This is a genomic window from Pantoea sp. Taur (assembly GCF_009830025.1).
Lineage (GTDB): Bacteria > Pseudomonadota > Gammaproteobacteria > Enterobacterales > Enterobacteriaceae > Pantoea > Pantoea communis.
On the sequence record NZ_SZZZ01000012.1, the window covers coordinates 57,672 to 170,006 of the forward strand.

General features: G+C 54.4%; 100 protein-coding genes (1 of these 100 cut by a window edge). 55 read left to right on the top strand and 45 right to left on the bottom strand.

Translation table 11 applies throughout. From position 1 onward, the window contains the following. The 3 genes from gspE to nadC all read right to left on the bottom strand — a co-directional run. A protein-coding gene (gene gspE, locus FD744_RS16455; protein ID WP_160868746.1) for a type II secretion system protein GspE crosses the window boundary here: on the bottom strand, positions 1-1,102 show its 5' portion. The gene continues 287 nt to the left of window position 1, outside the view; only the first 1,102 of its 1,389 coding nucleotides appear in the window; it begins with the start codon at positions 1,100-1,102; the stop codon falls past the left edge of the window. Next, on the bottom strand, positions 1,102-1,545 hold the full coding sequence (ppdD, locus tag FD744_RS16460; protein WP_160868747.1) for a prepilin peptidase-dependent pilin: 444 nt from the start codon (positions 1,543-1,545) through the stop codon (positions 1,102-1,104). The genes gspE and ppdD overlap by 1 nt, the downstream gene beginning before the upstream one ends. Before the next feature lie 178 nt (positions 1,546-1,723). Continuing rightward, positions 1,724-2,620 carry a carboxylating nicotinate-nucleotide diphosphorylase gene (nadC, locus tag FD744_RS16465; RefSeq protein ID WP_160868748.1) on the bottom strand — a complete coding sequence of 299 codons (897 nt, stop codon included), beginning with the start codon at positions 2,618-2,620 and terminating at the stop codon, positions 1,724-1,726. 181 nt (positions 2,621-2,801) lie between these two features. Between nadC and ampD the strand changes: the two genes are divergently transcribed. Together ampD and ampE are read left to right on the top strand one after the other, a co-directional pair. After that, positions 2,802-3,353, top strand: coding sequence for a 1,6-anhydro-N-acetylmuramyl-L-alanine amidase AmpD (gene ampD / locus FD744_RS16470; protein WP_160868749.1), 552 nt, complete (start codon positions 2,802-2,804; stop codon positions 3,351-3,353). Positions 3,354-3,369: 16 nt separating this feature from the next. After that, complete coding sequence (gene ampE / locus FD744_RS16475) at positions 3,370-4,224, top strand: beta-lactamase regulator AmpE (protein WP_160868750.1); 855 nt, start codon at positions 3,370-3,372, stop codon at positions 4,222-4,224. On the opposite strand, the gene FD744_RS16480 is transcribed toward ampE, so the two are convergent. The 3 genes from FD744_RS16480 to aroP all read right to left on the bottom strand — a co-directional run bounded on the left by FD744_RS16480 (position 4,206) and on the right by aroP (position 8,080). After that, complete coding sequence (locus tag FD744_RS16480; protein ID WP_160868751.1) at positions 4,206-5,159, bottom strand: family 43 glycosylhydrolase; 954 nt, start codon at positions 5,157-5,159, stop codon at positions 4,206-4,208. The two genes, ampE and FD744_RS16480, sit on opposite strands and share 19 nt — an antisense overlap. Continuing rightward, positions 5,156-6,562, bottom strand: a complete 1,407-nt coding sequence (locus FD744_RS16485) for a glycoside-pentoside-hexuronide (GPH):cation symporter (RefSeq protein ID WP_160868752.1) — start codon at positions 6,560-6,562, stop codon at positions 5,156-5,158. Before FD744_RS16485 ends, FD744_RS16480 begins: the two co-directional genes overlap by 4 nt. A 162-nt stretch (positions 6,563-6,724) precedes the next feature. Further along, positions 6,725-8,080 carry an aromatic amino acid transporter AroP gene (gene aroP, locus FD744_RS16490; RefSeq protein WP_034829625.1) on the bottom strand — a complete coding sequence of 452 codons (1,356 nt, stop codon included), beginning with the start codon at positions 8,078-8,080 and terminating at the stop codon, positions 6,725-6,727. Between the two features lie 513 nt (positions 8,081-8,593). Between aroP and pdhR the strand changes: the two genes are divergently transcribed. The 4 genes from pdhR to lpdA all read left to right on the top strand — a co-directional run bounded on the left by pdhR (position 8,594) and on the right by lpdA (position 15,669). Then, positions 8,594-9,358, top strand: coding sequence for a pyruvate dehydrogenase complex transcriptional repressor PdhR (pdhR, locus tag FD744_RS16495; RefSeq protein WP_034829622.1), 765 nt, complete (start codon positions 8,594-8,596; stop codon positions 9,356-9,358). 128 nt (positions 9,359-9,486) lie between these two features. After that, positions 9,487-12,153 carry a pyruvate dehydrogenase (acetyl-transferring), homodimeric type gene (gene aceE / locus FD744_RS16500; protein WP_034829620.1) on the top strand — a complete coding sequence of 889 codons (2,667 nt, stop codon included), beginning with the start codon at positions 9,487-9,489 and terminating at the stop codon, positions 12,151-12,153. A 14-nt stretch (positions 12,154-12,167) separates the two neighbouring features. Further along, positions 12,168-14,069: a pyruvate dehydrogenase complex dihydrolipoyllysine-residue acetyltransferase gene (gene aceF / locus FD744_RS16505; protein WP_160868753.1), complete on the top strand. Its 1,902-nt coding sequence runs from the start codon at positions 12,168-12,170 to the stop codon at positions 14,067-14,069. Positions 14,070-14,244: 175 nt separating this feature from the next. After that, positions 14,245-15,669, top strand: coding sequence for a dihydrolipoyl dehydrogenase (lpdA, locus tag FD744_RS16510; protein ID WP_034829692.1), 1,425 nt, complete (start codon positions 14,245-14,247; stop codon positions 15,667-15,669). A gap of 144 nt (positions 15,670-15,813) precedes the next feature. Here lpdA and FD744_RS25990 read toward each other — a convergent pair whose 3' ends face one another. Then, positions 15,814-15,960, bottom strand: coding sequence for a Hok/Gef family protein (locus FD744_RS25990; RefSeq protein WP_160868754.1), 147 nt, complete (start codon positions 15,958-15,960; stop codon positions 15,814-15,816). A 301-nt stretch (positions 15,961-16,261) separates the two neighbouring features. Then, positions 16,262-17,140 (bottom strand): LysR family transcriptional regulator, encoded by an 879-nt coding sequence (locus FD744_RS16520; RefSeq protein ID WP_160868755.1) that lies wholly within the window; start codon positions 17,138-17,140, stop codon positions 16,262-16,264. 98 nt (positions 17,141-17,238) lie between these two features. Between FD744_RS16520 and FD744_RS16525 the strand changes: the two genes are divergently transcribed. From FD744_RS16525 to yacL, 8 genes are all read left to right on the top strand, one after another. Beyond that, positions 17,239-18,234, top strand: coding sequence for an aldo/keto reductase (locus FD744_RS16525; protein ID WP_160868756.1), 996 nt, complete (start codon positions 17,239-17,241; stop codon positions 18,232-18,234). Between the two features lie 237 nt (positions 18,235-18,471). Further along, positions 18,472-21,069 carry a bifunctional aconitate hydratase 2/2-methylisocitrate dehydratase gene (gene acnB / locus FD744_RS16530; RefSeq protein WP_072017054.1) on the top strand — a complete coding sequence of 866 codons (2,598 nt, stop codon included), beginning with the start codon at positions 18,472-18,474 and terminating at the stop codon, positions 21,067-21,069. A 581-nt stretch (positions 21,070-21,650) separates the two neighbouring features. Beyond that, positions 21,651-22,193: a spore coat U domain-containing protein gene (locus FD744_RS16535; protein ID WP_160833530.1), complete on the top strand. Its 543-nt coding sequence runs from the start codon at positions 21,651-21,653 to the stop codon at positions 22,191-22,193. Between the two features lie 7 nt (positions 22,194-22,200). Then, the gene (locus FD744_RS16540) at positions 22,201-22,716 is read left to right on the top strand and encodes a spore coat U domain-containing protein (RefSeq protein WP_160833529.1); all 516 of its coding nucleotides are present in this window, start codon (positions 22,201-22,203) and stop codon (positions 22,714-22,716) included. Positions 22,717-22,718: 2 nt separating this feature from the next. Then, the gene (locus FD744_RS16545; protein WP_160868757.1) at positions 22,719-23,483 is read left to right on the top strand and encodes a molecular chaperone; all 765 of its coding nucleotides are present in this window, start codon (positions 22,719-22,721) and stop codon (positions 23,481-23,483) included. Beyond that, on the top strand, positions 23,480-25,840 hold the full coding sequence (locus tag FD744_RS16550) for a fimbria/pilus outer membrane usher protein (RefSeq protein WP_160868758.1): 2,361 nt from the start codon (positions 23,480-23,482) through the stop codon (positions 25,838-25,840). Before FD744_RS16545 ends, FD744_RS16550 begins: the two co-directional genes overlap by 4 nt. Further along, a complete protein-coding gene (locus tag FD744_RS16555) occupies positions 25,837-26,772 on the top strand; it encodes a spore coat protein U domain-containing protein (RefSeq protein ID WP_160868759.1) in 936 nt (311 codons plus the stop codon). Before FD744_RS16550 ends, FD744_RS16555 begins: the two co-directional genes overlap by 4 nt. Positions 26,773-26,884: 112 nt before the next feature. Beyond that, a complete protein-coding gene (gene yacL, locus FD744_RS16560; RefSeq protein WP_160868760.1) occupies positions 26,885-27,247 on the top strand; it encodes a protein YacL in 363 nt (120 codons plus the stop codon). Between the two features lie 196 nt (positions 27,248-27,443). On the opposite strand, the gene FD744_RS16565 is transcribed toward yacL, so the two are convergent. The 6 genes from FD744_RS16565 to FD744_RS16590 all read right to left on the bottom strand — a co-directional run bounded on the left by FD744_RS16565 (position 27,444) and on the right by FD744_RS16590 (position 34,420). Further along, positions 27,444-28,487 (bottom strand): cyclase family protein, encoded by a 1,044-nt coding sequence (locus FD744_RS16565; RefSeq protein ID WP_058960880.1) that lies wholly within the window; start codon positions 28,485-28,487, stop codon positions 27,444-27,446. Further along, on the bottom strand, positions 28,484-29,821 hold the full coding sequence (locus FD744_RS16570) for an MFS transporter (protein WP_058960879.1): 1,338 nt from the start codon (positions 29,819-29,821) through the stop codon (positions 28,484-28,486). Before FD744_RS16570 ends, FD744_RS16565 begins: the two co-directional genes overlap by 4 nt. A 70-nt stretch (positions 29,822-29,891) precedes the next feature. Next, entirely contained in the window at positions 29,892-31,211 is a 1,320-nt protein-coding gene (locus tag FD744_RS16575; RefSeq protein WP_034829595.1) for an MFS transporter, read from the bottom strand. Between the two features lie 150 nt (positions 31,212-31,361). After that, entirely contained in the window at positions 31,362-32,315 is a 954-nt protein-coding gene (locus tag FD744_RS16580) for a phosphoglycerate dehydrogenase (RefSeq protein ID WP_160868761.1), read from the bottom strand. Between the two features lie 54 nt (positions 32,316-32,369). After that, positions 32,370-33,254: a dihydrodipicolinate synthase family protein gene (locus FD744_RS16585; protein WP_160868762.1), complete on the bottom strand. Its 885-nt coding sequence runs from the start codon at positions 33,252-33,254 to the stop codon at positions 32,370-32,372. A 17-nt stretch (positions 33,255-33,271) separates the two neighbouring features. After that, positions 33,272-34,420: an iron-containing alcohol dehydrogenase gene (locus FD744_RS16590; protein WP_160868763.1), complete on the bottom strand. Its 1,149-nt coding sequence runs from the start codon at positions 34,418-34,420 to the stop codon at positions 33,272-33,274. Positions 34,421-34,609: 189 nt separating this feature from the next. Here FD744_RS16590 and FD744_RS16595 point away from each other — a divergent pair, with 189 nt between their 5' ends. The 3 genes from FD744_RS16595 to FD744_RS16605 are packed head-to-tail and all read left to right on the top strand — an operon-like array spanning position 34,610 to position 37,622. Then, positions 34,610-35,881, top strand: coding sequence for a four-carbon acid sugar kinase family protein (locus FD744_RS16595; RefSeq protein ID WP_160868764.1), 1,272 nt, complete (start codon positions 34,610-34,612; stop codon positions 35,879-35,881). Beyond that, complete coding sequence (locus FD744_RS16600) at positions 35,874-36,854, top strand: D-threonate 4-phosphate dehydrogenase (protein WP_034829583.1); 981 nt, start codon at positions 35,874-35,876, stop codon at positions 36,852-36,854. The genes FD744_RS16595 and FD744_RS16600 overlap by 8 nt, the downstream gene beginning before the upstream one ends. Before the next feature lie 6 nt (positions 36,855-36,860). Next, a complete protein-coding gene (locus FD744_RS16605; RefSeq protein ID WP_034829581.1) occupies positions 36,861-37,622 on the top strand; it encodes a DeoR/GlpR family DNA-binding transcription regulator in 762 nt (253 codons plus the stop codon). 119 nt (positions 37,623-37,741) lie between these two features. On the opposite strand, the gene speD is transcribed toward FD744_RS16605, so the two are convergent. From speD to FD744_RS16620, 3 genes are all read right to left on the bottom strand, one after another. Further along, complete coding sequence (gene speD / locus FD744_RS16610; protein ID WP_097118365.1) at positions 37,742-38,551, bottom strand: adenosylmethionine decarboxylase; 810 nt, start codon at positions 38,549-38,551, stop codon at positions 37,742-37,744. 5 nt (positions 38,552-38,556) lie between these two features. Next, entirely contained in the window at positions 38,557-39,420 is an 864-nt protein-coding gene (gene speE / locus FD744_RS16615; RefSeq protein WP_160868765.1) for a polyamine aminopropyltransferase, read from the bottom strand. A gap of 108 nt (positions 39,421-39,528) precedes the next feature. Then, positions 39,529-39,876 carry a YacC family pilotin-like protein gene (locus tag FD744_RS16620; RefSeq protein WP_007888732.1) on the bottom strand — a complete coding sequence of 116 codons (348 nt, stop codon included), beginning with the start codon at positions 39,874-39,876 and terminating at the stop codon, positions 39,529-39,531. Positions 39,877-40,053: 177 nt separating this feature from the next. Here FD744_RS16620 and cueO point away from each other — a divergent pair, with 177 nt between their 5' ends. After that, a complete protein-coding gene (gene cueO / locus FD744_RS16625) occupies positions 40,054-41,676 on the top strand; it encodes a multicopper oxidase CueO (protein WP_160868766.1) in 1,623 nt (540 codons plus the stop codon). A 251-nt stretch (positions 41,677-41,927) separates the two neighbouring features. Here the strand turns inward: cueO and FD744_RS16630 are convergent, their stop codons facing one another. Continuing rightward, positions 41,928-43,217 carry a cystathionine gamma-synthase family protein gene (locus FD744_RS16630; protein ID WP_160868767.1) on the bottom strand — a complete coding sequence of 430 codons (1,290 nt, stop codon included), beginning with the start codon at positions 43,215-43,217 and terminating at the stop codon, positions 41,928-41,930. Between the two features lie 166 nt (positions 43,218-43,383). Between FD744_RS16630 and hpt the strand changes: the two genes are divergently transcribed. From hpt to FD744_RS16645, 3 genes are all read left to right on the top strand, one after another. Continuing rightward, positions 43,384-43,920 carry a hypoxanthine phosphoribosyltransferase gene (gene hpt / locus FD744_RS16635; protein WP_039331277.1) on the top strand — a complete coding sequence of 179 codons (537 nt, stop codon included), beginning with the start codon at positions 43,384-43,386 and terminating at the stop codon, positions 43,918-43,920. Positions 43,921-44,165: 245 nt separating this feature from the next. Further along, a complete protein-coding gene (locus FD744_RS16640; protein WP_034829565.1) occupies positions 44,166-45,089 on the top strand; it encodes an ABC transporter ATP-binding protein in 924 nt (307 codons plus the stop codon). Continuing rightward, positions 45,086-45,856, top strand: a complete 771-nt coding sequence (locus FD744_RS16645; RefSeq protein WP_034829563.1) for an ABC transporter permease — start codon at positions 45,086-45,088, stop codon at positions 45,854-45,856. Before FD744_RS16640 ends, FD744_RS16645 begins: the two co-directional genes overlap by 4 nt. Positions 45,857-45,893: 37 nt before the next feature. Here the strand turns inward: FD744_RS16645 and panD are convergent, their stop codons facing one another. The 9 genes from panD to thpR all read right to left on the bottom strand — a co-directional run bounded on the left by panD (position 45,894) and on the right by thpR (position 52,971). Continuing rightward, positions 45,894-46,274, bottom strand: coding sequence for an aspartate 1-decarboxylase (gene panD, locus FD744_RS16650; protein WP_034829560.1), 381 nt, complete (start codon positions 46,272-46,274; stop codon positions 45,894-45,896). Between the two features lie 40 nt (positions 46,275-46,314). Then, positions 46,315-47,169: a pantoate--beta-alanine ligase gene (gene panC, locus FD744_RS16655; RefSeq protein ID WP_038648994.1), complete on the bottom strand. Its 855-nt coding sequence runs from the start codon at positions 47,167-47,169 to the stop codon at positions 46,315-46,317. Between the two features lie 15 nt (positions 47,170-47,184). Then, positions 47,185-47,979, bottom strand: a complete 795-nt coding sequence (gene panB / locus FD744_RS16660; protein WP_160868768.1) for a 3-methyl-2-oxobutanoate hydroxymethyltransferase — start codon at positions 47,977-47,979, stop codon at positions 47,185-47,187. Between the two features lie 82 nt (positions 47,980-48,061). Beyond that, positions 48,062-48,547, bottom strand: a complete 486-nt coding sequence (gene folK, locus FD744_RS16665) for a 2-amino-4-hydroxy-6-hydroxymethyldihydropteridine diphosphokinase (protein ID WP_160868769.1) — start codon at positions 48,545-48,547, stop codon at positions 48,062-48,064. Further along, on the bottom strand, positions 48,544-49,959 hold the full coding sequence (gene pcnB / locus FD744_RS16670) for a polynucleotide adenylyltransferase PcnB (protein WP_205625007.1): 1,416 nt from the start codon (positions 49,957-49,959) through the stop codon (positions 48,544-48,546). Before pcnB ends, folK begins: the two co-directional genes overlap by 4 nt. Before the next feature lie 36 nt (positions 49,960-49,995). After that, the gene (gluQRS, locus tag FD744_RS16675) at positions 49,996-50,931 is read right to left on the bottom strand and encodes a tRNA glutamyl-Q(34) synthetase GluQRS (protein ID WP_160868770.1); all 936 of its coding nucleotides are present in this window, start codon (positions 50,929-50,931) and stop codon (positions 49,996-49,998) included. A 70-nt stretch (positions 50,932-51,001) separates the two neighbouring features. Next, positions 51,002-51,457, bottom strand: coding sequence for an RNA polymerase-binding protein DksA (gene dksA, locus FD744_RS16680; protein WP_034829547.1), 456 nt, complete (start codon positions 51,455-51,457; stop codon positions 51,002-51,004). Between the two features lie 258 nt (positions 51,458-51,715). Continuing rightward, on the bottom strand, positions 51,716-52,432 hold the full coding sequence (gene sfsA, locus FD744_RS16685) for a DNA/RNA nuclease SfsA (protein WP_160868771.1): 717 nt from the start codon (positions 52,430-52,432) through the stop codon (positions 51,716-51,718). Positions 52,433-52,440: 8 nt separating this feature from the next. After that, complete coding sequence (gene thpR / locus FD744_RS16690; RefSeq protein WP_160868788.1) at positions 52,441-52,971, bottom strand: RNA 2',3'-cyclic phosphodiesterase; 531 nt, start codon at positions 52,969-52,971, stop codon at positions 52,441-52,443. A gap of 25 nt (positions 52,972-52,996) precedes the next feature. Between thpR and hrpB the strand changes: the two genes are divergently transcribed. From hrpB to fhuB, 6 genes are all read left to right on the top strand, one after another. Then, positions 52,997-55,468, top strand: a complete 2,472-nt coding sequence (hrpB, locus tag FD744_RS16695) for an ATP-dependent helicase HrpB (protein WP_160868772.1) — start codon at positions 52,997-52,999, stop codon at positions 55,466-55,468. A 98-nt stretch (positions 55,469-55,566) separates the two neighbouring features. Further along, complete coding sequence (gene mrcB, locus FD744_RS16700) at positions 55,567-58,113, top strand: bifunctional glycosyl transferase/transpeptidase (protein ID WP_058960863.1); 2,547 nt, start codon at positions 55,567-55,569, stop codon at positions 58,111-58,113. A 214-nt stretch (positions 58,114-58,327) separates the two neighbouring features. Further along, positions 58,328-60,529: a ferrichrome porin FhuA gene (gene fhuA, locus FD744_RS16705; RefSeq protein WP_160868773.1), complete on the top strand. Its 2,202-nt coding sequence runs from the start codon at positions 58,328-58,330 to the stop codon at positions 60,527-60,529. A gap of 93 nt (positions 60,530-60,622) precedes the next feature. After that, a complete protein-coding gene (fhuC, locus tag FD744_RS16710) occupies positions 60,623-61,417 on the top strand; it encodes a Fe3+-hydroxamate ABC transporter ATP-binding protein FhuC (RefSeq protein WP_160868774.1) in 795 nt (264 codons plus the stop codon). A 9-nt stretch (positions 61,418-61,426) separates the two neighbouring features. After that, positions 61,427-62,305, top strand: coding sequence for a Fe(3+)-hydroxamate ABC transporter substrate-binding protein FhuD (gene fhuD, locus FD744_RS16715; protein WP_160868775.1), 879 nt, complete (start codon positions 61,427-61,429; stop codon positions 62,303-62,305). After that, positions 62,305-64,281 carry a Fe(3+)-hydroxamate ABC transporter permease FhuB gene (fhuB, locus tag FD744_RS16720; RefSeq protein ID WP_160868776.1) on the top strand — a complete coding sequence of 659 codons (1,977 nt, stop codon included), beginning with the start codon at positions 62,305-62,307 and terminating at the stop codon, positions 64,279-64,281. Before fhuD ends, fhuB begins: the two co-directional genes overlap by 1 nt. A 194-nt stretch (positions 64,282-64,475) precedes the next feature. Here the strand turns inward: fhuB and hemL are convergent, their stop codons facing one another. Then, positions 64,476-65,756 carry a glutamate-1-semialdehyde 2,1-aminomutase gene (gene hemL / locus FD744_RS16725; RefSeq protein ID WP_097118383.1) on the bottom strand — a complete coding sequence of 427 codons (1,281 nt, stop codon included), beginning with the start codon at positions 65,754-65,756 and terminating at the stop codon, positions 64,476-64,478. Positions 65,757-65,978: 222 nt separating this feature from the next. Between hemL and erpA the strand changes: the two genes are divergently transcribed. Continuing rightward, complete coding sequence (gene erpA, locus FD744_RS16730; RefSeq protein ID WP_034829523.1) at positions 65,979-66,326, top strand: iron-sulfur cluster insertion protein ErpA; 348 nt, start codon at positions 65,979-65,981, stop codon at positions 66,324-66,326. A 35-nt stretch (positions 66,327-66,361) separates the two neighbouring features. On the opposite strand, the gene FD744_RS16735 is transcribed toward erpA, so the two are convergent. The 3 genes from FD744_RS16735 to mtnN all read right to left on the bottom strand — a co-directional run bounded on the left by FD744_RS16735 (position 66,362) and on the right by mtnN (position 68,221). Beyond that, positions 66,362-66,613: a hypothetical protein gene (locus tag FD744_RS16735; protein ID WP_034829521.1), complete on the bottom strand. Its 252-nt coding sequence runs from the start codon at positions 66,611-66,613 to the stop codon at positions 66,362-66,364. Positions 66,614-66,720: 107 nt separating this feature from the next. Beyond that, positions 66,721-67,530: a vitamin B12 ABC transporter substrate-binding protein BtuF gene (btuF, locus tag FD744_RS16740; protein ID WP_160868777.1), complete on the bottom strand. Its 810-nt coding sequence runs from the start codon at positions 67,528-67,530 to the stop codon at positions 66,721-66,723. Next, a complete protein-coding gene (gene mtnN, locus FD744_RS16745) occupies positions 67,523-68,221 on the bottom strand; it encodes a 5'-methylthioadenosine/S-adenosylhomocysteine nucleosidase (protein WP_045813812.1) in 699 nt (232 codons plus the stop codon). Before mtnN ends, btuF begins: the two co-directional genes overlap by 8 nt. A 98-nt stretch (positions 68,222-68,319) precedes the next feature. Between mtnN and dgt the strand changes: the two genes are divergently transcribed. From dgt to FD744_RS16765, 4 genes are all read left to right on the top strand, one after another. After that, complete coding sequence (gene dgt, locus FD744_RS16750) at positions 68,320-69,813, top strand: dGTPase (protein WP_160868778.1); 1,494 nt, start codon at positions 68,320-68,322, stop codon at positions 69,811-69,813. A gap of 136 nt (positions 69,814-69,949) precedes the next feature. Next, positions 69,950-71,395, top strand: a complete 1,446-nt coding sequence (gene degP / locus FD744_RS16755) for a serine endoprotease DegP (RefSeq protein ID WP_034829511.1) — start codon at positions 69,950-69,952, stop codon at positions 71,393-71,395. 241 nt (positions 71,396-71,636) lie between these two features. Further along, complete coding sequence (locus tag FD744_RS16760; RefSeq protein ID WP_034829508.1) at positions 71,637-72,794, top strand: CdaR family transcriptional regulator; 1,158 nt, start codon at positions 71,637-71,639, stop codon at positions 72,792-72,794. A gap of 25 nt (positions 72,795-72,819) precedes the next feature. After that, complete coding sequence (locus FD744_RS16765; RefSeq protein WP_202403548.1) at positions 72,820-74,088, top strand: alginate lyase family protein; 1,269 nt, start codon at positions 72,820-72,822, stop codon at positions 74,086-74,088. 8 nt (positions 74,089-74,096) lie between these two features. Here the strand turns inward: FD744_RS16765 and FD744_RS16770 are convergent, their stop codons facing one another. The 5 genes from FD744_RS16770 to map all read right to left on the bottom strand — a co-directional run bounded on the left by FD744_RS16770 (position 74,097) and on the right by map (position 80,048). Further along, on the bottom strand, positions 74,097-74,801 hold the full coding sequence (locus tag FD744_RS16770; protein WP_160868779.1) for a FadR/GntR family transcriptional regulator: 705 nt from the start codon (positions 74,799-74,801) through the stop codon (positions 74,097-74,099). 142 nt (positions 74,802-74,943) lie between these two features. Then, complete coding sequence (locus FD744_RS16775) at positions 74,944-75,336, bottom strand: DUF3461 family protein (protein ID WP_034829501.1); 393 nt, start codon at positions 75,334-75,336, stop codon at positions 74,944-74,946. 294 nt (positions 75,337-75,630) lie between these two features. Beyond that, the gene (gene dapD, locus FD744_RS16780; RefSeq protein ID WP_038648942.1) at positions 75,631-76,455 is read right to left on the bottom strand and encodes a 2,3,4,5-tetrahydropyridine-2,6-dicarboxylate N-succinyltransferase; all 825 of its coding nucleotides are present in this window, start codon (positions 76,453-76,455) and stop codon (positions 75,631-75,633) included. A gap of 76 nt (positions 76,456-76,531) precedes the next feature. Further along, the gene (gene glnD, locus FD744_RS16785; RefSeq protein ID WP_058962066.1) at positions 76,532-79,186 is read right to left on the bottom strand and encodes a bifunctional uridylyltransferase/uridylyl-removing protein GlnD; all 2,655 of its coding nucleotides are present in this window, start codon (positions 79,184-79,186) and stop codon (positions 76,532-76,534) included. A gap of 67 nt (positions 79,187-79,253) precedes the next feature. Next, positions 79,254-80,048: a type I methionyl aminopeptidase gene (map, locus tag FD744_RS16790; protein ID WP_034829494.1), complete on the bottom strand. Its 795-nt coding sequence runs from the start codon at positions 80,046-80,048 to the stop codon at positions 79,254-79,256. A 320-nt stretch (positions 80,049-80,368) separates the two neighbouring features. On the opposite strand from map, the gene rpsB reads away from it, so the two are divergent. The 21 genes from rpsB (at position 80,369) to FD744_RS16895 (ending at position 104,588) form a co-directional block, all read left to right on the top strand. Continuing rightward, complete coding sequence (gene rpsB / locus FD744_RS16795) at positions 80,369-81,088, top strand: 30S ribosomal protein S2 (protein WP_034829491.1); 720 nt, start codon at positions 80,369-80,371, stop codon at positions 81,086-81,088. Positions 81,089-81,269: 181 nt separating this feature from the next. Beyond that, positions 81,270-82,121: a translation elongation factor Ts gene (gene tsf, locus FD744_RS16800; protein WP_034829489.1), complete on the top strand. Its 852-nt coding sequence runs from the start codon at positions 81,270-81,272 to the stop codon at positions 82,119-82,121. Positions 82,122-82,275: 154 nt separating this feature from the next. After that, positions 82,276-83,001 (top strand): UMP kinase, encoded by a 726-nt coding sequence (pyrH, locus tag FD744_RS16805; protein ID WP_034829488.1) that lies wholly within the window; start codon positions 82,276-82,278, stop codon positions 82,999-83,001. Between the two features lie 143 nt (positions 83,002-83,144). Further along, on the top strand, positions 83,145-83,702 hold the full coding sequence (gene frr, locus FD744_RS16810) for a ribosome recycling factor (RefSeq protein WP_034829486.1): 558 nt from the start codon (positions 83,145-83,147) through the stop codon (positions 83,700-83,702). Positions 83,703-83,817: 115 nt separating this feature from the next. Continuing rightward, positions 83,818-85,020 (top strand): 1-deoxy-D-xylulose-5-phosphate reductoisomerase, encoded by a 1,203-nt coding sequence (ispC, locus tag FD744_RS16815; protein ID WP_176505770.1) that lies wholly within the window; start codon positions 83,818-83,820, stop codon positions 85,018-85,020. Between the two features lie 166 nt (positions 85,021-85,186). Further along, positions 85,187-85,939, top strand: coding sequence for a (2E,6E)-farnesyl-diphosphate-specific ditrans,polycis-undecaprenyl-diphosphate synthase (gene ispU, locus FD744_RS16820; RefSeq protein ID WP_034829480.1), 753 nt, complete (start codon positions 85,187-85,189; stop codon positions 85,937-85,939). Between the two features lie 18 nt (positions 85,940-85,957). Further along, complete coding sequence (gene cdsA, locus FD744_RS16825) at positions 85,958-86,815, top strand: phosphatidate cytidylyltransferase (RefSeq protein WP_034829478.1); 858 nt, start codon at positions 85,958-85,960, stop codon at positions 86,813-86,815. Positions 86,816-86,827: 12 nt separating this feature from the next. Beyond that, positions 86,828-88,177 (top strand): sigma E protease regulator RseP, encoded by a 1,350-nt coding sequence (gene rseP, locus FD744_RS16830; RefSeq protein WP_038648921.1) that lies wholly within the window; start codon positions 86,828-86,830, stop codon positions 88,175-88,177. Between the two features lie 51 nt (positions 88,178-88,228). After that, the gene (gene bamA, locus FD744_RS16835; RefSeq protein WP_160868780.1) at positions 88,229-90,640 is read left to right on the top strand and encodes an outer membrane protein assembly factor BamA; all 2,412 of its coding nucleotides are present in this window, start codon (positions 88,229-88,231) and stop codon (positions 90,638-90,640) included. A gap of 95 nt (positions 90,641-90,735) precedes the next feature. Then, complete coding sequence (locus FD744_RS16840; RefSeq protein WP_034829472.1) at positions 90,736-91,236, top strand: OmpH family outer membrane protein; 501 nt, start codon at positions 90,736-90,738, stop codon at positions 91,234-91,236. Positions 91,237-91,239: 3 nt separating this feature from the next. Further along, a complete protein-coding gene (gene lpxD / locus FD744_RS16845; protein WP_160868781.1) occupies positions 91,240-92,265 on the top strand; it encodes a UDP-3-O-(3-hydroxymyristoyl)glucosamine N-acyltransferase in 1,026 nt (341 codons plus the stop codon). 196 nt (positions 92,266-92,461) lie between these two features. Further along, complete coding sequence (gene fabZ, locus FD744_RS16850) at positions 92,462-92,917, top strand: 3-hydroxyacyl-ACP dehydratase FabZ (RefSeq protein ID WP_013507953.1); 456 nt, start codon at positions 92,462-92,464, stop codon at positions 92,915-92,917. Positions 92,918-92,920: 3 nt separating this feature from the next. Further along, positions 92,921-93,709 carry an acyl-ACP--UDP-N-acetylglucosamine O-acyltransferase gene (lpxA, locus tag FD744_RS16855; protein ID WP_034829465.1) on the top strand — a complete coding sequence of 263 codons (789 nt, stop codon included), beginning with the start codon at positions 92,921-92,923 and terminating at the stop codon, positions 93,707-93,709. A 3-nt stretch (positions 93,710-93,712) separates the two neighbouring features. Next, complete coding sequence (gene lpxB / locus FD744_RS16860; protein WP_160868782.1) at positions 93,713-94,861, top strand: lipid-A-disaccharide synthase; 1,149 nt, start codon at positions 93,713-93,715, stop codon at positions 94,859-94,861. After that, positions 94,854-95,480 carry a ribonuclease HII gene (gene rnhB / locus FD744_RS16865; RefSeq protein ID WP_034829460.1) on the top strand — a complete coding sequence of 209 codons (627 nt, stop codon included), beginning with the start codon at positions 94,854-94,856 and terminating at the stop codon, positions 95,478-95,480. Before lpxB ends, rnhB begins: the two co-directional genes overlap by 8 nt. A gap of 31 nt (positions 95,481-95,511) precedes the next feature. Next, entirely contained in the window at positions 95,512-98,994 is a 3,483-nt protein-coding gene (gene dnaE, locus FD744_RS16870) for a DNA polymerase III subunit alpha (protein WP_058962060.1), read from the top strand. A 12-nt stretch (positions 98,995-99,006) separates the two neighbouring features. After that, positions 99,007-99,966 (top strand): acetyl-CoA carboxylase carboxyl transferase subunit alpha, encoded by a 960-nt coding sequence (accA, locus tag FD744_RS16875; RefSeq protein ID WP_034829454.1) that lies wholly within the window; start codon positions 99,007-99,009, stop codon positions 99,964-99,966. A 331-nt stretch (positions 99,967-100,297) separates the two neighbouring features. Further along, a complete protein-coding gene (locus FD744_RS16880; protein WP_097118392.1) occupies positions 100,298-102,448 on the top strand; it encodes a lysine decarboxylase LdcC in 2,151 nt (716 codons plus the stop codon). Between the two features lie 72 nt (positions 102,449-102,520). Beyond that, positions 102,521-102,910 (top strand): VOC family protein, encoded by a 390-nt coding sequence (locus FD744_RS16885; RefSeq protein ID WP_058962058.1) that lies wholly within the window; start codon positions 102,521-102,523, stop codon positions 102,908-102,910. Positions 102,911-102,963: 53 nt separating this feature from the next. Continuing rightward, positions 102,964-104,265 carry a tRNA lysidine(34) synthetase TilS gene (gene tilS / locus FD744_RS16890; protein WP_160868783.1) on the top strand — a complete coding sequence of 434 codons (1,302 nt, stop codon included), beginning with the start codon at positions 102,964-102,966 and terminating at the stop codon, positions 104,263-104,265. A 14-nt stretch (positions 104,266-104,279) separates the two neighbouring features. Further along, positions 104,280-104,588, top strand: a complete 309-nt coding sequence (locus tag FD744_RS16895) for a cytochrome c (RefSeq protein WP_034829444.1) — start codon at positions 104,280-104,282, stop codon at positions 104,586-104,588. Positions 104,589-104,629: 41 nt separating this feature from the next. Here FD744_RS16895 and rof read toward each other — a convergent pair whose 3' ends face one another. Next, a complete protein-coding gene (gene rof / locus FD744_RS16900) occupies positions 104,630-104,893 on the bottom strand; it encodes a Rho-binding antiterminator (protein WP_160868784.1) in 264 nt (87 codons plus the stop codon). Next, the gene (locus FD744_RS16905; RefSeq protein WP_013507964.1) at positions 104,880-105,080 is read right to left on the bottom strand and encodes a YaeP family protein; all 201 of its coding nucleotides are present in this window, start codon (positions 105,078-105,080) and stop codon (positions 104,880-104,882) included. The genes rof and FD744_RS16905 overlap by 14 nt, the downstream gene beginning before the upstream one ends. A 216-nt stretch (positions 105,081-105,296) precedes the next feature. On the opposite strand from FD744_RS16905, the gene arfB reads away from it, so the two are divergent. Next, on the top strand, positions 105,297-105,707 hold the full coding sequence (arfB, locus tag FD744_RS16910) for an alternative ribosome rescue aminoacyl-tRNA hydrolase ArfB (RefSeq protein WP_160868785.1): 411 nt from the start codon (positions 105,297-105,299) through the stop codon (positions 105,705-105,707). Between the two features lie 30 nt (positions 105,708-105,737). Here the strand turns inward: arfB and proS are convergent, their stop codons facing one another. The 6 genes from proS to metN all read right to left on the bottom strand — a co-directional run bounded on the left by proS (position 105,738) and on the right by metN (position 111,295). Beyond that, positions 105,738-107,456 (bottom strand): proline--tRNA ligase, encoded by a 1,719-nt coding sequence (gene proS / locus FD744_RS16915; protein WP_097118395.1) that lies wholly within the window; start codon positions 107,454-107,456, stop codon positions 105,738-105,740. A 90-nt stretch (positions 107,457-107,546) separates the two neighbouring features. Then, a complete protein-coding gene (tsaA, locus tag FD744_RS16920; protein ID WP_034829435.1) occupies positions 107,547-108,251 on the bottom strand; it encodes a tRNA (N6-threonylcarbamoyladenosine(37)-N6)-methyltransferase TrmO in 705 nt (234 codons plus the stop codon). Further along, on the bottom strand, positions 108,248-108,649 hold the full coding sequence (rcsF, locus tag FD744_RS16925; RefSeq protein ID WP_160868786.1) for an Rcs stress response system protein RcsF: 402 nt from the start codon (positions 108,647-108,649) through the stop codon (positions 108,248-108,250). Before rcsF ends, tsaA begins: the two co-directional genes overlap by 4 nt. A gap of 115 nt (positions 108,650-108,764) precedes the next feature. After that, the gene (locus FD744_RS16930) at positions 108,765-109,580 is read right to left on the bottom strand and encodes a MetQ/NlpA family lipoprotein (protein WP_034829430.1); all 816 of its coding nucleotides are present in this window, start codon (positions 109,578-109,580) and stop codon (positions 108,765-108,767) included. A gap of 37 nt (positions 109,581-109,617) precedes the next feature. Next, the gene (locus FD744_RS16935) at positions 109,618-110,271 is read right to left on the bottom strand and encodes a methionine ABC transporter permease MetI (RefSeq protein ID WP_034829428.1); all 654 of its coding nucleotides are present in this window, start codon (positions 110,269-110,271) and stop codon (positions 109,618-109,620) included. Further along, positions 110,264-111,295, bottom strand: coding sequence for a methionine ABC transporter ATP-binding protein MetN (gene metN, locus FD744_RS16940; RefSeq protein WP_160868787.1), 1,032 nt, complete (start codon positions 111,293-111,295; stop codon positions 110,264-110,266). Before metN ends, FD744_RS16935 begins: the two co-directional genes overlap by 8 nt. 188 nt (positions 111,296-111,483) lie before the next feature. Between metN and gmhB the strand changes: the two genes are divergently transcribed. Next, positions 111,484-112,044, top strand: coding sequence for a D-glycero-beta-D-manno-heptose 1,7-bisphosphate 7-phosphatase (gene gmhB, locus FD744_RS16945; protein WP_034829426.1), 561 nt, complete (start codon positions 111,484-111,486; stop codon positions 112,042-112,044). Here gmhB and FD744_RS25620 read toward each other — a convergent pair. Next, positions 112,012-112,335, bottom strand: a 324-nt coding sequence (locus FD744_RS25620; RefSeq protein ID WP_237449401.1) for a hypothetical protein, incomplete at its 5' end; no start/stop codon positions are given. The two genes, gmhB and FD744_RS25620, sit on opposite strands and share 33 nt — an antisense overlap.

Sequence of the window (112,335 nt, forward strand, 5' to 3'; positions counted from 1 at the left end):
CAATGGCCTGCGCTGGCTGGCGGCAGTGCTCGCAGAGCCGTCGTACCAGACGCTGCGCGATGACTAACTGTAATGCCGGGCCGAGCAGGTAACCGGGAATATCCATCTGTCGCAGACGCGTGAGCGTTTCCGCCGTCGAATTGGTGTGCAATGTTGATAGCACCAGATGTCCGGTCTGCGCCGCTTTAACGGCAATGCTGGCCGTTTCGGCATCGCGGATTTCGCCCACCATAATCACATCCGGATCCTGTCGCAGCAGAGCCCGCAGTACACGGTTAAAATCGAGCCCGCTACGCGGTTGGATTTGCGTCTGGTTAATGCCCTCTAATGGAATTTCAACGGGATCCTCTACACTGCAGACATTTTTATCCGGCACATTCAGAGCGCTTAATCCGCTGTAGAGAGTGAAGGTTTTACCGCTGCCGGTAGGCCCGGTGACCAGTATCAGTCCCTGAGGTTTAGCCAGCGCGTGCTTCAGTAACCGGAGTTGGGTAACCGGCATGCCGAGTTTATCCAATGCGATCGCGCTGTTTTCACTTTGCAGCAGTCTCACCACGGCTTTCTCACCGTGACTAATGGGTAAAGTAGAAAGGCGAAATGCGGCCTGTTGATCGTCAAGGTTCAGTGTGAATTGCCCATCTTGTGGCAAGCGACGCTCGGCGATATCCAGCCCGCCGAGGATTTTCAGTCTGGCAAGCACCGCAGCCGTAGGTGCATCTGGCAAATGTGACAGTTTGTGCAAGACGCCATCAATACGTAATCGGACGCGTAACCCCTGCTGCTGAGGTTCAAAATGCACGTCAGAAGCACGGCGTTGGATCGCCTGGCGCAAAATCTGTTCAACGGCATTAATCGCTGTTTCGGTAGCGGCCGGTTCGTGCAACGTCGCCGAGTCATCAGGGTTGTGCAGGAGTTGCTCCAGTCGTGCCGCTGGCCAGCACTCGACTTCCACTTTGCACTGACTGGCGAATTGCAGGGCTTCCAGCAGCAGCGGATCGGGCGTCTCGGCTACTGCGACGCGCAGTGATGTGGCGTCATGCTGAAGCATCACCGCCTGGTAACGTGCGCATAAGGTCTGGATCGGGGTATTGGGCTGTGCCATCAGTGAGTGTCCTTATCGGTGAAGCGGAACTGTTCAAGACAGCTGTCGCGCAGACTGGCATTGGTGCTGGTGCAACTGCGTTGCCAGTCCAGCGTGCCTTCCGTGGTGTTCCAGATAGGTGTCATTTCTACACTCAACCCGGTAAGACTCTCCTGACCCGTTAAGGTGATGGCGCCATTCACGACGCTTAGCGAGGCCACATAGCGTGAACCTTTGGCAGCAGGAATGCCGCCTGCACCCGCCTGGCATTGAGTGGGGCCGCCACGTTCAATCGCGCAGAGTTCCACGGCGGTTTTATAAGGCACCATGGTTTGCAGCATGTCAGTCAGCGCGGCGCGTTGTAGATAATTTTGGTAGCTGGGCAGGCCAATAGCACTAAGAATGGCCACAATGCCAATCACTATCATCAATTCGATGAGGGTAAAACCTTGTTGTCTATCCATTATTCAGCTCCTTGTTGTGGAGCGGCTAAGGTAGAAAACGGCGTTTGAAAGCGATAGTGAGACGGTTTAACGCTGGAAGGCAGGATGTAATGAATCGCCGCGTTTGCAGAAGAAGTATCAGTAAACAGGAAGATAACTCACAAACCGCCGCGGAGATGCGGCGGTAAGAGGAGAGAAATTAGTGTTCGCGAAAACGCATGGAGAGATCCATGGCGCGCACATGCTTGGTCAAAGCGCCCACCGAAACGAAGTCGACGCCCGTTTTAGCTATCTGCGGCAGTGTTGCTTCCGTGACATTACCAGAGACTTCCAGCAGGGCACGTTTGTCGGTGAGAAGGACGGCTTCATGCATCATCTCGAAGCTAAAGTTATCTAGCATGATAATGTCGGCACCGGCATCAATCGCATCCTGCAGTTCCTGCAGGCTCTCTACCTCTACTTCAACCGGCACATCGGGAGCCAGCCACAGCGCTTTCTCAACGGCTTTGCGTACCGAACCGCTGGCAATAATATGGTTTTCTTTGATCAGGAAGGCATCGGAAAGACCCAGCCGATGGTTACTGCCGCCGCCACACAATACGGCATATTTCAGCGCTGTGCGTAGGCCAGGCAAGGTTTTGCGCGTATCCAGCAATTGCGTTTCGCTGCCGTCGAGCAAGTCGACATAACGACTCACTTCCGTGGCCACGCCGGAAAGGGTTTGGACGAAATTTAATGCAGTTCGTTCAGCGGTTAACAGCAGCCGGGCCGGACCTTTTAACTCGAATAGCAACTGGTCAGTTGCGACATTTTGACCCTCTTCAACATGCCAGACAATCGTGACTTTATTGCCAAGCTGGATAAACACTTCCTGCACCCAGCGTTTACCACAAAAAACACCGGCTTCACGCGTGATGATCTGTGCTTCGGCCTGTTTATCTTCCGGTAAGAGCAGGGCGGTGATGTCACGGTCAGCATCCACCTCACCACCCAAATCCTCCCGAAGTGCGCGCGCAACGGCTTCGGGGATGTCCTGCTCAATACGCTTAATCAGTTCCTGACGACGATGATCGGGATCGTAACGACGCGATGCCATGCTTATGCCACTCCATTAATCGGATTTAACTGCGCTCACCTTAGCCTGATTTATAGCCTATTGCCAGTCGTGATAGCTGAAATGTTTAGTATCCTTAACACCGTTCGCCATTCGCATTAAGTCACAAGCCGAAAAGGGGAAACATGTTATTCTCAGCCTGATTTTGCCTGGGATTTAGAACATGAAACTGGAAGATGGCTGGATTACCAGCGCGCGCAAAGTGCCCTCGCCGCACTTTAACCAACGACCGGAAAATGAAATTCCCTCGTTGCTGATTATTCATAATATCAGTTTGCCGCCGGGTGAATTTGGTGGCCCGTGGATTGATCAACTGTTTACCGGGACCTTGCCGCCGGATGCTCACCCCTATTTTGCCGATATCGCGCAACTGCGCGTGGCGGCGCACTGCCTGATTCGTCGTGATGGTGAGTTGGTGCAGTACGTTTCGTTTGACCAGCGCGCGTGGCATGCCGGTGTGTCGCAATTTGCCGGGCGAGAAAACTGCAATGATTTCTCCATGGGCATTGAGCTGGAAGGCACGGATACGCTGCCGTATACCGATGCGCAGTATAAGACGTTAAAAAAGGTTAGCGCATTATTGCTCAAGCACTATCCGCTGACGCTGGAACGCATCACCGGACACAGCGATATCGCGCCACAGCGCAAAACCGATCCAGGCCCCGCATTTGACTGGATACGCTATAAAGAGTCTATCAGGCAGGAGAATCCCTGAAACAGCAGGAGCAGGTATGACGTTGTTTAGCTTGTTATTAGTGTTAGGTTGGGAACGCCTGTTTAAATTGGGTGAGCACTGGCAACTGGATCATCGTCTGGAGCCGCTGTTTCGCGGACGCCAGCGATTTTCACTGCTGCGCACGTTGGTGATGACCCTCATCGCGATGCTGATTGTCTGGCTGCTGGTGTGGAGTCTGAAAGGCATTCTGTTTGGCGTGGCACAACTGGCATTCTGGATTGTGGTGGGCTTGTTGTGTATCGGCGCAGGCTCGGTGCGTCTGCACTATCATCGCTACCTGAAAGCCGTCAGCCACGATGATGAAGCGGCGCATCAGGCCATGGCAGCGGAACTGACACTGATTCATGGTGTACCCGTTGAGTGCAGTGAGCGTGAGTTTTTACGTGAGCTACAAAATGCGCTGATTTGGATTAACTTCCGCTTTTACCTCGCGCCACTGTTCTGGTTTGTGGTCGGTGGCCCTTACGGACCGGTGCTGCTGGTGGGCTATGCCTTCCTGCGTGCCTGGCAAAGTTGGCTGGCAAAACACCATTCTCCACTGGAGCGCGCGCAGTCAGGTGTAGACAGCATACTGCACGTGCTGGACTGGATCCCGGTGCGACTGGCAGGTGTGGCTTATGCGCTGTTAGGCCACGGAGAGCGGGCACTGCCTGCGTGGTTTGCCTCGCTAAGCGATCGGCATCGTTCGCAATATCAGGTGCTGACCAGTCTGGCGCAATTCTCGCTGGCGCGCGATCCGCATATGGATAAAGTGGAAACGCCACGGGTGGCCGTGGCGCTGGCGAAGCGGATATCGTTAGTGCTGGTGGTTGTGGTCGCGTTGTTGACCATTTACGGCACGCTGGTGTGATCGGCAGGCGGTACACCGAAATCTGGTGTGCCGTCTTCGCGCCATTCAATGTACTTCAGTCGTGTATGGCGGTTCGGATCCCATAACGGGTCGCCTTCAATTTCCGTGTAATTCCGCGCGTGATACACCAGCACGTCCCTGCCGTTTTCGTCCCGCGTAAAGCTGTTATGCCCCGGCCCATACTGCTGATTTTCCCAGCTGGTGGTGAAGACTGGACGCGCAGATTTCTGCCAGGCAGTGCTGTCGAGCGGATCGGCCATCATGTCGATGCTGAGCATTCCCAGGCAGTAATTCTCATCAGTTGCGCTGGCGGAATAGGTGACAAACAGCCGATCGCCGTGATGAATAACTGCTGGGCCCTCATTGACGCTAAAGCCTGCGCACTCCCACTCATACTCCGGCCGGCTGAGCATCACCGGTGCGCTTTTCAGCGTCCAGGGATTAAGCAATTCCGCGAGATAGAGATTGGAATTACCCGGAATAGCGGGATCCTTCTGTGCCCACAGATACCAGTTTTTGCCCTGATGCACGAAATGCGTCGCATCAAGCGAGAAAGAGTCGATTGGGGTAAACACTCGGCGAACAGGTTGCCAGTGGCCGGAAAGCGGATCGCTGTCATCACACACCAGCGCATACATGCGATGCTGAAACAGGCCATCTTTGATGTCGCGCGTTGGGGCAGCAGCAAAGTAAATCACCCATTGCCCATTGATGTGATGCAGTTCAGGTGCCCAAATCAACGCACTGAATGGTCCGGTTTCGGGTTTACGCCACACCGTCACCGCTTCCGCCTCAATCAGGCCATTCAGCGTGTCGGCGTGACGAATTTCGAGTCGGTCATACTCTGGCACCGATGCCACGAAGTAGTAGCCTTCGCCATGACGCAGGATAAATGGATCGGCGCGTTGGGTAATAAAGGGATTTGGCCAGCTCATTTGATCTCTCCAGGTTGCGGGGTGACAGTCAGGGAGGCAGGGGATAATTCACGTGCATTGGCACGGCGTAGCGCAAGATCATCCTGAATGATGCGCATGAGTTTGCGATCCACCTTCAGCAAGCGCACTACACCGGCGGTGATCAGATAGCCAACACCGGGAATCACGGTAAACAGCAGCATGATGCCGTTGATGGCGTTGGGAGCCTGCTGCTTTGCACCCGCGTCATAGCCATAAATAGACAGCAGGAAACCAACCATCGCACCGGCCACCGCCAGACCCACTTTGAGGAAGAACAGGTTACCGGAGAAGCTCATGCCGGTGATGCGTTTTCCCGTTTTCCATTCACCATAATCATCGACATCCGCCATCAGCGACCAATGCAGCGGTGACGGGATTTGATGCAGGATATTCAGCAGGAAGTAGGCGACGACAACCGCCACAGTCGCATGAGGATCAATCCAATAGAAACCGCATGAGAAGAGTGCCAGCGCGATATTGGTCCAGAAAAACACCTTCAGCTTGCACCAGCGGTCGGTGAGGATTTTTGCAAGCGTACTGCCGAACATCATGCCAATCACACCCAGGCTAATAAACAGCGTGGCAAAATGCGTGGATTGCCCCATTACCCAGGTAACGTAATACATGGTGGCGGCCATGCGGATAAAGCCAGGACAAACATTGCAGAAGGTGAGCAGGAGAATGCGCACCCATTGATCGTTCTTCCAAACGTCACGCAGATCTTTCTTCAAATCATCATTACTGGGCGCGGCTGGACGGATACGTTCGCGAACCGTGGCAAAACAGAACAGGAACATCGCCAGGCCAATCAGTGCCAGCACGCTCATCGCCATTTGGTATCCGCGTGCTTTGTTGTCACCGCCAAACCACTCGGCCATCGGCAGCAGAGAGAGCGACAGGATCAGTGTCGCCACGCCCACCATCACAAAGCGGTAAGATTGGCAGGAGACGCGTTCACCGGGATCGTTGGTGATCACACCGCCCAACGAGCAGTAAGGAATATTGATGGCGGTGTAGGTGAGCGACATCAGGAAGTAGGTGACAAAGGCCCAGATAACTTTGTTGTCATAGCTCCAGTCTGGCGTGGTGAACATCAGCACGCTGAACAGCACATAGGGGACGGAAACCCACAGTAGCCACGGGCGAAAACGTCCCCAGCGGCTTTGGGTACGATCGGCGATGGCGCCCATAATGGGATCGGTGACGGCATCCAGCACGCGAACAGAAAGTAGCAGTGTACCGACCAGCGCGGGTGCGAGGCCAAACACATCGGTGTAGAAATAGTTAAGGAAAAGCATGATCGCACCGCCGATCATATTACATCCGGCATCGCCCATGCCATATCCCAGTTTCTCTCTGAATGAGAGCGCTGCGCCTTTCATTGTTCGTCTCCCGCGAAAAGGTGAGACGAAATTATCAGCGTTAAATCAGTAACCTGCTGGGGAACAATTGGTCACGTAGATGGACAAAACAGGTGGGCGCAGAAAAGTGTGAGGCAGATCAGGAATGTTGCCCGGCGCTGACGCGCCGGGCAAGAGCATACATTAGGCTTTTTGCACTTTATTTTTGATGGTGTAACCCACTGCCAGGATAATGATCCAGACAGGAATCAGCCACACAGAAATCGCCATACCCGGCGTCATCGCCATGATGACCAGTACGGCCGCCATGAACGCGAGGCAGAGCCAGTTACCAAACGGATAGAGCACGGCTTTAAAGCGCGTGGTCACACCCTGCTGGTCTTTCTTCTTACGGAATTTCATGTGCGCGAGGCTGATCATCGCCCAGTTGATCACCAGCGCAGAGACCACCAGTGACATCAGCAGGCCAAAGGCTTCGCCCGGCATCAGGTAGTTGATCAGGACGCACAGCGCTGTGGCTACTGCAGAGACCAAAATGGTTGCCACTGGCACGCCGCGTTTATCAACATTGAGCAGCGCTTTAGGTGCATTACCCTGCTGCGCTAAGCCGAACAGCATACGGCTGTTGCAATACACGCAGCTGTTGTAGACCGACAGCGCCGCCGTCAGGATCACCACATTCAACGCGTTGGCGACGAAGGCATCACCCAATTCGTGGAAGATCAACACAAACGGGCTGGTCTCTTCGGTGACGCGCGTCCATGGCAGCAATGACAGTAACACTGCCAGTGAACCAATATAGAAAATCAGGATACGCCACAGTACCTGGTTAGTGGCTTTCGGGATGCTCTCTTGCGGATTGTCAGCCTCAGCCGCCGTGATACCCACCAGCTCAAGACCACCAAACGAGAACATAATGATCGCCATCATCATCACCAGGCCGGTCATACCGTGTGGCAGGAATCCACCCTGGCTCCACAGGTTAGTGACGCTGGCCTGCGGACCGGCGTTGCCGCTGAACAGCAGCCAGCCGCCGAACAGGATCATGCCGATAACCGCGACGACTTTGATGATCGCGAACCAGAATTCCATTTCCCCAAACACTTTTACGTTGGTCAGGTTAATGGCGTTGATGACGACGAAGAAGATCGCCGCACTGGCCCAGGTCGGGAATTCGGGATACCAGAATTGGATGTATTTACCGACGGCACTCAGTTCAGCCATGGCAACCAGGACATACAGCACCCAGTAGTTCCAGCCAGAGGCGAAACCGGCAAAGTTGCCCCAGTACTTATAGGCGAAGTGGCTGAAGCTGCCGGCAACCGGCTCTTCCACGACCATTTCACCTAACTGGCGCATAATCAGAAAGGCAATAAATCCTGCAATCGCATAACCGAGAATCACGGCCGGACCGGCCGATTTAATTACTGATGCGCTACCCAGAAACAGGCCAGTACCCACGGCACCGCCCAGCGCAATCAACTGAATATGGCGATTTTTCAGGCCGCGGTGCAGCGATTCGCCATGCTGTTGTTCCATACAAACCTCGTGATGTTGTTATTGTGCACCTGCAGTGCGCGCACTGTAAGGCTGTTTTACGCAATGTATTCTTTTCTTTACGGTATTTGGCGTGCTGTGTGCATGCTGAAACTACCATGGCGACCAGAATAGTGATAAGCGCGCCGCTTTGCACCTGCTTTTGCTTTTTGTGCTGAGAGATGGCTGAAAAAGCAGCACTATCCACTGGGTGTCGCTCGCGCTATTTCTGACATGAAAAATCAATAAACACGAATAGCTTTCCCTTATGGTTGCCTGTAAGGCTTAGGGCTAACTCAGTGTAAGGTTTGGTAAAAGTGAAATCTGTTAACAATTCACTTACGGAGCAAATATATGCCTTTATCACGGTAAGTTAGCGCGCTGTAACAGCGATATACCCCGGAAGTGTGATGCCTGCCATATAGACACAAGGTGAATACTTTGTTACTTTACGGGCACTATTTTTCAATTGGTATTACCAATTTACTCCGGACGTTTTCACAATAAGAAGGGAAGATGGCTTACAGTAAAATTCGCCAACCCAAGCTCTCCGATGCGATCGAGCAACAGTTGGAGTCTCTCATTATGGAAGGGACGCTCCAGCCAGGTGAAAAGCTTCTCCCCGAGCGCGAACTGGCGAAACAGTTTGATGTCTCACGTCCATCCCTGCGCGAAGCGATTCAGAGCCTGGAAGCCAAAGGCCTGCTGCTACGCCGTCAGGGCGGTGGTACCTTCGTGCAAACAAATCTCTGGCAAAGCATGAGCGATCCCTTAGTCAGCCTGCTTGCCGAACATCCAGAATCCCAGTTTGACCTGCTGGAAACCCGTCACGCGCTGGAAGGTGTTGCTGCCTATTATGCGGCGCTACGTGGCACGGATGAAGACTTGCAGCGTATTCGCGACTGCCATGTTCACATCCAACAGGCGCAGGACAGCGGCGATCTGGATGCTGAAGCAGATGCAGTGATGAAGTATCAGATCGCTGTCACAGAAGCCGCCCATAATGTGGTGCTTTTACATTTGCTGCGTTCCATGGGCCCTATGCTGGAACAAAACGTCCGTCAGAATTTCGAATTGCTTTACGCTCGCCGGGAAATGCTGGCGAAAGTGAGCGGTCACCGCGCCAGTATCTTTGAGGCGATTGTGGCTCGTGAGCCAGAACAAGCACGCGAGGCATCCCATCGTCACCTGGCGTTTATTGAGGAAATCTTGCTGGATAGAAGTCGGGAGCAGAGCCGTCGTGAACGCTCCCTGCGTCGTTTACAGCAACGTAAGGAATAACGCACGGCAACGAACGTGCGGACATAAACGACGGGCCTGTCTTACTTGTGCTGTGAACCAGAAGCAAAGCACAAGCAGACAGGCTCCTGATAATTCAACGTATTAGACACAGATAAGGAACACACCCCATGTCAGAACGTTTACAGAATGACGTGGATCCGATCGAAACTCGTGACTGGCTACAGGCGATCGAATCGGTCATCCGTGAAGAAGGTGTTGAGCGCGCGCAGTATCTGCTTGATCAGGTATTGAACGCAGCACGCAAAGGTGGCGTGAAAGTGGCTGGCGGTGCGTCGGCTATCAGTAACTACATCAACTCTATTGCTGTTGAAGATGAACCGGACTATCCGGGCAACACCTCTCTTGAACGTCGTATCCGTTCCGCAATTCGCTGGAACGCCATTATGTCGGTCCTGCGTGCATCGAAGAAAGATCTGGAGCTGGGTGGTCACCTCTCATCTTTCCAGTCTTCTGCCACCATTTATGAAGTGTGCTTCAACCACTTCTTCCGTGCGCGCAGTGATAAAGACGGCGGCGATCTGGTTTACTTCCAGGGTCATATTTCTCCAGGCATCTACTCACGTGCTTTCCTTGAAGGCCGTCTGACTGAAGAGCAGATGAACAACTTCCGTCAGGAAGTGCACGGTAAAGGTCTGTCTTCTTACCCGCACCCGAAACTGATGCCTGATTTCTGGCAGTTCCCAACCGTTTCTATGGGCCTCGGTCCATTGAACGCGATCTATCAGGCGAAGTTCCTGAAATATCTGGAACACCGTGGCCTGAAAGACACGTCTAACCAGACCGTTTACGCCTTCCTCGGTGATGGCGAGATGGATGAGCCAGAATCTAAAGGTGCGATCACCATCGCCACCCGTGAGAAGCTGGACAACCTGGTGTTCATCATTAACTGTAACCTGCAGCGCCTTGATGGCCCGGTTACCGGTAATGGCAAAATCATCAACGAGCTGGAAGGCATCTTTGCCGGTGCTGGCTGGAACGTGATTAAAGTGATCTGGGGCGCACGTTGGGATGAACTGCTGAAGCAGGACACCAGCGGCAAACTGATCCAGCTGATGAACGAAACCGTTGATGGTGACTACCAGACCTTCAAATCCCGTGATGGCGCCTACGTGCGTGAGCACTTCTTCGGTAAATACCCGGAGACCGCTGCACTGGTGAAAGACTGGTCAGACGAAGAAATCTTCGCCCTGAACCGTGGTGGTCACGATCCGAAGAAAATCTACGCAGCACTGAAAAAAGCGCAGGACACCAAAGGTCAGCCGACCCTGATCCTGGCACATACCATCAAAGGTTATGGTATGGGTGACACGGCGGAAGGTAAAAACATCGCGCACCAGGTGAAGAAGATGAACATGGATGGCGTTCGCTACATCCGTGATCGCTTCAACGTGCCAGTGGCTGACGATCAGATCGAAAGCCTGCCGTACGTGACCTTCGAGAAAGGTTCTGACGAATATAACTACCTGCACGGTCAGCGTGAGAAGCTGGGTGGCTACCTGCCAACCCGTCAGGCAGAGTTCAGCGAGAAGCTGGAGATGCCAACGCTGGAAGAGTTCAAACCGTTGCTGGAAGAGCAGAACAAAGAGATCTCGACCACCATCGCGTTTGTACGTGCCCTTAACGTGATGCTGAAGAACAAGTCGATCAAAGATCGTCTGGTGCCAATCCTTGCGGATGAAGCGCGTACCTTCGGTATGGAAGGTCTGTTCCGTCAGATCGGTATTTACAGCCCGAACGGCCAGCAGTACACCCCGCAGGACCGTGAGCAGGTTGCTTACTATAAAGAAGACGAGAAAGGCCAGATTCTGCAGGAAGGGATCAACGAGCTGGGCGCAGGTTCATCCTGGCTGGCGGCGGCGACCTCTTACAGCACCAACAACCTGCCGATGATTCCGTTCTACATCTATTACTCGATGTTCGGTTTCCAGCGTATCGGCGATCTGATGTGGCTGGCGGGCGACCAACAGGCGCGCGGCTTCCTGGTCGGCGGTACCTCAGGTCGTACGACGCTGAACGGCGAAGGCCTGCAGCATGAAGATGGTCATAGCCACATTCAGTCGCTGACTATTCCGAACTGTATCTCTTACGATCCGTCTTACGCGTACGAAGTGGCGGTCATCATGCAAGATGGCCTGGTACGTATGTACGGCGAAGCGCAGGAAAACATCTACTACTACATCACCACGCTGAACGAAAACTACCACATGCCTGCGATGCCGCAGGGTGCGGAAGAGGGTATCCGTAAGGGTATCTACAAGCTGGAAACCGTAGACGGTAGCAAAGGCAAAGTGCAGTTGCTGGGTTCAGGTTCTATCCTGCGTCACGTGCGTGAAGCGGCACAGATCCTGGCGAAAGACTATGGCATCGGTTCTGATGTTTACAGCGTCACCTCGTTCACCGAACTGGCTCGTGATGGCCAGGATTGTGAGCGCTGGAACATGCTGCATCCAACCGAAGCCCCACGCGTCCCGTACATCGCTCAGGTGATGAATGAAGCGCCAGCTGTTGCCTCAACCGACTACATGAAGCTGTTCGCAGAACAGGTTCGCAGCTACGTTCCTTCAAGCGATTATCGCGTACTGGGTACCGATGGCTTCGGTCGTTCAGACAGCCGTGAAAACCTGCGTCACCACTTCGAAGTGGATGCATCGTATGTTGTGGTTGCAGCGCTGGGTGAGCTGGCTAAACGCGGCGAAATCGATAAGAAAGTGGTGGCGGAAGCAATCACCAAATTCAGCATCGATGCCGATAAAGTTAACCCGCGTCTGGCTTAAGAGGTAAGAGAGTAATGGCTATCGAAATTAACGTACCGGATATCGGGTCAGACGAAGTTGAAGTCACCGAAATCCTGGTGAAGGTGGGCGACAAAGTTGAAGCTGAACAGTCGCTGATCACCGTGGAAGGCGATAAAGCCTCAATGGAAGTGCCTTCGCCACAGGCTGGCGTAGTGAAAGAGATTAAAATCTCTACCGGTGACAAAGTGAATACCGGTTCGCTGATCATGATCTTTGAAGCAGAAGGCGCAGTGGCTGCTGCACCAGCGGCAGAAGAGAAAAAAGCGGAAGCGGCTCCTGCTCCGGCGGCTGCGGCCGTCAGCAAAGAGGTCAACGTGCCAGATATCGGCGGTGATGAAGTTGAAGTTACTGAGATTCTGGTGAAAGTCGGCGACAAAGTTGAAGCTGAACAATCTCTGCTTACCGTTGAAGGCGACAAGGCTTCAATGGAAGTGCCAGCACCGTTCGCGGGCGTGGTGAAAGAGATCAAAATCGCCACCGGCGATAAAGTGAATACCGGCTCGCTGATCATGATCTTCGAAGCAGAAGGTGCTGCACCGGCTGCGGCCCCAGCCGCGAAGCAGGAAGCGGCTCCTGCTGCAGCCCCTGCTGCTGCGGGTGGCGCGAAAGACGTCAACGTGCCAGACATCGGCGGCGATGAAGTTGAAGTCACCGAAGTGCTGGTGAAAGTGGGTGACAAAGTCACCGCTGAGCAGTCACTGATCGTGGTTGAAGGCGACAAAGCGTCAATGGAAGTGCCTGCGCCATTCGCCGGTACGGTGAAAGAGCTGAAAGTCTCTACCGGCGATAAAGTCAGCACCGGTTCACTGATCATGGTGTTCGAAGTAGAAGGCGCTGCGCCTGCGCCTGCGCCTGCTGCTGCGGCACCTGCGGCGAAACAGGAAGCGGCTCCGGCTCCAGCGGCAGCGAAACCTGCTGCAGCACCTGCGGCGAAAGCTGACGCGAAAGGTGAGTTTGCTGAAAACGACGCTTACGTCCACGCTACCCCGGTGATTCGTCGCCTGGCGCGCGAGTTCGGTGTCAATCTGGCGAAAGTCAAAGGCACCGGCCGTAAAGGTCGCATCCTGAAAGAAGACGTACAGTCTTACGTGAAAGATGCAGTGAAACGCGCAGAAGCGGCTCCGGCTGCCGCGGCAAGTGGCGGAAGCCTGCCGGGTCTGCTGCCTTGGCCGAAAGTGGACTTCAGCAAGTTCGGTGAAGTGGAAGAAGTGGAACTGGGTCGTATCCAGAAGATCTCGGGTGCGAACCTGAGCCGTAACTGGGTGGTTATCCCGCACGTTACGCACTTTGACAAGACTGATATCACCGATCTGGAAGCGTTCCGTAAACAGCAGAACGCCGAAGCGGAAAAACGTAAGCTGGATGTGAAGTTCACCCCTGTGGTGTTCATCATGAAAGCCGTTGCCGCTGCGCTGGAGCAGATGCCGCGTTTCAACAGTTCACTGTCTGAAGATGCACAACGACTGACGCTGAAGAAATACATCAACATCGGTGTGGCGGTCGATACGCCAAACGGTCTGGTGGTTCCGGTGTTCAAAGATGTGAACAAGAAAGGCATCACTGAACTGTCGCGTGAGCTGATGGCGATTTCTAAGAAAGCGCGTGATGGCAAGCTGACCGCTGGCGATATGCAGGGCGGTTGCTTCACCATCTCCAGCCTTGGTGGCCTGGGCACCACGCACTTCGCACCTATCGTGAATGCGCCAGAAGTGGCGATCCTCGGTGTGTCTAAGTCTGCGATGGAACCGGTGTGGAACGGCAAAGAGTTTGAGCCGCGTCTGATGATGCCAATCTCACTCTCCTTCGACCACCGCGTGATCGACGGTGCTGATGGTGCGCGCTTTATCACCATCATCAACAACACACTGTCCGACATTCGCCGTCTGGTGATGTGAAGTTAATCAAGGCCGGCAAATGCCGGCCTTGTTGTAAGCATTCGGAGTTGCCGCGGTTGGCAGTTTATTAACAATTCTGTAAACTCTTGCGGTGAAATGTCCCGGTGGATTTAGGGCATGCAGAGCCTGGGATAGGCTCTACGTCTGGCCGCCGGCAATCTAATAAGAGGTCATGATGAGTACAGAGATTAAAACTCAAGTCGTGGTACTTGGGGCAGGTCCTGCAGGTTACTCTGCAGCCTTCCGTTGCGCTGATTTAGGTCTGGAAACCGTAATCGTTGAGCGTTACAGCACCCTCGGTGGTGTTTGTCTGAACGTAGGCTGTATCCCGTCAAAAGCGCTGCTTCATGTTGCGAAAGTGATCGAAGAAGCCAAAGCACTGGAAGAGCACGGTATCGTGTTTGGCCAGCCGCAAACTGACATCAACAAGATCCGTACCTGGAAAGAAAAAGTTATCACCCAACTGACTGGCGGTCTGGCCGGTATGGCGAAAGGCCGTAAAGTGAAAGTGGTAACCGGTCTGGGTAAATTCACCGGTGCTAACACCCTGGTGGTGGAAGGTGAGGGTGGCGCAACCACCATCAACTTCGACAACGCGATTATCGCTGCAGGCTCGCGCCCGATTGAGCTGCCATTCATCCCACACAACGATCCACGCGTGTGGGACTCTACAGACGCGCTGGAGCTGAAAGAAGTGCCTAAGCGTCTGCTGGTTATGGGCGGCGGCATCATCGGTCTGGAAATGGCCACCGTGTATAACGCGCTGGGTTCAGAGATCGACGTGGTTGAGATGTTCGACCAGGTTATCCCTGCTGCCGATAAAGACGTGGTGAAGGTCTTCACCAAACGTATCAGCAAGAAATTCAACCTGATGCTGGAAACCAAAGTCACTGCTGTTGAAGCGAAAGACGATGGTATCTACGTGTCAATGGAAGGCAAAAAAGCCCCGGCTGAAGCGCAGCGTTATGACGCAGTGCTGGTGGCGATTGGCCGTGTGCCAAACGGTAAAGGCCTGGATGCGGGTAAAGCGGGCGTGGAAGTGGACGATCGTGGGTTCATCCGCGTCGACAAACAGCTGCGTACCAACGTGCCACACATCTTTGCTATCGGCGACATCGTCGGTCAGCCAATGCTGGCGCACAAAGGTGTGCACGAAGGCCACGTCGCGGCAGAAGTGATTTCTGGTCTGAAACACTACTTCGACCCGAAAGTGATCCCTTCTATCGCCTATACCGAGCCAGAAGTTGCCTGGGTAGGTCTGACCGAGAAAGAAGCGAAAGAGAAAGGCATCAGCTACGAAGTCTCCACCTTCCCGTGGGCTGCTTCTGGCCGTGCAATCGCTTCTGATTGTGCAGACGGTATGACCAAACTGATCTTCGACAAAGAGACTCACCGTGTGATCGGTGGTGCGATTGTCGGCACCAACGGCGGCGAGCTGCTGGGTGAAATCGGTCTGGCGATTGAAATGGGCTGTGATGCAGAAGACATCGCACTGACCATTCACGCGCACCCAACCTTGCATGAGTCAGTTGGTCTGGCGGCAGAAGTGTTTGAAGGTAGCATCACTGACCTGCCAAACGCGAAAGCGAAAAAGAAATAATTTTTTTGCTAAATAAAGAAACGGCTCCTTAATGGAGCCGTTTTTTATTACGGGTTCTATTAAATTGAATCGATAAATAAGGCGCTGGAGCTAACGCATAAGCCCTGCCGGAAAAAGCAGGGGCGAACCCCTGCTATTGAAGTGTTACTGCCTGACTTCGTAAGCCATTACCGCAGATAATTCAGCAGTGAATACCTTGAATCGTAATTCACAGAGTGTATTGCGATTCACCAGGCACAATACTAATAGCATGAGCCCGCCGATAATCAGCTTGCTGAATGATAACTTCATAATCACTTACTCCTTGCATTAGCACGAGCAAGCAACTACCCTAACATTGCTTAGGTGTTTCGGGTAGTTGCCTGCTCGTGCGGTTGATGAAAATTGACCGCATGAGTTTCTCCTTCCACAACCCACCTCAATTGATAATGCTTGAGGCAGATTGCCTCAAGCGCCCGCAGGCAGTCTACGCGTTTTGTTTCTTATTTCACGTCTAATTTATCTTTAATTTTAATTAAATTTCCCAGTTTTATCGTTAGTCTTTAATTAAAGATGTTAAATGTCCATGTAATTAATTATTGATATCTTTAATCTAATCAATAAAATGCCTGAGCGGTGCGGAAAGGTATTTCCTGCTGGGGTAATAGAGCCAGAATCCTTCTTCAATCTGCGTATACTCAGTAAGTATTTCAACTAATTCTCCCTCCGCCAAAGCAGCGTTGACCGCGTCCTGATGTAAAAAGGCGATACCTAATCCGGCACATGCCGCTTGCAGAATGCGCTCATTATTGTCCAGCACCAGTGAGCCTTTTACCGCCACTTCCTGCTTGCGCCCGTCTTGCCAAAATTCCCAACGATAGCGACGTCCGCTCGGAAAGCGCCGCTCAATACAGGGAAACTGCAATAACTCCGCCGGGAACTGCGGAACGCCATGTTGAGCAAGAAAAGCCGGGCTGGCCACCGCCAGTGCGCGCATCGGCTTGCCAAAGGGCACTGCGATCATATCCTGCGCCAGCACATCGCCATAGCGTACGCCTGCATCAAAACCACTCTCAACGATATCTACCAACGCGTCATTGCTGTCGATCTCCAGCGTAATCTCCGGGAAGCGTTGCACGAACGGTAAAATGACGGATTGGAAAAACAGCGCCTCCGCCGAACGCGGCATGCTGATGCGCAACACGCCACGAGGATCGCGACGCCAGTCATTCAGTTCATCCACCGCCTGTGAAAGATCGGCCAGCGCAGGCTGGATACGCAGCAAGAATCGCTCGCCGGCTTCGGTCAGCGCCACTTTCCGCGTGGTGCGGTGCAGCAGACGCACTCCCAGCCTCTCCTCAAAGTTGCGCATGGCGTGGCTCAGGCTCGAGGGCGTGACATTTCGCTCCTCAGCGGCTTTGCGAAAACTCAGATGCTGCGCGATAGCGGCAAACATCTCCAGTTCCTGCATTGATGCACGGTAGTTGTTCATTGCTGAATTCCACTCACTAAATCAACGAAAATCGCGCAATTGTTGCCGCGATTGCTGAGGTTTATAACATTAACACCGTAAGCGAAGAGGATAAATCAATGCAACAGCGTCAATTAGGCAGTCAGGGATTACAGGTTTCAGCGTTAGGATTGGGCTGCATGGGCATGAACTTTGCCTATGGTCAGAATGATGAAAAGCAAGCGTTGAATACGCTGGCGCGTGCATTTGAACTCGGCGTCAATTTCCTAGATACCGCTGAAGTGTATGGTCCTTTCACCAATGAGATGTTACTGGCGAAAGCGATCAAAGGCCGTAGCGATATCAAAGTGGCGACCAAGTTTGGTTTCCGCATTACCGATCATGGGGAGGGCTGGGAGCGCATTACCGGTGCCAATAGCGAACCGGCGCATATCCGCCGCGCCGTGGAAGGCTCACTTCAGCGCCTGGGTGTCGAAGCCATTGAATTGCTGTATCAGCATCGTCTCGATCCAGCCGTGCCGATTGAGGATGTGGTAGGCGTGATGGCGGATCTGGTGCGTGAAGGGAAGGTGAAGTATCTCGGTTTATCCGAAGTCTCATCCGCCACGTTACGCCGCGCGCACGCGGTGCATCCGATTTCGGCCCTGCAGAGCGAATACTCTCTGTGGACGCGCGATCCGGAGCAAGAAATTCTCGCCACCTGCCGTGAGCTGAATATCGGATTTGTCCCTTACAGTCCGTTAGGCCGCGGCTTCCTCACCGGTAAATTCCCGGCGGCGACCACGCTGGCGGAAGATGATTTTCGTCGCTACCTGCCGCGTTTCCAACAGGACGCACAGGCGCATAACCAGAAGTTAGTGAATCAGCTTTCAGAGATGGCTGCAGGTTATGATGCGACAGCAGCACAACTGGCGCTGGCGTGGGTGCTGGCGAAAGGTGAGGATGTCGTGCCGATCCCTGGTGCCAGTAAAATCGCCAATCTGGAACAGAACTGTGCTGCGGCCGCTCTCACACTTCATTCAGCCGATATCAAGGCCCTGGATACGCTATTCAATCCACAAAATATTCAGGGTGAGCGCTACAACGAAAGCGAATTCACCCTGGTCGATCGCTAATTTTTAGCCCTTCAATCACAAAATGGCAGGCTCAGGTGGCCTGCTTTTTTGTGTGACCCCGCTCAAAATCCAGATAAATCTGCTAAATAACGCGCGGATGTTGCTTTTTTGTAAACAGATTAACAATCAGCCGAAATGCTGCTATGCTGGCCGACGCGGAACCGGGCACCTCACCCTACTGTTTGACAGCTCAAGGGGTGTACCGGAAAGCTATACAATGAGAGCGAGGAGAACGTCGTGCTAGAAGAATACCGTAAGCACGTTGCCGAGCGTGCTGCCCAGGGAATCGTACCTAAGCCGTTAGATGCTTCCCAAATGGCCGCGCTGGTTGAACTGCTGAAAAACCCGCCAGCGGGTGAAGAAGAATTCCTGACCGATCTATTGGTCAACCGTGTACCCCCAGGTGTTGATGAAGCGGCTTATGTAAAAGCTGGTTTCCTGGCAGCTGTCACGAAGGGCGAAGCCCTCTCTCCTCTGGTTACTCGCGAAAAGGCAGTTGAACTGCTGGGCACCATGCAGGGTGGCTACAACATCCATGCCCTGATCGAAGCGCTTGACGATGAAGCACTGGCTCCGATTGCCGCTGAAGCCCTGTCCCATACGCTGCTGATGTTCGATAACTTCTACGATGTCGAAGAGAAAGCGAAAGCGGGTAACCCCCACGCGAAGAAAATTATCCAGTCCTGGGCCGATGCTGAGTGGTTCCTGAAGCGTCCTAAGCTGGCTGAAAAAATCACCACAACCGTGTTTAAAGTGACCGGCGAAACCAACACCGATGACCTCTCTCCGGCACCGGATGCATGGTCTCGCCCGGATATTCCACTGCACGCACTGGCGATGTTGAAAAACCCACGTGATGGTATCGAACCCGACGATGCCGGCAACATTGGGCCGATCAAACAGATCGAAGAATTGCAGAAAAAAGGCTTCCCGCTGACCTACGTCGGTGACGTGGTGGGTACCGGTTCTTCCCGTAAATCTGCCACCAACTCGGTGTTGTGGTTCATGGGCGATGACATTCCGTACGTGCCAAACAAAAAAGGCGGCGGTCTGTGCCTCGGCGGTAAAATCGCACCGATCTTCTTCAACACTATGGAAGATGCGGGCGCACTGCCGATCGAAGTGGACGTTGACCGTCTGAACATGGGCGATGTGATTGACGTTTACCCGTACAAGGGTGAAGTGCGCAATCATGAAACCGACGAACTGCTGGCGACCTTCGAGCTGAAAACCGAAGTGCTGCTGGATGAAGTGCGTGCCGGTGGCCGTATTCCACTGATCATTGGTCGTGGCCTGACCACCAAAGCACGTGAGTCTCTGGGTCTGCCGCACAGCGATGTGTTTGTGAAAGCCAAAGACGTTGCAGAGAGCACCCGTGGTTATTCACTGGCGCAGAAAATGGTTGGCCGTGCCTGTGGCGTTGAAGGTATCCGTCCGGGTGCCTACTGTGAACCTAAAATGACTTCTGTGGGTTCTCAGGACACCACCGGTCCAATGACCCGTGATGAACTGAAAGACCTGGCGTGCCTGGGCTTCTCATCCGATTTAGTCATGCAGTCATTCTGTCATACCGCAGCCTATCCTAAGCCGGTTGACGTGACCACGCACCACACCCTGCCTGACTTCATTATGAACCGTGGCGGTGTCTCACTGCGTCCGGGTGACGGCGTTATCCACAGCTGGCTGAACCGTATGCTGCTGCCCGATACCGTGGGTACCGGCGGCGATTCACACACCCGTTTCCCAATCGGGATCTCCTTCCCGGCAGGTTCTGGTCTGGTGGCATTTGCTGCTGCGACCGGCGTGATGCCACTGGATATGCCTGAGTCAGTGCTGGTGCGCTTCAAAGGCGAAATGCAGCCGGGCATCACCCTGCGCGATCTGGTTCACGCCATCCCACTGTACGCCATCAAAGCGGGTCTGCTGACTGTTGAGAAGAAAGGGAAGAAAAACATCTTCTCTGGCCGCGTGCTGGAAATCGAAGGTCTGCCGAAACTGAAAGTGGAGCAGGCATTTGAACTGACCGATGCGTCAGCTGAGCGTTCTGCAGCGGGCTGTACCATCAAGCTGGATAAAGAGCCGATCATTGAGTATCTGAACTCAAACATCGTGCTGCTGAAGTGGATGATCTCTGAAGGTTACGGCGATCGTCGTACGCTGGAGCGCCGTGTAGAAGGCATGCAGAAATGGCTGGCGGATCCGCAACTGCTGGAAGGCGATGCGGATGCAGAATATGCGGCAGTGATCGATATCGATCTGGCCGAAATCAAAGAGCCAATTCTGTGTGCACCAAACGATCCGGACGATGCGCGCTGGTTGTCTGATGTGCAGGGCGAGAAGATCGATGAAGTGTTCATCGGTTCTTGTATGACCAACATCGGTCACTTCCGTGCAGCGGGTAAACTGCTGGATGCGCACAAAGGCCAGCTGCCAACCCGTCTGTGGGTGGCGCCGCCTACTAAGATGGATGCCGCACAGCTGACGGAAGAGGGCTATTACAGCGTCTTCGGTAAGAGCGGTGCGCGTATCGAAATCCCAGGTTGCTCACTCTGCATGGGTAACCAGGCGCGTGTGAAAGACGGTGCGACAGTGGTTTCCACCTCAACCCGTAACTTCCCGAACCGCCTCGGTACCGGCGCGAACGTGTTCCTGGCTTCGGCTGAGTTGGCTGCGGTGGCATCCCTGCTGGGTAAACTGCCAACGCCAGACGAGTATCAGCAGTTTATGGTTCAGGTTGATAAGACGGCGGCAGATACTTACCGCTATCTCAACTTTGACCAGCTGGGTCAGTACACTGAAAAAGCTGACGGTGTGATCTTCCAGACCGCGGTTTAATCGGCGCGAAGGATGAAGAGGGGACGATGCGAATCGTCCCTTTTTTTATGCGTAAACCAATTGATCAAATAAATGACATTGTCATTTTTTAAAAATAATAAGTGATGGTCATCAATCATTGTGATCTTTAACACTCTCAATAATTATGTTTTAATTTTAATTATCGCGGTGAGTTAACACTGTTTGCGCATAATTATGTAAGTATATCGTTAATTATCATTTTGCATCGGATAGGCTTTAATTTTTACCTAACGAAATAACCAAGCAATATGCTACTTAAAATGGATTTAAGTCAGCATTAATGCCAGAACTTAACGTAAATGTAGCGAGTTGGCTTGTATTCAGATTATTCCGAATTCAATCCTTTCCAAATTTATCCCATCCAGTTATGTTTTAAAAAAGTGACACTTATCGCTTCGCTTAAAAAGCGGCTGAGTGCACTCAATCTGCGATATTAAATGATAAGTTCTTAACACTTGTATAAAGGGTGTGCGCTGTAAAATGCATCACAGTGTAAAAGTGTTTAATCATTTCCAGGTATCGCTATCTAAATCTATCCATTGCAATTGTGTGGGGGAAAAATGGAATTCAAATCCGCATTCTGTGCTTTATCGATGGCTGTTATCTGTAGTTCACCTTTAACCGTGCAAGCGGCAGGCACATTGACCGGGCAAGTGGGCATTCAGGTGGTCATCAGCGATGGCTGCACTGTCGGTAACAATGATTCCAGTGGCACCACCAATGACTGGGGTTCGATTAATTTCGGTACCTATGCCGATTTGGCCAATATCATTGATGGTAGCGTATTGGGATCGGATGGCAGCAGCAGTGTCACGGTCACCTGCACCAGCGGATTATCCCCTACGCTAACCTTAGATGGCGGATTAAATGGCAGCAGTACGCTGCGCAACATGACTTCCGGTACCACTTTAATCCCTTATCGACTCTATTCTGACTCCTCCCGTAGCACGGAAATTGCCGTGAACGGCAGTGTGTCACTTTCCGCTGACGGAACCGCGCAGGATGTGCCGATTTACGGTCGTATTTTACCTTCAGACCAAAGCACCACGGCGCCAGCCTCAGGCACTTACGTTGATACCGTAACGGCGACACTCGCCTGGTAATAGCGCCATGGCGCGCTACCTTATCGCCGCTGGCTGGCTGCTGAGTGCATCACCCTGTTTCGCCAGCAGCACCACCGACAGTTTTCAGGTCACCGCCGAAATTACCAGTGGTTGTGCGTTTGGCAGTTCGGGCAGCAGTAGCAGCACGGATTTCGGCACGCTGGATTTTGGCACGATGTCGGCGATCAGCAGCAATGTCGATGTGGCGAGCAGCAGTGGTGCAGGTTCGATTGTGGTGACCTGCACGCCGGGAACGGCCATCACTCTCGCACTGGACTACGGTGAAAATGGCGGGAGTTCCAGCTCGCGATACCTGAGCAACGGCAGCGCAACATTGGCGTATCAGCTCTATCAGGATGCGGCACACACCACGGTATGGGGCAGCGATTCCCTGGCCTACAGCGTGTCGTCATTTCCTGATAGCACACAAACTTACACTGTTTATGGACGCTTGTTTGCCACGGCTGGCTTACCCGCTTCTGGCACTTATAGCGACACCGTAACGGTCACGCTGACCTATTGAAGATGAAAAAATGGCTCCTGATTGCTCTGTTTACGTTACAGAGTTCGCTATTGCATGCCGCCAGTTCAGTGTTGGTCTGGCCTATTTTCCAGGTGATCGAAGCCGACCAGCACGGCAGTGCGTTGTGGTTAGAGAACCGTGGCAGCCAGCCAGTGCGCTTGCAGGTGCGTATTTTAGCCTGGCAGCAGCAGGCGTATCGCGACCGATACGCTGATCAGGGTGAGGTGGTTGCCAGTCCCCCCTTTACCACTATTCCGCCGCAACAGCGCCAGCTGGTTCGGCTGATCCGCATAGCTGCGCCGCCAGAGCAGGGCGAACACGCCTATCGCATCATCCTCGATGAGATACCCAACGCGGACGTGCCTGCGGTGAAAAACAGCGCCGGGCTGCGATTGCAGATGCGCTATGTGCTGCCGCTGTTCCTCGATGGCAAAGGCGTCTGGACTCAGCCACGCAGCGATGTGCGGCGCGATCCCGCCTCCGCCAGCCAGCCACAACTGAGCTGGCAGCTGGTGACCGAGCAGGGAAAAACACTGTTGCGCATTCGTAATGCAGGCAAGGTCCATGCACGTTTAAGTGAGGTGTTCTGGGGCAGAGAAGCGGATGTCAGTAAAGCATCGTTGATCGTGGCAAAAGGATTTTTGGGTTACGTGCTGGCTGGGCAAAGCATGCAATTTCCCCTGCCTGCGGGGAAAACAGTGCCCATCGGCAGTACGCTGTTCACTCATCTCACTGATAACGGTCCCGTGGTGGCGATCTCACCATGAGGCTCGCATGTGCACGCCGGCTGGCGCTGTTACCTGGTCTGCTGTTGTGCGGCATCGTGGATGCCCATGCTGAAGTGTATGACGGTTTGCCTCCGCCGCGTGCACTGAAGAGTGAGCAAAACGATTACACCCTGTGGCTCACACTGAGTGTCAATGGCCGTAACGATGGCAGTGTCGTGCCCGTTACGGTGCATAACGCACATTATCTGCTGGATGCAGCAGTGCTGCGGCGTAACAACGTGCAGTTACCGGCCACGGCCAGGGGTGCGCAGGATGTCAGCGTGCTGCCGCAGATCCACGTCAGTTATGACAGTGTGCACCAGATATTACAGCTGCAGGTGCCGGACAGCTGGTTGCCAAAGCAAACGCTGAGCGACAGGCCGCAAGCAGCGTATCAAGCCATCAGCTCACCCGGCATGTTGTTGAATTACGATGCCTATAACGTAAAAAGCGCCGACGCCAGTCGTTACAGCGCGGTTTGGCTGGAACAGCGTTTTTTTTCCACCTCGGGTTATCTGTCGAATACCGGCACCTGGCGGCAGTATTGGCAGGGAGAAGCTGATAGCGACAGCCGCGCGGGCTATCTGCGTTATGACACCACCTGGAAATACAGCGATGTCGATCGCATGGTGAGTTTTCAGTTGGGGGATGTCATCAGCAACTCACTCAGCTGGAGCAATTCGGTGCGATTAGGCGGGCTGCGTATCAGCCGCAGTTTTGCCGTCCGACCCGATTTAGTCACCTATCCGATGCTGAACTGGTCAGGCAATGCTGCCGTGCCCGGTAGTGTGGATGTGTTTATCAACGGCTATAAAACCAGTAGCAACAGTCTGAATGCAGGTCCCTGGACGCTGACCAGTACGCCTTATATCAACGGCGCGGGTGAAGCCACCGTCGTCACCACCGATGCACTGGGCCGGCAGGTTGAAACCAGCATTCCGTTTTATGTCTCTAACCAACTGCTGCGCAGTGGATTGAGCGATTTTGACTTTAGCGCAGGCGCATTGCGACAAAACTATGGCATTCGCAGTGCCGATTACGATGCCGCCGCCGTCAGCGGTTTTTATCGCTATGGCGTGAATGATCATCTGACGCTGGCGCTACAGGGTGAAGGTCGTGAAGGGCTGGCGCGGATGGGCACGGGGGCGGATATAGCGGTGGCGCGTTTGGGCACGCTTTCGTTGAGTGCCAGCCAGTCTCAAGCTGATCGCGCTGGGCAGCAATATTCTGCCGGTTATTCGTGGTACGCCCCACGTTTTAGCCTCAGCCTCAGCCACGTTCAGCGTACCGCGGGATTCAGCGACTTGTCGGTTTACAACACCAGCGCGAGCCTCAGCCGCCGCGCAGAACAAGCCACGCTCAGTGTTGCACCTTTTGGTCGCATGGCGGGCACCTTTGGCCTCGGTTATTTCGATATCACCGCCCATGACAGCACCCGCACTCGCTTAGCCAATTTATCCTGGAGCCGTGGCCTGTGGGGCAATAGCAGCGTGCACGTGGCACTGAATAAAACCCTCGGCGAGCACGGCATGGCGGCGCAAATCCAGTTACTGATTCCGTTTGAACAGGCGGGATCGGTATCACTCTCCAGCCAGCGTGACAGCAACGGCGAGCGTGCGCAAACCTTGAGCTACAGCCGTGCAGCACCGGCGTCCGGTGGCATTGGCTGGAATCTGGCGGCTTCACAAAACAACGACGGCTATCGCCAGGCGGATGTTACGTGGAAAAACCGCTACTCGGTATTAAGCGGCGGCGTGTACGGATCCTCGGGCGATCGTACGCAATGGTTTGATGCCAGCGGTGCATTGGTGTGGATGGATAACGCGTTGTTTGCCACCAGCAAAATTAATGATGCCTTTATCGTGGTCAGTACTTCTGGCTACAGCGGCGTACCGGTTCGCTATGAAAACCAACTGTTGGGCAGTACCGATAGCCAGGGCCATATTCTGGTGCCGTGGGTCAGCGCATGGTATCCGGCCAAACTGACCATCGATCCGCTGAATTTGCCTGCGGATATCAATGCGCCGCAGGTCGAGCAACGCATATCGGTGCGTGAAGCGAGTGGTGCGCTGGTGAATTTCCCGCTGCGCAAGACCCGGCCGCTACTGCTGACGCTGGTGGATGCGCAACATCACCCTTTACCGCCGGGAACGCTGGTGACGGAAATGCACAGTGGGCAAACCACCCAAATGGGATATGGCGGCCAGGCGTGGTTTGGCGATGTGCCTGAGCACAGTGAAATCAGCGTGTCGTTGCCGGCGGGACAGTGCCGACATGCGCTGACGATTAACAGCGAACAATTTCGCACAGGGCCTCTGGTGTGTGCTATGGCTGAAAATCAGGAGAAACATCAATGAAAAGGGTGCTAGTGGCGTTGATTGTCTTACTGTCCGGTTGGAGCGGATCGCTCTGGGCGGCCTGTACAGCCAGCTCAAGCAGTACGGACTTTGGCAGCGTCAGCTCTTTTACGTTAGCCAGCACCGCACAGGTGGTTGAAACCGGTACCGGCTTCACCTGTTCGGGCAGCGCACTATCCCTGCTGAGCACCAATACCGTGACGGGCGCTATCAGCAGCTCAGCCAATGCATCCGGCACCTCGCCACAGGCTTACAACAGCAGCACCGGCAGTTATATCCCTTATACGATTTGCGGTGACAGCGCGTGCAGCACCACCTACAGCATCGGCAGCAGTAAAACCTGGAGCTCGACCTCACTGCTGGGTCTGCTGGGGTTATTCAATGCCAGCGATGGCTCACTGCCGCTGTATTTGAAAAGCACCGCAGGCGTCAATGTGCCCGCGGGAACCTATACCGACACCATTACGCTGAACTGGAGTTACAGTATCTGTTTTGTTGGCGTTCTCGGGATATGTGCCTATACCACCGGCACGGCCACTTCCACCATCCAGATCCAGTTTGAGGTGACCAATGACTGTGCCATCGACAGCGCGCCCGATCTGGACTTTGGCAGCGCTTCACTGCCCGCCAGTTTTAGCAGCGTCTCATCGGCGCTGGCCATTCGCTGCACGCTGAATGCGGCGTACAGCGTTAACCTTGCCAGCAGCAACGCCACCAGTGGGGATTGGCGACAAATGAGCAACGGCTCTTCGCTGCTGCAGTATCAGTTATATCAGGCAGATGGCACAGCATGGACACCCAGTAATGACCTGAGTGAGACCGGCACCGGCGTCGCGCAAAGTATCAACTACTCCGCAAAGGTGAATCCCGATCAAACCAATCAGCCTGCCGGGAGCTACAGTGATACCGTGACGGTTACCGTCACCTATTGAGCGGCGGCTTCTGGCATAATGCGAGCGCGATCCCACTTTATTCAGCGCGCTACGCACAAAATGCACCTAACCGGTGCTGCACGTCGCGCCATTAGCTACACGAGGCAAACCCATGGAGTATGAATTTCTGCGTGATTTGACCGGGCAGGTCAAAGTACGTATGTCGATGGACCACGAAGCAGTGGGGCACTGGTTCAATGAAGAGGTCAGAGAGCATCCCGGCCTGTTGGATGAAGTGGAAGCGGCGGCGCGGGAAGTCAAAGGCACGATTAATCAGTGGCAGCGTGTCGGACATGAGTACACCATCTGGCTGGATGAAGAAGAGGTGATGATCCGAGCCAACCAGCTGGCGCTGGAAGATGATGGCATGGAAGAGGGCATGACCTATTACGACGAAGAGAGCCTGTCATTTTGCGGCGTGGAAGATTTTCTTGCGGTGATTGCAGCCTATCGGCAGTTTATCGCGGGGAAATAACCGCAACCCTTCGCCTGCAGGGTCGCGAGCGTCATACTCGCAACGCCGCGCAATGATATTCGGCCTCCCTTAGCCGCTATGCTGCCTCAGGCGCGCATGGGCCTTCCCCCCAGATCTGCCTAAGACGCGCAAGAGCCGTAGCGGCGCCATGTATCGCGCCTGCCACGGCCACAGTGTGCTTCTGTTTATACCAACATCAAACGGTGGCAATCGGTGTTGCTGGTGAACCCACTGCGCCAGGCAGCCGCAGTGGTGGGGCGGTGAGCAGAAACGCATGGCGCTGTTGCTGCGCCAGCCAATCCGCCAGCGGACTGAGTAACATCAGTTCGCCGAGATACACTCCCAGCCGGAACAGACAGAGATCGTGCAGCGGATGCGACGGATAAAAATCATCGTTCATTGGGCGTGCCGGTAAAATCTCTACCGCTGGGTTATCGGCGATTAGCGCCACCACGCCGCTCTCGACGATCCAGTTGCGCAGCTGCTCATCACTGCCATCCAGCCCCGCAAAGTGGCTGTTTAAAAACGTCATATCCGGCTCGCCCTGCATCGCCAGAATCGCTTCATCCATGCCGGTGCGGAAACACACCATATCGCCCTGGCGCACCTCGATACCATCCGCCTGTAAAATCTGCTGCAGATGCTGATAACCAAAGGCAAACCGCTCGGTGCCAAAGTGACGTTTAATATCAATCATCACCGCGCGGCCTTGCATGCCGTGCTGCGCCACATTTTCGATGCCGAGTTTCTTCGCGCCCAAATGGCTGCCGTGGTCGCAGCCACAGCCGCCGCGATAATCCGTTTCCCCAACGATATCGACATTGGCTTTGTAGCCGTTGTAGAACACCATTTCGGGCTCGCCGTTGCCGTTGACATCAAACCACTGGCCCATATGCGCCAGGCTGTCCCATTGCGTTGAGTATTGCAGCGCCAGCGTCACGGTATCATCGCAAATCACGTCGGTGAGCAGTGGATTATCGCGCGATAACGGATAGGTCATATTGGCATGCTCGCCGCGTCGTGTGGCATTGAGCTGCGGCGGCGGACGGCGCGGGTTCATCGCCGTGCCGCCCGGTAAGTCGAGCGGTAAACTCAGGCAGAACGTTTGCCCGGTTTTCACTTCGGCTACGCCTTCCAGCACCTTTTGCGCGGTCAGGAGATTCAATCGACCGAGTTGATCGTCGGGACCAAAATCCCCCCAGGTCGCGTGCGCCGGGCGTTGCTTCCAGCGAGTATTCATACTTCTCTCCTTAAGTTGCCTTCCAGTGCTGCGGCAGATTCGGTGCCCATCGGCTGCACACGCGGCAGCCAGAAGGCGTAAATCAGCGCTCCGACGACACCGATCACCCCGGCGATCTCCAGTGGGATCACAAAGGAGTGGGTGTATTGCATGATCACCCCGATCAGGATAGGTGAAATAATCCCGGCCAGATTGGCCGCCATGTTCTGGATACCGCCGATGGTGGCGACGTTCGCGCGGTTGGGTGCGACATCAGACGGCAGTGCCCACAGCGCGGCAGAGGCAAACGTGGCGGCGAAGTTGGCAAAGCAGAGTGCCGCCAACGCCAGGCCAACAGTTGGGGAAAATGCCGCCAGACCGATGGTGGCACTACCCAACATGCCGCCCACCAGCGGAATTTTGCGCGCCACGCTCAGCGAGTAGCCGCGACGCACCAGTGAATCGGACAGCAACCCACCGCACCAACCGCCAACAATCGCTGCCAGCCCTGGCAGCATGCCGAGCAGGCCGAATTTCATCAGTGAGAGATGGAAGGTTTCCACCAGATAGGTTGGGAACCAGGTAAAGAAAAAGTAGGAAACAAAGTTAATGCAGAAGAAGCCGGCCATCATTGCCTGTACGGCACGTTGGCCCAGCAACTGTCGCACACTCATCGGCTCGCCGGTTTGTGGATCCTGGTTGGCCTCGATGAATTCCACTTCCTCAAGCGAGACGCTTTTGTGATCGCGCGGATCGCGATACCACAAGTACCATGCCAGCGCCCACACCACCGCCACCACGCCGGAGATGACAAATGTCATACGCCAGCCGACCAGCGCGATCAGGAAAGAGATGATCGGGATCGCCAGCGTGCCACCGATCTTACTGCCGTTGTTGAAGGTGGCAGCGGCAAAGCTGCGCTCCTGACGCGGGAACCAGCGCGTGACCGTCGACGAACTGGCGGGATAGCTGGGCGCTTCCACGGCACCTAAAACAAAGCGGAAGCCCACCAGAGCAGCGATGGAGCTGGCCAGGCCACAGGCGGCGGTGGCTAAACCCCAGCCCAGGCTGCTGACAGCAAAAGTGATGCGCGGGCCGAGTTTATCCACCAGCCAGCCGCCGGGTAGCTGGAACAGCACATAGCTCCAGAAAAATGCCGAGAGTAATAAGCCGCTGTCCGTGGGCGAGAAGTGCAGCTCCTGGCTCATAAACGGCATGGCGACACTCATGGCGGCGCGATCGATATAGTTGATGGCGATGCCGACTGACAGCACCGTGAGAATGACGAAACGAAATTTCCCTTTCGCTTTACTTGCCTGAATTGCAGCAGGTGATCCATTGGAATTCAGCGACATGTCGCCTCCAATTGTTTTTTATTTTCTGTAGGGGAAACGCCGCATCAGGACGATGCGGCGAGTTTGGCACTTACGCGCCGCTTACCACGGAGTGTGGATGATGCGCCTGTTCCTCATCCACGATGGGTTCGACTTTGCCCATCAGGAACAGGTAGTTAAGAATACCGATAACCACTAATACAGCAGAGAACACCAGTGCCCAGGTGAAGTGGCCTGTCGCCCCGACGATGGCACCAGTAATAATCGGCCCCACCGCACCGCCCATGTTGGATACGGTGTTTTGCAGGCCTGCCACGATCGACACGCTGTTCTGCGGTGCCACATCGCCAGGCAGTGCCCACACCTGAGAAGCCGCAACGGTGGTGCCTGATTTGGCGATACACAGCAACAGCACGGTCATAAATACCGAGTCAGTGAACGGGGCGAAGCCGATACACAGTGCCATCATCAGACCAATAGTCAGGAACAGCTTGCGCGTGGCGGTCAGTGACAGCACTTTTTTGTGCACCATGCGATCCGATGCCCAACCGGCCAGCACTTCAATCACCATGCCGCAAATCAGCGGCAGCGCAGCCACCATCCCCATCTTGAGGAAATCCATGCCTTTATCTTTCACCAGATAAGTCGGCAGCCAGGTAATAAAGAAGTATGAGGTGTAGTTAATGGTGAAGAAGCCAATGCACATTGCCCAGATATTGCGGTAGCGCAGCAGTTTGTACCACTTCATCGGACGTACGCTTTTGTCGCCGTGTTTCTGCGCCTGGCCATTACGGATAAAGCGCACTTCATCCTGACTGATCGATTTGTGATCTTCAGGGTTTTCCGCATAGATGAAGTACCACGCAATTACCCAGAACACACCGAGTGAACCAATCACCAGGAAAGTGATGCGCCAGTCGAACATGGCGATCATAAATACGATCAACGGCATGGCCACGGCCCCACCAAACTTCGAGGCGCTGTCGAACAGGCCTGAAACGGTGGCACGTTCGCGATCCGGGAACCAGCGCGCGGTTATCCCGGCGTTGCTCGGATAGGCTGCGGCCTCACCGACACCCAGCGCTAAACGCAGCGCCAGTAGAGATTTAAAGCCGGTTGCCAGGCCCATCGCCATGGTAGCAATTGACCACCAGGCCACCGCAATACCGAGACCTTTTTTCTGACCGAAGCGATCGGCAAACCAGCCTGCCGGGATCTGCAACAGCGCGTATGACCAGAAGAACGCTGCCATGATAAAGCCCATCATCTCGGGATTAATGTCGAGCTCTTTGATCAAATGCGGGGCAGCCGCAGAGAGTACGGTACGGTCAATATAGTTAATGGCGATCGCCAGCCACATCAGGCCAGCAATCCACCAGCGAATGCGGGTAGAGCGAGAGGTGTTGTTCATAATATTTTTTCACCTTCCCGGTGTCTTTCGCGCTGTCGCGGCGTTGACTGCAATCATCCACCCCACATTCGGGGGACAGATGACCTTGTCGCTGGCGTCAGCACCAATGACTGGGGATTAAAATTTGGATTAAGTAGGGTTTTGAGAAAATTAATCCAGCCCGTTCATAACATTTGTCGGGCGCTCGCCCTGTTTGATGCACTGCACAATCTGCGCGACGCAACGTTCACCAATGGCACTAATGGCACCGTCGGTGTAACCCGCGATATGCGAAGTCGGGATAAAGTTGCTGAGGGTGAACAGCGGATGTTCCGCCAGCGGTTCATGCTCAAACACATCGGCGGCCGCGCCAGCGATGACGTTATCCAGCAGCGCCTGATACAGATCCTGCTCATTGACGATGCCACCGCGTGAGGCATTGATCAGGAACGCACTCTTCTTCATGCGCTTGATGCGCGCAGCATCGAACAGATTCTGGGTTTTATCGGTGAGCGGCTTGTGCAAGGTGATGAAATCGCTGCTTTCGGTCAGCTGATCGAGGCTGACGAATTCGATGCCATGCTCGGCGGCAAATTTTTCATCCGGATAGAAGTCGAAAGCAATCACGCGCATGTTAAAGCCTTTGGCACGCAGCGCGACCTGTTTACCGATATTCCCGAGGCCGATAATCCCCAGCGTTTTGCCATACACATCGGTGGCAAAGATGCGCGGCCAGTTACCGGCACGGGTTTCAATTGCAGCCTGGGTAATCTGGCGTGCGCTATTCAGAATCAACGCGAACGCGAAGTCAGCCACGGCATGTTTATTGGCATCCGGCACATTGGTGACGTAAATGCCGCGTGCGCGGGTGGCATCCAGATTGATGTTGTCGACGCCCACACCATGCTTACACACGATCTTCAGCTGAGGTGCTTTTGCCAGCAGTGCTTCATTCACATCGGTAAAGGCAACGATCATCGCCACGGTCTCGGCCAGATGCGGCTCCAGCGCGCTAAGCGGTGCATCGGCGGGCAGGGTGATCAGCTCAAAACCCTGCTGTTCCAGCACATCAATAGGCGCAGCGTCGTATTTGGCGAAAGACGGTGAAGTACAGATAACTTTCATAGCGTTTCCCAATCCTGGTGTTGGAACGGGCAGCAACCGCTGCCCAATCGGTCTTTACTGCAGGTACTGATTCACGATCTGGCGGATCTTCTGCTCTTCTTCGGCAGAGAAGCTCACCGCATAACGGCTGTTACCCACATCTGAACCCAGCAGTGAAACAGCTTTCTTAACGGTGGCCGGTGGGAAACCGACGCTGTAGAGATCGGTGCGCAGGCCCGTGATGTTCTCTTGTGCCTGGCGTGAGCCTTCAATATCGCCCGCATGGAAACGTGCCCAGATAGCGTTGATCTCTTTCGGCGCCACGTTGGCGAGACCCGAAATACAGGCGGTGCAGCCTTCAACAAAACCACGATGGATCAGCGAGTCTGGGCCGGTCAGCACGTTGAAGTTTTCCACGCCTTCAGCGGCCTTCAGGAAACCGCTCAGGCTCTCATAGCTGCCCGCGCTGTCTTTGATGCCGATAATGTTGGGATGCGAAGCCAGCGCACGCACGGTTTCCGGCTGCAAGGTGTTACCGGTGCGTGCAGGGATGTTGTACAGGTACAGCGGTACTTCAATCGCATCTGCCACCGCGCGGTAGTGGGCAATCAACTCTTCCTGCTTCAGCGGCACAAAATACGGGGTGATCACTGAAACCGCATCCACGCCCAGTTTGGCGACTTGTTTGCCGAGACGGATGGTTTCACGGGTAGAGATCTCACCGATGTGCGCCACAACAGGCGCAGTGCCGTTCACTTCATCAACGCAGGTTTCGGTAACCGCTAACTTCTCCTGCTCGTTGAGCACAAAGAACTCACCGTTAGTGCCACCGCAGAAAATACCGTTGCCGGCGCTGAGCTGACGTTGCACCTGCAGGCGCTGAGCCGCGGGATTAAACGCACCTTCACTGTCAAAGGTGGTGACGATGGCGGTTAATACGCCCTGAATTTTCTTACTCATGATGCCCTCATTAATCCTTAGTGATTCAAAGCCGGAAAGAGTGTCAGGTAGACGTTTCGTACGTCATCGGCGCTCACTTTCATCGGTACATTCTTCATTAGTCGCTGCACGTCGAGCGCGGCTTCAACCAGATACGGCAGGTGATCCGGGCCGATACCCAGTTCTTCCAGACTGGCAGGCAGTTTGAGACGTTTCACCAGCGCGGCAAAGTACTCCACCAGCGCATGCGATTTGGCTTCTTCATCCAGTGAGGCATCGGCGTCCGGCAGCAGATCGTAGGCCTGCGCGAATTTGCTCACGGCGGCGGGGCGCACAAAGCGCATGCACGGTGCCAGCAGAATGGCGTTCGCCACGCCGTGCGGCAGATGATATTTGCCGCCCAGCGGATAGGACATCGCATGCACCAGATGGGTACCGGCGTGGGCAATCGATGCGCCACCGTAATAAGAAGCCCACAACATATTCAGGCGCGCTTCCAGATTGCCCGGTTCGGCAATCGTGGTCTCCAGGCTGGCAAACAGCTTTTTCATGCCAATAAGCGCATAGTTATCACTCACCGGATTGGACACGGTGGCGGTAAAGCACTCGATCAGATGACAGAGTGCATCGATACCAGTGGAAGAGGCGATATGCGGCGGCATGCTGGTGGTCAGTTCAGGCACCAGTGCGACATAATCGGGCAGCATCACCGGAGTGATGATGCCAACTTTGGTCTCTTTCTCTGGGATCGCCAGGATTGCGTTTGGCGTGGCTTCGGAGCCGGTACCGGCGGTGGTCGGGATCAACAGTGACGTGGTGCGGGTCAGCGGTTTCTCTCCGGCCAGCAGGGCATCCAATGTCGGCGCGCCATCAACGCACAGAATCGACAGCAGTTTGGCGACATCCAGCACGCTGCCGCCGCCCACGCCGATCACCAGATCGACGTCGGTAGAAGGTAGTGCGGCAACAATGGCGGCGACATCGTGCTGGCTTGGCTCCGGCGGCACGCTGTTGACGATGCTCAAACTGCTGATCTGCTGTTTCAGCTGCGCGATCAGCGACTGAACCGCTGGAATGCCTTCGATATTCTTGTCGGTGACCAGAAGCGCTTTTTCTTTACCCTGCAGTAAATAGTTGAGGTCATTAAGCGCCTGGAAGCCACTGATCACGGTGCTGTTGATATTCATTTCATACCCTTATCGCGGTTTTTTCGTACTAAATGATTAACTTTGCTCATTCAGTGCGGGTTCTGTCACTACAGTGCCTAAATTTATAGGACAAATTGATTTCAAATAATTTGATCTTGCTCACATATAATCAATCATGATTGAATATAATCAATCTCAACACGGCGAACTGCCGGCAGAGGAAAGAGAATGACTTCACAGCCATGGAAAACACCCGTCTTAGTGATCGCGGATGATTTTACCGGTGCCAACGACGCCGGTAGCGGACTGGCGCGAGCAGGCGCAAAGGTGCATGTGCTGTTTGATAGCCGCACGCCACACGATGCTAACAGCGCCGATGTGCTGGTCATCAGCACCGACAGCCGTGCAGTCAGCGCAGCAGAAGCAGCGCATCGTACAACGCTAGCATTACAGCAGCATCAGGCGATTGCCCAGGATGGCTGGCTGTTTAAAAAGATTGATTCCACGCTGCGCGGCAATCCGGGCGCAGAGATTGAGGCCGCATTGCACGCCAGCGGAAAAACCTTAGCGCTGGTGGTGCCCGCTGTGCCGAAACTGGGCCGTACCACGCGTGAAGGTGAAGTCTGGATCAACCAGCAGCGTCTGACGGACACCGAATTTGCCAGCGACCCGAAAACCCCGGTGACCAGTAGCCATGTGTTAACCCGCCTGCACATGCAAAGCGATTTGACCGGTGAAACTCTGGACCTGGCGACGGTGCGCAGTGGCAAGCTGGCACAGGTGCTTGCCAGTAGGCAGGGCTTAGTGGTGCTGGATGCCGAGCAGGATGCTGATATTGCGCTGATTGTGGCGGCGGCGGCGAGTTTACCCGCACGACCCTTACTCGCAGGCGCTTCCGGATTAGGTGATGCATTGGGCGAATATCTGGCGACGCGTCCGGCCAGGCCGGTGCTGGCCGTGGTGGGTTCGATGAGCGCCATCGCGCAGCAGCAAATCGCCCGCCTCGCGACCCAACGTGACATTCGCATTATCGATATTGATATCCGTCAGTTGTTTGCTCAGCCCGCGTGGCCGCAGGCTGTCGAGTGGCAGCAGGCGATGCAACAGGCTTTACGCGACGGCGCACATTGCGTGGTGCGCACCACACAGCATGCAGAGCAACGCCATGAGATTGAACAGCTGTGTCAGCAACATCAGGTGTCACGCCAGGATCTGGGAGAACGCATCTGCCACTTCCTCGCCCAATTGACCCACAACGTTTGCCGCCAGGCCTTGCCTGCCGGGTTGTATCTTTCGGGCGGCGACGTGGCAATTGCCGTCGCACAAGCGCTCGGCGCCAGTGGTTTTCAGATTCAGGGCCTGGTGGCGGGCTGTGTGCCGCACGGGGTTCTGCTAAATAGCGAATTACACCTGCCGGTGATGACCAAAGCGGGTGGCTTTGGTGACGAAAACACCCTGATAGAAGCCATCCGTTTCATTGAGGAGAAGTCGAGTGAATAAAATTATTGCGGTGACCATGGGCGATCCGGCGGGCATCAGCCCGGAGATCATCATTAAAGCGTTAGCGGAAGGCGACCTGGCGGGAATCCCGGCGGTGGTGGTCGGCTGTGCCAGCACGCTGCGTCGGGTGATGGGATTGAACATTACGCCGCAGGCTGAATTACGCGTACTGGATAACGTCAAAGATGCGCATTTCGCACCGGGCATCATCAACGTGATTGATGAACCGCTGGCCAATCCAGAGGCGTTAAAACCGGGTGTGGTGCAGAAAGAAGCCGGTGATTTGGCCTGGCGCTGTGTGAAACGCGCCACCGAACTGGCACTGGCCGGGGAAGTGCACGCGATTGCCACCGCTCCACTCAATAAAGAAGCGCTGCACTCAGCAGGGCACATTTATCCGGGACACACCGAACTGCTGGCGCAACTGACTAACACCAAAAACTACGCCATGGTGCTGTACACCGATCATCTGAAGGTGATCCACGTCACGACGCATATCGCGCTGCGTAAGTTCCTGGATACCCTGAATGGCGATCGCATCCAGACGGTAATTGGCATGGCGGATACCTTCCTGCGCCGCGTCGGTTTCGACAAGCCGCGCATTGCCGTAGCTGGGGTGAATCCGCATGCGGGCGAAAATGGCCTGTTTGGTGACGAAGAGATCACCACCGTAGCACCGGCAATCAAAGTGATGAAAGAGCAGGGCATTGATGTTTATGGCCCGTGCCCGCCGGATACCGTGTTCCTGCAGTGCCAGCAAGGTCAGTACGATATGGTGGTGGCGATGTATCACGATCAGGGACACATCCCACTGAAATTGTTAGGCTTTTATGATGGCGTCAATATCACCGCAGGCCTGCCGTTTATCCGTACTTCCGCGGACCACGGTACGGCGTTTGATATCGCCTGGACAGGTAAAGCGAACTCTGCGAGCATGGCGATCTCCATTAAACTCGCGATGCAGCTAGCATAGGGAAATATGAAGGGACAAAGCCGTCTCGACCAGATTATGGACTACCTGAAAAGTCATAATCTGGTCACTGTAGAACAGCTGGTGAGTGCGATCTCGGCTTCACCGGCGACGATCCGCCGCGATCTGATCAAGCTCGACAAGGAAGGCGTCATTAGCCGCAGCCATGGCGGAGTGACGCTTAATCGTTTTATTCCTGCGCAGCCGACCACGCTGGAAAAGATGCAGCGTAATCTGGCAGAGAAGCAGGCCATCGCGCAGTTTGCCGCCAGTTATGTGCAGTCGGGCGACTCCGTGGTGCTGGATGCCGGTACCACCATGCTGGAACTGGCGCGCCAGCTCACGCATCTGCAACTGCGAGTGATCACCGCCGACCTGCATATCGCGCTGTTCCTGTCTGAATTCAAGCAGATTGAAACCACCATTATTGGTGGCCGTATTGATGACTCCAGTCAGTCTTGTATTGGAGAGCATGGCCGACGCCTGCTGCGCAGCATTAATCCGGATATCGCGTTCGTTAGCTGTAACTCGTGGAGTATCGAACGCGGGATTACGACGCCGACGGAAGATAAAGCCGGTCTGAAGATGGATCTGCTGGCGAATGCGCGCCGCCGCATCCTGCTGGCTGACAGCAGTAAGTACGGTTCCTGGTCGCTATACTGCGCCGCACCGATTGATAGTTTGACCGATGTGGTGACGGATGCGCGTCTCGACGACGCAGTTTGTCGCGCGTTGCGTGAGCGTGGCATTGGTTTGCAGCTGACAGCCTGATATAACAAGGTCGCCATCAAAGGCGACCCTTCAGCAACAGGGTTAACCCAATGCTAGCCCTGCACCGACACCTGCTTGCGTAGGGTGCCCATTGATGCGCACCCGTTAATCGCAGCCCACTACGATAGCTTCAATCCCGTCGCCGGAATATTGCGGCCGTAGTAGATTTCACGCATCTCTTTCCACAGCAGATTGGTGATGCGCTTGTGCTCCTGCGGGTTGAGTTCTTCAGGCCTGGTATTGAACAGGTAGTATTTCAGGTCAAATTCCTTCAGTAACATCTTGGTGTGAAAGATATTTTCCTGATAGACGTTCACATCCACCATGTCGTACATCGACTTCATATCCTCGGACATAAAGTTCTGAATCGAATTGATCTCGTGATCGATAAAGTGCTTTAAGCCATTCACATCGCGGGTAAAACCACGCACGCGATAATCAATGGTAACGATGTCCGATTCCAGTTGGTGAATCAGGTAATTCAGTGCCTTAAGCGGCGAAATCACCCCGCAGGTGGAGACTTCGATATCAGCGCGGAAGGTGCACAATCCCCCCTCAGGATGGCTTTCTGGATAGGTGTGCACGCAAATATGGCTCTTATCCAGATGCGCCACCACCGAATTGGGCAGCGGACCTGGATGCTCAGATTTGTCGATATCCTGCGGATTGATCGGCTCTTCGCTGACGAGAATCGTGACGCTGGCACCTTGCGGTTCATAATCCTGTCGCGCGATGTTCAGCACGTTGGCACCAATGATTGAGCAGGTCTCCGTCAGGATTTCGGTGAGGCGATTCGCATTATACTGCTCATCAATATAGGCGATGTAGCCATCACGCTCCGCTTCGCTGTTGGCGTAGCAAATATCGTAAATACAAAAACTCAGGCTCTTCGTCAGATTATTGAAGCCGTGTAGTTTCAGCTTTTGCAATTTCGTCACTCCTCACACGACAAGGCATTTAGCAGATATTGCGGTAAGGCAAAGCTACCGACATGAATCGCGGGATTGTAGTAGCGGCAGCGTAGGCCCGCGTCGTCAAAGCGTGATTGCAGGGTGACTGCATCCCACTGGCGTAGCGTCTCGTTGTCGCTTGCCCAGGCAAACGTCATAATGCCGCCGTAATAGGTGGGGATCGCCGCCTGATAAAAGCTGACGTCGGAGAAGTAATGGCCAAGTTTACGATGGCTGTTGATCGCTTCGTCCTGCTGCAGGAAACAGACGCCGTTCTGTGCCACAAAGATTCCGCCGGGATTTAGCGCCTGTTTACAGCCGGCATAGAATTCAGAGGTAAACAGACTTTCACCGGGACCGATGGGATCGGTGCAATCAGAAATAATGACGTCGAACTTCTCTTGCGTCTGGGTGACGAAATTCACACCATCATCAATCACCAGATTCAGCCGTGGATCGTCGTAGGCACCGGCGCTGTGATTGGGCAGATACGTCTTGCAAAAACTTACCACGCCGGCATCGATCTCAACCATAGTGATCTGTTCAATCGTTTGGTGACGTGAGACCTCGCGCAGCATGGCGCCATCGCCACCGCCAATGATCAGCACGCGTTTCGCCTTGCCGTGCGCCAGGATTGGCACGTGGGTCATCATTTCGTGGTAGATGAACTCATCGCGCTCGGTGGTTTGCACCACACCGTCCAGCGCCATGACACGACCAAAGGCGGCATTTTCAAAGATCACCAGATCCTGATGCGCCGTTTTGTCGCGATATAGCAGTTTATCTACCGTGAAATACTGTCCAAATCCGGCATGAAGCGTCTCATACCACATTTCATTCTGGGCCATGATGGGGCTCTCCTCGAATGTCATCGCCATGAAATTAGGGGAAAAAGCATAGCGAAATATGACCGTGGTTGCACGGTCAAATCTTCAGCAGCAGAGCGGGATGGCGGGCTATTTGACGTAAGCGAGCAGACTCAGCGAGTCACGCGCCAGCGACTTACACTTCTTGTCATTGGTAATGGCGATACCGCTCAAATCTTTGTAACTCTCTTCGCCGAGCGACTTCATGTTGTAGTTGCTGTAATTGCTCAGATCCCAGCGGTTCTGCTGGGCAAAAAACACCAGCGCTTTGCGAATTTGCGCATCGGGCAGATCCTGATAGCCACAATCGTTCTTCAGGTAAACAAACACCGCGGTCAGATCGGCCAGATCTTCAGCTTCGGATTCGCTCAGGGCAAAACTGGTGGAGGAGAAGCCAAGGAGTCCCGCCAGCAGCAGGATCTTGATGCTTTTCGTCATAATCATTCTCAACAAGGGACAATTTATTGACGTTAGCACAGTTATTGCAGGGATTCCGCTAAATTTGCCCAAATGGGGCATTCCCACGGTTTTTATCGGCGCATTCTGTTAAGGGGCTTGACCCTCCCGCAGGGTAAAGGTTTACGCTGTGCCCTTATTCACGACAAGGATAAGAATATGCAACGTCGTCATTTTCTAAAGTTGACCGCCGCACTCAGCGCGGCAGGTGCGCTGCCTTTGTGGAGCCGTTCGTTAATGGCGGCGACGCGCCCGCTGTTACCGATCCCCTCTATTTTGCAGCCCGATGCACGCGGAGCGTACACGCTCACCGCGATGAGTGGCACCAGCCAATGGAACGGCAAATCCGTCCCGACGTGGGGCTATAACGGCAGTCTGCTCGGCCCGGCGCTGCGGTTGCCGCGCGAGAAAGCCGTTACGGTGAATATTCATAATCGGTTGGCGGAAGCAACGACATTGCACTGGCACGGTCTGGAAATTCCTGGCGATGTTGATGGTGGACCGCAAGCACTGATTGCGCCCGGAGCCTCACGTCAGGTGACCTTTACGCCCGATCAACCGGCTGCCACCTGTTGGTTCCATCCGCATCAGCATGGCAAAACCGGCTATCAGGTGGCGCAGGGTCTGGCGGGACTGGTGCTGTTAGAGGACGAAGATTCCGGTAAATTGCGTCTGCCGATGCAGTGGGGCGAAGATGACGTGCCGCTGATTTTTCAGGATAAACAGCTGACCAAAGACGGCGCAAAAATCGATTACCAACTCGACATCATGCGCGCGGCGGTGGGCTGGTTTGGTGACATGATGTTAACCAACGGCGTGCAGTATCCGCAGCAAGCGGTGCCACGCGGCTGGCTGCGCTTGCGTCTGTTGAACGGCTGCAATGCCCGTTCGCTGGATATCGCCACCAGTGATAAGCGCCCAATGTACGTGATTGCCAGCGATGGCGGTTTGCTGGCCGAGCCGGTAAAAGTGGATAGCCTGCCGCTGCTGCCTGGCGAGCGGTTCGAAGTGATGATTGATACTTCAGACGGCAAAACCTTCGACATGGTGACGCTGCCGGTGACGCAGATGGGCATGACGCTGGCACCCTTTGATCAACCCTTGCCGCTGGTGCAAATTCTGCCACTGCGCGTGATGGCAAGTGGTTCTATGCCGGATAAGCTGGTGGATCTGCCGCCGCTGCCATCAGTGGAAGGCGTGCAAAGCCGCTGGCTACAACTGATGATGGATCCGCAACTGGATCAACAAGGCATGCAGGCGCTGATGGATCGTTACGGTCATCAAGCCATGGCTGGGATGAAAATGGATCATGGCAACATGGACTCGAAGGGGGGGACCATGCAGATGGATCATGGCAACATGGACATGAGCGGCGGTGCCATGACGATGGACCATGGCAGTATACCGATGGATCACGCAAAAACAGCGGCTTACGATTTCCACAACGGTAATAAAATCAACGGCCAGGCGTTTAACATGACCAAGCCGATGTTTAACGCCGAACTCGGCAAAGTGGAAAAATGGACCATTTCCGGTGAGGGCGATGCCATGCTGCATCCGTTCCACATTCATGGCACCCAGTTCCGCATCCTGTCAGAAAACGGCAAGCCGCCAGCGCCGCATCGTGCAGGCTGGAAAGACATGGTCAGCGTCAACGGCTGGCGCAGTGAGGTGCTGGTGCGCTTTAACTACGTTGCCAATGCCGATAACGCCTACATGGCGCATTGTCATCTGCTGGAGCATGAAGATACCGGCATGATGCTGGGCTTCACCGTCGGCTAAGTGACTGCCACACCGCAGCGAAGCCTAAACGTCTTCGCTGCGGGTTGTTTAGCAATGCCCGGGCATAAACGGGACATTTACTGCTCAGCAGCAGTGTCAGGGCGCCAATGGCCTGATTTCCTGTTACAGGGGCAGGGCACAAGTGGCCTGGTTTACGGCAGCACACGAGCGTGGACATCGGGCAGCCTTATCCAGCTGCTCGATGCCTGGTCAACGCCGCCCTTCACGCACTGAGCGTGCCAGGCAAGTGATTAGGCCTGAGCCGCTTCCAGTGCCAGCCGGATATCCTCAATCAAATCATCAGCATGTTCGATACCAATCGACAAACGTACCGTGGCATCGGTAATGCCAATACGCTGGCGTACTTCCTGCGGCACACCGGAATGGGTGGTGCTGCCCGGATGGCTGGCGAGTGATTCGGTACCGCCCAGGCTCACGGCCAATTTAAACAACGCAAGGGCATTGAGAAAACGAAACGCTGCCGGCTGGCCACCTTTGATATCAAAAGAGAACGTGGAACCTGCGCCGCTGCATTGTCGCTGGAAGGTTTCACCCGCAGAGCTGTCCGCATCGAGATAGGGCAGCCAGTGCAGTTTTTCCACCTGCGGGTTATCGCGTAAGAACGCAGCGACTTTTTCTGCATTGCTGGCGGCTTTCTCCATCCTCAACGACAGCGTTTCCAGCGATCGTCCAATCATCCAGCTGGAGTGCGGATCAAGTTGGGTGCCGATGGCGCTGCGCAGCGATCGCACCTTGCTCACCAGCGCTTTGCTGCCCAGCACCGCACCGGCAATCAGATCCGAATGGCCGCCGACATATTTGGTGAGCGAGTAGAGCGACAAGTCGGCACCGTGCTGCAAAGGACGTTGAAACAGCGGGCCGAGCAAGGTGTTATCGCAGGCGAGAATCGGGCGCGAACCTTGCTGCTGGGTGATGACATCTGCTACCTGCTTCATCAGCTGAATATCCACCAGGCTGTTGGTCGGGTTGGCCGGCGTCTCAATCAGAATCAGCGCCACACGACCGCGCTGCCACGCGAGCTTGGCCGCTTCATACACCTTGTCCTCGTCGGTGCCATCGCTGAATCCCACCGCTTTGATCTCTAAATCGTGCAGCGTTTTACTCAGCAGCGTTTCAGTGCCGCCGTACAGCGGCTGCGAATGCAAAATCACTTCACCTGGCCGCGCAAACGCCAGCAGCGTGGTGGCAATGGCCGACATTCCGGAGGAGAACAGCGCGGCACTTTCTGCCTGTTCATAGATGGCCAACCGATCTTCCACAATCTCGCTATTGGGATGGTTAAAGCGTGAGTATACCAGCCCACCGCTCTTGCCCTCCGGCGGCTGCTTACGTCCGGCAACGAAATCAAAAAAGTCCCGTCCCTCTTCGGCGCTGTTGAACACAAAGGTCGAAGTCAGGAATACAGGAGGTTTGACTGCGCCCTCCGATAGCCGCGGATCGTAACCGTAATTAAGCATCTGCGTTTCCGGATGCAGATCGTGGGTGCCAATCTGTGTTTTTTTACTGGATGAAGCGGCCATAGGATCTCCAGAGAATACCGGTGAGAGTGCGGGTGGGTTTTCTGTAGTTAAGGCCAGCGCAATAAATTTTGCCACGGTATCGTTTGCGTTCTGTGCGCGGCGTTAGAGGTTGGTTCGACTATGATAGACTTCGTGGCTTTCTGAAAACCTTAACCAGGCGAATGCAATGAAACACACCGTCGACGTGATGATCTCTGAGCAGGAGATTGCAACCCGTATTGCCGAACTGGGCAAGCAGATTAGCGAACACTACCGTAGCAGCGGCAGCGAAATGGTGTTGGTGGGTCTGCTGCGTGGCTCCTTTATGTTTATGGCCGATCTCTGCCGTGCCATCGATGTCCCGCATGAAGTCGACTTTATGACCGCCTCCAGCTACGGCAGTGGTATGTCATCGACCCGCGACGTGAAAATCCTGAAAGATCTGGATGAAGACATTCGCGGCAAAGACGTGCTGATCGTGGAAGACATCATCGATTCTGGCAACACGCTGAGCAAAGTGCGCGAGATCCTGCGCCTGCGCGAGCCAAAGTCACTGGCCATCTGCACGCTGCTGGATAAACCAGAGCGTCGCGAAGTGGAAGTGACCGTGGAATACGTTGGTTTCACCATTCCTGACGAGTTCGTGGTCGGCTTTGGTATCGACTACGCGCAGCGCTATCGTCATCTGCCGTATATTGGCAAAGTTATCCCGACCGGTGAATAACCGCACAATCTTCCAAGGCTAATCCCGCCAGCCTGCGATAAGATGCGCAGCCCGCGAGTCAATGACTGACGGGCTGCGCTTGCGTTCCCCTACCGCATGCAGAGTGGTAAAGTGTCGCGGGTTATCGCTCAGCGCTTCATCTTTGATTTTTCACTCGTTATCTCTGAATAACCCCGCATGCTCGGCGTGAGCGCACTATCATTTCATAGGGCTTTGATGTCACTACAACAGGGTATGGATTCGCAATGACTTATGCACTGGAACTTTCCGGGCTCACCAAAACCTATCCCGGCGGCGTTCAGGCGCTGAAGAAGCTTGATCTCAACGTTGAGGCAGGCGATTTTTACGCACTGCTCGGGCCAAACGGCGCGGGTAAATCGACCACTATCGGCATCATCAGTTCGCTGGTGAATAAATCCGGCGGCAGCGTGCGGGTGTTTGGCTATGACCTGGAAAAAGACGTGGTCAATGCGAAACGCCAGCTGGGTCTGGTTCCGCAGGAGTTCAACTTTAACCCGTTTGAAACCGTGATGCAGATTGTGGTCAATCAGGCGGGTTACTACGGCGTGGAGCGGGCTGAAGCTAACAAGCGCGCGGAAAAATACCTTAACCAACTCGATCTGTGGGGCAAACGCAACGAGCGTGCACGCATGCTGTCGGGCGGGATGAAACGCCGTTTGATGATCGCACGTGCGCTGATGCACGAGCCAAAACTGCTGATTCTGGATGAACCCACTGCAGGTGTCGATATCGAACTGCGTCGTTCAATGTGGACCTTCCTGAAAGATCTCAACATCAAAGGCACCACCATTATTCTCACCACGCACTACCTGGAAGAAGCAGAAATGCTGTGCCGCAATATCGGCATTATTCAGAGCGGTGAGCTGGTGGAAAACACCTCGATGAAAGGCCTGCTGTCGAAGCTGCAATCGGAAACCTTCATCCTCGATCTGGCGCCGCGTAGTCCGCTGCCGCAGTTGGAAGGCTTCCAGTATCGCCTGGTGGATACCTCTACGCTGGAAGTGGAAGTGATGCGTGAGCAGGGGCTCAACAGCGTGTTCAGCCAGCTGAGTGCGCAGGGCGTGCAGGTGCTGAGTATGCGTAACAAAGCGAACCGCCTTGAAGAGCTGTTCGTCAGCCTGACCCAGGGTAAAGGAGTGAAAGCATGACACATTTATACTGGGTGGCGCTCAAGAGCATCTGGGCCAAGGAGATCAACCGTTTTGCCCGCATCTGGATTCAGACGCTGGTGCCACCGGTGATCACCATGACGCTCTATTTCATCATCTTCGGTAATCTGATTGGTTCACGCATCGGCGATATGCATGGCTTCAGCTATATGCAGTTCATCGTGCCGGGTCTGATCATGATGGCGGTGATTACCAACGCTTACGCCAACGTGGCCTCTTCATTCTTCAGCGCCAAATTCCAGCGCAACATTGAAGAGCTGCTGGTGGCGCCGGTGCCCACGCACATTATCATCGCCGGTTATGTTGGCGGCGGCGTGGCGCGCGGTGTATGTGTCGGTATTCTGGTGACGGCGATTTCGCTGTTCTTTGTGCCGTTCCACGTGCACTCGTGGTCAATGGTGGCCCTGACGCTGCTGCTGACTGCGATTCTGTTCTCGCTGGCTGGCCTGCTGAATGCGGTGTTTGCGCGTACCTTTGACGATATCAGCTTGATCCCCACCTTCGTGCTGACACCGTTAACCTATTTGGGGGGGGTGTTCTATTCGCTGACGCTGCTGCCGCCGTTCTGGCAGGCGGTGTCGAAACTGAACCCGGTGGTATATATGATCAGTGGATTCCGCTACGGTTTCCTCGGCATCAATGATGTGCCGCTGGTGTTTACCCTGTCAGTGCTGATTGCCTTTATCGTGGTGTTTTACGTACTGGTGTATGCGTTGATTCAGCGCGGTCGCGGATTGCGGACTTAAGTTTTACGGGGGCGGCCGAATGGCCGCCCTCGTTGTATCAAGCCACCTGAACCGGCAACGCTTTAGCGATGCGTTTCATCTCGTTGTCGCCTTCGAAATAAGCGACTTTGGGCTGCCAGCTACGGGCGACTTCATCTTCCACCTGCACATAAGAGCAGATGATCATGATGTCACCTTCACAGGCACAACGGGCGGCGGCACCATTGACGGAGATGATCTTCGAGCCACGCTCAGCGGCAATCGCGTAGGTGGAGAAACGCTGACCGTTGGTGACGTTATAAATGTCGATGGCTTCGTATTGCAGAATGCCGGATGCATCAAGAAAATCCTGGTCGATGGCGCAGGAGCCTTCGTAGTGCAAATCTGCCTGCGTGACTTTCACGCGGTGCAGTTTGCCCTGAAGTACGGTACGAATCATAACGGGATAACCTTATTAAGCTGCGATTAAACGACGGAGGTTACTCCGTCAGATCCACTTGCTGATTATCGATCAGGCGCGCATTCCCCAACCAGGCGGCCATCAGAATCACGGCGCGCTGGCTATCCACCGTCAGCGGCTGCAAATTGTCGGCATCGCAAATGGCCAGGCCATCAGGGCGGAAGCCTTTCTCACGCAATGCGGCCTCGGCCGTTTCGATAATCTCTTCAACATGGCGTTCGCCGTTGTTCAGACGCTCGGCCATGCTGTTCATCACCTGGCTCAGACCCGCAGCGATCGCGCGCTCTTCGCTGGTGAGATAACCGTTACGTGAGCTCAACGCCAAACCATCTTGCGCGCGTACGGTTGGCACGCCGACAATCTCGATATCGAAGCCCATGTCGGCCACCATCTTGCGAATAATGGCTAACTGCTGGAAATCTTTCTCACCAAAACAGGCAATATCGGGCTGCACCAGATTAAACAGTTTACTCACGATGGTGGAAACACCGCGGAAGTGACCAGGGCGGCTGGCACCTTCCAGCAGTGATGATAACCCCGGAACTTCAACGAAGGTCTGGCTATCCAGCCCTTTGGGATACACATCCGCTGGCGCAGGGGCAAACACCAAATCAACACTGTGACGATTGAGCTTCTCGCAATCGTCCTGCAAGGTGCGGGGATAACGCGCCAGGTCATCGGCGCGTTCAAACTGCATCGGGTTGACGAAGATCGAGACCACCACGATATCGGCCCGCTCGCGCGCTTCATCCACCAACGTCAGGTGGCCGTCATGCAGGTTGCCCATGGTGGGCACCAGCGCGATACGTTTGCCTTCCTGCCGCCAGCGACGAATTTCTCGTCGCAGCATCGGCAGCGATTCAATAATCAGCACTACAAATCTCCTGATTTACTGGAAACTGTGTTCGGCGGCAGGGTAGATGCCCGCCTCAACGTCGGCAATATACTGGCGAATTGCCGCGCGAATGTCGCCGGTTTCCGCGAGGAAATTTTTGGCAAATTTAGGAATATGACCGCCGGTAATGCCAAAGGCATCGTGCATCACCAGAATCTGTCCATCGGTGACGTTACCCGCACCAATACCGATGACCGGAATGCTCAACGCTTTGGTGATACGCTCTGCCAGCGCCACCGGCACACACTCCAGCACCATCAATTGTGCTCCTGCGGCTTCCAGCGCCAGTGCATCGGCCAGCAGACGCTCTGCACCCGCTTCATCGCGGCCTTGTACCTTGTAGCCACCAAAGATGTTCACTGACTGCGGCGTCAGCCCAAGATGACCACACACCGGCACGGCGCGCTCGGTGAGCATACGCACGGTGTCTGCCAGCCATGCGCCGCCTTCGAGCTTCACCATGTTGGCTCCGGCGCGCATCAGTTGGGCGGCATTATCAAAGGTTTGCTGCGGTGTGGCGTAACTCATAAACGGCAGGTCGGCCATCACCAGCGCATTAGGCGCACCACGGCGCACGGCCGCGGTGTGATAAGCGATATCCGCCACGGTGACAGGTAATGTGGATTCATGACCTTGCACGGTCATGCCAAGGGAGTCGCCAATCAGCATCACCTGAATGCCTTCATCGGCAAACAGGCGGGCAAAGCTAAAGTCGTAGGCCGTCAGGGTGGCAAATTTGCGGCCACTGGCTTTGAGCTGGCGTAAATGGGAGATGGTTGTCGGTTTCATCGCACACTCCAGAGTTTTCTGATGCGCGCAGTGTACTGGATTGATTGAAAAGGCGATACGACCGTAGTGCGATTATTGCCGCCTACTCAGACCACAAGCGGATGGTGCTGCGATCCAGCGTGGCGAGGATGCCGGTCAGTGGCTGACCGTTGGGCAAGCGCAGGCCAGGCGCGATTTCCAGCAGCGGTACCAGCATAAACGCACGGTTGTGCATGTCGTAGTGTGGCACGGTGAGACGTGGGGTGTGAATCGTCTGCTGACCAAACAGCATGATGTCGATATCGAGGGTGCGCGGTCCCCAGCGCTCCGCTTTGCGCACACGCCCATGCTCCAGCTCGATACGTTGCGTATGATCGAGCAGCGCTTCAGCTTCCAGCGTGGTGTCCAGCGCGACCACCGCATTCAGGTAATCAGGCTGGTCTGGCGGGCCGTACGGTGGCGTGCGGTACAGTGAAGAGGTGGCGACGCGCGAGGTGTGCGGTATCGCATCAATCGCGGCCAGCGCTGCATCAATCTGATGCAGCGGGTCGGCCAGATTACTGCCTAAGGCGAGGTAAACACGAATCATGATGCGCTATTGGTATCGCGGCGCGGGCCGGTTGGACGACGGCGCGGACGACGCGGTTTGCGACGCGGTGCCACCGGATCATCGCCCAGCGTGTTCATCATGGTTTTCTGCTCGACCGGCGCCGCAGCCTGGAACTCGCCCCACCAATGGGTCAGGCTTTGCAGTTCGCGGTTGTTTTCCACATCGGCTCGCAGCGCCAGCAGATCATATGCAGCACGGAATTTTGGATGTTCCATCAGCTTCCATGCGCGTTTGCCATGACGACGTGACATGCGCAACTGCAGCTGCCAGATATCGCGAATCAGGGTGGTGATACGCTTAGGAATCGCCAGCGCACGGCAGGCTTCATCCAGCGTTTCGTTCATCGACAGCGCAAAGGCGTCGTAATAGGTCAGTCCGCTTTCCTGCGCAATGCGTTGGGCCGATTCCAGCTGCGGATACCAGAACATCGCGGCAAACAGGAAGGCCGGATTGACGCGCATATCGTTCTGAATGCGGTTGTCGGTGTTCTTCAGCACCTGAGCCAGCATTTTCTCCATTAGACTGTCGCTTTCGGCGGTGAAGCCACGCGTCAGGGTAGGGAACAGCGGCTGGAACAGATGGTACTCACGCATCATCTGATAGGTACGGAATCCGTAACCGGCTTGCAGCAATTTAAGGGATTCTTCAAACAGACGCGCAGGCGGAATGTCATTCAGCAGCGTGGCCAGGCGTGGAATCGGCTCGGCAGTTTCCGCGGCAATGCGCATCTCCAGTTTGGCGGCAAAACGTACCACGCGCAGCATACGTACCGGATCTTCGCGATAACGGGTTTCCGGATCGCCAATCAAACGGATCACGCCGTCTTCCAGATCCTGCAAACCGCCGACGTAATCACGTACGGAGAAATCCGCCACGCTGTAATACAGGCTGTTGATGGTGAGATCGCGGCGCTGGGCATCATCTTCGATGCTGCCAAAAATGTTATCACGCAGCAGCATGCCGTTCTGGCCGCGCTGGGAGTTGTTGCGATCGTCTTCAGCTTCTTCCTGGTGATGGCCACGGAAAGTCGCGACTTCGATCACTTCAGGACCGAACATCACATGTGCCAGACGGAAACGACGACCGACGAGGCGGCAGTTGCGGAACAATTTGCGCATCTGCTCAGGCGTGGCGTTGGTGGTGATATCAAAGTCTTTTGGCTTCTTACCCAGCAGCAAATCGCGCACGCCGCCGCCTACCAGGTAAGCTTCGAAACCGGCTTTATTCAGGCGATACAGCACTTTAAGGGCGTTTTCGCTGATATCTTTGCGTGAGATGTTATGGCTTTCACGGGGAATGACGGTCATCAGACTTTCAGTTTCCACCTCTTCAGGCGCCTCCTCGTCACGCTTGAGGACTCTCCGGCAAAAATTTGCGACTCGGGTAAAAATGGGACACCTCGACAGTGATAAAAGGGTGTTAATAAATCAGCGGCTAATCATAGCCTGTTGCGAACCATTTAGGAATGGCGATGTCGCCTCATCCGTGATTCGCGCGTTCTGTTGTGGGATCAGTTGGATACTCCACTGTGCCACCGCGTTATCGAGCAGTTGCTCCACTGTGGCATCTTGCCAACTCTCCAAAACCGATTGCCCCAGCAAGTGCAACGCGCATATCAGCAATGGGCGCGCATCCCCATCAGGTAGAGCGGGCGCATGATTCTGTTTAGAGAGCTTATTGCCATCGTCATTGATGGCCAGCGGCAGGTGCAGATACGCAGGCACCGGCCAGCCGAACTGCTGGTAGAGCGCGATTTGACGCACCGTGGGTTCAATCAAATCTGCCCCGCGTACGATTTCCGTCACACCCTGAAAATGGTCATCTACTACCACCGCCAGGTTGTAAGCAAATAAACCATCCCGGCGATGGATAATAAAATCTTCTTCCGCCAGCGAGCGCTCGGCCGCTAAATGACCGCGCAGGCGATCGTCAAAGCCATAAACCGGCGCATGCTGACGCAGGCGCAGCGCGGCGTTCTCTGCAGGGAGATGTAATTCCCGACAGTGACCGTCGTAGAACCCCCCAAGCTGCTGAATACGGCTGCGCGTGCAGGTACAAAAGTAGCTTTGACGGTGCTGTTGCAGCCAGCTCAGCGCTTCCCGGTAGGCATCATGACGATGCGACTGCCACAACACGTCGCCATCCCACTGCAGGCCATAATGCTCCAGCTGTTTCAGGATGCGTGTCGCTGCGCCAGCCACTTCTCGCGGCGGATCGATATCTTCAATACGCACCAGCCAGCGGCCTTGTTGCGCACGCGCGCTCAGGTAGCTACCTAAGGCGGCTATCAGCGAACCAAAATGCAGATCACCAGAAGGAGAGGGAGCGAAACGCCCGACGCAGGAAGAGGTTAAAGAGTTCATTTTGAGGTGCACCGCACGTCGGGAAAACAGTGGTTTTCCCGGCAGTGCGGCGACATTCTGCTCACGGCCATTAGCCTGCCATCTGCTTCTCGCGGATTTCAGCCAGCGTTTTGCAGTCGATGCAGAGATCGGCGGTCGGACGCGCTTCAAGGCGACGAATACCAATTTCTACACCACAAGAATCACAGTAGCCGAAATCGTCGTCATCCACTTTCTTCAGCGTTTTTTCGATCTTTTTGATCAGTTTACGCTCACGATCGCGGTTACGTAATTCCAGGCTGAACTCTTCTTCCTGTGCGGCACGGTCTACCGGATCCGGGAAGTTCGCAGCTTCGTCCTGCATATGCGACACAGTGCGGTCTACTTCATCCCGAAGTTGGTTGCGCCAGGCTTCCAGAATCTTGCGGAAATGGCTCAGTTGGGCGTCGTTCATATACTCTTCGCCCGGTTTCACCTGATACGGCTCCACACCAGCGATGGCGAGGATACTCAGGGACGATGTTTTACGGTTTTGCCCTTCTTGCATGTTGTTTCTCCTGGATAACACGCCCTTCCCGTCATACTTCAGGTTGCATGTGCATTGGCTAAATTGACCACCGACTGCCTGCAACGCGAATTATTAAGGGGTATATCGATTCCCATCAGGGAAAAAACAGGCCGCTATAAATAGCAGAAGCAGTCAAGGTTGGCAATTATTCATATTCGCACCTTGACAAGCCTGTGAGGAACAGCGTATTTAGCGCACCGCCCAGAACATTCCTATCACAGCAAATTGCTATAAATATTACAACTCTGCGTTAATCGTCACGGCGACGGGCTGAGTGAGTAACATTTGAGCAGGTGAAATCTGAGCCTGATACGCCAACACTTCCACTCCACAGCGTTGAGCCTGTCCCAGTAGTTCTGCGTAGTGTGCGTCGATATGGCGCGCCGGGGAGACGTCCTCAATCCCCGTATGCAGAACGGCGAACAACAAAACAGCTCGATGACCCTCTGCCGCGATAGCACTGAGTTCGCGCAGATGCTTCTGTCCTCGAGCCGTCACCGCATCCGGAAAAAAGCCTTTACCCTGCTGTAAAAGGGTGACGGACTTGACTTCAATATAGCAGTTTGATCTGCCCTCCGCTTGCAGCAGGAAGTCAATTCGGCTTTTTTCCGTACCGTATTTCACTTCAGGTTGGCAGTGGCTGTAAGCGGACAATTCTGGAATGGCGTCAAGGGTTAAGGCTTCACGTACCAGTTGATTGGCTCTGAGGGTGTTCACACAGATCCAGTGGCCTTGTTGTGTCTCGGTCAGTTCCCAGCTATGCGGATACTTGCGCGTGGTGCTGTCTGACGTGGAATACAACACGGTATCCCCCGGCGTGGCGCAGCCGGTCATCGCGCCGGTATTGGCGCAGTGAATGGTCAGCGTCTCCCCCTCTGGTGTCACGACATCGGCAAGAAAGCGCTTATAGCGCGCGATAAGACGAGCGGGTTTTAGCGGTGGATCAAACTGCATTCAGGCTCCTACGAAGAGGGCAATGGCCAGCGCGCCAGCCGCCGATAGCGGGTGCGTCCCTGGCTAAAGGTCGATGAGAACAGCGCAAAGTCACTGACATCGTACTGCCAGTGAAAGCCGCGCGGGGGTAAGGCGACTTTTTGCGTGGCGTGGCGCAACAAGGTGATATGCGGGTGAAAAGGCTGCGCACTCTGGGCGCAGCCATGGCGTGCCGCCTGAGCACGCAGCAGGCTCGCTAACTGCAACAAGCCGCGTGGCGCCCGTTGGCAGCCAAGCCACACGACACCGGGGCGCGGCCAGTGTCCCGCATCATCCAAATCCAGGCTAAAACCGGGCTGAACAATGCGCGAAGCTAACTGCTGTAACTGCTGCGAGGTCTCGGCACTGACATCCCCCAGAAACGCCAGCGTCAGATGCAGATTGGCGGCGGCCACCGGTTTTCCTGCCCCTTCTGCAAAGTGATCTGCGCGCCACTGTACCAGCTGTTGCTGGAGTGGCGCGGGCAGTTCGAGGGCAAAAAACAGACGTTGTATCGACATGGTGACGTGGCCATTGAGTGCTACAATGCGCGCCATGTTAGCACAGGCAGAGTGGGAGTTAAGTGTGAGTGAATTACCGGTAAGTGAGGTGCTGCCTGCATTGCTCGATGCATTGTCTCAGTCATCACAAGTTTTACTGGCGGCACCCACCGGCGCGGGAAAATCGACCTGGCTGCCGCTGCAACTGCTACAGCAGTCGGTGCTGCCGGGGCGCATCATTATGCTTGAGCCGCGTCGTCTGGCGGCGCGTAATGTGGCGCAGCGCCTGGCGGATCAGTTGGGGGAACAGCCCGGTGGCACCGTGGGATATCGCATGCGCGGTGAAAACTGCTGCGGCCCCCATACGCGATTGGAAGTGGTGACCGAAGGCATTCTGACGCGCATGTTGCAGCGCGATCCGATGCTCGAAGGTGTGTCGCTGGTGATCCTCGATGAGTTTCATGAGCGCAGCCTACAGGCTGATTTGGCGCTGGCGCTGCTGCTGGATGTGCAACAAGGGCTGCGCGACGATCTGAAAATATTGCTGATGTCCGCCACGCTGGATAACGAGAGGCTGCGCCAGCTACTGCCGGATGCGCCTTTTATTGTCTCTGAAGGACGTAGCTTCCCGGTGACGCGCCGTTATGCCTCACTCAACCCGCAGCAACGTTTTGACGAAGCGGTGGCACGAGAAGTGGCGCAATTGCTGCGCGACGAAACGGGTTCGCTGCTGCTGTTCCTGCCGGGCGTCGCGGAGATTGAACGCGTGAAGCGCGAGCTGGAATCCCGCGTCGGCGATGACGTGGATCTCTCTCCTTTATATGGCGCGCTGTCTCTGGATGCGCAGCGTCGCGCGATTCTGCCTGCGCCCGCCGGTCGTCGCAAGGTGGTGCTCGCCACAAACATTGCCGAAACCAGTCTCACTATTGAAGGTATCCGCTTAGTGGTGGATAGCGGGCTGGAGCGTTCGGCACAGTTTGATGTGCGTAGCGGCGTCACGCGCCTGCAAACGCAACGCATCAGCCAGGCTTCCATGACCCAGCGAGCCGGGCGAGCCGGGCGTCTTGAACCCGGTATTTGCCTGCATTTGCTGCCGCAGGAGCAGGCGATGCGTGCAGCGGAGCAAAGTGAACCCGAAATCCTCAATAGCGATTTGGCTGCGCTGCAGATCGATTTGCTGCAATGGGGTTGCCAGGATGCGTCACAGCTCTGCTGGCTGGACGCGCCACCGCCACGCAGCTTGCGAGCGGCACAGGCTTTGCTAACGCGCTTAGGCGCATTAGAAAACGGCAGGCTTAACGCGCGCGGCCGTAAAATGGCGACGCTTGGCAGCGATCCACGTTTGACGGCGATTCTGTGTGCGGCACAGAGCCAGGATGCTATCGCCAGTGCCGCTCTGCTGGTGGCGATACTGGAAGATCCACCGCGCAACGGTAGTGCAGATTTGCGCGACGCCCTTAATCGACCACAGCCGCATTGGCAAAGGCGCGCGCGTCAGTGGCAGCAACGGTTGAATGCCAGCGATGGCCGCGTCAATCCCGATCTTTTCCCCGCATTATTGGTGGCAGGCTTTGCCGATCGTCTGGCGCAGCGGCGAGGCGAAAGCGCACGCTATCAGCTGGCTAACGGTATTGGCGCCATGCTGGATGAACAGGATGGCCTGAGCCGCTATGAGTGGTTAATCGCGCCGACCCTGTTACAGGGCGCCAGTGCCGCCGAAGCCCGCATGTTACTGGCGCTGCCGGTAGAGATAAGTGCGTTACGCCAGCAATGTCCTGAACTGGTGTCGCAGCGCATTGATGTGGAATGGAATGAGGAGAAAGGGACATTGCGCGCCTGGAAACGGGAACTCGTGGGTGCGCTGGTCCTAAAAGCACAGCCGCAGGCTCGACCGGAACCGGAGATTTTACATCCGGCGATGTTGCGCTGGATCCGCGAAAAAGGGCTCTCGGTACTCGGCTGGACCCCCGAAGCGGAACAGCTGCGTTTGCGTTTGCATTGTGCCGCCGAGTGGCTGCCAGAAGAGGCGTGGCCGCCATTGGACGATGAGAGCCTGCTCGACTCACTGGAGCGTTGGCTGTTACCCGAGATGGGTTCCGTGCGCGATCTCAGGAGCCTGCAGGCCGTCAATCTTGTCAGCGCATTATTACATTTGCTGACATGGTCACAACGTCAGCGGCTGGATACTGTGCTGCCAACTCATTACACTGTGCCGACCGGAAGTCGCCTGCCTATTCGTTACGATGCTGAAAAGCCTCCGGCGTTGGCAGTGCGTATGCAGGAGATGTTTGGGGAAGCGCAAAATCCCGCGGTGGCCGAAGGCCGCATTCCGCTGGTGCTGGAGTTGTTGTCACCGGCGCAGCGTCCGTTGCAGATCACCCGTGATCTCGCTGCGTTCTGGCGCGGAGCCTATCCTGAAGTGCAGAAAGAGATGAAAGGGCGCTATCCCAAACATCCCTGGCCCGACGATCCGGCAAACGCCTTACCGACAAGGCGCACCAAGAAATTTTCATCGTGACACTCTGTGGATCGAATTCAGAGGGTTCTGCCATGCGCAGCACGAGAAAGCAGTTAGAGTAACGGCCGTAGCCGTAGCTATGCCTGGAGAATAAAAGCATGTCTGGGAACGATCGCGAACCTATTGGGCGTAAAGGAAAAGCGCCAAAGCCGCCGCGCAGCACTGCGCGCCGGGGTCGCCGCAGGGAGCTTGATGATGATATCGATCAGGACGATTTTGACGAAGACGATGAGGAGAGCACACCGGTGCCACCAAAAGGTAAAGGGAAAGGAAAACGTCCGCCACGCGGCAAACGTCGTTGGTTAGGCTGGTTAATTAAGCTTTTCCTGGTCTTTGTGGTCGTGATGGTGGCCTGGGGCATCTATCTCGACTCTGAAATCCGCAGCCGCATCGACGGTAAAGTGTGGCAGTTGCCTGCCGCTGTTTACGGCCGCATGGTGAGCCTTGAGCCGGGGATGTCGTACGACAAAAAAGAGATGATTGCGCTGCTGGAAGGCACGCAGTATCGCGAAGTGTCGCGCATTACCCGTCCGGGCGAATTTAGCGTCAAAGGCAACACCATCGATCTGCTGCGTCGTCCGTTTGATTTCCCGGACAGCAAAGAGGGGCAGATCAACGCCCGTCTGACGTTCAGCAACAACGAACTGAGCGAGATCAAAAACCTCGATACCGGGCGTGATTTTGGCTTCTTCCGCCTCGATCCGCGCTTGATCACCATGCTGCAATCGCCGAACGGTGAGCAGCGTCTGTTCGTGCCGCGCGCGGGCTTCCCGGATCTGCTCGTCAGCACGCTGATCGCGACCGAAGACCGCCATTTCTACGAACACGACGGCATTAGCCCGTACTCGATTGGTCGTGCATTCCTTGCCAATATCACCGCCGGTAAAGCGGTGCAGGGCGGCAGTACCCTGACCCAGCAGCTGGTGAAAAACCTGTTCCTGACCAACGAGCGTTCACTGTGGCGTAAAGCACGTGAAGCTTACATGGCAGTGATCATGGATGCGCGTTACAGCAAAGATCGCATCCTTGAGCTGTACCTCAACGAGGTTTACCTCGGTCAGGCGGGCAACGATCAGATCCGTGGCTTCCCGCTGGCGAGTTTGTATTACTTCGGTCGTCCCGTCGATGAGCTGAGCCTCGACCAGCAGGCGATGCTGGTCGGCATGGTGAAAGGGGCATCACTGTATAACCCGTGGCGCAACCCGAAACTGGCGCTGGAGCGTCGTAATCTGGTGCTGCGTTTACTGCAGCAGCAGAACGTCATCGATCAGGAGCTGTATGACATGCTCTCGGCGCGTCCGCTGGGTGTGCAGCCGAAAGGGGGCGTGATCACGCCGCAGCCTGCCTTTATGCAGATGGTACGTAACGAGTTGCAGGCCAAACTGGGCGACAAGATTAAAGATCTGTCTGGCGTGAAGATTTTCACCACGCTCGATCCTATCTCTCAGGATGCGGCGGAAAAAGCGGTTGAAGATGGCATCCCGGCGCTGAAAAAACAGCGTGGCTTGAAGGATCTGGAAACCGCGATGGTGGTGGTGGATCGCTTCAGTGGTGAAGTGCGTGCCATGGTGGGCGGTGCCGATCCGCAGTTCGCGGGCTATAACCGTGCGCTGCAGGCGCGTCGTTCTATTGGTTCACTGGCTAAACCGGCGACCTATCTCACCGCATTGAGCCAGCCGAATACCTATCGTCTGAACACCTGGCTGGCGGATGAGCCGATTGCGCTGAAGCAGCCGAACGGTTCCATCTGGAAACCGATGAACGACGACAAGCGTTTCAGCGGCAAAGTGATGCTGGTGGATGCGTTAACCAACTCCATGAACGTGCCTACCGTTAATCTGGGGATGACATTGGGTCTGCCTTCGGTGGTGGATACCTGGACGAAGCTGGGCGTGCCGAAAGATCAGCTGAATCCGGTGCCAGCGATGTTACTGGGAGCACTTAACCTGACACCGATCGAAGCGGCACAGGCGTTCCAGTCGATCGCCAGCGGCGGTAACCGCGCCGACCTGTCGGCGGTGCGTTCGGTAATTGCTGAAGATGGCACGGTGTTGTACCAGAGCTTCCCGCAGGCGCAACGCGTTGAACCGGCGCAGGCGGCTTATATGACCTTGTACACCATGCAGCAAGTTGCCGATCACGGCACCGCCCGTGCGCTGGGTGCGCGTTACCCAAATGCTCATCTGGCGGGGAAAACCGGTACCACCAATGATCTGATCGATAGTTGGTTTGCGGGTATTGATGGCAAAGAGGTCGCAATCACCTGGGTTGGCCGCGACAACAACCAGACGTCGAAGCTGTATGGTGCGAGCGGTGCGATGCAGATCTATCGCCGTTATCTCGACAACCAGGCGCCAATGCCGCTGGTGCTGACACCGCCAGAAGACATCACGCAGATGAACGTCGACTCTGCGGGTAACTTCGTGTGTGGTTCTGGCAGCAGCACCTGGCGTTCGCTGCCGGTGTGGACGTTGGATCCCAACGCGCTGTGCCAGCAACAGCAGCAACAGATCCAGCAACAACAGCAGATCCAACAGCAGCAAGAGTCTCAACCGCAGCAGCAGTCACCTCAGCAGCAGCAGGGTGAGCAGAAAGATGCTGACGGCGTGGCGGGCTGGATTAAGGATATGTTTGGCAGCAAATAGTTAGCTGCAGAAAACAGAGGGCGCTACGGCGCCCTTTTTCATGCCTGTGATTTATTAATCGCGATCATGGATATGCACGATCTGGTCGCAAACGCACCGCCAACAGGCATTACATCTTGCGGATCTCGCCAAACTTCGCCTAAAATCCGTGCGTCTAATAATCATTCTCGTTTTCATTCGCCTGCATCGTTTCCTTTTCGAGAGATCCTTTTTTATGAATGCGCGAAATTCTAATCCTTGTTCTGCACGTGCTGCGACCTCCCGTCGTCCGCTCGCTTTAATGATTTCTTTAACACTGGGTACGCTGAGCGCGCAGGCGCTGGCAGAAGATACCGTGGTGGTGACCGCCAATGGCGGCAACACCGTCGCGCAGGAAAGCGCATGGGGTCCGGCTCCTACTATTGCCGCCAAGCACAGTGCTACCGGCACCAAGACCGATACGCCGATTGAGAAAAACCCACAGTCGGTTTCGGTGGTGACGCAGGAAGAGATGGCGATGCACGCTGTCACCAGCGTAAAAGGTGCGTTTAACTACACGGCTGGCGTGCTGACGGGTAACCGCGGCAGCTCAAGCGTGATCGATGCGCTGTCGATTCGTGGCTTTAGCGAAACCAACACTAACCAATATCTTGATGGCCTGAAGCTGCAGGGGGATAACTACTCCGAGTTCGCCATTGATCCTTACCTCCTTGAGCGTGCGGAACTGCTGCGTGGCCCGGTTTCCGTGCTGTACGGCAAAAGCAACCCAGGCGGCGTGGTGTCGCTGGTGAGCAAGCGCCCGACGCAGGAAACACTGCGTGAAGTGCAGTTCCAGATGGGCACCGATAACCTGTTCTCTACCGGCTTCGATTTCGGCGGATCGCTGGATGATGACGGCGTGTACAGCTATCGCCTGACGGGTCTGGCTCGCAGTGCAGACGCGCAGCAGGATATGAACAAAGAGAAGCGCTATACCATCGCGCCTTCGTTCAGCTGGCGTCCGGATGCCAATACCCGCTTTGATCTGCTGACCTACTTCCAGAACGAGCCAGAAACCGGTTATTACGGCTGGTTGCCGCGTCAGGGCACCGTGGTGGGCATTACCCGCCCGGACGGTAGCAGCTACAAACTGCCAACCAACTTTGATGAAGGCGAAGACAGCAACAAGATTTCGCGCAACACCAAGATGGTGGGCTACAACTTCGAGCACAGCTTCAACGATACCTGGACGGTGCGCCAGAATCTGCGTTATGCGGATTTGAGAACCAATTACCGCAGTATTTATGGCTTTGGTTTAGATGAAGACACTTTGCAAATCAACCGTAACTCCGCAGTTTCTGATGAAAAACTCAATCAGTTTGCTGTGGATAATCAGGTACAAGCAAAGTTTGCCACTGGTGCAGTCGACCATACTTTACTAATGGGCGTGGATTATCAGCGCACGCGTAATGATATTAATGCTGCTTTCGATAGTGCTGAGCCTATTAGCGCGGTGAATCCTCAGTATGGCAATGATACTTTGGGTGGAACCCCTTTCATTTACCAATACCTAAATAAACAAGAACAGACCGGTTTATATACTCAGGATCAGATGGAATGGAACCGCTGGGTGCTCACGCTAGGAGGCCGTTATGATTATGCGATGACTTCCGCGCTCAATCGCAATGGAAACGTTGAAGAAAAGAATCACGACCAGGCATTTACATGGCGTGGCGGTTTGAACTACGTGTTTGATAATGGTATTGCACCGTATTTCAGCTACAGCGAGTCTTTTATCCCAACAGCAGGGACTACCTCCAGCGGCCAAACTTTCGACCCTTCACGTGCTAAGCAATACGAAGCTGGCGTTAAGTATGTACCGAAAGACCGTCCAATTGTCGTTACTGGTGCAATTTATCAGCTGACAAAAACGAAGAATCTGACCACCGACCCTAACAACGTTAACTTTAGCGTGCAGAGCGGTGAAATCCGTTCTCGTGGTGTTGAATTGGAAGCCAAGGCGGCGCTGAACGCCAACATCAACATGATGGCGTCTTACACCTATACCGATGCGGAATATACCGAAGACACTGTGCTGAAGGGCAAAACGCCGGTACAGGTGCCGAAGCATATGGCATCGCTGTGGGGGGATTACACCTTCCATGAAACTGCGTTGTCAGGTGTGACGCTGGGTGCTGGTGTGCGTTACGTGGGTGAGAGTCAGGGCTTGTACGCGAGTGGCACCGATGCTAACCAGAATTTTGCGGTAGCCAGTTACACCACCGTCGACGCAGCGCTGAAATATGACCTCGGCCGTTTCGGTCTGCCGGGCTCTTCAGTGGGTGTTAATATCAACAACCTGTTCGATCGTGAATACGTTGCCAGCTGCTACCGTGATTACGCTTGCTACTGGGGCGCTGAACGTCAAATCGTTGGTACCGCCACCTTCCGCTTCTGATTCGTCAGGGCGAATATGTTGTGATTTTGGGCGGCCTCAGGGCCGCCCACTTCAGAATCAGATCGGTTTTGTGCTAATTAACCAGGAATCACCATGCAGCATCCGCACCACGAAGAAACCACCTTCACGCTGGATAATGTCAGCTTTCGCGTACCTGGACGCACGTTGCTGCATCCACTTTCACTCACCTTTGCGCCGGGTAAAGTGACGGCGCTGATTGGCCACAACGGCTCGGGTAAATCCACCTTGCTGAAAATGCTGGGGCGTCACCATGCGGCAAGTGAAGGCCAGGTGCTGTTGAACCGCGATGCGGTGGAGAACTGGGGCAGCAAAGATTTTGCGCGCCAGGTGGCCTATTTGCCGCAGCAGTTACCGGCGGCGGAAGGGATGACGGTGCGTGAGCTGGTGGCGATTGGTCGTTATCCGTGGCACGGGGCGCTCGGGCGCTACGGCCAGGAAGATCGCGATCGCGTGGAAGAAGCGATTACGCTGGTGGGCCTTAAACCGTTTGCCGGGCGTTTGGTCGATAGCCTGTCAGGCGGCGAACGCCAGCGCGCGTGGTTGGCGATGCTGGTGGCGCAAAATAGCCGCTGCCTGTTGCTGGATGAACCCACTTCAGCGCTGGATATCGCACATCAGGTTGATGTGCTGGCACTGATTCAACGGCTCAGCCGTGAGCGCGGGTTAACGGTGATTGCCGTGCTGCACGACATCAACATGGCGGCACGTTATTGCGACCGTCTGGTGGCGCTGCGCGGTGGTGAAATGATCGCGGAAGGGGGACCTGAGGTGATCATGCAGGCCGATGTGCTGGGCAATATTTACGGTATTCCGATGGGCATCTTGCCTCATCCGCAGGGCGGTGCGCCCGTCAGTTTTGTTTACTGAGGCCTCGCCATGTTCGACATTTCCCGCCGTCGCTTATTGACGGCGCTGGCACTGACGCCACTGATGAACGTTGCCCCATTGCGTGCGGCAACACCCGATCTGCAGCGCATCCTGGCGCTGGAATGGCTACCCGTTGAGCTACTGATGGCGCTCGGTGTATCGCCGCTCGGTGTGGCTGATTTGCGCAACTACAACATCTGGGTTGGCGAGCCGATGCTATCCGCCAGCACCATCGATCTCGGCTTGCGCACCGAACCCAATCTGGAACTGATGACGCAGCTCGAACCTTCCTTAATCCTGCACTCCAACGGCTACGGTCCGGGATTAGATAAACTCGATCGCATCGCGCCGACCATGGGCTTTGATCTGAATAGCGGGGACGGTAAACCGTTAAGTACTGCCCGTAAATCACTGCATGCGCTCGGTGCCCGGCTGGGCCGGGAAGCGCAGGCGGTACAGCATCTGCAATTCCTGGATGAGCAGCTAGCGGCAGCGCGTGAGCGCCTCAAACCCTGGGCCGATCGTCCGGTGTTACTGATGTCATTGATGGACAGCCGTCACGCGATCACGTTTGGCACCAACAGTCTGTTCCTCGAAGTGATGGAAATCCTTGGCCTGAGTAACGCCTGGCAGGGTGAAACCAATTTCTGGGGCAGTGCCGTGGTTGGGCTTGAGCGGTTAGCCGATGTCGGCGATGTGCAGGTGATCTGTTTTGATCACGATAACGATCGTGACATGCAGCAGGTGATGAAAACTGCGCTGTGGCAGGCGCTGCCGTTTATCCGCGCGGGCCGCTTCCAGCGTGTGCCTGCCGTCTGGTATTACGGCGCGACCTATTCAGCGCTGAAATTTGTCCGCGTGCTGGAACACGCGCTGGAGTCGCACTGATGCGCCATCGTCTCTTTCCTGTGATGCTGCTAAGCAGCATGTTTTTACTGGCGCTGGCGCTGACCTTTCTCAATCTGCGTGACGCGCTGCCAACGGCGCAGTGGTCACAAGCCTTCTTTGCGCCGGACATCAACAGTATCCAACAGGTGGTGTTCCATCACAGCCTGTTATCGCGTCTGGCGCTGGCGCTGTTGGTGGGGGCGGGTCTCGGATTGGCCGGTTTACTGTTTCAGCAGGTGCTGCGCAATCCGCTGGCGGAACCGACCACGCTGGGCGTGTCATCCGGCGCACAGCTCGGTATTACGGTCGCCACGCTCTGGCACTTGCCGGGCGGTGAGCTGACGCAGCAATTTGCTGCGATGGCGGGCGCAGTGCTGGTGGGCATCCTGGTTTTTGGCGTGGCCTGGGGCAAACGGCTGTCACCCGTGACGCTGATCCTCGCCGGGCTGGTCCTGAGCCTGTATGCCGGTTCGGTGAATCAAATCTTTGCCATCTTCAATCATGATCAGCTGCTGAATATGTTCTTGTGGAGCACCGGCACACTGAATCAGATGGATGGGCACAATGTCGCCATGCTGTGGCCGCGTCTGCTGTTGGCTTTTGTCGTGGCGCTGGCATTGCTGCGCCCCTTGACGCTCATGGGGCTTGATGACGGCGTAGCAAAAAATCTCGGTCTGGCACTGTCTGCTGCGCGTGTCGGCGCACTCGCTCTGGCGATTCTGTTAAGTGCGCAATTGGTGAACGTCGCCGGGATTATCGGTTTTATCGGGCTGTTTGCACCACTGCTGGCGAAAATGCTCGGGGGGCGTCGCTTACTCAGCCGTATGCTGCTGGCTCCGCTGATTGGTGCCTTACTGCTGTGGCTGGCCGATCAGTGCGTATTGTGGCTGACCAGCCACTGGCGCGAGGTTTCCACCGGCACAGCGACCGCGTTGATTGGCGTACCGATTCTGCTGTGGCTGTTGCCGCGTTTACGTACCGGCTCGGTTCCACCGGCAATGAATATGGGCGACAAGGTGCCGGCAGAGCGCCAGAAGGTGGTGCTGTGGTGTGTGATCGGCCTGGTGATTCTGATGTTACTAAGCGTGGTTGGCATCACTTTTGGCCGTGATGCGCACAGCTGGACGTGGGTGAGTGGTGAGATGCTGAATCAACTGCTGCCGTGGCGTGCACCTCGCGTGCTGGCGGCATTAGTCGTGGGGATGATGCTGGGCGTCGCCGGTGCGTTGATTCAGCGCCTCACTGGCAACCCGATGGCCAGTCCGGAAGTGTTAGGCATCAGTTCCGGTGCGGCCTGTGGTGTGGTCGTGATGATGTTCTTTGTGCCGGGTGACGCCGTGGCGTGGCTGCTGCCCGCAGGTGCGTTAGGCGCGGCACTGACGCTGCTGGTGATTATGCTGGTGGCCAGTCGCGGAGGTTTCTCACCGGAGCGTATGTTGCTCGCGGGCATGGCGCTCAACAGTGCCTTTGTCACCTTACTGATGGTGTTAATGGCGAGTGGCGATCCGCGCATGGGCGGCCTGCTAAGCTGGATTTCCGGTTCGACTTACAACATCAATATGCCGCAGGCAGTGCAAAGCGCCGTGGTGGGTATCGTATTTATTGCGCTCGCGCCACTGGCCAGCCGCTGGCTCACACTGCTGCCGCTGGGTAGTGCGACGGCACGTTCAGCGGGGATGGCATTAACAGGTTCGCGTCTGGCCCTGCTGCTGCTGGCGGCGGCGTTAACGGCCACGGCGACCTTGACCATCGGCCCGTTGAGTTTTGTCGGTTTGATGGCGCCACACATTGTGCGCATGCTGGGCTTCAGGCGCGCATTACCGCAGGTGTTGATGGCGGGATTATTAGGCGGCGGATTGATGGTGTTTGCAGACTGGTGCGGCAGGATGCTGGCCTTCCCGGATCAGATCCCTGCAGGTTTAATGGCGACCTTCTTCGGCGCGCCGTATTTTATCTGGCTGTTGCGTCGCGCATAAACGCGCAACCTACGTCAATCGGCGCTTACAGGGCAGCTGCGCATAATTGTGCAACCTAACGGAAATGGGTGTCTGAGTGTAGCTGAGCATAACGATGCGAACGAACGGCAAGGGTGCCTTTAGGGGACGTTGTGCCTCAAGGGACAGCCGGGCACATCAATGAAGGGGCGCCATTCCTGGCGCCCGCTAATGGCTTACAGCTTCGCGAAACTGCGGCGTGCCGCATCAATGGTGCGCTGAATATCTTCCTGGCTGTGTGCCAGCGACATAAAGCCCGCTTCAAAAGCAGAAGGTGCGAGGTAAACACCTTCTTCCAGCATCAGGTGGAAGAAGCGCTTAAAGCGCTCAACGTCGCATTTTGTCACGTCGGCATAGCAGGTTACGCTTTCGGCATCGGTAAAGAAGATACCGAACATGCCGCCAACGTGGTTGATCACCAGCGGAATGTTTTCTGCTTTTGCCGCTGCCAGCAAGCCTTCAGACAGTTGGGTGGTGAGGTCGGTCAGAGTGCTGTGCGTGCCCGGTTGAGCAATCTGCGTCAGGCAAGCAAAACCGGCCGCCATGGCAATCGGGTTACCGGAAAGCGTACCCGCCTGGTAAACCGGACCCGTTGGTGCCAGTGCAGCCATCACATCACGACGACCACCAAATGCGCCCACCGGCATGCCGCCACCGATGATCTTGCCGAGACAGGTCAGATCCGGCGTGACATCGTAATAAGCCTGAGCACCGCCCAGCGCCACACGGAAGCCGGTCATCACTTCATCGATGATCAGCAGCGCACCAAACTCATCACAGAGTGCACGCAGGCCCGGCAGGAAGTCCGGTTGCGGTGGGATGCAGTTCATATTGCCCGCAACGGGTTCAACGATGATACAGGCGATATCTTCTGGATATTGCTCGAAGGCTTCGCGTACTGACGCCAGATCGTTGTAAGTGCAGGTCAGGGTGTGTTTAGCGAAATCAGCCGGAACACCCGGTGAGTTCGGTTGGCCCAGGGTCAATGCGCCGGAACCCGCTTTCACCAGCAGACAGTCGGCGTGGCCGTGGTAGCAGCCTTCAAATTTGACGATCTTGTCACGATGGGTAAAGCCACGAGCCAGACGAATCGCGCTCATGGTGGCTTCGGTGCCGGAGTTCACCATGCGCACCATATCCATACTTGGCACCAGCTCACACACCAGCTCGGCCATTTTCACTTCCATTTCGGTTGGGGCACCGAAACTTAAACCACGAGATGCCGCTTCAATCACCGCATTGCGGATATTGGCGTTGTTATGCCCCAGCACCATTGGGCCCCATGAACCGACATAGTCGATGTAGGCTTTGCCATCGGCGTCATACAGATAAGCGCCGTCGGCGCGTTCGATGAACAGCGGCACGCCGCCCACACCGGTAAAAGCACGTACCGGGGAGTTCACACCGCCAGGGATCAGGCGTTGCGCTTCGGCATACAGGTTTTCAGACTTACTCATTGCTCGGCTCCTGCTGTTCTGGAAAAAAATTCTGGCGCCATTCTAAGGGAAGAGTCGCCCGATTAGAAAGGCAAGCGGGTGCGAAAGCCTTTTAAAGCTATACTTTAGCGCAGCGCAGGCGGCACACAGTGTCAAGCGCAGTACTTGATTGCACTGGGCGGCTGGCAGATAATAGTGAAATTAAGGTCGTTTTCTGACCTGGACGTTTACCCGGAGTAAAACATGAGTGACGACGTAGCAGCGCTGCCTTTGCAATTCACTGAAGCAGCAGCGAAAAAAGTGAAAAATTTGATCGCGGATGAAGAGAATCCTGAGCTGAAACTGCGCGTGTACATCACCGGTGGCGGTTGCAGTGGTTTCCAGTACGGTTTTACTTTTGACGATCAAATGAATGACGGCGACATGACCATTGAAAAGCAAGGCGTGGCGCTGGTGGTTGATCCAATGAGCCTGCAGTATCTGGTGGGCGGTTCGGTTGATTATACCGAAGGTCTTGAGGGTTCACGTTTTATCGTGACAAACCCGAACGCGAAAACGACTTGCGGTTGTGGTTCTTCCTTCAGCATCTGATCCCTTTTCTGACCGCCGTTCTGGCGGTCAGAACGTTACCACTCTACAGTCACTAATCGTGACGACTCACGACGCTTCGCATCGCGCTTTAACACGCTTTCGGTCACGCGCGGCTGTGCACTGAAGTGACGTCCACAATCAATCGATGGCAATGTTTGTTCGCTTTGCCGTGAGATATCGCAGCGGGAAAATATGGTCAACGTGACGGCAATAGAGCCGGTGGAGGTCGCCGCGCCAATTGGCGCAGCCATCGCAAGCCCTATGGCCAGGAGCAGTGCTCTGGTCATTGATAATTCCTGGTGAAGTCAAAAGTTGCGCGTTGCGCAAAAAGGGCACTGAGCATACGTGGCCGCAGTGCCTTGTATTTTGATTTTCGACAATTTTTGCCGAATCTTTAATCTTTTTTGGTGCTATTTTTCGCCGGATGTAAATCTGCACACAGCTGTTTGGCTGCCAGCAGGATACGTGGACCCGGTCGACTCAGCCAGTCATCGTTAATGGCAATCACCGGTACCGCCAGTTGTGGCTGCCAGAATTTCACAATATTCGCGGCTTGCGCACGGTCACCGCCAATCACAATCGCCTGGGGATGGCGCGCCAGCACTTGCTCGCGGCTCACCTGTGGCCAGCTTACGCGACTGTCAGCAAAGATATTTTTACCGCCACACAGCGTGATCACTTCGTTTTGCAACGTATTACGCGATGCAGTAAACAGCGGCTGTTGACCAAACTGCAAAAACAGGGGGATCGGCGTGCGTTGTTGATACTGTTTACGCAGATCATCCTCTTGCTGGCGCAGCGCCTGTGCGGCAGCCGCCGCCTGTTGAGGCTGTGGACTCCAAGGTTTGAGCGCAGCTAACGCATCAATCATCTGATCGATGGTTTGTGGATCGATCCATTCGACTTTAATACCTAAACGTTGCAGTTGGTCGATCTGCCGCTGTGGATTTCCACCGCGCCAGGCCAGTACCACATCCGGTTTCAGTTGCAGGATGCGTTCAACGTTGATGCCCTGCCAGTTTGCCACCTGCTCTAGCTGTTGGGCCTGCGCCGGAAAATCTGAATAGGCGCTGACCGCTATCGGCGTAATGCCTGCAGCGAAAGCCAGTTCGGTCAGATGGGGCGATAGCGTGATAACGCGTGGGGCAGCAGCAAACAGGCTATTGCCGATCAGCAATAGCCCCAGCAGCAGATATTTAGCCACGCGCCAACTGTGCCAGCAGGTTTTCAACCATCAGTGACGATTGTTTAGCGGCAACGACGAGGAACTCATCAAAGCTCAGGTGGGATTCTTTATCTGCGACATCGGAAATCGCGCGCACCACCACAAACGGCACTTTGAACTGATGGCAAACATGACCGATGGCGGTGGCTTCCATCTCCACGGCGATCGCCTGTGGGAAGGTGGTGCGAATGCGTGCCAGAGGTTCAGCACCGTTGATGAAGGCATCCCCGCTGACCACTAAACCGCGCACTGCGTTGAGATCCAGCTGCTTAATCACTTGCTCCGCAGCGGCGATCAGTTTTTCATCCGCCACAAAGGCTGCCGGGCAACCGGCCATCTGGCCCGGTTCGTAACCAAAAGCGGTGACGTCGGCATCGTGATAGCGCACTTCATCGGAAACCACGATATCGCCCACTTTCAGTGAAGCGGCCAGACCACCCGCAGAGCCGGTATTGATCACCAGGTCGGGTTTGCACAGCTCCAGCAACAGGGTCGTGCCGAGCGCCGCCGCGGTTTTACCAATGCCTGATTTCAGCAGAGCAACCTCAACACCGTTCAGCGTGCCGGTATAAATTTCACAACCAGCCAGCGTCAGCGTCTGACGGTTTTCGATTTTGTCACGCAGCAGGGTGACTTCCTGCTCCATCGCGCCAATAATGCCTGCTTTCATAAAGAATCTCGCTGTAGTTATGGATGTAAAGCTTAAAAGTGAGGCATAGTCTACCATGGCTGGCAGAGGATGAATTCACCAAAAAATAAGGGGTAATGATGGCGCCGATCAATTTCAAAAATAAGATCAGTTTCACCCGCCCTTATACCAGCCGCAAAGATCCAGAGGGCGAATACTTTATTACACGGCACTTTGAGAGTGACCGTGGCCGCATCATCAATTCTGCCGCGATCCGCCGCCTGCAACAAAAGACTCAGGTATTTCCTCTGGAGCGTAATGCAGCGGTGCGTTCACGTTTGACCCACTCGCTGGAAGTGCAGCAAACCGGGCGCTATATCACCAAAGAGATCCTGCAATACCTGAAAACGCAGGGCGGTGGACTGGCAAATTACGGGCTGGATGAGTTTGAAGGCGCGTTTGAGAGTCTGATTGAGATGGCCTGCCTGCTGCATGATGTGGGTAATCCGCCGTTTGGTCACTTTGGTGAAGCCGCGATCAATGACTGGTTTGACGACAATCTGCCTCTTGAACTCGTGGACCCGCTGGTGGCGGGCGTGGCAGATGAGCATCAGCGCACTGATTTTGACCAGCTAAATGCAATGATTCGTCAGGATTTGTGCCACTTCGAAGGCAATGCGCAGGCGATTCGCCTGGTGCATACGCTGCTGCAGCTCAATCTTAGCTATGCGCAGGTGGCCTGTATTTTAAAATATACCGCCCCCGCATGGTGGCAGGGCGATAAGCCGGCAGAATTTAGCGTGCTGATGAAGAAGCCTGGTTTTTATTTGTCCGAGCGTGAATATGTCGCTGACTTACGCGCAGCCACCGATATTAAAGAGCATCATCGCTATCCACTCACCTGGATTATGGAAGCCGCTGACGATATCTCCTACTGTATTGCCGATTTAGATGATGCGGTCGAAAAAGACATTTTTGATGTTGAGACCTTGTATAAGTCTCTGCTCAAAGCCTGGGGGACGGTAAATAGTGGTGATGCGTTCAGTCGCACAGTGAGCGAGGCATGGAAAGAAGCCAACCAGAAAAAACGCCGTAGCCTGAGCGATCAATTTTTCATGTCATTACGGGTTAACGTGCAAAATGTGTTGGTTAGCCATGCCGTGCGCCGTTTTGTCGATAATCTCCCGGCTATTTTTGAAGGAAACTTCAATCATGCGCTGCTGGAAGATGACGGTGATGAAGGCCGTCTGTTGAAATTATTTAAAACCGTGGCGCGCCAGCAGGTATTTAATCATCCGGAAGTTGAGCAACTCGAATTACAAGGTTATCGGGTAATAAAAGGGTTGCTGGAAATCTATCAGTCATTAATGTTGCTGGATTATGAACAATTTACTACGCTGATGAACGACGATTTTCTGCCGAAATATCCGATAGAAACGCGACTGTTTCATAAGCTTTCAGGAAAACATCGCAAAGCTTATCAGCAGCAGATGCGTACACTGATTGTCGAGCATAAATATCAACGTTTGTTGTGGGAGCGTTATTACCGTTCTCGCTTGATTCAGGACTATATCAGCGGAATGACAGACAATTATGCGTGGGATGAGTATCGTCGTTTGATGGCCGTGGAATAAGCCGAGTTTTGTAAAGATGAAGAATAAATTTTTACCTTTGCCCAAAACTTTATTAGGAACTCCGCGCTAAAAACTTAATCTCACCATCACGACCACAGCAATGGTCTGGCCGTAAATCTTAGAGAGACACAGACAAATGAAAAAAAGCACATTAATGTTAAGTGCGCTGGCGCTTAGTCTGGGCATGGCATTGAGCCCTGTCAGTTTCGCGGCGGAAAGTGCTTCCTCCTCGAACCAACAGTTGCCAAGCCTGGCGCCGATGCTGGAAAAAGTGATGCCTTCCGTGGTGAGTATTAGCGTTGAAGGCAGCACCACGGTGAAAACCCCGCGCATGCCGCAGCAATTCCAGCAATTCTTTGGTGATAACTCGCCATTCTGCCAGGACGGTTCGCCATTCCAAAGCTCGCCAATGTGCCAGGGCGGCGGTGATGGTAGCCAGGGCGGTGACAACGGCGGCGCCAACACCCAGCAGCAAAAATTCCGTGCACTCGGTTCGGGTGTCGTGATTAATGCCGACAAAGGCTATGTCGTCACCAACAACCATGTGGTAGATAACGCCACCAAAATTCAGGTGCAGCTGAGCGATGGCCGTCGCTATGACGCCAAAGTGATTGGTAAAGATCCGCAGTCTGATATTGCTCTAATTCAACTGCAGGACGCGAAGAACCTGACGGCGATTAAGATCGCTGACTCCGATGACTTACGTGTCGGTGATTACACTGTCGCAATCGGTAACCCGTATGGACTCGGCGAAACGGTGACCTCCGGTATTGTTTCAGCGTTGGGCCGCAGCGGCTTGAACGTCGAGAACTACGAGAACTTCATCCAGACCGATGCCGCCATCAACCGTGGTAACTCTGGTGGTGCGCTTGTGAACCTGAACGGTGAACTGATTGGGATTAACACCGCGATTCTGGCGCCAGACGGCGGCAATATCGGTATCGGCTTTGCTATCCCAAGCGCGATGGTGAAAAACCTGACGGCGCAGATGATCGAGTATGGTCAGGTGAAGCGTGGCGAGCTGGGCATTATGGGTACCGAGCTTAACTCTGAGCTGGCGAAAGCGATGAAAGTCGATGCCCAGCGCGGTGCCTTTGTGAGCCAGGTCCTGCCTAACTCGGCAGCGGCAAAAGCGGGTGTGAAAGCCGGCGATGTTGTGGTGTCGATGAATGGCAAACCGCTGACCAGTTTTGCCGCACTGCGTGCAGAAGTGGGTTCACTGCCAGTGGGCACTAAATTGCAGCTGGGTCTGTTACGTGACGGTAAACCGGTGACGATTACGGTTGAACTGCAGCAGAGCTCGCAGGAAAAAGTGCAGTCCGCCACGATCTACACCGGCATTGAAGGTGCCGACCTGAGCAACATCGACAGCAACGGCCAGAAAGGCGTGCGCGTGGATAATGTGAAGGCAGGTAGTGCTGCAGCGCGTATTGGTCTGAAGAAAGGTGACGTGATTAGGGGCGTTAACCAGCAGGCGATTGCCAACCTTGGTGAACTGCGCAAAATCCTCGACACCAAACCGTCCGTGCTGGCCCTGAACGTGCAGCGTGGCGATAGCAGCCTCTATCTGCTTATGCAGTAAGTCTGAGATGATTGAATACTGGCGAGCTTCGGCTCGCCTTTTTTGTTTTTGTCAGTTGCAGCTGCGCTATTCACTAGCATCAGCACCACTTTAACGTGGTCCGGATTGTGCAAATGTCCGTTGTGCAATGTGACGCCTACCGCAATTCCCGTATTCTCTATCCGGCTATGTGCAGTTGCACAATGCCAGGCGTGCGTGGGATGCGTATTCTGTCAATTCTTCCCTTTCTCTGGAGTGATTGATGGCCACCTATCATCTCGATGCGCGACTGGCTCAGGATATTGTTGCCCGCACCATGCAAATTATTGACAGCAATGTCAACGTGATGGATGCACGCGGCCGCATTATTGGCAGCGGCGATCGTGAGCGTATTGGCGAATTGCACGAAGGCGCGTTGCTGGTGTTATCGCAGGGAAGGGTAGTGGACATTGATGAGGCCGTGGCGAAACATCTGCATGGCGTACGCCCGGGCATCAACCTGCCGTTGCGTATTGATGGTGAGATTGTCGGCGTTATCGGCCTGACCGGCCAGCCGGCAGCGCTGCGTCACTACGGTGAACTTGTGTGTATGACCGCAGAAATGATGCTGGAACAAGCGCGGCTGTTGCACATGCTGGCGCAGGATAGCCGTTTGCGCGAAGAGCTGGTGCTGAACCTGATTCGTAGCGATACGCTTTCACCGGCGTTAAGCGAGTGGGCGCAGCGTCTGGGCATCGATCTCAATCAACCACGCGTGGTGGCGGTGGTGGAAGTCGACAGCGGCCAGCTTGGCGTTGACAGTGCGATGTCGGAATTGCAGCATTTACAAACACTGCTGACAACGCCGGATCGTGACAACCTGATTGCTATCGTCTCACTCACTGAAATGGTGGTGTTGAAGCCAGCGCTCAACGCCCACGGTCGTTACGATCAAGACGATCACCGCCGTCGCGTGGATCAGCTATTACAGCGTATGAAAGAGAGTGGGCAGGTGCGGATGCGCATCGCGCTGGGTAATTTCTTTACCGGTCCCGGCAGTATTGCGCGTTCCTACCGTACGGCGCGCACCACCATGATGGTGGGTAAACAGCGCATGCCGGAACAGCGCAGCTTCTTCTATCAGGATTTGGTGCTGCCCGTACTGCTGGATAGCCTGCGCGGTGGCTGGCAAGCGAATGAACTGGCGCGTCCGTTGGCGAAACTCAAAGCCAATGATAATAATGGATTATTGCGACGTACGCTGGTGGCGTGGTTCAGTCATAACGTGCAGCCCAGCGCCACGGCACGCGCACTATTTATCCATCGTAATACGCTCGAGTATCGCCTGAACCGCATCTCCGAGCTAACCGGATTAAACCTCGGCAATTTTGACGATCGATTGTTGCTGTATGTGGCGCTGCAACTGGATGAACAGAGCTAACCCTTAGCAGGGCCAGGAGAGGAAGATGCCCCGTTTGAATGTGCGCCTGATCTGGCTGTTGGCCGGCTTGCTGATGACCGCGACCTGTCATGCCAAAGCTGTTTCGCTGGCCTTTTTATCTGGCGAAGAGATGCAACAGACGCGAACTGCGCTGCAAAATCATCAGGCTGCGCCACAGACTGAGCAGGCGTGGCAGCAACTCAAGCAGGCTGCCGATCGCGCGCTTAATCAGCCCAATCCCAGCGTGACGCAGAAAGGGATGTTACCTCCCAGCGGTTCCCGCCATGATTATCTCAGCCTGAGTGCCTACTGGTGGCCGAATCCCGACAAGCCCAATGGCTTGCCATGGGAACGCCGTGATGGTGCGGTCAATCCGGCGAGTAAAAACGACCAAAGCGATGGTGTGCGTCTGGCTCGTTTCACCGCAGACGTGCAGGCATTGGCGCTTGCCTGGTATTTCTCCGGCGACACCCGTTATGCAGCCAAAGCCCAATCGATGATTCGCAGCTGGTTCATCGATCCCACCACCCGCATGAATCCCAATCTTAATTATGCTCAGGGTGTGCCGGGTAAGGCTGAGGGCCGACACACCGGTGTGCTGGATGGGCGTTACTTTGCCACGCGCATAGTGGATGCACTGCAGCTACTGCAAGATTCGCCCGGCTGGCACCCGCAGGATCAGGCTGCGATACATGCATGGTTTAGCGATTATCTCGGCTGGCTATTGCACAGTCAGTTGGCACAAGGCGAGCGTGATGCACCTAATAACCATGGCAGTTGGTATGCCGCACAGGTGGCGGGCATCGCGTGGTATTTGCATCAACCTCAGGTGATTAAGCAGATGGTGGTTTTAGCTCAGGATAAAATCGCCGGGCAAATTCGTGCGGACGGAACGCAGCCAATGGAACTGGCACGCACACGCTCGTTCCACTATAGCTATTTCAATTTGCAGGCTCTGACCAGCCTCGCGCAACTGGCACAGCGAAGCGGCGCGGGCGATCTTTGGCACTATCAACAGCAGAGCGGTTCATTGTTGAGTGCGCTGAATTATATGGCACCGTTTAGTGATGACAGCAAAACCTGGCCATGGAAAAATCGCGATCGTGTCAGTCTGCGCTTGATTCCACTGCTCTCGCTCACGGATCGCAGCCTGAACAGCGACCGTTTTCAGCCCTGGATTCATCGCGCAATCGAAACGCAATCGACGGCCTCTATCAGCCCAGCAGCGCGCGGTGCGGAAAGAGAAGCGCTGCGTGATGTGTGGTTGTTATCGCGGCCACCCGCGTATCGGTGAGGGGAAAGTTATAGCCGAGGCTGTGTGCTGTTAAGCATTAAATTCATCGACGCCCTGTGCGCTGCATCGGCATCGCCGATCATGATCGCTTCATAAATCTTGCGGTGCTCGTCCAAAAAAATATCCTGCGCGCTGGAAGGCCAGGTAAAAAAGCATTTAAAGATGGTTTCCAGCAAATTACCGAACGGGATGTAAAAACAGTTGTCGGTAGAGTGAAAGATCAGGCGATGAAAGGCACTGTCTGCCTCCAGCCAGCGAGCAAGATCGAAGTTACTCGCAGCGCAAACAGCGATCATTTCGCGAAATAACAGAGAAAGTTCGGTGCGTTGTGCCTGCGTAGCGTGTAGTGCAGCCAGTCTGGCAGCCTGCGGTTCGATAGCCTCACGGAAGTCCAGAAACTGTTGATACATTTCTGCCGTAGATTCGATGCCCTGCATCCATTCCAGCAGCTGCACATCAAGCAGATTCCAGTATGTGCGATCGCGCACATGCGTGCCGAGTTTGGGACGCGATTCTATTAATCCCTTCGAAGAGAGGAGTTTGAGCGCCTCACGCACGGCAGTTCGGCTGACGCCAAAGCGGCTACACAACTCGACTTCGCTGGGCAGAACATCACCAGCCTTTAGCGTTCCAGAGAGAATTTTTTGCGCGAGGTCACCGGCGATATGAACATCCAGACCGCGCTGTCCTGAGGTGATGGCTGCAAATTGCATGGTTTTTGTGATACCTGAAGTCAGACATAACCCGATACTAGCCAGGGATTATGAATTCAGATAGGTGAACAGGCCCAGATAAAACTGAATTAAGGCAAAAAAAAGGCCAGCATAAGCTGGCCCTGGGAACGCGGGGAGGAAATTAACGACCGTTGCGGGTCAGTTGATCCAGATCGGATTCAATTTCAGCGATCTTATTGGATACCACGTTTTCCAGATGACGCAGATCCGCGAGGATTTTGCGTTTCAGATCGACTTCGACCTGATCGCGCTGGCAAATCTGGTCCAGTTCGTCGATCACGTAACGCAGGTTCGGGCTGATTTCCTGTACTTCCTTATAGCCCTGGCTGGTGTGATCGGCGACGACAGTTTTGCGCTGACGCGGGTATTTGAATTTCACGCTTTTGGCGAAGAATTCACCTTTGTCTTTGCGGAAGTAGATTTTCAGAATGTCGTTGCTGGCTTCCTGACGCAGGCTGTAACGGTCGATGTCTTCAGGAGAGCTGATACCTAAGCTTTTCAGGTTGTCGTACATAGCGTTTATATTCCATCTAAGAGTGGGTGAGCGCGCAGGACTATCATCATCATTCGGGATGCGGCAGATACGCAGCAACCGGAACGCTTACGGCATACTTAATCAACTGTAGACACAAAAACCGGGATGAACAGTGCGCGACCGGAGTTAACTGGCGCGGATTATGAACTGTTTGAAAAATAAACGCACCAGTTAATTCGCGGCGCGAAGCAGGTTGTTTGGGTGAGAGTGTAAAGAAAAAATTACGGGCCCGAATACAGGCCCGTTGGCAGGGTAACCGGACTAATTTCCGACTTAGTCGATGGTACGCAGCAGTTCGTTGATGCCGGTTTTCGCCAGCGTTTTAGCGTCCACTTTCTTCACAATTACGGCGCAGTACAGGCTGTAGCTACCATCTTTAGACGGCAGGTTGCCCGATACCACCACTGAACCCGCTGGCACGCGGCCGTAATGCACTTCGCCAGTTTCACGATCGTAGATTTTGGTGCTCTGACCGATGTAAACGCCCATGGAGATTACTGAACCTTCTTCCACGATCACGCCTTCAACGATTTCAGAACGTGCGCCGATGAAGCAGTTGTCTTCGATGATGGTTGGGTTAGCCTGCAGTGGCTCCAGAACACCGCCGATGCCGACGCCGCCAGACAGGTGAACGTTTTTGCCGATCTGCGCACAAGAACCCACGGTGGCCCAGGTGTCAACCATGGTGCCTTCATCAACGTAAGCGCCGATGTTGACGTAAGAAGGCATCAGCACGGTGTTACGTGCAATGAAAGCGCCCTGACGCACGGCAGCAGGTGGGACAACGCGGAAGCCCGCATTTTTGAAGCGTGCTTCATCCCAGTTCGCGAACTTCATTGGGACTTTGTCGTAGAAACGGGTTTCTGCGCCTTCCATCACCTGGTTGTCATTGATGCGGAACGACAGCAGTACTGCTTTCTTCAGCCACTGATGCGTTACCCACTCCCCGTTGATCTTTTCAGACACGCGCAGTTCGCCGCTATCCAGCAGGCCAATAACCTGTTCGATGGCTTCACGGGTCACGCTGTCCACGCTGGCTGGCGTGATATCGGCGCGGCGCTCAAAGGCAGATTCAATAACGCTCTGTAACTGTTGCATAATAATTTCCTGAGTCTGTCATACGGGTGCCAGCGTCGCGCTGACACAGAGAATTAAGTCGATAAATCGATTGCGGTCACACTTTATCGTTTGGATTGAGGGCCTCTGTCAACCGTTGTTGCAGCACATTGCGCATTTCGACATCAAGTGCGCGCCGTTCGCTGTCCGCCAGGATGAAAAGATCCTCAACTCGTTCGCCAATCGTACTGATGCGCGCGCCGTGCAGTGACACACCGAGGTCGGCAAACACTTCCCCTACACGCGCCAGCAAGCCTGGTTGATCCAGCGCGACCAGCTCCAGATAGCTACGACGATCGGTGTGCGTCGGCAGGAAATTCACTTCGGTATCGACACTGAAGTGCTTAAGTCGTGCAGACTGGCGACGCGTGCGCGGCGGCACCCACTCGGTTTGGGTAATCGCTTGCTCCAGTGCCTGCATAATCATCGGATGACGATCGGCGGCCAGCGGACTGCCATCCGGTTCCAGCACAATAAAGGTATCCATCGCCATACCGTCGCGGCTGGTAAAGATCTGGGCATCGTGCACGCTCAGATTGCGGCGGTCCAGCTCACCGGCTACTGCGGCAAACAGGTGAGGGCGGTCCGGGCTCCAGATAAAGATTTCAGTCCCGCCGCGAGTGGCCTGCGGACTGACCAGCACCAGCGGCTTTGTAAGGTCATGGTCGATCAGGTGACGTGCGTGCCATGCCAGCTGATTCGGCGTGTGACGCAGGAAATAGTCAGCACGGCAGCGACTCCAGATATGGTGCAGGCGCTCTTCGTTAAGGTTTTCCATGCGCAACAGCGCGAGAGCCTGTAAGCGATGATGACGCACGCGTTCGCGCAAGTCCGGGCTGTTTTCCATACCGCGACGCAGCTGTTTTTCGGTCGCGAAGAACAATTCACGCAGCAGGCTCTGCTTCCAGCTGTTCCACAGACTTTCGTTAGTGGCGCAGATGTCGGCTACGGTGAGACACACCAGATAACGCAGGCGGTTTTCATTCTGCATGACTTCAGCGAATTGCTGAATCACCGTCGGGTCCTGAATATCACGGCGCTGGGCGGTGACCGACATCAACAGATGATGGCGCACCAGCCAGGCCACCAACTGCGTTTCCCGCGAGTTGAGCCCGTGCAATTCGGCAAAATCAAGCGCGTCCTGCGCCCCCAGAATCGAGTGGTCACCGCCGCGCCCTTTGGCAATATCGTGCAATAAGGCAGCCATCAGCAGCAGTTCGATCTGTGGCAAACGCGGCCAGAGTTCTACACACAATGGGTGCATCGGACGCGTGGCTTCGTTGGCGAAACTTTCCAGCTTTTGCAGGACGCGAATGGTGTGCTCATCCACCGTGTAAGCATGGAACAGGTCAAACTGCATCTGGCCGACAATATTGCCCCACAGCGGCGTATACGCCCAAAGGACACTGTGGCGATGCATCGGCACCAGCGCCCGCTTCACCGCGCCCGGATGGCGCAGAATCGCCATAAAGGTGTCACGCGCTTCGGCAATCTGGCACAGCGGCTGCTTCAGATGACGACGCGCATGGCGTAAATGACGTAGCGTGGTGGAGTAAATGCCGGTGATGTTCTCATTACGTACCATCACATAAAACATGCGCAGAATGGCCTGCGGTTCACGTTCGAACAATGTGGGGTCACGCAGATCAATCAAATTGCCGCGCAGCTGGAAATCATCATCAATGCTGCGCGGTTTCTCGGTGGTGGAGAGCGCGAGGATCGCTTCATCAAACAGCTGCAGCAGCATCTGATTGAGCTCACCAATGCGGCGCGTCACCCGGTAAAAATCTTTCATCATGCGCTCAACCGGCTCATTGCCTTCGCCGAGATAGTTGAGCCGCTGTGCCACAGTGAGCTGGCGATCAAACAACAAGCGATTGTCGTAGCGTGTGAGCGTTAAGTGCAGCGCGAAGCGAATTCGCCAGAGGAACTCCTGGCATTCATTGATCTCATTACGTTCGGCTTCCGTGATAAAGCCAAAACCGACCATTTCATCCATGGTGGTGGCACCGAAATGGCGGCGCGCCACCCACTGTAAGGTGTGAATGTCGCGCAGGCCACCTGGACTGCTTTTAATATCGGGTTCGAGATTGTAGCTGGTGCCGTGGTAGCGCTGATGACGTTCCTGCTGCTCTTCAATCTTGGCCGCGAAAAAGCGAGAGGACGGCCAGAAGCCATCGCTGAAAATGTTCTTCTGTAACTCAAGGAACAGGGCGACATCGCCTGTCAGCATGCGGGATTCGATCAGGTTGGTCGCGACAGTAAGATCGGACAACCCCTCCAGTAAGCACTCTTCCAGCGTGCGCACACTGTGGCCAACTTCGAGTTTTAAATCCCACATCAGCGTCAGGAGTTCGCTGGTGCGTTGCGCGGCCGCATCATCCAGTGGCTGGCGGCTGAGTATCAAGACATCGATATCGGAGAGCGGATGCAGTTCACCACGGCCATAGCCGCCCACCGCAACCAACGCAATCTCTTTCATTTTATCGAAGCCGTAGAAGCGCCACAGTCGGCGCAACAGACGATCGATAAATAGCGTGCGGGCATCAATCAGTGATTCAACGTCAGTACCGGCATCAAAGGCCATACCGAGATGCTGCTGGAATTGCTCCAGATAGAGTTTTAATTTGTCACGCGTCAGGGCTTCATCGGGCCAGCTGGCGGGGGAATCAGTCAGGCCTTTGTGTACTGCTTCGGTCACGCTACCACTCATCGACATGCCTCGTAAGCGCCATAAAAAAGGCCGGCATTATGCCGGCCTGGTACTGTCTTGAAGAACGTTACGCGTTGTTTTCGAGCACCGCAGCAATGGTGTCATCTTCACGCAGCGTAAGAATCTCACAGCCGTTTTCTGTCACCACAATAGTATGCTCATACTGCGCGGACAAGCTGCGATCTTTGGTTTTTACGGTCCAGCCATCCTTCATGGTGCGGATACGATAATCACCGGCATTGACCATCGGCTCAACGGTAAAGGTCATCCCCGCCTGCAACACCACGCCGCCGTCATCGGCATCATAGTGCAACACTTGTGGTTCTTCGTGGAAACCTTTGCCGATGCCGTGGCCGCAGTATTCACGTACCACAGAGAAATCCTGTGCTTCAACATATTGTTGAATCGCACGGCCCAGCTCACGCAGGCGGATGCCCGGTTTAACCAGACGCAGCGCAATGTAGAGGCTTTCCTGGGTGACACGGCACAAGCGCTCGCCTTGAATAGTCGGTTTGCCGACGATGAACATCTTCGAGGTATCGCCGTGATACTCGTCTTTGATCACCGTGACGTCAACGTTGACCACATCGCCATCTTTTAAAACGCGGTCATCGCTCGGGATGCCGTGGCACACCACTTCGTTAACCGAAATACACACCGATTTCGGGAAGCCGTGATAGCCAAGGCAGGCTGAGATAGCCTGCTGCTTATTCGTGATGTGATCGTGGCAGAGGCGGTCGAGTTCACCTGTGGTCACACCCGGCACCACGTGCGGGGCGATCATTTCCAGCACTTCAGCAGCCAGACGGCCCGCCACGCGCATTTTTTCGATTTCTTCAGGGGTTTTGATTGAAATGGCCATTAAATAATCCGCAATTGCCGACATTTTCGACAATAATGAGTTCTGTGGCAGTCATGTTAGCAGTCAGTCATTAGGCTGCCAAATCGGGATGACTCCTCGCTCACGCTGCTAACAACTGTTGGCGTATTCCTGCGCGTTATGGTATAAAGCGCGCCGACGATTCTCTGTCACCTTCGTTTCGTTGGCTGGCAGGAAACGCATAAAACTCATTATGTGTACTAAAACACACATGTATCGACACATACGCCGGGGTGCCTTGAAAGAGGTCGGTTGTATGGGATACATGGAGGCCCAACCCCAATCATACTTTAGAGGTAATCATGGCAACTGTTTCAATGCGCGACATGCTCAAGGCTGGTGTTCACTTTGGTCACCAGACCCGTTACTGGAACCCGAAAATGAAGCCATTCATCTTCGGTGCTCGTAACAAGGTTCACATCATCAACCTTGAGAAAACTGTACCAATGTTCAACGAAGCTCTGGCTGAGTTGCAGAAGATCTCTTCACGTAAAGGCAAAATCCTTTTCGTTGGTACTAAGCGCGCTGCTGCCGAAGCGGTAAAAGAGTCAGCTCTGAGCTGCGACCAGTTCTTCGTTAACCACCGCTGGTTGGGTGGTATGCTGACCAACTGGAAAACTGTTCGTCAGTCAATCAAGCGTCTGAAAGATCTGGAAACTCAGTCTCAGGACGGTACTTTCGACAAACTGACCAAAAAAGAAGCACTGATGCGTGCTCGTGAACTGGCCAAGCTGGAAAACAGCCTGGGCGGTATCAAAGATATGGGCGGTCTGCCGGATGCACTGTTCGTTGTTGACGCTGACCACGAACACATCGCAATCAAAGAAGCAAACAACCTGGGTATCCCAGTATTTGCTATCGTTGATACCAACTCTGATCCAGATGGCGTTGATTTCGTTATCCCAGGTAACGACGATGCGATCCGTGCTGTAAGCCTGTACCTGACTGCTGTTGCGACCACCGTGCGCGAAGGCCGTTCACAGGATCTGGCTGAGCAGGCTGAAGAAGCTGCTGAAGCTTAATAAGGTTCGCTCTTTCTAAGAGCCCTTAGACATCAGATGTTATCTGTTAAGGGGGCCGCACAGGCCCCTTTTATTTATCTAAGTTTGTCACGCTTCTTTCGGGTAAGCGGGGCAGAGTAAATTTTCCGCAACAAGTTTCTGACAGTGTTAACGCACACAGAGACGAATCGAGGATTCTGGAATGGCTGAAATTACCGCTGCATTGGTAAAAGAACTGCGTGAGCGTACTGGCGCAGGCATGATGGATTGCAAAAAAGCGCTGACCGAAGCGAACGGCGACATCGAGCTGGCGATTGAGAACATGCGTAAATCTGGCGCGATCAAAGCCGCTAAGAAAGCAGGCAACGTTGCTGCTGACGGCGTGATCAAAACCAAAATCGCTGATGGTTTCGCAGTGATTCTGGAAGTTAACTGCCAGACTGACTTCGTTGCTAAAGATGCTGGTTTCCAGGCTTTCGCTGACAAAGTGCTGGATGCAGCTGTTGCTGGTAAAGTGACTGATGTTGAAGCTCTGAAAGCGCAGTTCGAAGAAGAACGCGTAGCGCTGGTTGCTAAAATCGGTGAGAACATCAACATCCGTCGTGTTGCTATCCTGGAAGGTGCTCAGCTGAACAGCTACCAGCACGGCGCACGTATCGGCGTAGTGGTTTCTACCACCGGTGCTGATGAAGAGCTGAGCAAGCAAGTTGCGATGCACGTTGCGGCAAGCAAGCCAGAATTCGTTAAGCCAGAAGACGTGTCTGCTGATGTGGTTGAGAAAGAGTACCAGGTTCAGCTGGACATCGCCATGCAGTCTGGCAAGCCTAAAGAAATCGCAGAGAAAATGGTTGAAGGCCGCATGAAGAAATTCACCGGCGAAGTTTCTCTGACCGGTCAGGCTTTCGTTATCGATCCAAGCAAAACTGTTGGCCAGGCTCTGAAAGAGAAAGGCGCAGACGTGATTAACTTCATCCGCTTCGAAGTGGGCGAAGGCATCGAGAAAGTTGAAGCTGACTTCGCAGCAGAAGTTGCTGCAATGTCCAAACAGTCTTAATGCTCCGAAAGAACCGCCGGAAGGCGGTTCTTTTTTGTCTGCGTTTTGCGTGGACCACTTTTCAGTCTCATCCCAATAGCTTTTTTCGTTCGCTAAGCGGATGATCGATCAGATTTAACTTCTCATTCATCATATCTTCCAGGAAGAATTGACCATGGCGACCAACGCAAAACCTGTATATCAACGTATCCTGCTAAAACTGAGTGGCGAAGCACTGCAAGGTGCCGAAGGTTTTGGTATTGACGCGAGCGTGCTTGACCGTATGGCGCAAGAGGTGAAAGAGCTGGTTGAGCTGGGCATCCAGGTGGGTGTGGTTATTGGTGGCGGTAACCTGTTCCGTGGCGCTGGCCTGGCACAGGCAGGCATGAACCGTGTGGTCGGCGATCACATGGGTATGCTGGCAACCGTGATGAACGGTCTGGCAATGCGAGACGCATTGCACCGTGCGTATGTTAACGCGCGTCTGATGTCCGCGATTCCGCTGAATGGCGTGTGTGATAACTACAGCTGGGCAGAAGCGATCAGCCTGCTGCGCAATAACCGCGTGGTGATTTTCGCCGCCGGTACTGGCAACCCGTTCTTTACCACTGACTCCGCCGCTTGTCTGCGTGGCATCGAAATCGAAGCCGATGTGGTATTGAAAGCCACCAAAGTTGACGGTGTTTATTCAGATGATCCGGTGAAAAACCCGGACGCGACGCTGTATGAACAGCTGACCTATGGCGAAGTACTGGATAAAGAGCTGAAAGTGATGGATCTGGCGGCCTTTACATTGGCTCGCGACCATCAACTGCCGATCCGCGTCTTCAACATGAACAAGCCTGGCGCACTGCGTCGCGTAGTGATGGGTGAAAAAGAAGGCACTCTGATTACGCATTAATACCCGACGCAAGATAAAATAAGGTATATTCTGTTGGCGCGATGCAGTGGCATCGCGCAGCTTTCAGGATGATCGATGTTTATCGATACCACTTCCGGGCTGCCCGGAGATGGCCAGGTCAAACCGAATCCAAGGGTTTTAACGTGATTAACGACATTAAAAAAGATGCCGACACGCGCATGGAAAAATGCGTGGAAGCATTCAAAAACCAAATCAGCAAAGTGCGCACCGGTCGTGCTTCGCCTTCACTGCTCGACGGCATTATGGTGCCTTACTACGGTACACCTACGCCATTGCGTCAGCTGGCTAGCGTCACGGTAGAAGATTCTCGTACGCTGAAAATCAACGTGTTTGACCGCTCACTGAGCCCGGCCGTTGAAAAAGCGATTATGGCATCTGACCTGGGTCTGAACCCAAGCTCAGCCGGTACCGATATTCGTGTGCCACTGCCAGCGCTGACCGAAGAGCGTCGTAAAGATCTGATCAAGGTCGTGCGTGGTGAAGCGGAGCAGGGGCGTGTTTCTGTTCGTAACGTGCGCCGCGATGCTAACGACAAGATCAAAGCGCTGCTGAAAGACAAAGAGATCAGCGAAGACGACGAACGTCGCTCGCAGGATGAGATCCAAAAAATGACCGATGGCTACATCAAAAATGTTGATGTCGCATTGGCCGAAAAAGAAAAGGAACTGATGGATTTCTAATTCCATCTACTGCCTTTAAAAACGCCGTTCAGAGACGTTGTGCGACTCTGGCGGCGTTTTACATTGTGCCTGGCGCTGTTGCAGGCACGATCCACGACGTCACAGGGATAGCATGATGAAGCGATTAACTCTGCTGGGTTCCACCGGCTCGATTGGTACCAGCACACTGGCAGTCATCGCAGCCAATCCAGACTTGTACCAGGTCACCGCGTTGGTGGCGGGTCAAAACGTAGCGCTGATGGCTGAACAGTGTCAGCAATTTACCCCACGCTATGCGGCGATGTCTGATGAAGCCTCCGCACAAGCGCTGCGTGAGCGACTGAGAGCATTGAATCTTCCTACCGAAGTGCTCTCCGGCGTTCAGGCGGCTTGCGAGCTGGCGGCACTCGATGAAGTGGATCAGGTGATGGCGGCTATTGTTGGCGCTTCCGGGCTGCAACCCACACTTGCCGCAATTCGTGCTGGCAAAACCGTTTTACTCGCGAATAAAGAGTCACTTGTCACGTGCGGCCGCCTGTTTATGGAGGCCGTGCGTCATCACAAGGCGCAGCTGTTGCCGGTCGACAGCGAGCACAACGCCATTTTTCAGAGTTTACCCGCTTCCATACAGCATCAGTTGGGGTACGCTGATCTGCGAGAGAATGGCATTGATTCTATTCTCCTTACGGGATCGGGTGGTCCTTTTCGTGACACGCCATTAGCGGATTTGGCCGCCATGTCGCCAGATCAGGCGTGTGCACATCCGAACTGGTCAATGGGGCGTAAAATCTCCGTTGATTCGGCCACCATGATGAATAAAGGTCTTGAATACATTGAAGCCCGCTGGCTATTTAATGCCACTGACGCACAGATGGAAGTCATCCTGCATCCGCAGTCGGTGATTCACTCCATGGTGCGTTACTGCGATGGCAGTGTGCTGGCGCAGCTAGGGTCGCCTGATATGCGAACCCCTATCGCGCACAGCATGGCATGGCCAGCACGTATTTCGGCCGGCGTAACGCCACTCGATTTCACGCGAATGAAGTCACTGACGTTTGCTGAGCCGGACTATGAGCGCTATCCCTGCCTGAAGCTGGCAATCGATGCTTGCTCAACAGGGCAAGCCGCCACCACCACGCTGAATGCGGCAAACGAAGTGGCCGTTGCGGCATTTCTGCAGCATCAGATTCGCTTTACCGACATCGCCGCCATCAACAGCGAAGTGCTGGCGTCCCTGATATGCCAGGAGCCGGGCAGCATTGAGGATGTGATGGAGATCGATCGGTTAGCGCGTATCTGTGCCACAGAATTGCTACCACGCTTTCGTTTAGCAGGTTGATACTTCCCGCTATTTGTTCGCTCAGGGTGAAAATGGTATAGTCGCTCGCTCGCGTTTTTCGGCCCGACATTGTTTCGATGTCATCTGGTAGCGATGCCGGGGTTTGCCGCAGGCGCAATGTATTCAGAAACCACAGCATTTCTGATGAAAGGAATTATTACGCGTTATGTCGTCCAACAATCACAACACAATCGATGACGAGTCGTACTGCACGCCACGTCACGTGGCCATCATTATGGATGGTAATGGTCGCTGGGCAAAAAATCAGGGCAAACTGCGTATTTCAGGCCACAAAGCCGGGGTAAAATCAGTACGCCGGGCCGTCAGCTTTGCGGTCAGCCATAAACTGGAAGCGCTCACGCTCTATGCGTTCAGCAGTGAAAACTGGAGCCGACCGGTACAGGAAGTGACGGCCTTAATGGAATTGTTTGTCTGGGCGCTCGACAGCGAAGTCAAAAGCCTGCACAAGCATAACGTGCGTCTGCGCGTGATTGGCGATATCAGTCGTTTCAATAATCGTATTCAGGAACGCATTCGTCGCGCCGAGGAACTGACTCAGCAAAATAATGGACTCACCCTCAACATTGCTGCCAACTATGGTGGCCGTTGGGATATTATCCAGGGTGCCAGAAAACTGGCTGAACAGGTTCAGGAAGGTTTATTACGTCCTGACCAGATAACCGAAGAAAGTCTGGCTCCCTATCTGTGTATGCAGGAGCTGGCGCCGGTGGATTTAGTGATAAGGACCGGGGGAGAGCATCGGATTAGCAACTTCCTGCTGTGGCAGATTGCCTATGCTGAGTTTTGGTTTACCGATGTTCTTTGGCCTGATTTTGATGAACACGTTTTTGAAGGTGCACTGAATGCATTCTCTTCGCGGGAGCGACGCTTTGGCGGCGCGGCACCAGGCGGCGCCTGAGCAATCTGGGGGTAACCTTTGCTGAAGTCTCGTCTGATCACCGCGTTTATTCTGATTCCGCTGGTGATCGCTGCTCTGTTTTGGTTACCGCTGTCCGGATTTGCGATTACCACTATCATCATCTGTATGCTTGCCGCCTGGGAATGGGGGCAGCTGGCGGGTATGAAGACACGTCAGCAGCGTATCTGGCTCGCCGTGTTATGCGGTTTATTGCTCTCAGTGATGCTGTTCACCCTGCAACCCTATCAACGCAATCTGCACCAGTTCCAGATGGAGGGCTCACTTTGGGCCGCGCTGGGATGGTGGATTGTCGCCCTGTTTCTCGTGCTGTTTTATCCTGCCTCTGCGGCGTTGTGGCGCACTTCGCGCCCACTCCGCGTGTTATTCGGCATCCTGACCGTGATTCCCTTCTTCTGGGGCATGATGGCGCTGCGCCAGTATCATTACGATACCGATCACTTTGCGGGAGCATGGTGGTTGCTGTTTGTGATGCTGCTGGTCTGGGGCGCAGATTCTGGCGCTTATATGTTTGGCCGTTTGTTTGGTAAACATAAGCTGGCGCCAAAAGTGTCACCGGGTAAAACCTGGGAAGGCTTCTTTGGCGGCCTGCTGTCATCCGCGATTATCGCCTGGCTGTTTGCGCTGCTGGCTCCGCTTTCTGTGGCGCCGGGTACGCTGATTATCTGCGCCGTTATTGCTACGCTGGCTTCGGTTCTGGGGGATTTGACCGAGAGTATGTTCAAACGTGAAGCGGGCATCAAAGACAGCGGTAACTTGATTCCGGGTCACGGTGGTATCCTCGATCGTATCGACAGCCTGACCGCTGCGGTGCCGGTTTTTGCCTGCCTGCTGCTGCTGGTGTTCCGCACCCTCTGAGGATTAGCGACAATGTTGAGCATACTCTGGAGTTTTGTCGCCTTTATCGTGGCACTTGGCGTACTGATCACCGTGCACGAATTCGGCCACTTTTGGGTCGCCCGCCGCTGCGGTGTCAAAGTCGAACGTTTCTCGATTGGCTTTGGCAAAGCGTTGTGGCGTCGTAGCGATCGTCAGGGCACGGAATACGTCATTGCCCTGATCCCGCTCGGCGGCTACGTCAAAATGCTCGACGAACGCGTAGAGAGCGTTCCCGCTGAACTCCGCCATCAGGCCTTCAACAATAAAACTGTGCTGCAGCGTGCTTCGATCATTGCGGCCGGCCCCATTGCTAACTTCATCTTTGCCGTCTTCGCTTATTGGGTCGTCTTTATCCACGGCGTACCCGGTGTGCGTCCGGTTGTTGGCGAAATTCTGAACGGTTCTGTCGCGGCTGAAGCGCAAATTACCTCCGGTATGGAACTTAAAGCGGTAGATGGTATCGAAACGCCTGATTGGGATGCAGTGCGCATGGCGCTGATCGGAAAAATCGGCGACAGCAGTACCACGCTTACCGTCTCGCAATTCGGTGAAGATGCCACGCAGCAGAAGCAGGTCGATTTGCGCGAATGGCAGTTCGAACCGGATAAACAGGACCCGGTTGTGGCATTAGGGATTCGTCCTCGTGGGCCACAAATCGAAACGACCTTAGCTGAAGTGCAGGCAAATTCGCCGGCCAGCGCTGCCGGTTTGCAAGCAGGCGACAGGATCGTTAAAGTCGATGGTCAGCCGTTAACACAATGGCAGGCTTTTGCGGCGCAGGTGCGCGATAATCCGCGCAAAAACATGGCGCTGGATGTGGAACGTAACGGCGAACTCGTGGCGTTGACGTTAACGCCAGAAGCGAAACCGGGCAATGAAGCGGAAGGCTTTGCGGGAGTGATTCCGCGCGTCATTCCGCTGCCGGATGAGTATAAAACGGTTAGGCAGTATGGGCCCTTTGCCGCTATCGGTGAAGCCAGTGTCAAAACCTGGCAACTGATGAAGTTAACGGTCTCAATGCTGGGCAAGTTGATTACCGGGGATGTGAAGCTGAATAATCTGAGCGGGCCAATTTCGATTGCGCAAGGTGCAGGGTTATCAGCGGAATACGGGGTGATTTATTATCTGATGTTCCTGGCGCTGATCAGCGTCAATCTGGGGATCATCAACCTGTTCCCTCTGCCGGTATTAGATGGTGGACATCTGCTCTTTCTGGCGATCGAAAAGATCAAAGGTGGACCGGTGTCCGAGCGAGTTCAGGACTTCAGTTATCGCATTGGCTCAATTCTGCTGGTGTTATTAATGGGGCTTGCACTTTTCAATGATTTCTCACGTCTGTAATAGCTGGACTGCGGACAGGCGCGGGATGTGTTAGGAAAACGCATAACAACGATGGCGATGAAAAAGTTGCTCATAGCGTCGCTGCTGTTTAGCAGCGCCACCGTTTACGGTGCAGACGATTTCGTAGTGAAGGACATTCATTTCGAAGGTCTCCAGCGAGTCGCCGTCGGCGCGGCTCTGCTCAGCATGCCCGTACGTGTCGGTGATACCATTTCTGACGATGACGTCAGAAACACCATTCGCTCTCTGTTCGCCACCGGCAACTTTGAAGATGTTCAGGTTCTGCGTGATGGAACAACCCTGATTGTTCAGGTGAAAGAGCGTCCGACCATTGCCAGCATCACTTTCTCCGGCAACAAAGCGGTGAAAGAAGATCAGCTGAAGCAGAACCTTGAAGCTTCTGGTGTGCGCGTCGGTGAAGCACTCGACCGCACCACGCTTTCTTCGATTGAGAAGGGCCTGGAAGACTTCTACTACAGCGTCGGTAAATACACCGCCAGCGTGAAAGCGATTGCGACACCGCTGCCCCGTAACCGCGTGGATCTGAAATTCGTCTTCCAGGAAGGCGTGTCAGCTCAGATTCAGCAGATCAACATCGTTGGCAACAAAGCCTTTAGCTCTGATGAATTGATCTCGCGCTTCTCACTGCGTGATGAAGTGCCATGGTGGAACGTGGTTGGCGATCGTAAATACCAGAAACAAAAGCTGGCCGGGGATCTTGAGACCCTGCGTAGCTTCTATCTGGATCGCGGTTATGCGCGCTTCAACATCGATTCCACTCAGGTGAGCCTGACGCCAGATAAAAAAGGCATCTACATCACCGTGAACATCAACGAAGGCGATCAGTATAAGATTGCCGGCGTGATCGTGAACGGCAGCATGGCTGGCCATTCTGCTGAAATCGAAAAAATGACACGTATTCCATCGGGTGAGCTGTATAACGGCACCAAAGTCACGCAGATGGAAGACGACATCAAAAAACTGCTTGGTCGTTATGGCTATGCCTATCCGCGTGTGGTGACACAGCCGGAAATTAACGACGCAGACAAAACCGTTAAACTGCATATCAATGTGGATGCCGGTAACCGTTATTACGTGCGTAAAGTGCGCTTCGAAGGTAACGATACGTCGAAAGATGCCGTGCTGCGCCGTGAGATGCGTCAGATGGAAGGCGCATGGCTGGGCAGCGACCTGGTTGACCAGGGTAAAGAGCGTCTGAACCGTACCGGTTACTTTGAAACCGTCGATGTGGACACGCAGCGTGTGCCAGGTTCTCCGGACCAGGTGGATGTAGTTTATAAGGTTAAAGAACGTAACACCGGTACCTTCAACTTTGGTGTGGGTTACGGTACTGAAAGTGGCGTCAGCTTCCAGGTAGGTGTGACCCAGGACAACTGGCTCGGCACCGGTAATACCGTTGGCATCAGCGGTACTAAAAACGATTACCAGACCTATGCTGAATTCTCACTGACCGATCCGTATTTCACGGTCGACGGTGTGAGCCTGGGTGGTCGTGTCTTCTATAACGACTTCAAAGCGGATGATGCTGACCTGTCTGACTACACCAACAGAAGTTATGGTGTGGATGGCACTTTGGGCTTCCCGGTTAATGAAAACAACACATTGCGTGTCGGCCTGGGTTACGTGCATAACGACCTGTCCAACATGCAACCGCAGATTGCGATGTGGCGTTATCTGGACTCGGTTGGCCGCCATCAGGAGTTGAATGATAAAGGTGATTTCTCTGCAGATGATTTCACCTTCAACTACGGTTGGACATACAACACGCTGGACCGTGGTTTCTTCCCGACCAGGGGTAACCGTACCAATCTGAACGGCAAAGTGACTATTCCAGGTTCCGATAACGCCTTCTACAAAGCGACGTTGGATTCTCAGCAATACGTGCCACTGAACCGTGATGGCACATGGGTGGTGCTGGGACGTGGCCGTGTCGGATATGGTGACGGGCTCGGTGGAAAAGAGATGCCGTTCTATGAGAACTTCTACGGCGGTGGTTCAAGTACGGTTCGTGGCTTCCAGTCCAATACCATTGGTCCGAAAGCGGCTTACCTGAACGATCACTCCTCCACCTGTAACCTGACGGATGCCAATGGCGTCTGTAAGTCAGATGATGCGGTGGGTGGTAACGCGATGGCCATTGCCAGCCTTGAGCTGATCACGCCAACGCCGTTCCTGAGCGAGAAATACGCTAACTCAGTTCGTACATCGGTGTTCATGGATGCCGGTACTGTCTGGGATACCAAATGGCAGAACACCGCAGAAACCCGTGCGGCGGGCATTCCGGACTACAGCGATCCGAATAACATTCGTGTTTCTGCCGGTATTGCGCTGCAATGGATGTCGCCATTAGGTCCGCTGGTATTCTCATATGCTCAGCCGATGAAGAAAGTCGAGGGAGACAAGTCAGAGCAGTTCCAGTTTAACATTGGTAAAACCTGGTAAGGCTCTGAACAAGGAAGTGAAAATACCGTCTTGCATCCGTGTCGCGCTCTGTCGTGACACGCTGCAAACACACACGTTGAGGTAAGGAGTTTATAGTGAAAAAGTTGTTCTGTGCTGCTGCTCTGGGTGTTGCTTTAGCTGCTTCTGCGGGTGCCCAGGCGGCCGATAAAATCGCCGTTGTGAACCTGAGCCAGGTATTCCAGCAGTCTCCGCAGCGTGCCGCTGTTGCTAAACAGCTTGAGGGCGAGTTCTCAAGCCGTGCTTCTGACCTCCAGGCGCAGCAGCAGAAAATCCAGGGTGAAATCCAGGATCTGCAGCGCAATGCGTCAACCATGAAGGCCAGCGACCGCACCAAGAAAGAGAAGCAAATTGCTTCTGAGCGTGCTGCTTTTGAACAGAAAGCGCAGGCTTTCGACAAAGACAACCAGACTCGTCAGATGCAGGAGCGTAACAAGCTGCTGGCTAAAATCCAGACCGCTGTTCAGTCTGTAGCGAAAAGCGATGGTTACGATCTGGTGCTGGATTCTCAGGCCGTTCTGTACTCTTCTGCTGATGCTAAAGACATCACTGCTGACGTTGTAAAACAGGTTAAATAATCGATGTCATCAATTCGACTGGCTGATTTAGCCCAGCAGTTGGATGCAGAATTGCACGGAGATGGCGATATCGCCATCTCCGGCATTGCTTCTATGCAATCCGCCACCACTGGTCAAATCACTTTTCTTGCAAACAGCCGTTACCGCGAGCAGCTCGCTCATATCCAGGCTTCAGCCGTGGTGCTGACGGAAGCGGATCTGGAGTGGTGTAAAACCGCTGCCCTGGTGGTGAAAAATCCTTACTTAACGTACGCTCGCATGGCACAACTGCTGGACACAACGCCGCAGCCCGCGCAGAATATCGCGCCCAGTGCGGTGATCGATCCGACAGCGACGCTGGGTAAGAACGTTTCGGTGGGCGCGAATGCGGTGATCGAGTCTGGCGTTGAGCTGGGCGACGACGTCGTGATTGGCGCAGGATGTTTTGTCGGTAAGCAGACGCGTATCGGTCGCGGCTCACGTTTGTGGGCTAACGTGACGATTTACCATGAGATCGAGATTGGTCAGGATTGTCTGATTCAGTCGGGTACCGTGATCGGTGCCGATGGTTTCGGGTATGCTAACGACCGTGGCAATTGGGTGAAAATTCCACAGCTTGGAACCGTGGTAATTGGTGATCGCGTTGAAATTGGTGCTTGTACCACCATCGATCGCGGTGCACTGGATAACACTCTGATCGGCAATGGTGTTATCATAGACAACCAGTGTCAGATTGCGCACAACGTTGTGATTGGAGATAACACGGCCGTTGCGGGCGGTGTGATCATGGCGGGTAGTCTGAAGATTGGACGTTATTGTATGATTGGCGGCGCCAGCGTCATTAACGGCCATATGGAAATCTGTGACAAAGTGACCGTAACGGGCATGGGCATGGTAATGCGCCCGATCACAGAGCCTGGGATATACTCATCGGGTATCCCACTGCAACCCAACAAAACCTGGCGTAAAACGGCAGCGCTGGTGATGAATATCGATGAAATAAGCAAACGCTTAAAAGCCATCGAACGTAAGGTCGGCAAAGACGACTAAACGCATCGCTCGCGACCCGCTTTCATAATAAAGCAGCGTGCCTTCTTGCGACTTCGGCTTACCCCGAATGCGTGTGAGGAGGTCTCTCAGGAAAGCGTTACGCCACCGAACTGATTTGCGGCCTGCGGAGGATCATTTTGATCTGTGCAGGCCGTGTTATTATTGCCATCAGATTTTTTAGGACAGGAAGAGTATTTTGACAACTGAAACGCATACTCTGAAAATCGAAGAGATTTTAGAACTGCTGCCGCACCGCTATCCGTTCTTGCTGGTTGACCGCGTGCTGGAATTTGAAGAGCATAAATATCTGCGTGCGGTGAAGAACGTTTCTGTTAATGAACCGTTTTTCCAGGGACACTTCCCTGGTAAGCCGATTTTCCCAGGCGTTCTGATTCTGGAAGCAATGGCGCAGGCAACCGGTATTCTGGCGTTCAAAAGCGTTGGAAAACTGGAACCCGGCGAGCTGTATTACTTCGCCGGTATCGACGAAGCCCGCTTCAAACGTCCAGTGGTACCGGGCGATCAGATGATTATGGAAGTCACCTTCGAGAAAACTCGTCGTGGTCTGACGCGCTTCAAAGGCGTGGCAACGGTAGATGGCAAAATTGTCTGTGAAGCGACCATGATGTGTGCCCGTAGCCGGGAGGCATAATTAGTGATTGATTCAACCGCCAATATTCATCCCAGTTCCGTCATTGAAGAAGGTGCCGTCATCGGCGCCAATGTTCACATCGGCCCGTTCTGCTTTGTCGGCGCTAACGTGGAAATTGGTGAAGGTACGGTGCTCAAATCGCACGTGGTGGTGAACGGCCACACGCGTATCGGCAAAGACAATCAGATCTATCAGTTTGCTTCGATTGGTGAAGTGAACCAGGACCTGAAATATGCCGGTGAGCCGACCCGTGTTGAAATCGGCGATCGCAACCGCATCCGCGAGAGTGTGACTATTCACCGTGGCACCACGCAGGGTGGCAACCTCACTAAAGTCGGCAGTGATAACCTGCTGATGGTCAATGCGCACATCGCGCATGACTGCGTGATTGGTAACCGTTGCATCTTTGCTAACAACGCCACGCTGGGCGGCCATGTCACCGTGGATGATTTCGCCATCATCGGCGGTATGACGGCAGTACACCAGTGGTGCACCATTGGCGCACACGTGATGGTTGGCGGTTGTTCAGGCGTCGCGCAGGATGTGCCACCGTACGTTATTGCGCAGGGCAACCACGCGACCCCGTTCGGTATCAACATCGAAGGCCTCAAACGCCGTGGCTTTAGCAAAGAAGCACTGCACGCCATTCGCAATGCGTACAAGCTGCTTTATCGCAGTGGCAAAACGCTGGATGAAGTGAAACCAGAGATTGAAGAGCTGGCAAAACAACACAGCGAAGTGCAGCCTTTCTATGACTTCTTTGCCCGTTCAACGCGTGGATTGATTCGTTAATCCATGTCAGTGCGTCCCTTAACGATTGCCCTGGTCGCCGGAGAAACCTCCGGCGATATTCTTGGTGCAGGTCTGATCCGTGCGCTCAAAGCGCGTCATCCTGATGCCCGCTTTGTCGGCGTTGCCGGTCCGCTGATGCAGGCTGAAGGCTGTGAAGTCTGGTATGAGATGGAAGAGCTGGCGGTGATGGGCATTGTTGAAGTGCTCGGCCGCTTGCGCCGCTTGCTGAAAATTCGCAAGGATTTGACGCAGCGCTTCACCGAACTCAAGCCTGATGTCTTCGTCGGCATTGATGCGCCAGATTTCAATATCACATTGGAAGGCAGCCTGAAGCGCGCAGGAATTCGCACCATTCATTACGTCAGTCCTTCCGTGTGGGCGTGGCGACAAAAACGCGTGTTCAAAATTGGCCGCAATACCAACCTGGTACTGGCGTTTCTGCCGTTTGAAAAAGCGTTTTACGATCGATTCAACGTACCTTGCCGCTTTATCGGCCACACCATGGCCGATGCCATGCCGCTGCAGCCAGACAAATCTGCGGCGCGACGTGAGTTAGGCATCGCGGAGAATGCGATCTGTCTGGGCTTGCTGCCGGGTAGCCGTGGTGCAGAAGTGGAAATGCTGAGTGCGGATTTCTTGCGTGCGGCACAGTTATTGCGTCAGCGTTATCCCGCGCTGGAAATCGTGGTGCCGCTGGTCAATGCCAAACGCCGCGAACAGTTTGAACAGATTAAAGCTGAAGTGGCGCCCGAGCTACCGATGCATTTGCTGGATGGCAAAGGCCGTCAGGCGATGATCGCCAGCGATGCGGCGATTCTCGCATCCGGCACTGCTGCGCTGGAGTGCATGCTGGCGAAGTGTCCGATGGTGGTCGGTTACCGCATGAAACCCTTTACCTTCTGGCTGGCGAAGCGTTTGGTGAAAACGCCTTACGTTTCACTGCCCAATCTGCTGGCGGGTCGGGAGTTGGTCAAAGAGCTGTTGCAGGAAGAGTGCCAGCCAAAGGCACTGGCGGCTGCGCTGGAACCTCTGTTGCATGCCGGACCAGAGCGCGATGACCTGCTGAACACCTTCAACGAGTTGCATCAACAGATTCGCTGGAATGCTGATGAGCAAGCCGCGGACGCCGTACTGGAGATTGCCAATGACTGAGTTTATCTACCCAAACGCACAGCGCATTGCTGGCGTGGATGAAGTGGGGCGAGGTCCGCTGGTCGGCGCCGTTGTCACTGCAGCTGTCATTCTCGATCCTGCCAATCCGATTAAAGGCTTGGCCGACTCGAAGAAACTCTCCGAAAAGCGTCGTCTGGCGCTCTATGACGAAATCAAAGAGAAAGCGCTCGCCTGGAGTCTGGGCCGTGCGGAGCCTGAAGAGATCGACCAACTCAACATTCTGCACGCCACTATGCTGGCGATGCAGCGTGCGGTAGCGGGTCTGCCTGTTACGCCTGATTTTGTGTTGATCGATGGCAACCGCTGTCCGGCATTGCCCATGCCATCGCAGGCGGTGGTGAAGGGCGATAGCCTGGTACAAGAGATCAGTGCAGCCTCGATCATCGCGAAAGTCACGCGCGATCGTGAAATGGCCGAGCTGGATCTGTTGTTCCCAGAATATGGATTTGCCCAGCACAAAGGCTACCCAACTGCGTTGCATATGGAAAAATTGACTCAGTTTGGTGCCACGCCACATCATCGCCGCAGCTTTGCACCGGTGCGAAATGCCCTGATTGATGCTGATGTGCTGGCCGCGCGTCAGCCGACTGCGCTTTAATAGCCTGACGCTGTTTTAATCGGAAACTGATATGGCTGAACCTCGTTTTATACATCTGCGCGTACACAGCGACTATTCGATGGTCGATGGCCTGGCGAAAACTAAGCCATTGGTCAAGAAGGCGGCTGCGCTGGGTATGCCAGCGATTGCGATTACCGATTACATCAACCTTTGCGGGTTGGTGCGTTTTTACGGCAGTGCGCACGATGCAGGCATCAAACCGATTATTGGTGCGGATTTCCACGTCGCCAGTGAGTTGATGGGCGATGAGCTGACACAACTCACGGTCCTTGCCGCCAACAACACCGGTTATCAGAACCTTACGTTGTTAATTTCCCGTGCCTATCAGCGTGGATATGGCATTGCCGGACCGATTATTGACCGTGACTGGCTGGTCGAACTGGGTGAAGGCATCATTCTGCTCTCCGGTGGACGCAAGGGCGATGTTGGCCGCAGTCTACTGCGCGGCAACAGTGCGCTGGTGTCGCAGTGCCTCAGTTTCTATCAGGAACATTTCCCCAATCGTTATTACCTCGAGCTGACGCGTACCGGACGCGCCGATGAAGAGGCTTATCTGCATGCCGCCGTTGAGTTAGCGATTGCCGAAGGTGTGCCGGTGGTGGCCACCAACGAAGTCTGTTTCCTCAACGAAGAAGATTTTGACGCCCATGAAATTCGCGTGGCGATTCATGATGGCTTCACGCTGGACGATCCAAAACGCCCACGTCATTACAGTCCTCAGCAATATATGCGCAGCGAAGAGGAGATGTGCGAGCTGTTCTCGGACATCCCGGAAGCGCTGGAAAACAGCGTAGAGATTGCTAAGCGTTGTAACGTCACGGTACGCCTGGGTGAATACTTCCTGCCGCAATTCCCCACCGGGGAAATGACGACTGAAGATTTCCTCGTCATGAAGTCTCGTGAAGGGCTGGAAGAGCGTCTGGAATTCCTGTTCCCGGATGACAAGGTGCGTGCAGAGAAGCGGCCAGAATATGATGAACGTCTTGAGATTGAACTTAACGTTATCAACCAGATGGGCTTCCCTGGCTACTTCCTGATCGTGATGGAGTTTATCCAGTGGTCGAAGGATAACGGTATCCCGGTTGGGCCGGGCCGTGGTTCGGGTGCAGGCTCTCTGGTCGCGTATGCGCTGAAAATCACTGACCTCGACCCGTTGGAATTTGATCTGCTGTTCGAACGTTTCCTTAACCCGGAACGTGTCTCCATGCCCGACTTCGACGTCGATTTCTGCATGGAGAAGCGCGATCAGGTGATCGATCACGTTGCCGAGATGTATGGGCGCGAAGCGGTTTCGCAAATCATCACCTTCGGTACCATGGCGGCGAAAGCGGTTATCCGCGACGTAGGACGTGTGCTGGGTCATCCGTATGGCTTTGTGGATCGCATCTCCAAATTGATCCCGCCGGATCCCGGCATGACGCTGGAAAAAGCCTTTGAAGCGGAACCGCAGCTGCCGGAAATCTACGAGGCAGATGAAGAGGTCAAAGCGCTGATCGATATGGCGCGCAAGCTGGAAGGTGTCACACGTAACGCCGGTAAACACGCCGGTGGGGTGGTTATCGCACCGACCAAAATCACTGATTTTGCGCCGCTTTACTGTGATGAGAATGGCCAATTCCCGGTAACCCAGTTTGATAAAAATGATGTGGAATACGCCGGCCTGGTGAAGTTTGACTTCCTCGGCTTGCGCACGCTGACCATCATTGACTGGGCGCTGAAGATGATTAACCCGCGCCGCGCCAAAGAAGGGTTGGAGCCGATTGATATCGCCGCCATCCCGCTGGATGACAAGAAAAGCTTCGATATGCTGCAACGCTCGGAAACCACAGCGGTTTTCCAGCTTGAATCACGCGGCATGAAAGATCTGATCAAGCGTCTGAAGCCGGACTGCTTTGAAGATATGATCGCACTGGTGGCACTGTTCCGCCCGGGACCGCTGCAATCGGGCATGGTTGATAACTTCATTGACCGTAAGCACGGCCGTGAAGAAATTTCGTACCCGGATATTCAGTGGCAGCACGAAACCCTGAAGCCGGTACTAGAACCCACCTACGGCATCATCCTGTATCAGGAACAGGTGATGCAGATTGCTCAGGTGCTGTCGGGTTATACCCTGGGTGGCGCGGATATGCTGCGCCGTGCAATGGGTAAAAAGAAACCCGAAGAGATGGCCAAACAACGTTCGGTGTTCCAGGACGGTGCAGAAAGCATGGGTGTTGACGGTGAACTCTCGATGAAGATCTTCGATCTGGTAGAGAAGTTTGCGGGTTATGGCTTTAACAAGTCGCACTCGGCAGCCTATGCTTTAGTGTCTTATCAGACGCTGTGGCTGAAAGCGCACTACCCGGCAGAATTTATGGCAGCGGTAATGACCGCCGATATGGACAACACCGAGAAGGTCGTTGGCCTGGTGGATGAGTGCTGGCGCATGGGCCTGAAAGTGCTGCCGCCCGATATCAACTCCGGCTTGTATCCGTTCCATGTGAATGATGAAGGCGAAATCGTCTATGGTATCGGCGCCATTAAAGGCGTGGGTGAAGGGCCGATTGAAGCCATCATCGAAGCACGTAACGAAGGCGGCTACTTCAAAGAGCTGTTTGATCTCTGCGCTCGCACCGATACGAAAAAGATTAACCGTCGTGTGATGGAAAAGCTGATCATGTCGGGAGCTTTTGATCGCCTCGGTCCGCATCGTGCAGCCTTGATGAGCGCGCTCAGCGATGCATTGAAAGCTGCGGATCAGCACGCAAAAGCGGAAGCGACCGGACAAGCAGATATGTTTGGCGTGCTGGCCGAAGAGCCTGAGCAGGTGGAGAAGTCATACACCAACATCACGCCATGGCCGGAACAGATTCAACTGGACGGTGAGCGTGAGACGCTGGGTTTGTATCTCACCGGCCACCCAATTAATCAGTATCTTAAAGAAATTGATCGCTACGTTGGCGGCATGCGCCTGAAGGACATGCATCCGACGGATCGTGGTAAAGTAACCATCGCGGCGGGGCTGGTGATTGCCGCTCGCGTGATGGTCACGAAACGCGGCAACCGAATTGGTATTTGTACTCTCGACGATCGCTCTGGTCGTCTGGAAGTGATGTTATTTACCGATGCGTTAGATAAATACCAGCAGTTGCTGGAGAAAGACCGTATCCTGATCGTCAGTGGACAGGTCAGCTTTGATGACTTTAGCGGTGGCCTTAAAATGACCGCTCGAGAAGTGATGGACATCGACGAAGCGCGGGAAAAATACGCGCGCGGACTTGCTATCTCGCTGACGGACAGGCAAATTGATGACCAGCTTTTAAACCGTCTCCGCCAGTCTCTGGAGCCTCATCGCTCCGGGACCATTCCGGTGCATCTCTATTATCAGAGAGCAGATGCGCGGGCGAAGCTGCGCTTTGGTGCAGCGTGGCGTATTTCGCCCAGCGATCGTTTACTCAACGATTTGCGGTCGTTAGTAGGATCGGAGCAGGTGGAACTGGAGTTTGACTAAAACAGGAACATTATGAGTCTTAATTACCTGGATTTTGAACAGCCAATCGCAGAACTGGAAGCGAAAATCGACTCGCTGAAGTCAATTGGCCGTTCGGATGAGAAACACGATATTAATCTGGATGAAGAAGTGCAGCGTCTGCGCGAAAAAAGCGTTGAGCTGACCCGTAAAATCTTCTCCGATTTAGGTGCATGGCAGGTTGCGCAGCTCGCGCGTCACCCGCTGCGCCCTTACACGCTGGACTATGTCCGCAACGCGTTTGATGATTTCGATGAGTTGGCTGGCGACCGCGCTTATGCCGATGACAAAGCGATTGTCGGCGGTATTGCCCGTCTTGATGGTCGTCCGGTGATGGTCATTGGCCATCAGAAAGGCCGTGAAACCAAAGAGAAAATCCGTCGTAACTTCGGTATGCCAGCACCAGAAGGCTATCGTAAAGCGCTGCGACTGATGGAAATGGCTGAACGCTTCAAAATGCCACTGATCACCTTCATCGACACCCCGGGTGCATACCCTGGTGTGGGCGCCGAAGAGCGTGGACAATCTGAAGCCATCGCACGCAACCTGCGTGAAATGTCAGGTCTAAAAATTCCGGTCATCTGTACCGTGATTGGCGAAGGCGGTTCCGGTGGTGCGCTGGCAATTGGCGTGGGCGACAAAGTGAACATGCTGCAGTACAGCACCTACTCGGTGATTTCACCGGAAGGCTGTGCTTCTATTCTGTGGAAAAGCGCTGATAAAGCGCCATTGGCTGCGGAAGCGATGGGCATCACCGCCGATCGCCTGAAAGAGCTGAAGCTAATCGACTCGATCATCCCTGAACCATTGGGCGGCGCGCATCGTCAACCAGTGGATATGGCGGCAAGCTTGAAAAAGCAACTGCTGGCGGATCTGGCCGATCTCGACGTGTTGAGCACGGAAGAGCTGCTTAACCGTCGTTATCAGCGCCTGATGAGCTATGGCTACGCGTAAGCCAGCCTGTGCATGAAGAGAAGCGGACTCCGGTCCGCTTTTTTTATGCCCGCTAATTACTGAGCGAGATCGTTCAGACGGCTATGAATTGGGCAGCCATGACGTTCTAACCGGGCAGAGAAGGCTAGCCCGATGAGCAAAGCGTCCGGGCCATGGACGGCCCGGCCGATCTGCATGGATGCGTTGTTCCTTTGCGATCGGGCTGGCCTTTTCTGGCCCTCGCACCCAATTGACAGCAATCCCCCCTAAACAACAACACCGCATTCCAGAACATTCACCTCTCACTTTTCGCTATCCTTATTCAGTGCCATAACACCACAGGAGGTGAGCATTGAATATTATCGCGATCATGGGACCGCACGGCGCGTTCTACAAAGATGAACCGATTCGTGAACTGGACGCAGCCCTCAAGCTGCAAGGGTTCCAGACCGTCTATCCCAACAATGCCAGCGACCTGCTGAAACTGATAGAACACAACCCGCGTATCTGCGGCGTGGTTTTTGACTGGGACGATTACAGTCTGGCGCTGTGCAGCGACATCAACCAGCTCAACGAATATCTGCCGCTGTATGCCTTTATTAACACCCATTCGCAGATGGATGTCAGCATTAACGAAATGCGCATGGCGCTGCAATTCTTTGAGTACGCGCTCAATGCCGCTGACGACATCGCATTGCACATTCGGCAGTACACCGATGAGTACATCGATAAAATCATGCCGCCGCTCACCAAGGCGCTGTTCACCTATGTGAAAGAGGGCAAATACACCTTCTGTACGCCAGGCCACATGGGCGGCACCGCCTTCCAGAAAAGCCCGGTGGGCAGCCTGTTCTATGACTTCTTCGGTGCAAACACGCTCAAGGCGGATGTCTCCATCTCCGTCACCGAACTGGGGTCTCTGCTCGATCACACCGGCCCGCACCTCGAAGCAGAAGAGTATGTGGCACGTACTTTTGGCGCTGAACAAAGCTATATGGTGACCAATGGCACCTCAACCTCGAACAAAATTGTTGGGATGTATGCCGCGCCGGCAGGTAGCACGGTATTGATCGATCGTAACTGCCACAAATCACTCACCCATCTGCTGATGATGAGCGACATCATCCCGATTTGGCTCAAGCCGACGCGTAATGCGCTGGGCATTTTAGGGGGAATCCCGCAGCGGGAATTCACACGCGACAGTATTCAGCAGAAAGTTAATCAGACACCACGCGCCAGTTGGCCGGTGCATGCCGTCATCACCAACTCCACTTACGATGGCCTGTTGTATAACACCCAGTACATCAAAGAGACGCTGGATGTGCCGTCGATTCATTTCGATTCGGCCTGGGTGCCGTATACCAACTTTCATCCCATCTACAGCGGCAAAAGTGGTATGAGCGGGGAGCGTATTCCCGGCAAAGTGATTTATGAAACGCAGTCGACGCACAAACTGCTGGCGGCGTTTTCGCAGGCCTCGCTGATTCACATCAAAGGTGATTACGACCACGACACCTTTAATGAAGCCTACATGATGCACACCACCACATCGCCGAGTTACGCGATTGTCTCATCGATTGAAACGGCGGCGGCGATGTTGCGCGGTAATCCGGGAAAGCGATTGATCAATCGCTCAGTTGAGCGCGCTTTGCACTTCCGTCGTGAGATTCAGCGACTGCGTGAAGAGTGCGATGGCTGGTTCTTCGACATCTGGCAGCCTGAGCAGATCGATGAAGCTGAGTGCTGGCCGATCCAGCCAGGCGAAGAGGACTGGCATGGATTCACCCATGCCGATCGTGATCACATGTACCTCGATCCGATCAAAGTCACCATCCTGACGCCCGGAATGAGTGAATTGGGGAAAATGGCGGATGAAGGCATTCCGGCGGCGCTGGTGGCGAAGTTCCTCGATCAGCGCGGCGTGGTGGTAGAGAAGACCGGGCCGTACAATTTGCTGTTCCTGTTCAGCATCGGCATCGATAAAACCAAAGCCATGAGCGTGTTGCGTGGTCTGACTGAATTCAAACGCGCCTACGATCTTAATTTGCGGGTGAAAAACATGCTGCCGGATCTCTATGCCGAAGATCCCGACTTCTATCGCAATATGCGTATCCAGACATTGGCGCAGGGCATTCATAATCTGATTCGACAACACGATCTGCCACGCCTGATGCTTAAGGCTTTCGACGTTTTACCTGAATCAAAAATGACGCCGCATCAGGCCTTCCAGCGCCAGGTGCAGGGGCAAGTCGAAACCGTCGATATCCGTGAGTTAGTGGGCCGGGTCTCTGCTAACATGATTCTGCCTTATCCGCCGGGCGTGCCGTTGGTGATGCCAGGCGAGATGATCACGGAGGAGAGTCGCGCGGTGCTCGATTTTCTGCTGATGCTCTGCACGATTGGACGGCACTATCCTGGATTTGAAACCGATATCCATGGTGCAACGCTCACCGACGATGGGCGCTATCTGGTGCGCGTGCTCCGTGAGGAAAACAGCCGTTAACTTCGGACAATTGCCTCTTTTCAGCGCGCTACCGAGCACGTAGGCTTAGCGGCTGATTCTTTAGGAGCCGCTATGCTGCAGATAAAACAGATCCACCACATTGCCATTATTGCCACCGATTATCAGCGCAGTAAGGCGTTTTACTGTGACGTGTTAGGTTTTGATTTGCTGGGTGAGTATTACCGCGCCGAGCGTGATTCGTGGAAAGGGGATCTGGGACTGAACGGGGTTTATACCATCGAACTGTTCTCGTTCCCCTCGCCGCCGCCACGCGTCAGTGGGCCGGAAGCCTGCGGTCTGCGTCATCTGGCGTTTTGTGTTGATGATGTTGAACAGTCGATTGCCGCGTTGGCTGCGAAAGGCGTGGTGTGCGAACCCATCCGCATTGATGCCCTGACCGGCAAAGCGTGCACTTTCTTTCCGGATCCAGACGGTTTGCCGCTGGAGCTGTATCAAGCGTAAACTAGCCACCGCTGCGGGCCGCAATCAGGCGGTTCGCGTTGACGGATTACGCTATGTCCTTTTCCCATCTTGCTTCGTTACTGAAACCCGACGCCCGCTGTGTGCTGGCGTTCAGTGGCGGGTTGGATTCCACCGTACTGCTGCATCAGCTGGTGAGCTGGCAACGCCTGATGCCACAGCTGCAGGTGCGCGCGTTGCACGTCCATCATGGATTAAGCCCAAATGCGGAGCGCTGGGCGTCACATTGCCTGCAAATCTGTCAGCAGTGGCAGATTCCCTGCGAAGTGTTGCGCGTTCAGGTGGATGGTCGTGTAAAGGGCATTGAGGCGGCGGCCCGTGAAGCACGCTATCAGGCGTTATTTCAACAGCTGCAACACGGTGAGCACTTACTTACGGCTCAGCACCTTGACGATCAGTGTGAAACGCTGCTGTTGGCGCTGAAACGGGGCAGCGGTCCAGCGGGGCTAGCGGCAATGCCAATACAGCGTCAGGTGGGGGAACATTTGCACTTGCGTCCGTTACTGGATCTCAGTCGCCAGCAACTCGAAACCTATGCGACTGAGCACCGCTTACGCTGGATCGAGGATGAAAGTAACGCCGACAGCCGCTATGACCGTAATTTTCTTCGTCAGGACATTCTGCCGTTGCTGCAGACGCGCTGGCCACATTTTAGCGCCGCCAGCGCCCGCAGTGCCGCGTTGTGTGGTGAGCAGGAGCAATTGCTGGATGAACTGCTGGCAGAACAGTTGGCCCAGCTCACTGATGAACAGGGCGCACTGCATTTTCCGCCATTGCTGACGATGAGCGAAGCGCGGCGCCATGCGCTTTTGCGTCGCTGGATTGCACAGCAGGGCGGCGCGATGCCTTCACGTGATGCCTTAAAACGTATCACCGATGAAGTGATGTGTAGCCGTGAAGATGCCAATCCCAGCCTGAGTTTTGCTGCCTTTACACTCCGCCGGTATCGACAGCGGCTGTATTGGCTTAACGCGCATGCATCGCTGAGTCAGCACTCGCTAACCTGGCATGATCGTGAACAACTGCTGCGGCTGCCCGAGAATTTAGGCGTATTACAGGCAAACCCGGCGATCGCCACCTTGCGTCATCCCACCGAGGACGAATCGATCAACGTTCGTTTTCAGGCCAGCGGCTATTATCATCTGCTGGGCCGCGCCGGAGGCCGCGAGATAAAAAAATTGTGGCAGGAATTAGGTGTGCCACCCTGGCAGCGGGAGCGTATCCCCTTGATTTACTACAACCAGACGCTGATCTGTGCACCGGGAATCTTTGTCACCCACGAAGGTGCGGCCAGTCATGAGCAAGGCTGGCAAGCGATCTGGTTACAACAACAATAAGATGGAGAGCAATGATGAAACACTGGATGGCGGCAGCATTGCTGGCCGCAGCGTTGCCGGCTTTTGCCGACGGCGATGTGAATGCAGGCGCGCAAAAAGCAGCAACCTGCCTGGCGTGTCATGGTGCGGAAGGGAAAAGTGCTGTGCCGCTTTATCCCAATCTTGCCGGGCAACATGCGCCTTACCTGCTGCACTCCTTGCAGGCATATAAAAAAGGGGAGCGTAGCGGTGGTCAGGCAGAAGTGATGAAAGCGTTTGTGGCAGGATTGAGCGATCAGGATATGGAAGATTTATCGGCGTATTACAGTTCGCTGAAGCCATAAGCGAGGAGGGCGGGAGAACAGTTCCCGCCCGGATGCAGGATTTATTCGTCTTCGCTAACGATGACGGTGCCCAGCTCGGGGTGACTGAAGCTGGCGATATGGTCAAGACGCAGTTCGCGGGTTTCACCGGAGAGATCGACCGTCAGGTACTCCACGTTTTTACGTGAGAGCATGTCAACGGCTTTCGCCTTAAGCTGATCGCCGTTTTTTAACTCCAAAGACAGCGTCCAGTGTTTGGTGCAGGCGAGCTCGAGGCTATCGTAGTCATCGCAGTTGATGGGTTTGTAGGCTTCATTCGTCAACATAGTCGCTCACCAATAAGTTAGCAGCAGCATAAGCTGCTTGTTCCCTGACAGAAGAGTTTAGCGCAGAATTAGCGGCAATATCGTTGAGTGCGTTTAGCGCGCAACCTATCGCGTCTGGCACATACCCCAGGTCGCCACTGCCGATTTCGGCATACTTCTGGCGAACTAACTCACAATACTTTTGCACATACACCTCCTCAGCAGAGCTTAAATACTCTGGTTGATAAGCGACTATATCACAGGATTTTCATGGAAATCAGCCAGGGGAAGCCGCGATCTGTGCAAAGAAAAGTGTAAAAGTGACACACAGCGCTGGCCTTAAGCAGGAAGGCGGCGCACAAAAGGTTAAGTTGATGAACAGGTTATTCCGCGACACAACATCGTTCTTAAAGGCAGGTGACAGATGATCGTGCTGTCGCGTTCAGTTTCACTTGCAGACAACGAGGTCGAGCTCAGTGCTATTCGTGCACAAGGTGCGGGCGGGCAGCATGTGAATAAAACGTCTACTGCTATCCATCTGCGTTTTGATATCCATGCCTCTTCGCTGCCACCGTTCTACAAGGAACGCCTATTGGCTGCGAGCCACCATTTGATTACGGCAGAAGGCGTGGTGATCATCAAATCTCAGGAGTATCGCAGCCAGGAAATGAATCGCGAGGCGGCCCTGCTGCGGCTGATCAATCTGATTCGTGAGTTAACCACGGTGGAAAAAACCCGGCGGGCGACACGACCCACGCGTGCATCTAAAGAGCGGCGGCTCGAGGGGAAATCACGGCGCAGTAATGTGAAAGCGATGCGGGGAAAAGTGCAATGAAAAACGCCTCCAGCTGGAGGCGTTTTAGTCTTACTTGTTCAGCGCTTTTGCCAGGAACTCGACAATATCGTGCTGTTTGATCATTTGCTTCTCGCTGGATGAACGCGACTTGTACTCGATCTCTTCGTTATCGAGGTTACGGTCACCGATGACGATAGTATGTGGCACGCCAATCAGTTCCATATCAGCGAACATCACGCCTGGGCGCTCTTTGCGGTCATCCAGAATCACATCAATGCCTTTGGCACGCAGCTGGCTGTAAAGCTCTTCAGCCAACTCTTTCACACGGAACGATTTCTGCATGTTCATTGGCAAAATCGCCACTTCGAACGGTGCCAGAGCGGCTGGCCAGATGATGCCGCGTTCGTCATGGTTCTGCTCAATGGCCGCGGCGACAACACGGGTGATACCAATGCCGTAGCAACCCATGGTCATGATCTGGTTGCGACCCTCTTCACCCTGTACTGCCGCTTTCATTGCGTCAGAGTACTTGGTACCCAGCTGGAAGATGTGACCGACTTCGATACCACGTTTGATTTGCAGCGTGCCTTTGCCATCCGGGCTTGGATCGCCTTCAACCACGTTACGGATATCTTCTACGCGCGCTTCTGGCAGATCGCGCAGCCAATTGATGCCGGCAAAGTGCTGACCATCAATGTTGGCGCCTGCAGAGAAATCGCTCATCTTGGCAACGGTGCGGTCAGCAATCACAGGCATGCTTAGACCAACCGGGCCGATAGAACCAAAACCTGCGCCAACGGCGGCGCGAATCGCTTCTTCACTGCCCATCTCCAGCGGAGAGGCAACGATATCCAGATGCTCGGCTTTGATTTCGTTGAGTTCATGATCGCCGCGAACCAGCAAGGCAACCAGCGCATGGCCGCTCTCTTCCGCACCTTTCACAATCAGCGTTTTCACGGTTTTTTCTACCGGGATCTGATGTTGCTCAACCAATTCGGCAATCGTTTTGGCATTTGGCGTCGCGAACTGCGTCATCGCCTGAGTCGCAGCCGGACGTTCGCCTGCTGGCGCCAGTGCTTCGGCTTTTTCGATGTTGGCGGCGTAATCGGATTCGCTAGAGAAGATCACATCATCTTCACCGCTCTGCGCCAGCACCTGGAATTCGTGAGAGCCGCTACCGCCAATCGAACCGGTGTCAGCCTGTACGGCGCGGAAATCCAGACCCATACGGCTAAAGCTCTGGCTATAGGCGCGATACATCGCATCGTAGGTTTCCTGCAAGGATTCCTGCGAGGTATGGAATGAGTAAGCATCTTTCATGATGAACTCACGTGAACGCATCACACCAAAGCGTGGGCGCACTTCATCACGGAATTTGGTCTGGATCTGATACAGATTCAGCGGCAGCTGTTTGTATGAACTCAGTTCATTACGGATCAGATCGGTGACCACTTCTTCATGGGTTGGACCCAGCACGAAAGGACGCTCGTGACGATCTTTAATACGCAGCAGTTCCGGGCCGTACTGCTCCCAACGGCCGCTCTCTTCCCACAGATCGGCAGGCTGAACCACCGGCATAGATATCTCAATCGCGCCCGCGTTATTCATCTCTTCGCGTACGATATTTTCAACTTTTCGCAATACGCGAACACCGGTCGGCAACCAGGTATAAAGACCTGAAGCCAGTTTGCGGATCATACCGGCGCGCAGCATCAGCTGGTGGCTGATCACTTCCGCATCGGATGGCGTCTCTTTCAGAGTAGAGAGCAGATATTGAGTAGTACGCATTGATTACGATTCCAGTTGTACGGAAGGACACGGACAAAAAATTTTCTGGCGGCTAGTGTACCAGCGAGATCATTCACTCAAAAGCTTGTTTTAGCGTGGATCGAGAGCGATCACTTCTGTGCCGATCTCATCGATACGCCAGCGCACGTTAAAGTCGAGTAGCCAGGCAGCATACTCACGATCTTCCGCTTCACCTTTACGGTAAGCTGGGCGGGGATCCTGCGCTAAAACGTCAGCGATAAAACGTGCCAGATGGGGATAGTTCTTCTGCTGCTGGATTTGGTTTTGCGCCAGAGCAGAGAAACGCACGGGCATGGTGGCATCCGGTGCGCTCTGGGCAAAGCCAGCGCGGGCATCGGGCAGGGCTTCAGCAAACGGCAGGTAGGGTTTGATATCGACTACCGGTGTACCATCGACTAAATCCAGACTACCGAGTTGCAGAATCACCTGCTGCTTTTCACATCGAATGCCTTTCAATTCGACCAGCGACATGCCGATGGGGTTAGGGCGAAAGGTGGATCGGGTGGCGAAGACTCCCATGCGTGCGTTACCACCTAAGCGAGGAGGGCGTACGGTTGGGCGCCAACCGCCTTCCATGGTCTGATGGAAAACAAACAGCACCCAAAGATGGCTGAAGGCTTCAAGCCCGCGCACCGCTTCTGGCTGATTATAAGGCGGCAGGAGATGCAACTCGCCGCCGCCATCCTGAACTAGCCCAGGCTGGCGCGGTACGGCAAATTTTTCTTTCCACGGCGAACGAATCACGCCGATTTGCGCAAAGGCAAAATCACTCATTGATTGGAAACTTTCAGTGCTGAGCCCTGGCAAATCGCCTGACGATAACAGCCCGGCGTGCTGGTGACGATTTCGCATTTATGCAGCAATATCGCGTTCGCTTTCATCCCGGCTGCTTTAATCTGCAGACGCTTACGCGCGGTATTGATATTCGGTGGCGAATCCTGGCTGCTGCTTTGGCAATCATCGGCAGAGACTTCGCCCAGATCGCGGAACGGATTACTGACCAGATCGGTGGCATCGGTATAAATTTTTACCGGTGCAGGACGTGGAGTAGGCTTACGTTCTGGTTCGCTGGATGATGGTTGCGGGCGGGCGGGAGCACTGCTTATTGGGTGATATTCATGGACACACCCGGTTAGCATCAATGCTAACAAGCAGAGCGGTAAAAAACGCATGGCAACATCCTCAGTAGTAAAAAGTGGCGTTATTGAAACAAGGACGGGATTAAATAACAAGTCAGCAAAAAGAAAGGGCGGCCGAAGCCGCCCTGGATGGCATCAAAGGCGAAAATTACCAGCCTTTAACTGCACCACCGTTGAAGATTTTGTTCGCGGCTTCAGAAACTTCATCAGACTGATATGCCTGAACAAATTTCTTCACGTTTTCCGCATCTTTATTATCTTCACGGCTAACGATCAGGTTCACGTAAGGAGAATCTTTGTCTTCAACAAAGATGCCATCTTTCGCAGGTGTCAGGCCAATCTGGCTGGCGTAAGTGGTGTTGATCACCGCCAGCGCAATCTGCTGATCGTCCAGTGAACGTGGCAGCTGCGGCGCTTCCAGCTCAACAATCTTCAGGTTTTTAGGGTTCTCAACAATATCCAGAGAGGTTGGCAGCAGGCCCACGCCATCTTTCAGTTTGATCAGGCCGACTTTCTGCAGCAGCAGCAGTGAACGACCGAGGTTGGTTGGATCGTTAGGAATCGCAACCTGTGCACCGTTTTGCAGTTCATCCAGTGATTTGATTTTCTTTGAATAGCCAGCAATCGGATAAACGAAGGTGTTACCCACTGGCACAAGCTTATAGCCACGGTCTTTGATCTGCTGATCCAGATAAGGCTTATGCTGGAAGGCGTTAACATCGATATCGCCTTTGCTTAATGCTTCGTTCGGCAGCACGTAATCGTTAAAGGTCACCAGCTCAACATCCAGACCGTATTTCTCTTTAGCGACCTTCACTGCGGTTTCAGCAACCTGCTGCTCAGCACCGACAATCACACCCACTTTGATGTGGTTTGGGTCTTTAGCTTTCTGATCGCATCCTGCCAGCGCAATTGCGCCAATCAGAGCACCCACAGCGGCAATCTTTTTAAATGTGAAAGACATATCCCTTCCTTAATAGAGGACTATTGATGTTGTTTACTTATTTATGTGACACAGCACGGACAATGCGGTCGCCACAGAATTGAATGAGATACACCAGAACAACCAGCAAAATCAGCACGGTATTCATCACAGTGGCGTTATAACCAATGTAACCATACTGATAGCCAATCTGACCCAAGCCACCTGCGCCGACCGCGCCACCCATGGCGGAATAGCCGACCAGCGTAATCAGAGTAATTGTAGCGGCATTCACCAGACCAGGCAGGGCTTCTGGCAGCAGCACTTTACGTACGATCTGCAGGGGAGTCGCGCCCATCGCGCGTGAGGCTTCGATTAAACCGGTTGGCAACTCTAACAGCGCATTCTCGACCATGCGCGCAATGAAAGGTGCGGCGCCGACTGTCAGTGGCACGATTGCAGCCTGCAAACCAATGGAGGTGCCGACAATCATGCGCGTGAAAGGAATCATCCACACCAGCAATATAATGAAGGGGATTGAACGGAATATATTCACCACCGCTGAGAGCACGCGATAGAGTGTGCCATTGGCCAGAATTTGCCCTGGGCGAGTGACATACAGCAGCACGCCGACGGGCAGGCCGAGTACAAAACCAAAGAAACCAGAGACGAAGGTCATCATCAGCGTTTCCCAGACGCCACGCGTCAGTAACCACAGCATCGCTTCAGACATAACCCAGTACCTCTACTTTCACATGATTTTCTTTCAGCCAGGCAATCGCTGCCTGTGTGTCTGTTTCACTGCCATCCATCTCGGCCAGCATGATGCCGAACTTCACGCCGCCGGCATAATCCATCTGGGCACTGATGATGTTGTTATTCACATTGAAGCGACGAGCAGCTTCTGACAGCAGCGGCGCATCCACTGATTTGCCGGTGAACTCCAGACGCAACAGCGGGACGCTTCCAGCTGTGGCTTGCGGTGTCATACGTTGCTGGTAATCGTCTGGGATATCCAGATGCAGCGTCGATTGAATGAATTGCTGAGCCAGTGGCGTTTTAGGATGTGAGAACACTTCACTGACGCTGTCTTTCTCAATCAGTTCGCCATTACTGATAACAGCAACCTGGTCGCAGATGCGTTTCACCACATCCATCTCATGAGTGATCAGCAGAATAGTGATCCCCAGACGGCGGTTGATGTCTTTCAGTAACTCTAAGATGGAACGCGTGGTTGCTGGGTCGAGGGCGCTGGTGGCTTCGTCGCACAGCAAAACTTTTGGATTCGTGGCCAGCGCACGCGCAATCGCCACACGCTGTTTTTGTCCACCCGAAAGATTCGCAGGCCAGCTGTCGTGCTTGTCCGCCAGTCCAACTAACTCCAGCAGTTCAGTTACGCGGTTTTTAATCTGCTCACGTGACAGGTTGCCCAATTCAAGCGGCAGCGCAACGTTACCGGCTACGGTACGTGAGTTCATTAGATTGAAGTGCTGGAAAATCATGCCAATCTGACGGCGTGCCAGCGTCAGTTTTGAGGAGGAGAGGGCAGTCAAATCCTGACCATCAACCAGAACGCGTCCTGATGTTGGACGCTCAAGCAAGTTAACGCAGCGGATCAGCGTACTTTTACCGGCACCGGAAGAACCGATGACGCCATAAATCTGTCCAGCAGGCACGTGCAGGCTGACGTTGGAAAGCGCCTGAATGGTGCGTGAACCTTGCTGGAACACTTTGGTAATGTTTTCGAGTTTAATCATTAGTTTAATAGTTATCGTGTTGCGTTGTCCGTGGTGTATCGGGTTTCACGCGATTGCGCTGCGTGAAATTTGGATGGATGTTAAGGCATCCAGACGGCTAAATCAATCGAAGTCATTCAATCTGCCATTCTCTCTATATATGCAATCATGCGATACTGTGCGGCATTATTTGCAGCAGGAGTTTCTACGTGTCGAATAAAGTCCCCGCTATTTTCCTGGATCGTGATGGCACCCTGAATGTCGATCATGGTTATGTTCACGAAATCGATAATTTTGAATTCATCGATGGCACCATTGAAGCGTTACAGGTGCTAAAGAAGATGGGCTTCGCGCTGGTACTGGTGACCAACCAGTCCGGTATTGCGCGCGGCATGTTTACCGAAGACCAGTTTATGCAGCTCACCGAATGGATGGATTGGTCGCTGGCGGATCGTGATGTCGATCTTGATGGCATCTATTTCTGTCCTCATCTGCCAGATGCAACTGTAGAAGAGTATCGCCAGGTATGTGATTGCCGTAAGCCGCAGCCGGGTATGCTGCTCTCTGCGCAGAAGCATCTGAACATCGATATGGCTGCTTCTTATATGGTAGGTGACAAAATAGAAGATATGCAGGCAGCTGCAGCAGCAGGTGTGGGCACGAAAGTGTTGGTGCGTACTGGTAAGCCGGTCACCGCTGAAGGCGAAAATGCAGCAGATTGGGTGCTTAACAGCCTGTCAGAGCTGCCTGGACGCATTAAAAAGGGCTGATTTAGGCGGTTTTGTGCAATTTTCAAGCGAACGAATAAAAACTTGAAAATTGCCCTTGCGCTTCCTCAGAACCTGCCTATAATGCGCCACCACTGAGACGGCAAAGCGGCAACGCAGACGGCTCAGCAGGGAGTGAAGAAATTCATCCTGCCGGAGAAAAAAACGCTGAAAAAAGTGTTTGACTCTGAAGGAGGAAAGCGTAATATACGCCACCTCGCAACAGCAGCTTAAGGCGCTGATTGCACCGCTCTTTAACAATTTATCAGACAATCTGTGTGGGCACTCGCAGGA

Bases quoted from the DNA above. Each gene is read 5' to 3' on its own strand.
- lpxD (WP_160868781.1), top strand. From the start codon at position 91,240: ATGTCATCAATTCGACTGGCTGATTTAGCCCAGCAGTTGGATGCAGAA.
- FD744_RS16575 (WP_034829595.1), bottom strand. From the start codon at position 31,211: ATGAACAACACCTCTCGCTCTACCCGCATTCGCTGGTGGATTGCTGGC.
- erpA (WP_034829523.1), top strand. From the start codon at position 65,979: ATGAGTGACGACGTAGCAGCGCTGCCTTTGCAATTCACTGAAGCAGCA.
- FD744_RS16550 (WP_160868758.1), top strand. From the start codon at position 23,480: ATGAGGCTCGCATGTGCACGCCGGCTGGCGCTGTTACCTGGTCTGCTG.
- arfB (WP_160868785.1), top strand. From the start codon at position 105,297: ATGATCGTGCTGTCGCGTTCAGTTTCACTTGCAGACAACGAGGTCGAG.
- FD744_RS16545 (WP_160868757.1), top strand. From the start codon at position 22,719: ATGAAAAAATGGCTCCTGATTGCTCTGTTTACGTTACAGAGTTCGCTA.
- rpsB (WP_034829491.1), top strand. From the start codon at position 80,369: ATGGCAACTGTTTCAATGCGCGACATGCTCAAGGCTGGTGTTCACTTT.
- pdhR (WP_034829622.1), top strand. From the start codon at position 8,594: ATGGCTTACAGTAAAATTCGCCAACCCAAGCTCTCCGATGCGATCGAG.
- FD744_RS16895 (WP_034829444.1), top strand. From the start codon at position 104,280: ATGAAACACTGGATGGCGGCAGCATTGCTGGCCGCAGCGTTGCCGGCT.
- FD744_RS16525 (WP_160868756.1), top strand. From the start codon at position 17,239: ATGCAACAGCGTCAATTAGGCAGTCAGGGATTACAGGTTTCAGCGTTA.
- FD744_RS16520 (WP_160868755.1), bottom strand. From the start codon at position 17,140: ATGAACAACTACCGTGCATCAATGCAGGAACTGGAGATGTTTGCCGCT.
- fhuB (WP_160868776.1), top strand. From the start codon at position 62,305: ATGCGCCATCGTCTCTTTCCTGTGATGCTGCTAAGCAGCATGTTTTTA.
- ispU (WP_034829480.1), top strand. From the start codon at position 85,187: ATGTCGTCCAACAATCACAACACAATCGATGACGAGTCGTACTGCACG.
- FD744_RS16765 (WP_202403548.1), top strand. From the start codon at position 72,820: ATGCCCCGTTTGAATGTGCGCCTGATCTGGCTGTTGGCCGGCTTGCTG.
- ispC (WP_176505770.1), top strand. From the start codon at position 83,818: ATGAAGCGATTAACTCTGCTGGGTTCCACCGGCTCGATTGGTACCAGC.
- panD (WP_034829560.1), bottom strand. From the start codon at position 46,274: ATGATTCGTACCGTACTTCAGGGCAAACTGCACCGCGTGAAAGTCACG.
- rnhB (WP_034829460.1), top strand. From the start codon at position 94,854: ATGACTGAGTTTATCTACCCAAACGCACAGCGCATTGCTGGCGTGGAT.
- dapD (WP_038648942.1), bottom strand. From the start codon at position 76,455: ATGCAACAGTTACAGAGCGTTATTGAATCTGCCTTTGAGCGCCGCGCC.
- aroP (WP_034829625.1), bottom strand. From the start codon at position 8,080: ATGGAACAACAGCATGGCGAATCGCTGCACCGCGGCCTGAAAAATCGC.
- fhuA (WP_160868773.1), top strand. From the start codon at position 58,328: ATGAATGCGCGAAATTCTAATCCTTGTTCTGCACGTGCTGCGACCTCC.
- FD744_RS16620 (WP_007888732.1), bottom strand. From the start codon at position 39,876: ATGACGAAAAGCATCAAGATCCTGCTGCTGGCGGGACTCCTTGGCTTC.
- yacL (WP_160868760.1), top strand. From the start codon at position 26,885: ATGGAGTATGAATTTCTGCGTGATTTGACCGGGCAGGTCAAAGTACGT.
- FD744_RS16585 (WP_160868762.1), bottom strand. From the start codon at position 33,254: ATGAGTAAGAAAATTCAGGGCGTATTAACCGCCATCGTCACCACCTTT.
- tsaA (WP_034829435.1), bottom strand. From the start codon at position 108,251: ATGAGTGATTTTGCCTTTGCGCAAATCGGCGTGATTCGTTCGCCGTGG.
- glnD (WP_058962066.1), bottom strand. From the start codon at position 79,186: ATGAGTGGTAGCGTGACCGAAGCAGTACACAAAGGCCTGACTGATTCC.
- dnaE (WP_058962060.1), top strand. From the start codon at position 95,512: ATGGCTGAACCTCGTTTTATACATCTGCGCGTACACAGCGACTATTCG.
- nadC (WP_160868748.1), bottom strand. From the start codon at position 2,620: ATGGCATCGCGTCGTTACGATCCCGATCATCGTCGTCAGGAACTGATT.
- mrcB (WP_058960863.1), top strand. From the start codon at position 55,567: ATGTCTGGGAACGATCGCGAACCTATTGGGCGTAAAGGAAAAGCGCCA.
- FD744_RS16565 (WP_058960880.1), bottom strand. From the start codon at position 28,487: ATGAATACTCGCTGGAAGCAACGCCCGGCGCACGCGACCTGGGGGGAT.
- FD744_RS16485 (WP_160868752.1), bottom strand. From the start codon at position 6,562: ATGAAAGGCGCAGCGCTCTCATTCAGAGAGAAACTGGGATATGGCATG.
- folK (WP_160868769.1), bottom strand. From the start codon at position 48,547: ATGATTCGTGTTTACCTCGCCTTAGGCAGTAATCTGGCCGACCCGCTG.
- mtnN (WP_045813812.1), bottom strand. From the start codon at position 68,221: ATGAAAGCAGGCATTATTGGCGCGATGGAGCAGGAAGTCACCCTGCTG.
- map (WP_034829494.1), bottom strand. From the start codon at position 80,048: ATGGCCATTTCAATCAAAACCCCTGAAGAAATCGAAAAAATGCGCGTG.
- degP (WP_034829511.1), top strand. From the start codon at position 69,950: ATGAAAAAAAGCACATTAATGTTAAGTGCGCTGGCGCTTAGTCTGGGC.
- aceF (WP_160868753.1), top strand. From the start codon at position 12,168: ATGGCTATCGAAATTAACGTACCGGATATCGGGTCAGACGAAGTTGAA.
- FD744_RS16480 (WP_160868751.1), bottom strand. From the start codon at position 5,159: ATGAGCTGGCCAAATCCCTTTATTACCCAACGCGCCGATCCATTTATC.
- proS (WP_097118395.1), bottom strand. From the start codon at position 107,456: ATGCGTACTACTCAATATCTGCTCTCTACTCTGAAAGAGACGCCATCC.
- lpxB (WP_160868782.1), top strand. From the start codon at position 93,713: ATGTCAGTGCGTCCCTTAACGATTGCCCTGGTCGCCGGAGAAACCTCC.
- FD744_RS16540 (WP_160833529.1), top strand. From the start codon at position 22,201: ATGGCGCGCTACCTTATCGCCGCTGGCTGGCTGCTGAGTGCATCACCC.
- lpdA (WP_034829692.1), top strand. From the start codon at position 14,245: ATGAGTACAGAGATTAAAACTCAAGTCGTGGTACTTGGGGCAGGTCCT.
- FD744_RS16770 (WP_160868779.1), bottom strand. From the start codon at position 74,801: ATGCAATTTGCAGCCATCACCTCAGGACAGCGCGGTCTGGATGTTCAT.
- tilS (WP_160868783.1), top strand. From the start codon at position 102,964: ATGTCCTTTTCCCATCTTGCTTCGTTACTGAAACCCGACGCCCGCTGT.
- FD744_RS16935 (WP_034829428.1), bottom strand. From the start codon at position 110,271: ATGTCTGAAGCGATGCTGTGGTTACTGACGCGTGGCGTCTGGGAAACG.
- speE (WP_160868765.1), bottom strand. From the start codon at position 39,420: ATGGCCCAGAATGAAATGTGGTATGAGACGCTTCATGCCGGATTTGGA.
- hemL (WP_097118383.1), bottom strand. From the start codon at position 65,756: ATGAGTAAGTCTGAAAACCTGTATGCCGAAGCGCAACGCCTGATCCCT.
- ampE (WP_160868750.1), top strand. From the start codon at position 3,370: ATGACGTTGTTTAGCTTGTTATTAGTGTTAGGTTGGGAACGCCTGTTT.
- panB (WP_160868768.1), bottom strand. From the start codon at position 47,979: ATGAAACCGACAACCATCTCCCATTTACGCCAGCTCAAAGCCAGTGGC.
- tsf (WP_034829489.1), top strand. From the start codon at position 81,270: ATGGCTGAAATTACCGCTGCATTGGTAAAAGAACTGCGTGAGCGTACT.
- hrpB (WP_160868772.1), top strand. From the start codon at position 52,997: ATGCGCGCCATGTTAGCACAGGCAGAGTGGGAGTTAAGTGTGAGTGAA.
- FD744_RS16590 (WP_160868763.1), bottom strand. From the start codon at position 34,420: ATGAATATCAACAGCACCGTGATCAGTGGCTTCCAGGCGCTTAATGAC.
- FD744_RS16735 (WP_034829521.1), bottom strand. From the start codon at position 66,613: ATGACCAGAGCACTGCTCCTGGCCATAGGGCTTGCGATGGCTGCGCCA.
- FD744_RS16580 (WP_160868761.1), bottom strand. From the start codon at position 32,315: ATGAAAGTTATCTGTACTTCACCGTCTTTCGCCAAATACGACGCTGCG.
- FD744_RS16570 (WP_058960879.1), bottom strand. From the start codon at position 29,821: ATGTCGCTGAATTCCAATGGATCACCTGCTGCAATTCAGGCAAGTAAA.
- sfsA (WP_160868771.1), bottom strand. From the start codon at position 52,432: ATGCAGTTTGATCCACCGCTAAAACCCGCTCGTCTTATCGCGCGCTAT.
- rof (WP_160868784.1), bottom strand. From the start codon at position 104,893: ATGTTGACGAATGAAGCCTACAAACCCATCAACTGCGATGACTACGAT.
- pyrH (WP_034829488.1), top strand. From the start codon at position 82,276: ATGGCGACCAACGCAAAACCTGTATATCAACGTATCCTGCTAAAACTG.
- accA (WP_034829454.1), top strand. From the start codon at position 99,007: ATGAGTCTTAATTACCTGGATTTTGAACAGCCAATCGCAGAACTGGAA.
- ppdD (WP_160868747.1), bottom strand. From the start codon at position 1,545: ATGGATAGACAACAAGGTTTTACCCTCATCGAATTGATGATAGTGATT.
- bamA (WP_160868780.1), top strand. From the start codon at position 88,229: ATGGCGATGAAAAAGTTGCTCATAGCGTCGCTGCTGTTTAGCAGCGCC.
- hpt (WP_039331277.1), top strand. From the start codon at position 43,384: ATGAAACACACCGTCGACGTGATGATCTCTGAGCAGGAGATTGCAACC.
- FD744_RS16640 (WP_034829565.1), top strand. From the start codon at position 44,166: ATGACTTATGCACTGGAACTTTCCGGGCTCACCAAAACCTATCCCGGC.
- FD744_RS16630 (WP_160868767.1), bottom strand. From the start codon at position 43,217: ATGGCCGCTTCATCCAGTAAAAAAACACAGATTGGCACCCACGATCTG.
- gluQRS (WP_160868770.1), bottom strand. From the start codon at position 50,931: ATGAACTCTTTAACCTCTTCCTGCGTCGGGCGTTTCGCTCCCTCTCCT.
- thpR (WP_160868788.1), bottom strand. From the start codon at position 52,971: ATGTCGATACAACGTCTGTTTTTTGCCCTCGAACTGCCCGCGCCACTC.
- metN (WP_160868787.1), bottom strand. From the start codon at position 111,295: ATGATTAAACTCGAAAACATTACCAAAGTGTTCCAGCAAGGTTCACGC.
- fhuC (WP_160868774.1), top strand. From the start codon at position 60,623: ATGCAGCATCCGCACCACGAAGAAACCACCTTCACGCTGGATAATGTC.
- FD744_RS16885 (WP_058962058.1), top strand. From the start codon at position 102,521: ATGCTGCAGATAAAACAGATCCACCACATTGCCATTATTGCCACCGAT.
- FD744_RS16775 (WP_034829501.1), bottom strand. From the start codon at position 75,336: ATGTACGACAACCTGAAAAGCTTAGGTATCAGCTCTCCTGAAGACATC.
- FD744_RS16535 (WP_160833530.1), top strand. From the start codon at position 21,651: ATGGAATTCAAATCCGCATTCTGTGCTTTATCGATGGCTGTTATCTGT.
- aceE (WP_034829620.1), top strand. From the start codon at position 9,487: ATGTCAGAACGTTTACAGAATGACGTGGATCCGATCGAAACTCGTGAC.
- fhuD (WP_160868775.1), top strand. From the start codon at position 61,427: ATGTTCGACATTTCCCGCCGTCGCTTATTGACGGCGCTGGCACTGACG.
- FD744_RS16645 (WP_034829563.1), top strand. From the start codon at position 45,086: ATGACACATTTATACTGGGTGGCGCTCAAGAGCATCTGGGCCAAGGAG.
- FD744_RS25990 (WP_160868754.1), bottom strand. From the start codon at position 15,960: ATGAAGTTATCATTCAGCAAGCTGATTATCGGCGGGCTCATGCTATTA.
- dksA (WP_034829547.1), bottom strand. From the start codon at position 51,457: ATGCAAGAAGGGCAAAACCGTAAAACATCGTCCCTGAGTATCCTCGCC.
- FD744_RS16555 (WP_160868759.1), top strand. From the start codon at position 25,837: ATGAAAAGGGTGCTAGTGGCGTTGATTGTCTTACTGTCCGGTTGGAGC.
- FD744_RS16595 (WP_160868764.1), top strand. From the start codon at position 34,610: ATGACTTCACAGCCATGGAAAACACCCGTCTTAGTGATCGCGGATGAT.
- FD744_RS16605 (WP_034829581.1), top strand. From the start codon at position 36,861: ATGAAGGGACAAAGCCGTCTCGACCAGATTATGGACTACCTGAAAAGT.
- dgt (WP_160868778.1), top strand. From the start codon at position 68,320: ATGGCGCCGATCAATTTCAAAAATAAGATCAGTTTCACCCGCCCTTAT.
- ampD (WP_160868749.1), top strand. From the start codon at position 2,802: ATGAAACTGGAAGATGGCTGGATTACCAGCGCGCGCAAAGTGCCCTCG.
- rseP (WP_038648921.1), top strand. From the start codon at position 86,828: ATGTTGAGCATACTCTGGAGTTTTGTCGCCTTTATCGTGGCACTTGGC.
- cueO (WP_160868766.1), top strand. From the start codon at position 40,054: ATGCAACGTCGTCATTTTCTAAAGTTGACCGCCGCACTCAGCGCGGCA.
- rcsF (WP_160868786.1), bottom strand. From the start codon at position 108,649: ATGCGTTTTTTACCGCTCTGCTTGTTAGCATTGATGCTAACCGGGTGT.
- FD744_RS16930 (WP_034829430.1), bottom strand. From the start codon at position 109,580: ATGTCTTTCACATTTAAAAAGATTGCCGCTGTGGGTGCTCTGATTGGC.
- FD744_RS16760 (WP_034829508.1), top strand. From the start codon at position 71,637: ATGGCCACCTATCATCTCGATGCGCGACTGGCTCAGGATATTGTTGCC.